73 protein-coding genes, 1 other RNA gene and 4 pseudogenes are annotated in these 82,968 nt (G+C 41.2%); 30 read left to right on the top strand and 48 right to left on the bottom strand.

The genetic code is table 11. The features are described 5' to 3' along the window. Positions 1 to 139 precede the first annotated feature (139 nt). The 4 genes and pseudogenes from FTU17_RS04625 to ssrA all read right to left on the bottom strand — a co-directional run bounded on the left by FTU17_RS04625 (position 140) and on the right by ssrA (position 6,063). Positions 140 to 2,374: a type I restriction endonuclease subunit R gene (locus FTU17_RS04625; protein ID WP_180134781.1), complete on the bottom strand. Its 2,235-nt coding sequence runs from the start codon at positions 2,372 to 2,374 to the stop codon at positions 140 to 142. Between the two features lie 532 nt (positions 2,375 to 2,906). Next, a complete protein-coding gene (locus tag FTU17_RS04620; RefSeq protein ID WP_180134780.1) occupies positions 2,907 to 4,064 on the bottom strand; it encodes a restriction endonuclease subunit S in 1,158 nt (385 codons plus the stop codon). Then, a pseudogene (locus FTU17_RS04615) lies at positions 4,064 to 5,632 on the bottom strand (type I restriction-modification system subunit M). The gene FTU17_RS04620 and the pseudogene FTU17_RS04615 overlap by 1 nt, the downstream one beginning before the upstream one ends. Positions 5,633 to 5,703: 71 nt before the next feature. Beyond that, positions 5,704 to 6,063, bottom strand: a transfer-messenger RNA (tmRNA) gene (ssrA, locus tag FTU17_RS04610). Between the two features lie 128 nt (positions 6,064 to 6,191). Between ssrA and glpK the strand changes: the two genes are divergently transcribed. Continuing rightward, complete coding sequence (gene glpK / locus FTU17_RS04605) at positions 6,192 to 7,676, top strand: glycerol kinase GlpK (RefSeq protein WP_180134779.1); 1,485 nt, start codon at positions 6,192 to 6,194, stop codon at positions 7,674 to 7,676. A gap of 69 nt (positions 7,677 to 7,745) precedes the next feature. On the opposite strand, the gene FTU17_RS04600 is transcribed toward glpK, so the two are convergent. From FTU17_RS04600 to FTU17_RS04590, 3 genes are all read right to left on the bottom strand, one after another. After that, entirely contained in the window at positions 7,746 to 9,272 is a 1,527-nt protein-coding gene (locus tag FTU17_RS04600; RefSeq protein ID WP_180008247.1) for a DHA2 family efflux MFS transporter permease subunit, read from the bottom strand. Positions 9,273 to 9,278: 6 nt separating this feature from the next. Further along, on the bottom strand, positions 9,279 to 10,430 hold the full coding sequence (locus FTU17_RS04595; protein WP_180134778.1) for an efflux RND transporter periplasmic adaptor subunit: 1,152 nt from the start codon (positions 10,428 to 10,430) through the stop codon (positions 9,279 to 9,281). Between the two features lie 262 nt (positions 10,431 to 10,692). After that, a complete protein-coding gene (locus FTU17_RS04590) occupies positions 10,693 to 11,190 on the bottom strand; it encodes a thioesterase family protein (protein WP_180134777.1) in 498 nt (165 codons plus the stop codon). Between the two features lie 107 nt (positions 11,191 to 11,297). On the opposite strand from FTU17_RS04590, the gene hemB reads away from it, so the two are divergent. Both hemB and thiO read left to right on the top strand, forming a co-directional pair. Continuing rightward, positions 11,298 to 12,311 carry a porphobilinogen synthase gene (gene hemB / locus FTU17_RS04585; protein WP_111885258.1) on the top strand — a complete coding sequence of 338 codons (1,014 nt, stop codon included), beginning with the start codon at positions 11,298 to 11,300 and terminating at the stop codon, positions 12,309 to 12,311. Positions 12,312 to 12,449: 138 nt separating this feature from the next. Continuing rightward, on the top strand, positions 12,450 to 13,574 hold the full coding sequence (gene thiO, locus FTU17_RS04580; RefSeq protein WP_180134776.1) for a glycine oxidase ThiO: 1,125 nt from the start codon (positions 12,450 to 12,452) through the stop codon (positions 13,572 to 13,574). Between the two features lie 21 nt (positions 13,575 to 13,595). Here thiO and FTU17_RS04575 read toward each other — a convergent pair whose 3' ends face one another. From FTU17_RS04575 to FTU17_RS04565, 3 genes are all read right to left on the bottom strand, one after another. Beyond that, positions 13,596 to 14,531 carry a TIGR01777 family oxidoreductase gene (locus FTU17_RS04575; protein WP_168379055.1) on the bottom strand — a complete coding sequence of 312 codons (936 nt, stop codon included), beginning with the start codon at positions 14,529 to 14,531 and terminating at the stop codon, positions 13,596 to 13,598. Between the two features lie 66 nt (positions 14,532 to 14,597). Next, positions 14,598 to 15,047 (bottom strand): ABZJ_00895 family protein, encoded by a 450-nt coding sequence (locus tag FTU17_RS04570; protein WP_180134775.1) that lies wholly within the window; start codon positions 15,045 to 15,047, stop codon positions 14,598 to 14,600. Positions 15,048 to 15,441: 394 nt separating this feature from the next. Continuing rightward, entirely contained in the window at positions 15,442 to 16,386 is a 945-nt protein-coding gene (locus tag FTU17_RS04565; protein WP_078193095.1) for a GGDEF domain-containing protein, read from the bottom strand. A 144-nt stretch (positions 16,387 to 16,530) separates the two neighbouring features. Between FTU17_RS04565 and FTU17_RS04560 the strand changes: the two are divergent. From FTU17_RS04560 to FTU17_RS04550, 3 genes and pseudogenes are all read left to right on the top strand, one after another. Then, positions 16,531 to 16,932 (top strand): annotated as a pseudogene (locus tag FTU17_RS04560) (VOC family protein). A 133-nt stretch (positions 16,933 to 17,065) separates the two neighbouring features. Further along, positions 17,066 to 18,319, top strand: coding sequence for an exonuclease SbcCD subunit D C-terminal domain-containing protein (locus FTU17_RS04555; RefSeq protein WP_168379059.1), 1,254 nt, complete (start codon positions 17,066 to 17,068; stop codon positions 18,317 to 18,319). A 9-nt stretch (positions 18,320 to 18,328) separates the two neighbouring features. Further along, a complete protein-coding gene (locus tag FTU17_RS04550) occupies positions 18,329 to 21,925 on the top strand; it encodes an AAA family ATPase (protein WP_180134774.1) in 3,597 nt (1,198 codons plus the stop codon). A gap of 48 nt (positions 21,926 to 21,973) precedes the next feature. On the opposite strand, the gene FTU17_RS04545 is transcribed toward FTU17_RS04550, so the two are convergent. Further along, complete coding sequence (locus FTU17_RS04545) at positions 21,974 to 22,774, bottom strand: thioesterase family protein (RefSeq protein ID WP_078193098.1); 801 nt, start codon at positions 22,772 to 22,774, stop codon at positions 21,974 to 21,976. Between the two features lie 193 nt (positions 22,775 to 22,967). Further along, positions 22,968 to 23,654 (bottom strand): YggS family pyridoxal phosphate-dependent enzyme, encoded by a 687-nt coding sequence (locus FTU17_RS04540; RefSeq protein ID WP_180026560.1) that lies wholly within the window; start codon positions 23,652 to 23,654, stop codon positions 22,968 to 22,970. 125 nt (positions 23,655 to 23,779) lie between these two features. Here FTU17_RS04540 and FTU17_RS04535 point away from each other — a divergent pair, with 125 nt between their 5' ends. Continuing rightward, a complete protein-coding gene (locus FTU17_RS04535; protein ID WP_078190026.1) occupies positions 23,780 to 24,817 on the top strand; it encodes a type IV pilus twitching motility protein PilT in 1,038 nt (345 codons plus the stop codon). 27 nt (positions 24,818 to 24,844) lie between these two features. Continuing rightward, entirely contained in the window at positions 24,845 to 25,966 is a 1,122-nt protein-coding gene (locus tag FTU17_RS04530) for a PilT/PilU family type 4a pilus ATPase (RefSeq protein WP_168379063.1), read from the top strand. A gap of 77 nt (positions 25,967 to 26,043) precedes the next feature. On the opposite strand, the gene fur is transcribed toward FTU17_RS04530, so the two are convergent. Beyond that, positions 26,044 to 26,481 carry a ferric iron uptake transcriptional regulator gene (gene fur, locus FTU17_RS04525; RefSeq protein WP_078193101.1) on the bottom strand — a complete coding sequence of 146 codons (438 nt, stop codon included), beginning with the start codon at positions 26,479 to 26,481 and terminating at the stop codon, positions 26,044 to 26,046. A gap of 112 nt (positions 26,482 to 26,593) precedes the next feature. Here fur and FTU17_RS04520 point away from each other — a divergent pair, with 112 nt between their 5' ends. Then, a complete protein-coding gene (locus FTU17_RS04520) occupies positions 26,594 to 26,992 on the top strand; it encodes an outer membrane protein assembly factor BamE (RefSeq protein ID WP_180134773.1) in 399 nt (132 codons plus the stop codon). A gap of 43 nt (positions 26,993 to 27,035) precedes the next feature. On the opposite strand, the gene FTU17_RS04515 is transcribed toward FTU17_RS04520, so the two are convergent. The 9 genes from FTU17_RS04515 to FTU17_RS04475 form a co-directional block, all read right to left on the bottom strand. Next, positions 27,036 to 27,362 carry an RnfH family protein gene (locus FTU17_RS04515; RefSeq protein ID WP_078190030.1) on the bottom strand — a complete coding sequence of 109 codons (327 nt, stop codon included), beginning with the start codon at positions 27,360 to 27,362 and terminating at the stop codon, positions 27,036 to 27,038. Beyond that, complete coding sequence (locus FTU17_RS04510) at positions 27,362 to 28,444, bottom strand: hypothetical protein (RefSeq protein WP_180134772.1); 1,083 nt, start codon at positions 28,442 to 28,444, stop codon at positions 27,362 to 27,364. Before FTU17_RS04510 ends, FTU17_RS04515 begins: the two co-directional genes overlap by 1 nt. 141 nt (positions 28,445 to 28,585) lie before the next feature. Next, positions 28,586 to 29,041 (bottom strand): bacteriohemerythrin, encoded by a 456-nt coding sequence (locus FTU17_RS04505; protein WP_078190032.1) that lies wholly within the window; start codon positions 29,039 to 29,041, stop codon positions 28,586 to 28,588. 263 nt (positions 29,042 to 29,304) lie between these two features. After that, complete coding sequence (locus FTU17_RS04500; protein ID WP_168379079.1) at positions 29,305 to 30,153, bottom strand: class II glutamine amidotransferase; 849 nt, start codon at positions 30,151 to 30,153, stop codon at positions 29,305 to 29,307. 209 nt (positions 30,154 to 30,362) lie between these two features. Then, positions 30,363 to 31,271 carry an acetylglutamate kinase gene (gene argB, locus FTU17_RS04495; RefSeq protein WP_078190033.1) on the bottom strand — a complete coding sequence of 303 codons (909 nt, stop codon included), beginning with the start codon at positions 31,269 to 31,271 and terminating at the stop codon, positions 30,363 to 30,365. A gap of 10 nt (positions 31,272 to 31,281) precedes the next feature. Then, complete coding sequence (locus FTU17_RS04490) at positions 31,282 to 32,706, bottom strand: phosphomannomutase/phosphoglucomutase (RefSeq protein WP_180102404.1); 1,425 nt, start codon at positions 32,704 to 32,706, stop codon at positions 31,282 to 31,284. A 566-nt stretch (positions 32,707 to 33,272) separates the two neighbouring features. Further along, on the bottom strand, positions 33,273 to 33,725 hold the full coding sequence (gene dut / locus FTU17_RS04485; RefSeq protein WP_111885270.1) for a dUTP diphosphatase: 453 nt from the start codon (positions 33,723 to 33,725) through the stop codon (positions 33,273 to 33,275). Positions 33,726 to 33,787: 62 nt separating this feature from the next. Continuing rightward, positions 33,788 to 35,827: a UvrD-helicase domain-containing protein gene (locus FTU17_RS04480; RefSeq protein ID WP_078193107.1), complete on the bottom strand. Its 2,040-nt coding sequence runs from the start codon at positions 35,825 to 35,827 to the stop codon at positions 33,788 to 33,790. A gap of 137 nt (positions 35,828 to 35,964) precedes the next feature. Beyond that, on the bottom strand, positions 35,965 to 36,597 hold the full coding sequence (locus FTU17_RS04475) for an OmpA family protein (RefSeq protein WP_168379081.1): 633 nt from the start codon (positions 36,595 to 36,597) through the stop codon (positions 35,965 to 35,967). A 247-nt stretch (positions 36,598 to 36,844) separates the two neighbouring features. On the opposite strand from FTU17_RS04475, the gene FTU17_RS04470 reads away from it, so the two are divergent. From FTU17_RS04470 to FTU17_RS04445, 6 genes are all read left to right on the top strand, one after another. After that, positions 36,845 to 37,768 carry an acyltransferase gene (locus FTU17_RS04470; protein WP_180134771.1) on the top strand — a complete coding sequence of 308 codons (924 nt, stop codon included), beginning with the start codon at positions 36,845 to 36,847 and terminating at the stop codon, positions 37,766 to 37,768. A 15-nt stretch (positions 37,769 to 37,783) separates the two neighbouring features. Continuing rightward, positions 37,784 to 38,848 carry a preprotein translocase subunit SecA gene (locus tag FTU17_RS04465; RefSeq protein ID WP_373684057.1) on the top strand — a complete coding sequence of 355 codons (1,065 nt, stop codon included), beginning with the start codon at positions 37,784 to 37,786 and terminating at the stop codon, positions 38,846 to 38,848. Positions 38,849 to 38,973: 125 nt separating this feature from the next. Beyond that, a complete protein-coding gene (gene minC, locus FTU17_RS04460; RefSeq protein WP_180134770.1) occupies positions 38,974 to 39,693 on the top strand; it encodes a septum site-determining protein MinC in 720 nt (239 codons plus the stop codon). A gap of 65 nt (positions 39,694 to 39,758) precedes the next feature. Further along, the gene (gene minD / locus FTU17_RS04455; RefSeq protein WP_067670152.1) at positions 39,759 to 40,571 is read left to right on the top strand and encodes a septum site-determining protein MinD; all 813 of its coding nucleotides are present in this window, start codon (positions 39,759 to 39,761) and stop codon (positions 40,569 to 40,571) included. A 2-nt stretch (positions 40,572 to 40,573) separates the two neighbouring features. Continuing rightward, complete coding sequence (minE, locus tag FTU17_RS04450; protein WP_078190039.1) at positions 40,574 to 40,846, top strand: cell division topological specificity factor MinE; 273 nt, start codon at positions 40,574 to 40,576, stop codon at positions 40,844 to 40,846. Between the two features lie 289 nt (positions 40,847 to 41,135). Beyond that, positions 41,136 to 41,423, top strand: coding sequence for a PA4642 family protein (locus tag FTU17_RS04445; protein WP_067766167.1), 288 nt, complete (start codon positions 41,136 to 41,138; stop codon positions 41,421 to 41,423). Between the two features lie 81 nt (positions 41,424 to 41,504). Here the strand turns inward: FTU17_RS04445 and FTU17_RS04440 are convergent, their stop codons facing one another. After that, complete coding sequence (locus FTU17_RS04440; protein ID WP_180134769.1) at positions 41,505 to 42,407, bottom strand: AEC family transporter; 903 nt, start codon at positions 42,405 to 42,407, stop codon at positions 41,505 to 41,507. 104 nt (positions 42,408 to 42,511) lie between these two features. Between FTU17_RS04440 and FTU17_RS04435 the strand changes: the two genes are divergently transcribed. Continuing rightward, positions 42,512 to 43,408 carry a LysR family transcriptional regulator gene (locus FTU17_RS04435; RefSeq protein ID WP_180134782.1) on the top strand — a complete coding sequence of 299 codons (897 nt, stop codon included), beginning with the start codon at positions 42,512 to 42,514 and terminating at the stop codon, positions 43,406 to 43,408. Positions 43,409 to 43,449: 41 nt separating this feature from the next. Here the strand turns inward: FTU17_RS04435 and FTU17_RS04430 are convergent, their stop codons facing one another. Continuing rightward, on the bottom strand, positions 43,450 to 46,563 hold the full coding sequence (locus FTU17_RS04430; protein WP_180134768.1) for a DNA translocase FtsK: 3,114 nt from the start codon (positions 46,561 to 46,563) through the stop codon (positions 43,450 to 43,452). 253 nt (positions 46,564 to 46,816) lie between these two features. On the opposite strand from FTU17_RS04430, the gene trxB reads away from it, so the two are divergent. The 3 genes from trxB (at position 46,817) to FTU17_RS04415 (ending at position 49,451) form a co-directional block, all read left to right on the top strand. Further along, entirely contained in the window at positions 46,817 to 47,770 is a 954-nt protein-coding gene (gene trxB / locus FTU17_RS04425) for a thioredoxin-disulfide reductase (RefSeq protein ID WP_180008210.1), read from the top strand. Positions 47,771 to 47,880: 110 nt separating this feature from the next. Beyond that, positions 47,881 to 48,639 carry a leucyl/phenylalanyl-tRNA--protein transferase gene (aat, locus tag FTU17_RS04420; RefSeq protein ID WP_180134767.1) on the top strand — a complete coding sequence of 253 codons (759 nt, stop codon included), beginning with the start codon at positions 47,881 to 47,883 and terminating at the stop codon, positions 48,637 to 48,639. Beyond that, complete coding sequence (locus FTU17_RS04415; RefSeq protein ID WP_078190044.1) at positions 48,636 to 49,451, top strand: arginyltransferase; 816 nt, start codon at positions 48,636 to 48,638, stop codon at positions 49,449 to 49,451. Before aat ends, FTU17_RS04415 begins: the two co-directional genes overlap by 4 nt. An 85-nt stretch (positions 49,452 to 49,536) precedes the next feature. Here the strand turns inward: FTU17_RS04415 and rimI are convergent, their stop codons facing one another. The 7 genes from rimI to FTU17_RS04380 all read right to left on the bottom strand — a co-directional run bounded on the left by rimI (position 49,537) and on the right by FTU17_RS04380 (position 57,402). Next, positions 49,537 to 49,995, bottom strand: a complete 459-nt coding sequence (gene rimI, locus FTU17_RS04410; protein WP_180059480.1) for a ribosomal protein S18-alanine N-acetyltransferase — start codon at positions 49,993 to 49,995, stop codon at positions 49,537 to 49,539. A 117-nt stretch (positions 49,996 to 50,112) separates the two neighbouring features. Beyond that, positions 50,113 to 50,994 carry a metal-dependent hydrolase gene (locus FTU17_RS04405; RefSeq protein ID WP_180022267.1) on the bottom strand — a complete coding sequence of 294 codons (882 nt, stop codon included), beginning with the start codon at positions 50,992 to 50,994 and terminating at the stop codon, positions 50,113 to 50,115. 218 nt (positions 50,995 to 51,212) lie between these two features. Beyond that, complete coding sequence (gene tuf / locus FTU17_RS04400) at positions 51,213 to 52,403, bottom strand: elongation factor Tu (RefSeq protein ID WP_180002848.1); 1,191 nt, start codon at positions 52,401 to 52,403, stop codon at positions 51,213 to 51,215. 93 nt (positions 52,404 to 52,496) lie between these two features. Next, the gene (fusA, locus tag FTU17_RS04395; RefSeq protein WP_168379594.1) at positions 52,497 to 54,632 is read right to left on the bottom strand and encodes an elongation factor G; all 2,136 of its coding nucleotides are present in this window, start codon (positions 54,630 to 54,632) and stop codon (positions 52,497 to 52,499) included. Positions 54,633 to 54,762: 130 nt separating this feature from the next. Further along, positions 54,763 to 55,233, bottom strand: a complete 471-nt coding sequence (gene rpsG, locus FTU17_RS04390; protein ID WP_005011815.1) for a 30S ribosomal protein S7 — start codon at positions 55,231 to 55,233, stop codon at positions 54,763 to 54,765. 178 nt (positions 55,234 to 55,411) lie between these two features. Then, positions 55,412 to 55,786, bottom strand: coding sequence for a 30S ribosomal protein S12 (gene rpsL, locus FTU17_RS04385; RefSeq protein ID WP_000246374.1), 375 nt, complete (start codon positions 55,784 to 55,786; stop codon positions 55,412 to 55,414). A 155-nt stretch (positions 55,787 to 55,941) separates the two neighbouring features. Beyond that, positions 55,942 to 57,402: an EcsC family protein gene (locus tag FTU17_RS04380; RefSeq protein WP_180134766.1), complete on the bottom strand. Its 1,461-nt coding sequence runs from the start codon at positions 57,400 to 57,402 to the stop codon at positions 55,942 to 55,944. Between the two features lie 273 nt (positions 57,403 to 57,675). On the opposite strand from FTU17_RS04380, the gene FTU17_RS04375 reads away from it, so the two are divergent. Both FTU17_RS04375 and hemJ read left to right on the top strand, forming a co-directional pair. Further along, positions 57,676 to 58,905: a beta-ketoacyl synthase N-terminal-like domain-containing protein gene (locus tag FTU17_RS04375; protein WP_111885033.1), complete on the top strand. Its 1,230-nt coding sequence runs from the start codon at positions 57,676 to 57,678 to the stop codon at positions 58,903 to 58,905. Between the two features lie 68 nt (positions 58,906 to 58,973). Then, complete coding sequence (gene hemJ / locus FTU17_RS04370; RefSeq protein WP_180105702.1) at positions 58,974 to 59,426, top strand: protoporphyrinogen oxidase HemJ; 453 nt, start codon at positions 58,974 to 58,976, stop codon at positions 59,424 to 59,426. A 69-nt stretch (positions 59,427 to 59,495) separates the two neighbouring features. Here the strand turns inward: hemJ and FTU17_RS04365 are convergent, their stop codons facing one another. The 7 genes from FTU17_RS04365 to FTU17_RS04335 form a co-directional block, all read right to left on the bottom strand. Beyond that, a complete protein-coding gene (locus FTU17_RS04365) occupies positions 59,496 to 60,758 on the bottom strand; it encodes a hypothetical protein (protein ID WP_180134765.1) in 1,263 nt (420 codons plus the stop codon). A 108-nt stretch (positions 60,759 to 60,866) separates the two neighbouring features. Next, positions 60,867 to 61,340 carry a peptidoglycan-binding protein LysM gene (gene lysM / locus FTU17_RS04360; protein ID WP_180008199.1) on the bottom strand — a complete coding sequence of 158 codons (474 nt, stop codon included), beginning with the start codon at positions 61,338 to 61,340 and terminating at the stop codon, positions 60,867 to 60,869. 191 nt (positions 61,341 to 61,531) lie between these two features. Then, complete coding sequence (gene acpP, locus FTU17_RS04355; protein WP_078190054.1) at positions 61,532 to 61,768, bottom strand: acyl carrier protein; 237 nt, start codon at positions 61,766 to 61,768, stop codon at positions 61,532 to 61,534. Positions 61,769 to 61,853: 85 nt separating this feature from the next. Next, entirely contained in the window at positions 61,854 to 62,588 is a 735-nt protein-coding gene (gene fabG / locus FTU17_RS04350; RefSeq protein ID WP_180063866.1) for a 3-oxoacyl-ACP reductase FabG, read from the bottom strand. Next, positions 62,585 to 63,565 (bottom strand): ACP S-malonyltransferase, encoded by a 981-nt coding sequence (gene fabD / locus FTU17_RS04345; protein ID WP_180059475.1) that lies wholly within the window; start codon positions 63,563 to 63,565, stop codon positions 62,585 to 62,587. The genes fabG and fabD overlap by 4 nt, the downstream gene beginning before the upstream one ends. A gap of 205 nt (positions 63,566 to 63,770) precedes the next feature. Further along, positions 63,771 to 63,953, bottom strand: coding sequence for a 50S ribosomal protein L32 (gene rpmF, locus FTU17_RS04340; RefSeq protein ID WP_004279227.1), 183 nt, complete (start codon positions 63,951 to 63,953; stop codon positions 63,771 to 63,773). A 77-nt stretch (positions 63,954 to 64,030) separates the two neighbouring features. Beyond that, a complete protein-coding gene (locus FTU17_RS04335; RefSeq protein ID WP_078190057.1) occupies positions 64,031 to 64,588 on the bottom strand; it encodes a DUF177 domain-containing protein in 558 nt (185 codons plus the stop codon). 97 nt (positions 64,589 to 64,685) lie between these two features. Here FTU17_RS04335 and FTU17_RS04330 point away from each other — a divergent pair, with 97 nt between their 5' ends. The 3 genes from FTU17_RS04330 to FTU17_RS04320 all read left to right on the top strand — a co-directional run bounded on the left by FTU17_RS04330 (position 64,686) and on the right by FTU17_RS04320 (position 66,485). Next, entirely contained in the window at positions 64,686 to 65,348 is a 663-nt protein-coding gene (locus FTU17_RS04330) for an elongation factor P hydroxylase (protein WP_180134764.1), read from the top strand. Positions 65,349 to 65,437: 89 nt separating this feature from the next. Next, entirely contained in the window at positions 65,438 to 66,055 is a 618-nt protein-coding gene (locus tag FTU17_RS04325; RefSeq protein WP_078190059.1) for an L-threonylcarbamoyladenylate synthase, read from the top strand. Between the two features lie 103 nt (positions 66,056 to 66,158). Beyond that, entirely contained in the window at positions 66,159 to 66,485 is a 327-nt protein-coding gene (locus FTU17_RS04320) for a hypothetical protein (RefSeq protein WP_180134763.1), read from the top strand. A 14-nt stretch (positions 66,486 to 66,499) separates the two neighbouring features. Here the strand turns inward: FTU17_RS04320 and FTU17_RS04315 are convergent, their stop codons facing one another. Continuing rightward, a complete protein-coding gene (locus tag FTU17_RS04315) occupies positions 66,500 to 67,219 on the bottom strand; it encodes a GNAT family N-acetyltransferase (protein WP_180134762.1) in 720 nt (239 codons plus the stop codon). Between the two features lie 339 nt (positions 67,220 to 67,558). On the opposite strand from FTU17_RS04315, the gene FTU17_RS04310 reads away from it, so the two are divergent. Genes FTU17_RS04310 through rluB form a run of 3 tightly spaced genes read left to right on the top strand, consistent with a single transcriptional unit; the run spans position 67,559 to position 70,106 of the window. Further along, positions 67,559 to 68,353 (top strand): ScpA family protein, encoded by a 795-nt coding sequence (locus FTU17_RS04310; RefSeq protein ID WP_180005437.1) that lies wholly within the window; start codon positions 67,559 to 67,561, stop codon positions 68,351 to 68,353. Next, entirely contained in the window at positions 68,350 to 68,946 is a 597-nt protein-coding gene (gene scpB / locus FTU17_RS04305; protein ID WP_078190063.1) for an SMC-Scp complex subunit ScpB, read from the top strand. Before FTU17_RS04310 ends, scpB begins: the two co-directional genes overlap by 4 nt. 41 nt (positions 68,947 to 68,987) lie before the next feature. Continuing rightward, positions 68,988 to 70,106, top strand: coding sequence for a 23S rRNA pseudouridine(2605) synthase RluB (gene rluB, locus FTU17_RS04300; protein WP_180134761.1), 1,119 nt, complete (start codon positions 68,988 to 68,990; stop codon positions 70,104 to 70,106). Positions 70,107 to 70,153: 47 nt separating this feature from the next. Here the strand turns inward: rluB and bioD are convergent, their stop codons facing one another. The 5 genes from bioD to FTU17_RS04275 all read right to left on the bottom strand — a co-directional run bounded on the left by bioD (position 70,154) and on the right by FTU17_RS04275 (position 74,865). Then, on the bottom strand, positions 70,154 to 70,816 hold the full coding sequence (gene bioD / locus FTU17_RS04295; protein ID WP_180005439.1) for a dethiobiotin synthase: 663 nt from the start codon (positions 70,814 to 70,816) through the stop codon (positions 70,154 to 70,156). After that, a complete protein-coding gene (bioC, locus tag FTU17_RS04290) occupies positions 70,817 to 71,590 on the bottom strand; it encodes a malonyl-ACP O-methyltransferase BioC (RefSeq protein WP_180005440.1) in 774 nt (257 codons plus the stop codon). 1 nt (position 71,591) lies between these two features. Continuing rightward, the gene (locus FTU17_RS04285) at positions 71,592 to 72,758 is read right to left on the bottom strand and encodes an 8-amino-7-oxononanoate synthase (RefSeq protein WP_180134760.1); all 1,167 of its coding nucleotides are present in this window, start codon (positions 72,756 to 72,758) and stop codon (positions 71,592 to 71,594) included. Next, positions 72,755 to 74,047, bottom strand: a complete 1,293-nt coding sequence (gene bioA / locus FTU17_RS04280) for an adenosylmethionine--8-amino-7-oxononanoate transaminase (protein ID WP_180011985.1) — start codon at positions 74,045 to 74,047, stop codon at positions 72,755 to 72,757. The genes FTU17_RS04285 and bioA overlap by 4 nt, the downstream gene beginning before the upstream one ends. A gap of 86 nt (positions 74,048 to 74,133) precedes the next feature. Then, positions 74,134 to 74,865, bottom strand: a complete 732-nt coding sequence (locus FTU17_RS04275; protein WP_180134759.1) for a YqiA/YcfP family alpha/beta fold hydrolase — start codon at positions 74,863 to 74,865, stop codon at positions 74,134 to 74,136. A 222-nt stretch (positions 74,866 to 75,087) separates the two neighbouring features. Between FTU17_RS04275 and FTU17_RS04270 the strand changes: the two genes are divergently transcribed. Beyond that, positions 75,088 to 75,621 carry a peroxiredoxin gene (locus FTU17_RS04270; protein WP_257222520.1) on the top strand — a complete coding sequence of 178 codons (534 nt, stop codon included), beginning with the start codon at positions 75,088 to 75,090 and terminating at the stop codon, positions 75,619 to 75,621. Positions 75,622 to 75,676: 55 nt separating this feature from the next. Here the strand turns inward: FTU17_RS04270 and bfr are convergent, their stop codons facing one another. The 3 genes from bfr to FTU17_RS04255 all read right to left on the bottom strand — a co-directional run bounded on the left by bfr (position 75,677) and on the right by FTU17_RS04255 (position 78,623). Continuing rightward, on the bottom strand, positions 75,677 to 76,141 hold the full coding sequence (bfr, locus tag FTU17_RS04265) for a bacterioferritin (RefSeq protein WP_067762676.1): 465 nt from the start codon (positions 76,139 to 76,141) through the stop codon (positions 75,677 to 75,679). A 361-nt stretch (positions 76,142 to 76,502) separates the two neighbouring features. Further along, positions 76,503 to 77,477, bottom strand: a complete 975-nt coding sequence (gene rlmF / locus FTU17_RS04260; RefSeq protein WP_180105694.1) for a 23S rRNA (adenine(1618)-N(6))-methyltransferase RlmF — start codon at positions 77,475 to 77,477, stop codon at positions 76,503 to 76,505. 357 nt (positions 77,478 to 77,834) lie between these two features. Beyond that, entirely contained in the window at positions 77,835 to 78,623 is a 789-nt protein-coding gene (locus FTU17_RS04255) for a hypothetical protein (RefSeq protein WP_180011991.1), read from the bottom strand. A 389-nt stretch (positions 78,624 to 79,012) separates the two neighbouring features. Between FTU17_RS04255 and FTU17_RS04250 the strand changes: the two genes are divergently transcribed. Then, entirely contained in the window at positions 79,013 to 80,074 is a 1,062-nt protein-coding gene (locus FTU17_RS04250; protein ID WP_373684055.1) for an SDR family oxidoreductase, read from the top strand. Positions 80,075 to 80,135: 61 nt separating this feature from the next. Here FTU17_RS04250 and FTU17_RS04245 read toward each other — a convergent pair. Continuing rightward, positions 80,136 to 82,312: pseudogene (locus FTU17_RS04245) on the bottom strand (TonB-dependent receptor). Between the two features lie 387 nt (positions 82,313 to 82,699). Here FTU17_RS04245 and FTU17_RS04240 point away from each other — a divergent pair. Further along, positions 82,700 to 82,968: pseudogene (locus tag FTU17_RS04240) on the top strand (IS4 family transposase); the annotation flags it as partial.

The raw sequence follows: 82,968 nt of genomic DNA, 5'->3' as shown, positions 1-82,968 counted from the left end.
TTCAGCAAGTGTTTTTTCTGCTTTGATCGCAGCAAGTGCTACCTTAGCCTTAAAGTCGTTTGAATGATTTCTTCTTGGTCTACGTGCCATAAAATACTCCATATATTGATGTTTATAACATCATTTGGGGAGCAAAATATCACTTATAAGTGTTGTTCAAATTTCCTGATCCACCTCTATCCAATGGTGGCACAATCACTTGTTCAAAATTTTGGTCGTCTGCAAAAGTAGAAAGAGCTTTATCTGTTGCCTGCTTTAAATTTCTAAAACACACGACATTACCAAAAGCTTTAGTTGGTTTGTAAATACGGTTTGTACGCGAAAAAGCCTGAATTAATCCGTGATATTTTAAGTTCTTGTCGACATAAATCGTATTAAGTGGCAATGAGTCAAACCCTGTCAGGAACATATTCACCACCAACAGCAAATCAATTGGCGGACCTTTCAACTCCCCAACTTCTTTAGGTGGTTTAGGGACTTTGAAGTACTTAACTCGATCACCTAGATTTTTATAATATTCGTAAAATCCTTCGTCACAGTTATAGCTAGTCAGATGGCGCGTATTGAATTCTGCAATGATCCGTTCAAGTTGCGCTTTACGCCCCATATCAACTTGACTCGGCTGTTCAAGTTCTTCTTCAGAAATCGTACCTGTTGTGGAGTCATTGGCGTCGTTTGTCGTGTCCTGCGCTCCAAAAGAAAAAATCGTACCAATCACTAAAGGGGTATAAATTTCTTCCTTCTTGTCCGCTTCTGCAACCAACTCTGCTTGGACTTTGGCAAATATTGCATAATATTGAAGCAGGACATCTACTGAGCTGACACAAAACATTGAACAAAATTCGCGTTTTGCCGTTTTTTTGTCATGATTTTTTAAAATATAACGTACAATTTTTTCTAAGCGCTCAGGGTTGTCATACAGTTCTTTAGTATCGATGCCTTGTATTTTTTCATCACCTGCATTCACCTGATGAGCGGTAAATTGTCCTACGTAATCAATTTGAAATGGTAAAACATTTTTATCTGCTATCGCATCGACAATCACATATTTATGCAGTCGTTTAGGGAATAGATATTCTGTGGTGTATTTCACGCCACCAATGCTTTGACAGTTCACAGGAAAAATAGGCGTGCCTGTAAAACCGAACATTTGCGTCTGTTTAAAGAAGCGTTTGATATTTTGGTGAGTATCACCAAATTGACTGCGGTGGCATTCATCAAAAATAAATACGACTTTTTTATCTGCCAAATCAGCGATCAATTCTCTGAATTTAGGGAGTGTAATTGCGTTATTCAGCTTTTGAATGGTCGTCACGACCAATTTATCTGTGAGTATATTGCTTTCATTTTTTCGTGAGTTCAGCCGTTTACCGATGAGCTGTTCGACCAATGTTTTGGTGTTGGTCGTTTGGTCTACGCAGTCGGGAACAAAGGCATTAAACTCTTTAGTGGTTTGATTATCTAGGTCTTTTCGGTCCACAACAAAAATTACTTTTTCTATTTCTGGCAACTGACGCATGATTTCACTGGCTTTAAATGCCGTGAGTGTTTTCCCCGAACCCGTTGTATGCCAAATATAGGCATGATCGGTTGAGGTTTTCACATGCTGAATCATGTTTTCAACTGCATAGACTTGATAAGGTCGTAGCACCATTAAGCATTCATTTGTTTGATGCTGAACGATGTATTTACTGATCATTTTCGTAATATGTGGTGCGTTTAAAAATGCTTCGGTAAATTTACTCAAATCATTAATTGCTTTGTTGTTTTCATCGGCCCACGGAAATGTGAAATCAAACAGTGGCGTACCGTGTGAATAATATAAGCAATTTACGCTGTTGCTAATGACAAACAGCTGGATGTATCCAAACAGACCTTGTCCAGATGTATAGGCGTCTTTACTGTAGTTATGCACTTGGTGAAACGCCTGTGCGATTTCTACGCCACTGCGTTTAAGTTCAACTTGTACTAATGGAAAACCGTTGATCAATAGCGTGACATCAAAACGGCTGGTTTCTGTACCGCTCTCACCGTATTGAACCGTCACTTGGTTAGTCACTTGAAAAATATTTTTTTCTGCATCATCACTTAAAAATCGCAGTGTTTGGGTCGTACCGTCATCATGTTTAAGCTGGTATGAACCACGCAAAAGTTTGGCTTTGCCGAAAATCGTATGTTCACTGCTCAGGTAATTCCATACCTGTTCCCATTGCTCATGTGTGAGTGGTGCAGTCAGTGCGTTAAATTTCTCTATTTGATTTTTTAAGTTTAGGAGTAAAGCTGTTTCGTTTCTGTACTGAACACGTTCGTACCCTAAAGTTGTTAAATGCGCTATAAATTGGTTTTCGAGTTCAAGTTCTTTTTGGGTCGACATTTATAATACTGCTCAATTTTTAACTATTGGTATGCATATCTATTGATTCTAATAGATTTATTATATTTTTCAATCTTTTAAATTCATCAAATAAACATCTAAACTGATGATACAGATCACTGTTTTTTCTTTTAGGAATCCTTCAGTACTTTCTTAAATAACTGATGTTACGCAGTAACATCAGAAGCGCCATTTAATTCAAATAAATGAACGATACGCGGTAACGTCATCCGCAAGTGTTTGAGACAGGACTACTTCTAATCAAAAATGTTTTTGCGATATTTATTGAATAATTTGACGGTAGTGAACGAGTTTTGCAGATGACAATGGTTTTGGGTACTTTTGCCGAAACAAAAGTACCTCCAGCCGAAGGCTAATCCCTTTATTCAAACCCTAGATGCAAGACTCCGTCGAATAGGCTTAAAAATCATTTTAAAAATGCGAAATTACTTTTTATGTGCGTAACATCAGTTAAATAAAAAAATTCCCGCATTTGGATAAATGCAGGAATTTTATGAAACTCTATAAACAATCAGACAAACATTTGCTGTAACAAGCCTTTTTTCCACTGTTTAGCTTGTTCAATTTGCTGCGCTACACCTGCAATTTTTTGGTCAATAGCTGATAGGAAATTAGCGATTTTAGTTTGTTCTTCTAGGCAAGGAAATTTAATTTCCATTTTTGAAATCATATCCATTCGTACAGAATCGACAGAGTTCTTTGCTGACAACCTTTTGACCCGATCATAAAAATAATTAGAAAAATAAATGTAGAGATATTTACCAATCATCTTTTCAGAAAATCCATATAAACAATAAACTCGCTGATGAAAATCAAATTTTCCGTCAATATAATGGAAGTTTTTCCCAACTCCCACACCGTCACCAGATGTCAAAATTGCTTCCGTATCCATGCTAAATGAATTAATTCTTTCAACTGTTTGAGAGCGCACAAAAAAAGGATAACTACCGTCATCTACTTTATTCTGAGTATCTTTATTACCTGTAGTAATCTTACATACATCGCCAATACATGTACTCCCCCACTCCCCAAACTCACTCCCATCATCCGCTTTAAAACGAATCTGCTGGCTAAACAGCTTTTGCATCATGCCTTGTTTATATTGGCTCAGTAGTTCATGTTTTTGGCTCAGTTGACCAATCCTTTCATCCACGACGGAAAGGAAAGAAGCGATTTTGGTTTGTTCTTCAGCAGTTGGTAAATCAATCTTTAATTCTGCAAAATTTGATTGCCCAAGAGTTTTGTTTCGACCTGCACCACCTGGTGAAGCAAATTCTAAATAACTTTGCCCTTTATCTGTTATAAACATATAGCGTAAAAAATTAACATCAGATAAGCCATCTTTGGGTGCATACATTGGAAAACGATGTGAAGCAATTAATCCATTTTCTTTATCTGATGTAACAGCGATAGCTCTTTCCCAAGCGAATACAATGTTTACTACAAGAGCATTTGGCACTACCCAAAAAACTCTTTTATTACCAAGTTCTTTACCTGTTACTGACTCTTTATGAAAAATACCTTTACCATGGGAGCGAATTCCGATTTGTATATAATTTTGAGTACCTACCACATTAACTGGATTAGATATACGCTCAAGAAAAGAATCTAATCTTTTCTTGCTCCAATTCCCCTCAAACTCTTTAAACCGCAATTTAGGCGAAGCCATTACTTCACCTCCGCAAAAGGTGAATCAATGCCGAGTTCTGCACAAAACTTAGAAATTTCTGCATCAGTTTTTAGGCTTTCAACCTCTAAGGCTTAAAGCTGTTTCGCTATTGCATCTAAATCAATTTCAGCTTCCGCTTCAAAAGTATCGACATAACGAGGAATATTCAAATTGAAATCATTGTCAGCAACTTCTTGCAAACTCGCTACGTATGCATATTTTTCAATATTTTGACGGTTTTCAAATGCACCAATAATATTGTCTAAATGCTCTGGCAAAAGCTTGTTTTGATTCTTTTGCTTATCAAACTCGTTACTCGCATCAATAAATAAAATATTGTCGCTATGCTCACGGTTTTTCTTCAACACCAACACACAGGTTGGAATAGACGTGCCATAGAAAATATTGGCAGGTAAACCAATAATCGTATCAATCACATTTAACTTTTCAATTAGATGCTTACGAATATGCCCTTCACTCGAACCACGGAACAAAACTCCATGCGGCAGTACGATCGCCAAAGTCCCATTTTCATCTAACTGATAAAGCATGTGCTGTAAAAACGCCATATCGGCCTTAGAACTTGGAGCTAACTTGCCAAAATCACGGAAACGCGGATCGCTTAAGTATGACTCACTCGCAGACCACTTTGCCGAAAATGGTGGATTCGCTACAATCGCATCAAATTTCAGTTCCATATGCTGTGGACGTTTTAAAGTATCTTCCTGCTTAATTTCAAACTTTGAGTAATGCACATCATGCAAAATCATGTTCATGCGCGCCAAGTTATATGTCGTACGATTCATTTCTTGACCATAAATCGCATCCACATCACCAACTTCACGCTTTACACGTAGCAATAAAGATCCTGAACCACAAGTCGGGTCATATACACTGCGTAGACGTTCTTTACCTAAGGTGACAAGTTTTGCAAGCAAAGTCGAAACCATTTGCGGTGTATAAAACTCACCTGCTTTTTTACCAGCACCTGAAGCAAATTCACCAATGAGAAACTCATAAGCATCGCCTAAAATATCAGACTCAGTATTCGATAAATCAAAATTAATATCGTCCAAATGTACGATCACACGGCTAATCAGCTCATTGCGGTCATCAGGCGTATTTCCTAACTTGGTCGAACTTAAATCCATGTCTTCAAACAAATGCGAAAAATCATCTGCCGCATCTGTACGCAGCGTACTTTGCTCAATTGCCTTAAGGGTTTTAATTACATCATCCAAAATGTATTTTTTTGCTCGAGCCAATGTTGCCATACTATGGAACAATTCTTGTGGCGCTAAGAAATAGCCCATACTGGCAAGACATTCTTCACGCACAGCACTCAAATATGCATGATTATTTTCAGTATCTTCGACCAATTCTGCAAACTTAATTTGATCAGGCGCCAAAATGTCGTTGGCATTATTTTGAATTTTTTCAGACAAATATTTGTAGAAGATCAAGCCCAAAATGTAATCACGGAATTCATCTGCCCCCATTTTACCGCGCAAAGTATTGGCAATATTCCAGAGTTGTTTTTGCAGTTCTTGAAGCTGGACTTGAGTCATTGTTGTACCAAAAAATGTTTTTAATTAATCATAAAAAAAGCCGAACCCGAAGGTTCGACTTTTTTGAATTTTGGTGGAGATGGCGGGAGTTGAACCCGCGTCCGCCAGCACTACGCTCGAGAATACTACATGCTTAGATATCGTCTATTGATTTAGCTCTTTGTGACCCGACGAACAGGGTACAAATCGCGATCCTTTAAGATTTAGTATAAGACCCCAAGGCTTGATCTTATACGGACTTGTGTGCGTTCGCTTCAGTCGGGACCCCTAACCACAAGTATTCAGGGATGCGGACAAGCTGCCCTTAGGCAGCTAGAGCGTAAGTTTCGTCGTTTGCGACTAAAATATGCAAATTTGATTTACGAGAGAAAATGCGCTCTCGACATGCATCTATGAGTTTCATCACCAGCGTCGAAGCCAGAAACATCCCCAAAGTAGCGTCATCATAGCATAACTGCAAAAAATTGCGATGCAATTTCGAAACAATTACACATTGATCTGCGCTTAATTACATAATTGCGTTAATATTTTATTTTTCAAGACCGCAAAAGAAAAATATATGAGCTATTTATTGGCACTCGATCAAGGAACGACTTCAAGTCGTGCGATCATTTTTAACGAACATGGACAAGTTCAAGCTACAGCTCAACGGGAAACCCATATTCAAACCCCACATTCGGGTTGGGTGGAGCAAGATGCTCAGGAAATTTGGAGTACCCAAATTGCCGTCGTACAACAAGCGCTCGCCTCTGCTCGCATCCTCGCCAAAGACATCAAAGCCATTGGCCTGACCAATCAACGTGAGACCACTGTGGTTTGGGATAAACGCACAGGTCAACCTCTTGCCCCTGCAATTGTCTGGCAAGACCGCCGTGCAACCGAGTGGTGTGGACAACTGACCCAACAAAACCTCAATGACCTCATTCACAAAAAGACTGGATTACGTATCGACCCCTATTTTAGTGCTGGGAAATTGGTCTGGTTATTAGAACACACACAAGGTCTACGTGAACTCGCAGAGCAAGGTCATGTGGCTTTTGGCACGATTGACAGTTGGTTGGTGTGGAACCTGACACAAGGTGCAGAGCATGTGATTGAAGCCAGCAATGCCTCACGAACCATGCTAATGAACTTACAGCAACAAGCTTGGGATGAAGAACTCTTAGAATTATTCGATATTCCCCTGTCGGTCCTCCCTAAAATCATCAGTTCAGATGAATATATTGCAGATACCGCTACAGGTTTACTTGGCGCAAACATTCCCATTACCGGCATCTTAGGTGACCAGCAATCTGCGCTATTTGGACAGTCATGCTTTGACGCAGGAACAGCAAAAAATACCTATGGTACAGGCTGTTTCATGCTCTTTAACACCGGCACCGAAGTTCAATATAGCCACAATAAATTACTCTCGACCCTTGCATGGCAAGCTCAAGGTCAAACCCATTATGCACTTGAAGGCAGTGTGTTTATGGCTGGCGCAATCGTGCAATGGCTAAGAGACGATTTAGGGATTATTCAAAAAAGCAGTGATGTTGAAAAACTCGCGTGCCAAGTGGAGCATACCGATGGCGTGGTTTTGGTTCCTGCCTTTACTGGGCTAGGTGCTCCGCATTGGGACAGTGATGCCCGCGCCCTCCTCTGTGGAATGTCACGTGGTACAAATAAATCCCACATTGCTCGAGCCGCCCTAGAGGCCATTGCCTTTCAAGTGTCGGATGTATTGACCGCCATGCAGTCAGATCTGTCTAGTCCACTTAAAGAACTCCGAGTCGATGGCGGTGCCAGTAGCAATGATATGCTGATGCAATTTCAGGCCGATATTTTAAATGTGCCTGTACTGCGTCCTAAACTTTTAGAATCAACAGCATGGGGCGCTGCCGCAATGGCTGGACTCAAAGCGGGTGTGTTTTCAAATCTTGATGAAATTGCTGCATCATGGCAATTAGAACGTGCTTTTGAACCAAAAATGAATGCCGATCAACGTGAATTTCATTTGGCTCAGTGGCAATCTGCACTCAAACGGGCGCGCTCGGATCTTTGATTTTTTTCAATCAACGCCGTATGCAATAAAAAACCGCTCGAATGAGCGGTTTTTTATACTTGATGTTATTTAGTGTGCATGACCGCCACCCACACCTGCTTTAGGTCGTGGACAGAGCCAAATGATGAGTGCAGCGAATATAAAGACACCCGCCAGTACTAAAAACACATGATTGGCTGAAAGCGTTAAGGCTTCTTTATCCACCAAACTGGAGATATATCCCAAAGCAGCTTCTGAACTCATTCCATGATTCACCAAGGTGTTTTGTACCTCAGTAACATGTAAATTACTGACCATTTCACTGCGTGCGACTTTGGTGTGATCATCCCAAATGGTTACTGCAATCGACGCTCCAATTGCCCCTGCCATGGTTCTTAAGAAGTTCATCAAACCTGCCGCAGATGCCATGTCTTGTGGCAGTACCGATGCCAAGGCCATATTGGACAAAGGAATAAAGAAAAATGGAACGGCAAAACCTTGCAATATTTGCGGTAAAGCCAAAGCCATAAAGTCTGCATCCGTGGTCCAAAAGGCCCGCATAAGAGTTACACCGCCCAAGATACTTAAACCAAAACTCGCTAAAGCACGTTGATCGTATTTGGTTGCAAGCTTCGCAACAATTGGCGACATGGTCAGACTACCGACGCCCATCGTTGCAGTGAGATAGCCTGCCCACGTTGCGGTATAGCCCAAGTTGATCTGTAACCACTGCGGAATCAGGACAATACTCCCGAAGAAGGCACCAAAACCAAAGGCCAAAGCCAAGACCGAAATGGTAAAGCTTCGGTACTTAAACAGCAGTATATTCACCACAGGATGCCGCTCAGTCAGCTCCCAAATCGTAAAAACGATCAACCCGACAAATGCCGTCAGTGCCAGTACCACGATAAATGGATGATTAAACCAATCTCGTTCATGACCCAAGTCCAACATCAATTGCAAGGCACCGATCCACAACACCAACAGCAGTAAACCACCGCGGTCAATTTTCAATTTCTGTGTTGGAGTTTCAGCCGTTTTCAGTAAGCGCATCGCTGCGATTGCACAACCGATCCCGACAGGAATATTGATAAAGAAAATCCAATGCCAAGATAAATTATCACTGATCGTACCACCCAAAATTGGACCTAAAATGGGGCCAACGACGGTAGTCATTGCCCACATGCCCATGGCTTGGGATTGCTTTTCAGGAGGGAAAATACGCATTAACAACGTTTGGCTCAGTGGCATAATCGGGCCACCAAACAAACCTTGCCCAATTCGGCAAAACACCAACATTTCCAAACTGGTCGATAAACCACACAGTATCGAAAATACAGTAAAGCCAAACAGGCTGATCACAAAAACCCGTACAGAACCAAAGCGCCCAGCGAGCCAACCGGTTAATGGCACACAAATCGCTTCTGCCACAGCATAAGAGGTAATGACCCATGTCCCTTGGGATGCCGATACTGCAAGGCTACCAGTAATATGCGGCACAGATACATTGGCAATGGTCATGTCGAGCACAACCATAAAGTTCGCCAATGCCAAGACCAAGGCAGCGAGAATCAGACGACCACCTTTCAGGTCAGTCATTTGCATTTGCTGATTCATAGGCAATTACTTCGATTTCAGGTCAATCGTCGCTTCCATAGACAGCCCCACACGTAGTGGGTGTTCTGCCAACTCTTTTGGATCTAAACGAATCCTCACAGGTAAACGCTGAACCACTTTAATCCAGTTTCCTGTGGCATTTTGTGCTGGAATCAAGGCAAATGCTGAACCTGTGCCACCAGAAAAACCAGTGACTATGCCATTAAATTTAACTTTGTCACCATACAGATCAGACGTCAGTTCAACTTTTTGACCCGCTTGCACCCCTGCCAATTGGCTTTCTTTAAAGTTAGCATCGACATATAACTGAGAGACTGGCACTACCATCATTAATGACGTTCCCGGTGCAATGCGTTGTCCAACTTGAATATTACGACGTGTCACCACACCATCAAAGGGTGCTTTGATTTGTGTACGTTCTAAGTCTAACTGAGCTTGTTGTAGACGTGCTTGTGCAACTAAAACATCTGGGGTTGAGTTTTCATTGCTGTCTTGAATTAATGCATCATTCGCCGCTTTATTACTTTGTGCCGCTTTTTGACTAGATTTGGCTTGAGCAAGTCCTGCTTGAGCCACATCAAAACTAGCTTTAGCTGTATTCACAGCACTTTGCGCTGTGCTTAATTCTTCTTTAGAAATCGCACCCGAAGCAGCCAATTGTTGACGACGTTGTAATTCATCTTGAGCTTTATTCAGATCGGCTTGTGCCTTGGCGACTTGTGCGCTTGCACTATGAATTGCATCATCACTGACAAAAATTTGTGAGTTTAAAGAGCTGCTATTCGCCGCAGTTTGTTTGTATTGGCGTTTTGCTTTAAGTAATTCAGCCTGTGCCTGAGCTAAGGCAATTTCAGCATCGCGCGCATCAATGCGAACAAGCACATCGCCTTTTTTCACTTGCTGCGTATCACTCACCAAAACATCTGCCACTTGCCCCGTGACCATCGAGGTAATCGACGCTGTTTCTGCACCGACATAGGCATTATCGGTACTGACGGAATGATTTAGAAATATTGACCAAATCAAATACATCACCAAAGCAATCACGATCAATACAGCCACTATACCAAGGCCTTTTTTTCTGCGTGCTTTTAATTCCTGATCGGTGGGCTGCTTTGTAGATGGGGTTTCTGGCAGGTTACTAACGGTATCTGTCATAGATTTGTCCTAAATCTAGCAGACTTGGTCATGGCATCATGAGCTTTGCAAAGCATGTCAACTTTGCTGTCAGATAATGGTGTCGTGAGAAAGTCTATCTTCTTCAATTTTCCGGCATTTTAAAGCTAAAAAATCATATCCTGAGAATAGAAAATGTAACTCGTCAGTCTTTTTTTCGTCGGCAACAGGATAAAATCATGCCCTGCTGCCAATACTGGACTTTATTTTTTCATTATTTTGAATGTGTTAACTTAAGAATGGCTTAATAAGCATACGATGCAATCGCCGTTGCAATCACTTTACCTTCATCATTGACCATGGTCATACGCATGGTGCAGCCCTTACGACCTAAACGTAAGGTTTCAGCTCGTGCAACGAAATACTGTCCACGTCCTGGCGCTAAATAATCCACACGCATATCGACGGTCGCTAAGCGAGATACCTTTTTACTAGTTTCTACTAGATCTTCAGCTGTGGCCTTTTTATACAATTCTGCCATTGCAGAGATACCACCGATACTGTCGAGTAAGGTTGCCGCTACACCACCATGTAAAATTTGGAATGCGACATTTCCAATTAAATTACTGGCCATGTCGACACGTGCTTCGATCTGACCATCGATCACCGTCATTTTCATGGCATTGTGTACAAAAAATGGGGAGCTGTTAAATGCTTGAGCAATGTTATTTAATAAAGTATCGATTTCAATCTTCGAGTTTAGGTCAATATTACCGGTCCAACTCTTATTTACATCTGTCATAGCCTACTCGAATCGCTGTCATTGAATAAAAAAATAATACGGGGTGCGCCAAACCCTCATTATGCGTCTACAATAGTCAAAGTTTAATACTGATCAATGAGATTGTTATGACCTATACGTTCAATCGTCCAGCTTTTCCTGCCACTCGCATGCGTCGCATTCGTAAAAATGACCAGCTTCGTGCCATGGTGCGTGAAACTCAACTGACGACTGATCATCTCATTTATCCAGTATTTGTGTTGCCAGGCCAGCAACAAACTCAAGACATTCCAAGCATGCCAAACGTACAGCGTCTATCTGCTGACTTGTTACTAAGAAAGGCAGAACGTTTACTCGAATTGGGTGTTTCAAAATTAGCTTTGTTCCCAGTTACACCACAGGAAGATAAAAGCTTAACGGCTGAAGCAGCTTGGCATGAAGATGGCTTAGTCCAAAGCACCATCCGCTTATTAAAAAAAGAACTACCAGAAATGGTTCTCATCACTGATGGTGCTCTCGACCCATACACCACACATGGTCAAGACGGTATCATTGATGATACCGGCTATGTACTGAATGATGAAACCGTTGAATGCTTAATTAAACAAGCGCTCAGCCATGCCGAAGCGGGTGCAGATGTAGTTGCACCCAGTGACATGATGGATGGTCGTATCGGTGCAATCCGCCAAGCGCTTGAAGCCAATGGCCATATCTATACCAACATCATGGCTTATTCTGCAAAATATGCGTCTAGCTTTTACGGGCCATTCCGTGATGCGGTAGGTTCTTCAAGCAACCTCAAAGGTGGCAATAAATATAACTATCAAATGGACATCGGTAACCGTGCAGAAGCTTTACATGAAATCGCACTGGATATCCAAGAAGGCGCCGACATGGTGATTGTAAAACCGGGTATGCCGTATTTAGATATCGTCCGTGAAGTCAAAGATAATTTCGGTGTTCCAACATTTGTCTATCAAGTGAGTGGCGAATACGCCATGTTGGCAGGTGCCATTCAAAATGGTTGGCTGTCTGAAAACGTGATTATCGAATCGCTTATGAGCTGCCGCCGTGCAGGTGCAGATGGGATCTGGACTTACTTTGCTGAAGATGCAGCACTCATGTTGAAAGACATGAAATAACCTGCAAAGCCTTCCTGAAATGGTAACGTTCAGGAAGGCTTTTTTTATATCTGTAAAATTTAAAAAACAGTCTTGGAAGAAAAACTTCGGCGTTGCTGAAGTTAAGATCAAACTCATACATTCATCGGTTAAAAGAACATGAATATTGCCATTATTGGGGCGGGTATTAGTGGTTTACTCAGCGCATTAGAACTGGTTGAACGCGGTTGTACGGTGACGATTTTCGACCAACAACGCACAGGTTCTGCCGCATCATGGGCTGGTGGTGGCATCCTCTCCCCGATGTATCCTTGGCGATATCCCAATGAAGTCAATGCGCTCGCACGTTATGGCAAGCAGAGCTACCAAAAATGGAATGAAAAATTAAAACCTATGACTGGGATTGATTTTGAAATTCATGAAACTGGCATGTTGATTTTTGATGAAGATGATTTTGAAATTGGCTTAGATTATTCCCGTTTGCACCAAGACCCAATGCAACACGCTGATTATTTACAATCCGATCAAATTGAGCAGATTAATCCTCACATTTCAGCACGCTTTGCACATGGAATTTATTTTTCGCAATTAGCCAACATCCGTAATCCACGACTTTTGCAGTCATTAACGGCTTATTTACAGCAGCATCCCAAAGTTCAGATTTATGAACATTGTCTGATCCACCAATTAAACCGTACGGACAATCGTATCCAGTCCATCACCACCGCAGATGGTACACAACATACAGCAGATCAATTCGTTATTGCCACGGGCGCTTGGTCAGCCGCGTGGAGTGAACAACTGGACATTGAGATACCCGTACAACCCGTACAGGGACAAATGCTTCTCTTTAAAACCCCGCAGAACTGGTTGCCGACCATGTGCATGAATAAAGTCATGTACTTGATTCCACGCCAAGACGGTCATGTGGTTTGCGGCTCAAGTATGCGCCAATGTGGCTTTGATACTCAGACAACAAATACAACCTTGCAGCATATTCAAGAATCATGCTTTGACATGGTGCCAGAGCTTGCCAACTTTCCGATTGTGAAATCTTGGGCTGGCCTGCGTCCATCTTCCCCTGAAGGGATTCCGTATATTGGGCAGATGCCAAATTTCGACAATCTATGGGCAAATTTTGGGCATTTTAGAAATGGTTTATGTATGGGACCTGCTTCAGCTCAGTTATTGGCTGAACTGATGACTGGGGAAACGCCTTCATTCAATGCAGACAACTATAGTCCAACTCGCCTGTTTCAAGATGCATTGTTAAGCGTCGAATAATGGTCAATAGGTCAAATTCAACTAAGCCAATAAATCCTGCAAGGCTTCTTTTAACGTCGGAAATTTAAACTCAAAGCCTTGCTGTAATAAAGCAGCTGGCTGAACCAGTTGACCATTTAAAATTAATTGCGATTGCTCACCCAATAAAATTTTAAAAACAATTGCAGGCACATTGAGCCACGGCTTTTTCGCTAATTGACGTGCTGCAATCTGCGCAAATTGAGCCTGTGTCGATTTTTCAGGCGCAACTAAATTAAAAATATGCGGATCGATTGGCGTGGGTTCAAGCAATGCATGTTTTTTCTCTGCTTGTTTCATTAAAAACAGCATACTTCGGATCACATCTTGTATATGTATCCACACAAAAGGCTGCCGACCGGAACCTATTTTGTTGACCAAATTGAGCTGAATCGGTCGCAGCATTTGCGGTAAGATTCCGCCACCTTCAGCCAAGACCACACCTAGTCGTGTGATAATGGTATTTTGTTCAGGAAATTGGCGTGTGACTTGCTCCCAACTTTGGCATAGCTCTGACATAAAAATGGCTTGTGGTGCAGCATTTTCATCGCACACTTTTGTCCATTGTTCTTCAATATCAATACCATAATAGCCAACAGCCGAACCTGAAATAATGCATTTCGGAAAAATTTTACGTTTACGTAAATATTGATACAGCGCTTCTGTGGTTTTGACCCGACTTTCTAATAATTGCTGTTTACGCGTCTCTGTCCAGCGACCTTTGCCGATACTTTCACCTGCAAGATTAATCACATAATCAATTCTGTCATGAGGAATTTGATCGAGCTGCTGTACCCAAGTTAAATGTGGTGATTTAGAAATACGCCCAGCCTTACGACTGAGCCCAATCACTTTATAATCCGCAGCTAAAAGTGCCTTGATGAGATGTGTGCCAATAAAACCGCTGCCACCCGTCAGCAGTACTGTGGGCTGATGCATAATTTGTTCTTATCTATATGAAATAATACTGTTATCTATAGAACAAGATCACCAGATGATCAAGCTTTATGCGCCAAACTTTTGAGCAGCCATCCGCTGTGCTTGCGGACCATAAAACCAATAGGTGATTAAATACAAAGGGATAGCCATCAGTAATAACATGATCACCATTAAACTCATAAACTGAGGATGTTGAACATAGAGCATTAAATTTTGCCAAATTTCAGGATCTTTTCTTGAAAAAATTGCGATACCCAAAAGTACAAAACCAAAATTATATAACCAAAAAATCAGGCTAAACCCTAGGGTAAATTTTTTACGTTCTGCCTGTGTCGGTGCTCTCTGATTTTTATTTAAAAACCGAAATAACACCACGATCATGGCAATCAGATAGGGTACGACCGTTAAAATACCACCCACACCCTGTGGCAATAATGCTGCGATCACACCGCAAATACAGGTCATGATAAAACAAATGAAAAAAAACAATAAAAAATAACGTGTTAAAGACACCATGACCCTAACCCAAGAAGAAGTTGACACCTAGTATAAAAAGAAATGCATTTTTTTTCATTTTCATGTCAACCAATCTGTAAACGGCTACGTTATATAGGGTACAAGGTCTGTAGCAACCGATGATTTGGACGGCATCCACAATGTTTCGGTGACCTTTTTAAAAGCAATAAGCTTCATTTTGAATTTAAGTATGAACAGCAGCCATGACTTAAATTTGAAATCGATTTTTTGACCGACGATTTCATCATCACTCGAATCGTCGGTCTTTTATTTTGTGCCTTATGTATTCAGCATTTAATTTTTATATTCTACACCCAAAAAAATCAGCCGATAAAATATCGACTGACTGAAAAATCTATGCAACTTTAAAATAATTCACAACTGCAAATCTATGTTATGCAGCACAGTAGCGATTACGCCCCTGTCTTTTGGCTACATAAAGGTTTTTATCAACTTGATCCAGAAATTGCATTGGATTATCCAGATCTGAAGGAATAATGGTTTTTACCCCCATGCTGAGTGTGACGAGTTCCGACACTGCAGAGGCTTTATGCGGTAATCGTGCAGCACGCACGGCATCCATAATTCTATCGGCCATCACTGCTGCTGCGGCTTCATTGGTCTCTGGTAAAATCCAAGCAAATTCCTCGCCACCAAAACGCGCAACTAAATCACGAGGTCGTGTACAACAAGATTCCAAACTTTTAGCAATTTGACGCAGACATGTATCCCCAATCACATGACCATTCAAGTCATTGTATTGTTTAAAATAATCTAAATCGATCAAAATTAAACTCAGCGGCTTTTGCGTGCGGATTGCGTTTAACCATTCACGCTGGTAAAAGTCATCAAACAAACGTCGATTTGCAATACCAGTTAAGCCATCTTTATATGAATATTCTTCGAGCTGACGTTGCAATTTTTGTAGTTGTTCCTCTTGTTTTTTCCGCTCGGAAATATCAAACATAAAGCCGACAAGACAATCTACATCACCATTTGGTTTACGCACGACATGAACAACATCACGTATCCAAAGATATGAACCATCTTCTTTAAGTGCACGATAATCTGCTTCATGATCTATACCAGCCATAGACTGTGAAACACAATAATTCAGTACATAATTACGGTCTTCCTCGTGCATACGTGATGCCCAATCATCTACCGTTTTCCAACTACTTTGTTTCCAACCGAGTAACTTTTCAATTTGCGGTCCAATATAACTAAATGTTTTACTGTCCCAATCAATACACCAAGGAATGGCTAATGTAGACTCTAATAAAGTCTTATACACCATACTATTTGCAAGTTTTTCTTCATCAAAAGGATTATTTGGCATGTTGCATCTCCTGCTACCCCAAATGCAGGCAATATACCCGCTGTACAATAATTCACCTATATACAGGATTAGAACAACATTTTATATTCCTAGTTCTTGGTATTTTTTAACCTAATTTCAGATCTCTACTATTTGAAACGTGTAATCCTTCAAAGAAAATATAACAACAATGAACCAGCCTACTATTTTGAAATTCAAAGTTCTGATACCAAGCGTTAAGTTGTCTATTATTCTGCCGTTTTTGGTTGGTCATTTATCCCAGTTGAAGGGCTACCGATTCAATACTTCCGTATTGAAACTCAAGGCATTCATGGTGGCCTCTTAGAGCGCCCTGCTCAGACTCCACCAACGCACTGCGGCACCAATGCATTTACCTGTAGTTTTGAAGTTGAAGATTTCGACCATATCGCTGAGAAAATTTTGGCGCAGGGTGGTCAAATTGCCATGGAAAAATTTGCGATTCCTGGTCAATGTTGGCAAGGCTATTTCTTAGACCCAGACCACAATACCTTTGGCCTCGTACAAGTCGATTCAAATGCACAGTAACAGCTTAGATTGATGACCTTGTAACTGTCGAGAACGACTTAGTTTGACGTATGAATGATTAATCACCCTCGAAAATGTGAACATCTGTGATACTTTAGACCCCAATCAATTTTTTTGATTTTTGGGGGCTTGCATGACTGTTCGTTTTTTTCATACTTCTGATTGGCATTTAGGACAATTCTTCTATAACCACTCACGTGACTACGAACACGAACAGTTTCTTCATTGGTTACTCGAACAAATAGAACAAAAGCAGCCGCATGCCCTGCTGATAGCTGGCGATATTTTTGATGTCATCAACCCAGCTTCCAAAGCGCAAAAACAGCTCTATCAATTTTTAGCCGATGCGCATGTGCGTGCCCCGCACATGCAAACCCTGATGATCGCAGGCAATCATGACTCAGGTTACCGTATTGAACAAGTTGAGCCATTATTAGAAAAATACCATGCCAAAGCTGTTGGCGTGGTCCATAAAAATACTGAAGGTCAGCTCGATTTAGACCGATTACTCGTGCCTATTTATGATGAACACAAAAATATTGTGGCATGGTGTCTAACCTTACCTTTTTTACGGGCTGCCGAGATCACCGGATTCAATGATCAAACCACCAATAGCCAAAACGCTATTACCTATGTGCATCAGCAATTAATTGCGGAAGCCAAAGCACGTAAAACTTCAGATCAAGCCTTAATTTTAATGTCACATGCCCACATGCAAGGCGGTGAAACGTCGGACTCAGAGCGCCCGATTATTATTGGCAATGAAGAAGCGCTTTCGACTGCCCTATTTGATGATGTAATTGACTATGTCGCACTTGGGCATTTGCATAAACCGCAAAAAGTCGCACAGACCCATATCCGTTATAGCGGCTCACCGATTCCCCTGTCATTTAGTGAAATTAATTATAAGCACCAAGTGCTTGAGATCAGTATTGATCCAACTCAAACAGATGAATCACGCTTTCAAATGGGGTCCTTAGCAATTCCGCGCAGTGTGCAATTGCATCGCATCAAAGGCACAATTCCAGAAGTTTTGGCACAATTATCTGCTTTGGCGAGCGGTGAAATTGAAGATATTGATCAGCGTGAATATGTCGAAATTGAATACCATACCGACACCCCGCCTGCACCTAATTTAAGACAGCAGTTTGAAGAGGCTTTAGCGCCGAACCGTTATCGGTTGGTGCGCATCAGCCGCCGTTATTTAAACTCAGATCAAAATAATCAGCAACAAGCCGCAATCAACCTTGATCCACCTACGCCTGAAAAATTATTCCAAAACCTTTGGGAAAAACAAGGCTATGGTGCTGATGACACCGTAATGAAAGATTTTTTAAGTTTGGTCGATGAAGCACAAAAATCACTTGAAGATGATGTGAACGCTTAAGGAATTGCCATGAAAATTTTATCTATACGTATTAAAAACTTGGCATCTTTAGCGGGTGAACATTTTATTGATTTTGAATCTGAGCCTTTAGCCAGTGCAGGCTTAGTAGCAATTATTGGCAAAACTGGTGCAGGTAAATCAACCATTTTAGATGCCATGTGTTTGGCGCTGTTTAATCGTGTGCCACGTTTAAAAGACAGCGATGGCAAACTCATCGATGTAGATGGTTCAGAGCTGCCGACCAACTCACCGCAAACAGTCTTGCGCCGTGGTACAGGCCAAGGCTTTGCCGAGCTCAGTTTTATTGCTCAAGACCAAAAAGTCTATTCTGCACGTTGGGAAATTAAACGTGCCCGTGAAAACCCAAACGGTAAATTGCAAAGCGTACAGCGCTCACTGAAATGCTTAACAGATGGCACTGTTGTTGCGGATAAAACCAAAGCGGTTGAGAGCCAAATTTTACGCATTACTCAACTCAGTTTTGAACAGTTCACCCGTGCCGTTTTACTGGCTCAGTCAGAAGTGACCGCTTTTTTAAAAGCGCGTGATAATGAACGTGGCGAGCTATTGGAGTATCTAACCAATTCCAGTATTTTCGGGAAAATTGGTCAATTGGCCTTTGAAAAAACCAAGCAAATTGCCAATCAGCGTAAGACTTTGGAAGTTCGACTCGGTGATATTGAAATTTTATCGGATGAAGATCTTGCCTTATACACGGCGAATTTTCAAAGTCATACAGAGTCTTACCAAAAATTCGAAAGTGAAAAGCAGCAATTGCTCAAACAGCAGCAATGGTTTCAACACAAAGATAAACTGATTGCGGATATTCAGCAACGTGAGCAATATTTGGCTGTTCAACAGCAGCAACTCGATGCACTGCAGCCGCAGAAGCAGCAATTGCAGCAACTGGAAAAATTCGCCTCAATCCGTCCAAGCATCATTCAACGCAAGAATTTAAGTACTGAAATAGCAACGCTGCAGCCTCAATTGGCTCAAGCACAGCAGCAGTTCAGCGCAATTGAAATTAAGTTTAATCATGAAAAAACTCAATTTAAACAACTTGATCTACAGCAAAAACAGCAGCACCAATTTGAAGTTGATCATCAAGATCAAATTGATTTAGTACGTGCGCGGATTGCCGACCGCCGAGTGCTAGGCGATCAGCTCATTGCTGTGAAAGATGAACTCAAAAAACTGCAAGAGCAGCATGCCCCGCTACTTCAATCCGAACAGCAATTGCAACAAGTGCAGCAGCAGTTAGAACAACAGTTAGAGCAGCAAAATACCCTACTGCTGCAAACAGCACATTTTCAAGTTTTAGATGAAGCGCTGTCTGCACATCTCAGCCCTTTACAGCGCTTTATTCAAAGTTATGTGCAATTTGAGCAGCAATATGGTGATGTCGCTCAAGCCACGGAGCAACTCGCACAAAAACAACAGCAACTTGAGCAGCTCATCCAGCAATTTGGTCATGACCCAGCGCTTAACACTAAAATTACGGGCTTACGTACAGCGCGTGAAGAGTTATTACATCGTCTCAATCAATTGGATGTCACAAAGAGTCATTGGCAACGTTACCACGCTATACATCTTGAACATCAGCAAAAATTGCAAGAGCAACAAAAACTGCAAAGTGATCTCGCACAGCATCAGCAGCAATGCAGCACAGCTGAAACTGAGTTTCATACACAAAAATCGGCTCGAGAAAGTTTGCAAACAGTGTTGCAGCAGCAGCGATTACTGCATGCAGAAAATATTGAACAGCTCAGAGCTAATCTGGTCGCAGGAGAAGCATGTTTAGTCTGTGGTAGTACGGAGCACCCATATACACATAACCAAGATGAGCTTTCCCATGAACTGTTGAAACTGCAAGAACAGCAGGAACAGCAAGCGCTAGCGCAGGAAAAAGTAGCCTTTGATCTGTGGCAGCAACTGCAAAAAAAATGCACACAGCAATCCACTGCATTTGAAGCCAATGCACAGCAACTCATCGCAATCAGCACACAACAAAGTAATGTCCAAACCCAGCTTGAACAATCACTTAATGCACTGAATATTCCATACGATTTGCACTCAGATTTGAGCTTGCTTGAGACGGCTATAACGCATCATATTGCACAAACACAGCAGTCTTTGCAGCAAACAGAAGCTGATTTAAAAACCCATGAACAGGCGCAGCAAAACAGCCAAACTTTGTCTCAATACATTCAGCACACGACAAAACAGCTGACCGATGTACAGCATGCAGAACAAAATATTCAGCCTATTTTGTCTATACTCAATGACACTGAAAAACATGCATGGCAGCAATCGACCCGCACCGCTGCTGAACAGGTTTATGAGAAACTACAGCAGCGCCTTCATACGTTAAAACAACGCAATGAACTGAATACACAACTGAATCAAAAAACACAGCAGCTGGAACAGGCGAAACAGCAAAGTAAATTCAGTCAAGAGAATATTGCTGCAACTGAAAAACGAATTGCGAAACTGTTAGAAGAAGGTAAACAAAATAGCGATCTTGCAATCCAAGCTATTTTTACCATGACCCAAGTAACCGTTGAAAAACCGCATGAATGGTTATTGCAGTTTGAGCAAAATCGACAACAGCTGCAAACTCAGTTTAATACGGTACGTCAACAATTTGAGCAGCGACGCCAAGCCTTTGATACGGCACAAGCAACACTGCAAAAATATCAGGCACAGCAACTACAGTTGCAAACTCAACAAAATGCAGCCGCGTTGAGTATTCAACAGTGGTTAGCGCTGCATATTGATTTTAATAACACCTTGTTGCAGCAGCTCAGTGAAATTACACATGAGCAAGAGCTGCAACTGAAACAGCAAATTAGCTCGGCTGAACGTGCATATAGCGATGCTCAGTCTGCTAAGAAAACATTGGATGAGCAACTACAGCAGCACTTAATGCTGCAGCCTGAAATCGAATTTGAAGCACTACTCTCACAATTACAAAGTTTGGTTGAACAAATAACCCAAGTGATGGAACAGCGTGATGAAGTGAAACTCAAACTCGAAGTACATCAACGCAATGTAGCAAAACAGCAGCAATTTACCGATCAGATTCAACAGATCCAATCTGAGGAACATCGTTGGAATAAGATTTCGAGCTTAATGGGCGATGCAACGGGCAAGAAATTCCGTGATTTGGCACAGCAATATAACCTCGATATTTTAATTGAATATGCCAATCAGCAATTGGCGATGCTTTCACAGCGCTATACCTTAAAGCGCCTTGAAAACTCATTAAGCCTAGCCATTGTCGATCATGATATGGATGGTGAAACCCGCTCGGTCTCTTCGCTTTCAGGCGGTGAGTCTTTCTTAACCGCGCTCGCTTTATCCTTAGCCATTGCGAGCATGGCATCAGGTACAACAAAAATTGAAAGCCTATTTATTGACGAAGGATTTGGTACGCTAGACGCTTCAAGTCTGCACATGGTGATGAATGCTCTGGATCAGCTACAAAACCAAGGGCGTAAAGTCGTGCTAATTTCTCACATTCAAGAAATGCACGAACGAATCCCTGTGCAAATTCAAGTCAATCCTGTCGGAGCAGGTGCAAGCACCATCCAAATCGTATCTTAAAAAAAGCCTGCTTAAAGCAGGCTTTATAATTTTTGATTCTCTAGATCATTACGTCCCGAGTGGACGTAGCGTTAAAATCTGTTCACTACGCCCAAATGGGCCATGGACATCATGCAATACAGAACTACTCAAACCAACACCATCCGCTCCATACTGCTGCACGGTTTCCAGACCTAACCACTGTCCCTGTGGTAAACGGTGCAAATGGATTTGTAGATCCAGATTTGGAAAGCCCCAGCCAAATGGCCAATCCTGACGCGGAACAATACCATTGGCGGTATCAACCATGCCCATTAAACGGACAAAATCAGCAGTCGGCTCACCTTCAACCATGTCATGCTGTGTTCTCAGCCACACAATGCCTTGACCTGCACGGCGCCCATGGCTTCTTGCTTCAATCGACTGAATATATCCCCCCGGCCACTGACGGATACCGTCCCAAATCGGCGCAGTTTCTGGCCCAGTCACATCAGCATCCTCCAAACCTTTCACGGACTGGCTATTTTGCGTCATCATGCGCCAAGTGCGTGCCACAATGCAGGTTTTGCCCTGAGCCCGCATTTCAGATTCAATCAGTTCAATGGTTTTTCCCGGACGAATCACTTGCGTGATTATTTCAAACTCGCCAGCAGGAATTAAGCCCAAAATATCGAGGCTAATGCGCCCGATACGCATATCATGACGTGGTGAAAAACGGTCTAATTCAGCACAAATAATGCCTGTAGCTGGTGCCATGTGTTGCTCATGTGCATTCCATGCACCTTGTGCTAAATTGGTCGAATGGTAATGTGCCGTGACACAGCCTTGCGCATCTACGTCGCGTTGAATCAACTGATAATATGCCGTCATGAACTTCCCTATTTGTCCAAGTGTGAATTACTTCAATATCAAAAACATCCTGATTATTTTGTACTCAACTTTAATGGAAAGTTCAAATTAAAAGGCTCACTTTGAACCCATAGGTTTCATCTATTGTGAAAATTTATCTGCTGTGCTTACACTTTATAAGCCTAGTTTTTGAAAGCAGGCTGAATCTTCTGTCCTATTTTGAATAATCACGTGCGCCAAACAATGCTGTCCCCACGCGAACCATCGTTGAACCCGCAGCAATCGCATCAGTCATATCGCCTGACATCCCCATACTTAATGTATCCCAATCTTCAGGTTTCGCATGCTGTGCTTTGACGTGTTCAAAGAGCATTTTGGCATCAGCAAACGCTTGCGGATTGTTTGGAGCAGGAATCACCATCAGTCCACGTAAGCGTAAATTCGGTAGCGTAGAAATCTGTGCGACCAAATCTGCTACTTCATTCGGCTGACAGCCATCCTTCGTATCTTGCGCATCAATATTGACTTGTAGGCAAATATTCAAAGGTGCTTGCGTCGCTTCTCGCTGGCTTGATAAACGCTCCGCAATAATCAAACGGTCTACCCCATGCACCCAAGCAAAATTTGAAGCCAAATGTTTGGTTTTATTGCGCTGTACATGACCAATGAAATGCCAATCAATCTCTAAATCTGCCAAAGCCTCAATTTTTTCAAGCGCTTCTTGCAGATAATTTTCACCAAATGAGCGTTGCCCCGTTGCATACATTTCTCTTAGCATTTCAGCAGGATGCGTCTTAGATACAGCCAACAATTCAACCGATTGCTGTGGTCGACCCGCAAGTTGGCAAGCCTGCTCAATTTGCTGCAAGACTTGATTTCGTGCTTCTTGAAGTTTATTCATTGACGGGGTTCTCATTTCATTCATCTTTTTTTGCATTGCCCTGCAACTAAGTGTTGGTTAAGCTGTGGGAAAGCCTTATTATTCTATCAAAATAATTAAGATTTAATTTTTATCTCGGGGATTTTATGGACATTACAGAACTATTGGCCTTTGCTGCCAAAAATAACGCTTCGGATTTACATTTATCTTCTGGTATGCCACCAATGATTCGTGTGGATGGTGAAGTTCGTCGTATCAACCTTCCTGCTCTTGAACATAAAGAAGTGCACAAATTAGTTTACGACATCATGAACGATAAACAGCGTCGTGATTACGAAGAAAAATTAGAAACTGACTTTTCATTTGAAGTACCTGGTGTGGCTCGTTTCCGTGTGAACGCATTTAACCAAAACCGTGGTGCTGGTGCCGTATTCCGTACCATTCCTTCAAAAGTACTAACCATTGAAGATCTTGGCATGGGCCAAATCTTCAAAGATATTTGTGAATATCCACGTGGCATCGTATTGGTGACCGGTCCAACAGGTTCGGGTAAATCAACCACGCTTGCTGCGATGGTTGATTACATCAACGACAACCGTTATGACCATATTTTAACGGTCGAAGACCCGATCGAATTTGTACACGAATCAAAAAAATGCTTGGTCAACCAACGTGAAGTACACCGTGATACGCACGGCTTTAACGAAGCACTTCGTTCCGCACTGCGTGAAGACCCGGATATTATCTTAGTCGGTGAGATGCGTGACCTTGAAACCATTCGTTTGGCGCTGACAGCTGCTGAAACCGGTCACTTGGTCTTCGGTACACTCCATACAACCTCTGCCGCAAAAACCATTGACCGTGTGATTGACGTATTCCCTGCTGAAGAAAAAGACATGGTTCGTGCCATGTTATCTGAATCACTTCAAGCCGTAATTTCACAAACCCTACTCAAGAAAAATGGTGGCGGTCGTGTGGCTGCGCATGAAATCATGATCGGTATTCCTGCGATCCGTAACTTGATTCGTGAAAACAAAGTCGCGCAAATGTATTCTGCGATTCAAACGGGTGCCAACTACGGTATGACCACACTCGATCAAAGCTTAAAAAACCTTGTCGCAAAAGGCATTATTAGTACGCAAACTGCACGGACTGCAGCGAAGCAACCCGAATCTTTCTTGTAATTTTTTTATTTTTCTGGGGCGATCGTTATGGATTTTAACGGCTTACTTGATTATATGGTGGAGAAAAAAGCATCGGATTTGTTTATTACAGCCGATGTTGAACCCTCGATTAAGATCAATGGGCAAATTTTGCCAATTGGCTCGACTAAGTTACCGGGCCCGACTGTCGGTCAAATCTTACATTCGATTATGTCTGACAAACAGCGTAAGGAATTTGCCGATACGCGCGAATGTAACTTTGCCATTAGTAATACCAGTAAATCTGCTCGTTTTCGTGTCAGCGCCTTTCAACAACGTGACCAGCCAGGTATGGTTCTGCGTCGTATCGAAACCGTTATTCCAACGATGGATGAGTTGAAATTACCGCCGATTTTAAAAGAATTAGCGATGACCAAGCGTGGCATTATCATTTTCGTAGGTGCAACGGGTACAGGTAAATCAACCTCTTTGGCATCTTTGATTGGCTATCGTAATGAAAATAGCAAAGGTCATATCATTACAATTGAAGACCCGATTGAATTTGTACACCAACACCGAGGCTGTATCATTACCCAACGTGAAGTGGGTATTGATACCGACTCTTTCGAAGTTGCCTTAAAAAATACGCTACGTCAGGCACCTGACGTGATTCTGATTGGTGAGATTCGTTCACGAGAAACTATGGACTATGCGATTGCCTTTGCTGAAACCGGTCACTTGGTTTTTGCAACACTGCATGCCAACAACGCCAACCAGGCCATCGATCGTATCATTCACTTCTTTGAAGCAGATCGTCATAGTCAGCTATTCATGGACTTATCTTTGAACTTAAAAGCAATGGTTGCGCAGCAGTTGATTCCAACCATTGATGGTAATTCACGTCGTGCTGCCATTGAGATTTTGATCAACTCACCTTTAATTTCAGACTTAATCCGTAAGGGTGAAGTGCACGAAATTAAAGACCTGATGAAGCGCTCTCGTGAACTAGGTATGCAAACCTTTGACCAAGCCTTATATGACCTTTATAAAGCCAAGCAAATTAGCTACAAAGATGCGCTAAAACATGCCGACTCACCGAACGACCTGCGTCTACAAATTAAATTGTCTGAAGAAGGCGGTGAGCATTTACTGCGTGCAAATTCAAATATTACCTTTGATGGTCAACATTAATTCTGCATGATGCTTTCGGAAATAAAAAACAGACTTCATATGAAGTCTGTTTTTTATTCATTCTCATCCGCATCGAATTATTTTTTACGATATGCTTCTTGGCATTCAGGCGCATCACAATAGCCATAAAGATTTAATGAGTGACCTGTAAGTTGGAAACCAAATTTTTCTGCCACTTGATGTTGCTCATGCTCAATCACATCATTAGTAAATTCCACCACTTTATTGCAGTTTTGACACACAATATGGTCATGGTGATCTTCTTGCATAATCTCAAAAACAGAATGATTGTTTTCAAAATGATGGCGTTGAATAATACCTGCAGCTTCAAACTGTGTTAACACGCGATACACAGTTGCTAAACCCACATCTTCACCCTGTTCAAGTAAAGTCTTATAAATATCTTCTGCGCTTAAGTGATGTTGTCTTGAATTTTCAAGCAATTCCAATATTTTAATTCGTGGAAGTGTAACTTTAAGTCCAGCTTTACGTAAATCTTGATTTGAAATAGGCATGAAAAAAGGTCTCTCAACAAAATTAAAGTTGGAATATGCAACAAAGTTTAGATGCAGTATGATCTATCCTTGGATCAAATGCATCATAATTAATTTGGGATAGTTTAGCAAAATGCAAAAAATCATGCTGACGTTATTCGTCACTTCATTGCTCGTAGGCTGTTCAACCTTGGGCGTTTATAAAGTTGATATTCCACAAGGTACACCTTTAACTCAAGCACAAGCGGCTAAAATTCAAGTGGGAATGAGCCACCAACAAGTTCGCTTTTTGCTAGGTAGTCCAACTGTTGCCGATCCAATGAATCCGTTACGTTGGGACTACATTTATAAGTATACCCCAGGAACATATGCTAAAAAAGCCAAGATTCCTGCTGCACATGGTCAACACTTAAAAATCTTCTTTGACCAAAACGGTATCGTTCAAAAAACTGAAGGCTTAGAAACCATTCCAGAGTCTCAACCGGGCTTACCAGGTTCTAAAGAAGCGATTTTAACTGCGCCACCACTATAGTCGCTTTAAGATAAAAATAAACCCCTAAATTTAGGGGTTTTTTTTATAAGTACAATTGCTTGAAACGATTGCCTCGACAATAACGGCCGACGGGATTTTTCTTGGCGCGATTACGACGAATATCTTTCGGATTAATGGTTAATGCACGATAGATTTCGACGCGATCACCTGCTTCAAGTAACTGAGAAGCATCGCTTAAACGTGCCCCGAAGATTCCAAGGGTTAACTCTTCGGGTAATTCAACTTGCTGTCGAATACCACTTTGCATAATGGCATCTTCAGCAGTCATACCGGGGTTAAAGCTCAGCGGAATTAATATCTGCTGTTCAACGCCTGCATAAGCCACCCACACTTGTAACTGAGCGGTCATTAGAATAACTGCCCAACTACAGCTACTAATGCCAATACTATCGACAAGGGTAAGACGATTCGTACGGCAATACGCCAAATATTATAGAAAGCTTCATGACTGAAGTTCATTGACTTACGTAGATGACTAATCTTCATAATCCAACCTGCGAAAATCGCATAAATCAGACAAATAATTAAGCCCCAAATCAACAAGGCAATATTAAATACTGGAACAACAGTGCTCAGTGCCCATACAAAAACCGCAACCAATAAAATCGCCCATTGCACCATTACGGCCAATTGGCGTTGTTGTAATTGTTCACGTGCCATTTGAATCAGCAATGCTGAAGCAGCAACCAAACCCACAACCAATGCTAAAGCAGGTACTTGTGTTTTTGCTGCGAAAAAAGCAAAAGCAATCACTGCCAAGAGTTGAGCGATCCAAATTGGAAATACCGTTTTGCTTGCAATCTCTTGTTGCTTCACGGCTGGCAAACTTGACTGCCAGTACAAGCCCATCCCCAAACCACTTGCTACGAGCGCCAAAACAGTTGCATTGCCCCACTCACTAAATTCGAGTGTAGTCATTTTCCATTCTGGCAATGCCGTTCCCATAACATTCGCTAAGACTACTGCAGCAATCACACCAATAGCGGTCAAAATCACTAAAAATTGGCGTGGTACAAACGACAATGCAAATGCAATGACCGCAAGGACAGCCAAAATAATGCTATAGGCAAAGCCATTAGCTGTAAAAATTGCCACATATTGCGACGCGGCTGAAAGCATGGCACCTGCTAAAAATGGAATAAATACTACGGCAAGCCAACCGACTATACGCCATTTGGGTGAAGCATCCGCATCACGTGTTAGCGAAGACAGTGCTTGAACTGCTGTAATTTTTGAACGTTTTGCTAACGCAATCTCCAAATAACATAGCGGTAAAGCTAAAATAAGCATTGTACCTAGCCACAACAGCCAGAAATCTAGCTGACGTTCAATTTGAATACCTGTTACCGGTGCTAAAGTTGCAATAATGATAAAAGATAAACAGAACGCCATCAGTGGCGATAACCATTTCGACATCGCATTGTCCTGCATGACAAATTCCTTTGAAAATTCTAGCGCTATTTTGCCTTGCCGTGCCTTGAAAATCAAAAACAAAAAGCAAACCACCTTAAAGGTGATTTGCTGCGCAAATGATATTATAAGAATTTAATTGTTTTTATTTCATTTTTGGGGTTATGAAAAGAAACGTGCAAACCAATTTTTGCCTTTTTTCTTTTCTTTTTCTTTGATGATACCCATCATATTTTCTTTAACCGCACCAACATAATCAGCATCATCATGCTGAATATGGTTAATCAGCCATTTTGAAAGCACTTCATGTAATTCATTTTCAATCGCATGTCCCATTTCAAAACGGTCGCGATAAGATTCAATTTTTTTAATAAATAAATCATGTACACGTTTATGCGGCACACGATATTTATAACCCGCTTCTTCTTGTAAAGATTCTTCGAAGGTAAAATGTGATTGAGTGTAATCAATAATGTTTTCCAAAATTTGTTTTACACGATCACGATCTGTATTTGCGTCAATGCCATCAATTTCATTGATGTAGTCAAGAATCCGTTTGTGTTGATCGTCAATCACATCGATACCAGTATTGTATTCTGGAACCCATTTCATTTTCATTACGACCACCTATAAATATGAAGGACTTATCACGTAAATTTCATCATATAATTAAAGGACTTAAATAAAAATGAAGTAAAAAGGTTGGTTTTAATTGAAATACTGCCATTTATAATGTAATCAATTGTTTTTATTATGTTAATTTATTTAATCCCGAGCATAAAGCTAAGATATTTTTTAATCAATTCAATATCTTAGAAAATACCCTTAATTCAATAAAGTGTAAGATATTCATTTTTATAATGAATATCTTTCATTCAAAATTAATACTGATCTGCACGCGTGACGCGTTTTAAAGATGGGTCCAGCCGCTCACGTTCTAAACGTTCAACAACCGTCTTTGCAGCACGTATCGGACGGCCATGTTGAAATAAAATCATTTCACCCGGCTCAAATGCTGTCCAAACTTCGTTTTGCGTTAGGGGTTCAGTGGTAATCACGGCAACACGGTCTTCAGGCGTGGTGACTTCACTAAAATCGACTTCAACATCAATATCAATCAACTGTGCAGGTTGAAATGGGAACTCTCGAACCAACCAATGCAGCTTGGTAATCGCATAACTAAATAGCGCCTGCCCATTCGACAAACAAAAATTAAAGGTGCCATGTTCTGCAATTTTCGGAGAAATTTCTAATAACAGATCAAACACCTGATCGAGTGTAGGTTCGGTATAACCAAAACGTTTTACCATTTGCTCGAGCAAATAGCAAAAGGCCAATTCACTGTCGGTATTGCCGACGGGGTTGAAGCGCCCCGTGAGCTCAGGCTGAAAGCCATGTAGGTCGCCATTATGTGCAAAAATCCACTGTCTGCCCCACAATTCACGACTAAATGGATGTGAGTTTTCAAGATTAATTTTGCCTTGTGTCGCTTTACGAATGTGTGCAATCACATTGCGAGATTTAATCGGGTAGTTTCGGATCAGCTCAGCAATCGGAGACTCTACAGCAGATTGATTGTCGACAAATAAACGACATGCTTTATCTTCAAAAAAAGCGATACCAAAGCCATCACAATGATCTGAGGTAATTCCTGCTCGCTGCGAAAATCCCCGAAACGAAAAAGTAATATCGGTAGGAGTCGCACAATTCATTCCGAGCAGCTGGCACATATCGATCATTTCAGCAGTAAATCTATGATTTCTCTATTGTGCATGACAGTTTTAGTTGTTGTAAATCTAAAATCGGCGCCATTGTAAGAGTTTTTATAATCCAACAGGGCAAATACATTATTTGATCTTTTCAAATGTCACTTAGCCAACTGATAAATAATAAAAAAGCCTCAAAAGAGGCTTTTTTATATCAAAAAATGCTAAGTATCTTAAGCTTTTTTCACATTGGTTCGATTGGTGATTAAAGTCCCCACACCATGATCTGTAAAGATTTCAAGTAATGTTGCATGAGGTACACGACCATCAACGATATGCGCGCTGATTACGCCGCCTTTGACTGCATCTAATGCACAGCCAACTTTCGGAATCATGCCGCCATAGATCACGCCAGTTTCAATCAAACGATCGACTTCTTGGGTGGTTAACCCAGTCAGCAGATTTTTATTTTCGTCTAAAACACCCGTGATATTGGTCAATAGAATTAGCTTTTCCGCACCCAATGCTTCCGCCACTTTACCTGCAACCAAGTCAGCATTGATGTTATAGGTATTGCCGTCTTCGTCTACACCTAATGGTGCAATCACAGGAATAAAATCGCTTTGGGTAAACATTTCAAGTACGTCAGTTTTCACACCAACCACTTCGCCAACTAGACCTAAATCAATCTGTTTTACTGAACCATCTTCGGCAGTTTTTTCCATCAATAATTTTTGCGCACGGATCAAATTACCATCTTTACCGGTTAAACCAATCGCACGGCCACCGTGTTTATTGATTAAGTTCACAATCGATTTGTTCACGCTGCCGCCCAAGACCATCTCGACAACTTCCATCGTTGCAGGATCAGTCACGCGCATACCGTCGATACGATCAGACTCACGGCCTAATTGTTTGAGGAATGAATCCACTTGTGGACCACCGCCATGTACCACAATCGGATTTAAACCAACCGTTTTCAGCAGTACGATATCACGTGCAAATGAGCTCTCAAGCTCAGGATCGGTCATGGCATTACCACCATACTTCACTACCAGCGTCTTACCCGCAAAACGTTGAATATACGGCAAAGCTTCCGTCAGGATTTGTGCTTTGTCGATGCCAGTATGTTGATGTGGCATTTGCCTCTCCTTATTGAGCATCTGGAATGTCATGAGCAATGTCTGGATAGTGCTCAACTAACATGGAAACAAACAGATCTCGTATTTCTTTTAAGCGTGCTGATGAGTTGGCATCAAAGCGTAAAGTGAAATACTCACCTGTATTCGATGCTCGAATGATGCCAAATCCATCATCAAAATCAAGGCGTATTCCATCAATTTTACTGATTTGTGCCGGAATTCGCGCAGAATTAGCTTCAACCTGCTTTAAAACTTCCGCTGGATCATGCTGATGCGTACTGACATATAAATCTTCGGTACTAAAGCGCTCTGGATATTTCGCCAAAGCTTGTGACAATGTCAGTCCCTGAGCTTGAATATATTCTAAGACCCTTAAAGCAGCATATAGACCATCGTCATAGCCACCACCACGACCATCATTAAAAACATAATGCCCTGCGTATTCACCACCAAAAACCGCTTTGCCTTTAGATTGGGAAATATATTTTCGCAAGAAACTACTACCTGTTCGAATCATCACAGGCTGTGCTTCTAGATCACACACAGTATCGCGAATCATCGTTGAACATTTCACATCAAATACCACTTCTGCATGTGGTTTTTGAGTCAAACAAATTTCAGCAAATAAACATAATAATCGATCTGCAGAAACCACTTTGCCAGTTTCATCAATCAGTACTAAACGATCACCATCACCATCTAACGCAATACCAATATCGGCCTTTTGCAACTGTATGGCTTGGCGAAGGTGAGTTAAATGTTTGAGCTGTGATGGATCTGGAGCATGATCAGGGAAATGGCCATCAGCTTGGCAACGTAATGCCAAAACATCAGAGCCTAATTTGTTTAATAATAAGGCTGCACAATGCCCAGCTGAACCATGCATGCCATCGATCACAACTTTAAGCGGTTGCTGTAAATGAATGTCATCTAAAATAAATTTCTGATAGGCCAAACAATATTCAGGTTTGATTTCGTGTGGCTCAAGTTCAGTCATCAAGTGCACGCGTTCCGATGAAAAACAATTTCGTGCTTCGACTGCAACGTGTTGAATCATCTCCGGACAAGGTGGCTCACCTTTGATAATCCACTTGATACCATTATCTGATTTTGGATTATGGCTCGCCGTCACCATAATGCCATTGCCTTGAAATTGTCCCGCAATAAAATACAACATCGGGCTTGAGCAGCAGCCAATAATTTCCGCTTCAAGGCCAGCATCATGGCAGACTTTTTGAATTATTTTTGCATAGGTTGGACTGGTTAAACGCGCATCATAGCCAATGGCAAGTCTCTTTTGCCCTACATCTAAATATTGTTTGACTAAGCCACAAGCAATTGACTGAACTAAATCAGCATTTAAGAGCGATATTTTCCCGCGAATGTCATATGCACGAAAAATATGTTGCGGAAAGTGACTAAACAGTGAACCCATACTATGTTCTTCTAATTACATCTTTATTAATTAAAAAATCTAAAATTCTCATGAGAATTTAAGCTTTTAATTAAAGGATAAAATCCTGAAAAAAAGTGTAGCTTTTTTATAACAAATTTAGTTAACAATCAATTAATAATATTTAAGCACTGACCAAAAATCTGACAACAATCTAACATTACTTCTTGTTTTCAAGATTATTTTCATAAATAAATCTTTGAGTTACATTTAATTAACTTGCTTATTTTCTTTTATCTAATTAAATTTTTACTTTTCCAAGATTTTTTATATTCAAAATCCACTCTGTACACATATAGTAAATTGATCAAAATAAAATCACTCATCATTGATTCAGATATTCATGTCATTCAAAAGTATAAACGTATTAAGTTCATCAGAATTCAACACTCTCTGGTAGGCACCATAATCTTTCACGATAAAAATCTAGATATTATGAATAAATTTAAAATTTAAATAAAAAACCATCACGAGGATGGTTTTTTATTAGCTACTTGATTGCAGGCATGTTACTTGTCAACGCACTGCAGCAATATGTTTAGCGCTGATTAGTTTTTACCTGTATGACCAAAACCGCCTGCACCACGTTCAGTGGCTTCAAACTCATCCACAATATCAAACTGAGCTTGTACAACTGGCACTAAAACATATTGTGCTAAACGCTCACCCGGCTCTAGGCTAAATGCCGTTTGGCTACGGTTCCAAACAGATACCATCAATTCACCTTGGTAGTCTGAGTCAATCAAACCGACCAAGTTACCCAACACGATTCCGTGTTTATGACCTAAGCCTGAACGCGGCAAAATTAAACCTGCAAAGTTAGTGTCTTCGATATAAATCGATAGGCCTGTTTTTACCAGAACAGTTTGACCCGGCTCAATCACGGTAGTCTCTTCTACACATGCACGTAGATCAAGGCCTGCCGAACCTGCTGTTGCATAAGTTGGCATTGGCCATTCTGTACCTAAACGTGTGTCGAGAACTTTAACTTGAACTTTCATGGTTCATTCCTGTTTCAATAAAACGAATTTTCAAAAAATAAAAATAATCTACGCTTTAAGCTTTAACGCTTAATCAGCGCACGTAAATTTTCTAAATAATGCTGTGCTTGCTGTTTAGGATCGATATCCCCTGCTAGCTTTTTCTTGCGTCCTAACCACTCCAATTCATCTTGTGGTAGTTCATCCAAGAAACGGCTAGGCGTCATTTGTCGCATTTGCCCACCGGCTTTACGTTGCTCAGCCAAAGTCATGGTTAAACCTTGACGTGCACGAGTAATCCCCACGTACATCAGTCGACGTTCTTCCTCGACCGTGTCGGCAGCAATGGAGTTCTTATGCGGCAGAATTTCTTCTTCTAGACCAATCAAATAAACAAATGGAAATTCCAGACCTTTCGACGCATGGAGTGTTAACAAATTGACTTTATCAGTGTCTTCTTCTTCTTGTTGCTGTTCTAACATATCGAGCAACACCATTTTACGAATCACACTTTCAATGTTCTTTTCATCTACATCTTCTGCACGGTTAATCAAACTTTGAATACTGCTATACAGCACTTCAATATTATCGAGTTTGGTTTTTTCCTGTGCTGGCGTTGCTGCCGACTCTTTCACATAGTCGATATAACCCGCTTCTATCATCATGCGACGAATGATCGGAACAGGCTCATCATCTTCTAACAATTCACGGGTAAAGGTCGAAATAAAGTCCGCAAATTCGGCCAATTGGGTTGTGGCTTTTTTCGGAATCGCCATACTTAAGCGCTGGTCGCCTGCTGCACTGAGTAAGGATAAATTACTTTCCTGCGCAAATAGACCAAGCTTTTCCAAAGTCACAGGGCCAATCGCACGTTTTGGTGTATTGATAATTCGTAAGAATGCACTGTCATCTTCAGGGTTGATGATCAAACGTAAATAGCTCATCAAGTCCTTAATTTCAGCACGAGCGAAGAAAGACTGACCACCCGATAATTTATACGGGATCTGCATTTGGCGGAGCTGTGTCTCAAGAGCGCGCGCTTGGAAATTACCACGATATAAAATGGCGTAGTCTTTCCAGTTTTTACCGTTCATCAGCTTATGCGTGATCAAGTCTTTTACGACGCGTTCTGATTCATCATCGTCATTACGACAAGTAATCACGCGGATCACTTCACCGTGGCCTTTATCTGACCAGAGCTTTTTATCGAAAATATGTGGGTTATTGCCAATAACGGTATTTGCTGCTTTTAAAATACGACTGGTCGAGCGATAGTTTTGCTCAAGTTTAATCACTTTCAGATTACGGAAATCTTCCTTCAATAAAGCCATATTCTCAGGCTTAGCACCACGCCATGCATAAATCGATTGGTCATCATCACCTACCGCGGTGAACTGTCCCATGACACCCACGAGTAATTTCACCAAGATATATTGCGCGGTGTTGGTATCTTGATATTCGTCGACCAATAAATAGCGGATTCGATTTTGCCAACGATCACGCACTTCTGCATTTTCTTGTAATAAGCGCGTCGGCATGACAATCAAATCATCAAAATCCACAGCATTGTAGGCACGTAAATTACGCTCATACAGTTGATACAAATGCGCAAATTGAACATCTTCTGCTGTTTCACAAGTGGTGTGCGCTTGCTCAGGTGGAATCAGATCGTTTTTCCAATCTGAAATCATTTTCATGGCTTTGGCAATCAGCTCTTTACTTTCTGCACCCGACAAATTGTCACGATGCATTAAATCCATCAAAATGCGTTTGCAGTCATCTGCATCTAAAATAGAAAAGTTATTTTTTAACGGTGTATTTTTTAATTCCAAACGAAGCATGTTTAGCCCGAAGTTATGGAATGTAGAAACCGACAGCCCTTTTGCCTCTTCACGACTCATCAGCTTCGTCACACGCTCTTTCATTTCACGCGCAGCTTTGTTGGTAAAGGTCATTGCGGTGATACGGTGCGCAGGAATACCACAATGCTTCACCAGATAGGCAATTTTACGGGTAATCACCGATGTTTTGCCTGAACCTGCCCCTGCAAGTACTAACAAGGGTCCTTGAGTGTATTTCATTGCTTCAAGTTGCTTGTCGTTCAACTGACTTGCCAGTGACATAGTCTTTCCTCTTATTAATTCGAGGATGATTATAGTCATCTGAAACGATCTTGCCTAATGCAAAATGTATTTTATCGGTCATTAAAAATGCCATAAAAAAAGCCACCCGAGGGTGGCCTTTCGTTTCGAACTAAAACTTATTTAGTTTCGTAAACTGAGATTTCTACGCGACGGTTTTGTTCACGACCTGCAGCAGTTGAGTTATCCGCTACTGGAGAAGTTGAACCGTAACCACGTGCAGTAATACGAGTTGAAGAAATACCTTGAGACGCTAGGTAGTTTTTCACTGAGTTTGCACGGTTTTGAGAAAGTGGGTTGTTGATCGCATCAGAACCTGTGTTATCTGTGTGACCGTGTACAACGATTGCAAGTTTGTTTGCAGTACCGTCTTCACGCAATACTTTAGCAACGTCATTCAACGCAGATTGGAACTGAGATTGAATAGTTGAAGAGTTAGTTGCGAAAGTTACTGATGGCATAACAAGGTTGATCGAACCATCTGGATTACGACCTACGTCAACACCAGTACCAGCCAATTCTTGTTTAAGACGTTTTTCTTTCTTATCAAGAAGAAGACCTGCACCACCACCAACTACAGCACCAATTGCAGCTGCTTGACCCATTTTGTCTTTATCAGCATTAGAATAAGCAATACCAGCGCCTAAAAGAGCACCTAGACCAGTACCGATTGCTGCTTTGTCATATTCCATGTTTTGACAACCAGTAAGTGCCATTGCCCCAACTACTGCCGAAATTACTAGTGCACGCATTGCATGCCTCCTTCTTTGTGTTTTGTTGTATGGTTGAAATGATGAAGTAAAACAAATGGCTGAACCATTGATTTTTTGTTAATAATAAAACGTTTAGTTACAATTTGTAATATGAATACGAGATTTATTTGTTAATTCCATCACAATTTCTTCACAGTTCAGCAGATGCCCTTTTTTATTTAATCAACTCGAACTATATTTACTAGAATCAATCATTATTTGGACAATTTCCGCTAGGACTTTTTATATGTCATCTCAAACAAATAAGCAACCGACACTAAAAAAAATTAGCAAAGGACTTACCGTCGGTTCCGTTATGACAGGCAGTACTTTTTTCCATGGTCCTCCTGTTTTAGCCCTTGGTCTGACCAAACTCTTTAAAAAATCAAAAAAGGTCGATGAAACCAACATTAAAATCACCAACAGTTGGCTCACCGTCAATAACTGGCTGATTGACCATGTTCTGCCTAATACCGAATGGGACATTACCATCGATGAAGGCCTCGACTTAAATTTGCAGGGTCGCTATCTCATGACCTGTAATCATCAAAGTTGGGTCGATACGACAGTCAACCAATATTTTGGTTTAACCCGTATGCCTCTGACGCGTTTCTTTACCAAATGGGAGCTCATTTTCATTCCATTTGTGGGACAAGCTTTTAAAATTTTAGGCTTCCCAATGATGAAACGTCATAGCAAAGAACAAATCGCGAAAAATCCTGAACTTAAATATCGAGATATGGAAGAAGCGCGTAAATCTTGTGAACAGTTATTGAGCCAGCCTTTTACCCTGCTGAACTATTTGGAAGGCACTCGCTTTACCCCTGAAAAACATGCACAGCAGCAATCGCCGTATCAAAATCTTCTTAAACCAAAAGCAGGTGGTTTGGCACTGGCACTCAATATTTTAGGGGATCAAGTCGATGCCCTCGTAGATATGACCATCGTCTATCCAAATGGCGCACCAGGTTATGGTGAATTTTGGCTCGGTGAAGTTCCACGCATAGCCGTGGATTTGCGTAAAATTGAAATTCCTACTTGGGTGCATGGCGGCAACTATGAAGATGATGCAGAATTCCGTGAAAAATTTCAGCATTGGGTAGATGAGCTGTGGACGGAGAAAGACCAACTCATTACTCGTATGAAAGCTAAATACTCAGTTACTGAATAATTAAGAAGAAGTTTTATGTCGCAGAACAGCATGCCGCAAAACAAGAAATCTAAATATCATCATGTCAATCCAAACAGTTGGTCATTCAAACTGTTTTTGATTTATGACATTTTCATGGTGTTTATTATTGTTTTTAACTTGTTCTGCCTGTGCATGAACTTTTTCCTCATGAGCAATCTTGGCAGTTGGTTCTTTAACAATATCCACCTGCCCGATGTGCTGAGTTTTTACCGTGAACATTTGCATCCGTGGGTCATTACCACCGAAGCGTGGTTTATTATCTTTTTGATAGTCGAACTGTTGGTACGTTGGGCTATCGCTATCATCAACAAGCACCATCAGCGCTGGTTCTTCTTCCCGTTTATTCATTGGTACGAAATTTTAGCCATTGTGCCGCATTTACGTTTCCTGCGTTTATTTCGTGCGGGCATTATTGCTTATCGACTGTATGAAATGGGCTATCAAATCGTGCCTTCTGCATGGCAGAAAAAGGCATTGTTCTACTATCGAGTCGTGATGGAAGAACTGTCTGATCGAGTAGTACTTACCGTGTTAGATGGTGTTAAGCATGAGCTCAATACCAGTACAACCCATAAAGACCTAATTAGTAATCTTGTGCAGCATCACCGTGAGATGTTCACCCAAGTTTTAGCTGAGATTTTGCAAGAAAATTTAAGCAAAGAGCTACGTACTGAACGTGAATTGATCGCCAAAAATGTCGGACAAATCGTCAGTCAGGCCATCGAAGACACTCCAGAACTCACGCAGCTATTGCGCTTAGTGCCAATCGTTGGCAGCCGCATTGAACAGCAGATTCAAAGTATCGGGCAACGTTTGGGTGAAAATATTACCCAAGGTTTAATTTCCCCATTGGCTTATCCCAATACATCTACGGCTCAAAAACCCAATCTATACTTAGACATTTCACAGCGTGTTAGCCGTATTGAAATCGAAAATAATGTCCAGCTGGATGAGTTGGTTCGCTCTGCGGTTTTTGAAAGTCTAGAGGCTATTCGTAAGCAAGTGAAAGTAAAACAGTGGCAGCAGATTATGCAGGAACAGGACCAAGCTACAGAATAAACACTTAGTCAAAAATAATTGCGAACTCCGCTAGAGTATTCATGCAAATTGTTCTAGGATTTGCTCTATTTACAACATAACTACTTCGGCACAAAAGTAATAGTTAGAAGTCTCAAGGATTCAATATGGCTGATATACGGATAAAAGGCAAAATGGTCAATGCGATTCGCATTCACCTCGATACCAATGATCATGATGCGATCCGCCAGCAACTTACTCCAATGTTCCAAAAGGCTTTTCCACCCGGAACATTAGCCGTGATTGAAAGTACGGTTGATCAAGAACTAATTGCACTGATTCAACTACTTATTAGTATTGAAATTCAACCGATTGGTGTCACTGAAGGTCCGCTATCGGACCAAGCACGTGCTATCCAATTTCCCGTAGTTCCTGCGGATCGCAAACTACAACAAGTTAAACCGACACGCGAACAAGTGGTTGAAGAACCCGCGCCTGCAGAAGAAAAAACCGAAGATAAAATTGCTGCAGTCGAAGTACCGACCATTCGTCATGCTACGTCGTATCACAATGAAATTTTGCGTACAGGTCAATGTTTAGTTCAAGACCATGGCGATATCATTATTAATGCTGGGATTAATAGTGGTTCAGAAGTAATTGCTTCAGGAAATATACATATTTATGGTAGTGCTCGTGGTAGAGTCATTGCCGGAGCTGGTGGGAACACGGCTGCACGTATTTTCTGCCATTCATTAGAAGCTGAATTGGTTTCAATTGCAGGGACTTACTGTGTCGCTGATGATATTCCACTTCATGTGGTCAAACAGCCAGTACATATTTATTTGAATGACCAGCAAGAGCTAGTATTTGAAGCTTTGCAATTTTAATGTATAAATAATCACCAAACCCCTAATTAAAAAAGGGGATTTAAACCATAACAGGAGTGGATTCGGTGGCGAAAATTGTTGTCGTAACATCAGGTAAAGGTGGCGTAGGTAAAACAACTACAAGCGCATCTTTTGCAACAGGTTTAGCCCTTCGCGGCCACAAAACTGTTGTGATCGACTTTGATGTGGGTTTACGTAACCTTGACTTGATCATGGGCTGTGAACGCCGCGTTGTATATGACTTTGTAAACGTATTGAATAACGAAGCTCGATTACAACAAGCGCTTATTCGCGATAAAGATATTGAAAATCTCTACATTTTGCCAGCATCTCAAACACGTGATAAAGACGCGTTAACAGATGAAGGTGTAGCACGTGTAATGGACGAACTTTCTCAAGAGTTTGATTACATTATTTGTGACTCACCTGCGGGTATCGAACGTGGTGCAATTTTAGCAATGTATCATGCTGATGAAGCGATCATTGTGACGAACCCAGAAATTTCTTCGGTACGTGACTCTGACCGTATTATTGGTATGCTCGACAGCAAAACCAAAAAAGTAGAACAAAACGAAGGTCGTATCCGTAAGCATCTCTGTATTACACGTTTCAATCCAGAACGTGCGGATAAACAAGAGATGTTGACGATTGATGACATTTCAAAAGATATTTTACGCGTACCGACTTTAGGTGTTATTCCTGAATGTAAAAGCGTTCTACAAGCATCGAACGAAGGTAAACCAGTGATTCTGTTTACAGAAGAAGCGGCTGGCCAAGCGTATGATGACCTTGTTGCGCGTTTCCTTGGTGAAGAGCGCCCTTACCGTCACATTACGGTAAAACCTAAGGGTTGGTTAGCACGTCTATTTGGAGCGTAATCATGGCAGGATTCTGGAGCAAACTTTTTAGCAGCGACGAGAAACCGTCAAGCGCACAAACGGCAAAAGACCGTTTAAAAGTCATCGTGGCATCTGAGAATGGTTTAGGTAAACGCCTTAGCCAAGACAAGATTGACATGATGAAAAAAGAAATCATGCAAGTGGTAAACCGCTATGTTCGTGGTGTAGATGAGCAACATATTCAAATGTCTGTTCGTTCTGAAGCGAATATTGAAATGCTTGAAATGAATATCAATTTGCCTGAAGAACGTTAATCTGAATTCTGATTAGCCAAGTAAATTGAATCAAGGCAAAATGTGAGGCTGGATCAGTAAAGCGCTGCTTTACCCAGCCGCAAGACGAGAAGCTTTGCTTCGAGTGGGCTGGATTAGTTTTATTCCTTTGTTAGATCAAAAGCTTTGCTTCGAGTAAACGGGATAACAAAAAATAACTTTTGATCCAACCATAAAATGAGTCGCTTAACTTAGAGATGGCGAATAAAACCATTTTACTTGCGTACTCATTTTTGCCTTTTTGTATTTTTAAACCAGCAAGGAGATTGCGATGGCATTATCTCAGCCAGCAACGTTCAACGAAGAATGGTCAGATGAGCGTGTATTTGCCTACCTTACTCAGCTTCCTCCTGAAGGAGTGAATGGCGACTTTCACGTGCTTTACCATGCTTTCAAACATATGCGTCCAAATGACTATGAGCGTCTTTTGACTCAATTCGTTGCCGATGGCCGTGATGTGAACGCAACTAATCCTGAAGGTCAGCGTATTCATGACGTGATTGCTCAATATCCACGTCAAAGCGCAGGTTTCCTCGAAGTATTGGCAAAATTTGCTTAATTTCGAGTACCGAAAAAAAAGCCCGCATGATGCGGGCTTTTTTATCTTATTTAATACCGGCGTTATTGAATATCATCATAATCAATGCACGGTCAACATGAGCAATGGAAACATCAAGCCAAAACCAATGGTTTGCACACTAATAATCGCCGCCATCAGTTGTGAATCGCCCTGATAATAGCGTGTCAAAATATAGGACGATGATGCCGTCGGCAAAGCAAAAAAGACCACTAAAATCATCCGTTCAAAATCAGTCAAACCCATCCATGTACTCAATAGATAAGCCATACATGGCATTAACATGAGACGCCCTATCGTATTTAAACTTAAACGACGTAGATCGGCGCGCATTTGCTGAAACTGTAATGCTGCCCCAACGGAAAGTAGTCCGAGCGGTAAACTCATGGCTGCCAATATTTTTAATAATTCAGGTAAGCCTTTAAACAGACTCAAGCCTGATAAATTAAACAATACCCCTGCCACACAGCCTAAAATTAAGGGATTTTTTGCGATGGACTGACAGGTCTGCCCCAATTGCTTCACACTTAAATTTGAAAAAGCCAATACTGAAATAATATTAACTAAGGGCACAGCAACGGCAATTAACATGGCAAACATTTGCATGCCTTCTGAGCCAAACAGCGCCCCCATTAATGACAAGCCAATATAGGTATTAAAACGAATATGACTTTGGATATACACGCCAAAACGCTGCACGGGGATATGCATAAACTGCTTGATCCCCCACAACACGATGCTGATCAAACAGGTGCCCGCAACCAGTACTGTCAACATTCGTGAAACAGTGTTCATATCCAATTGCACGGCTGATACATTCAAAAATAGCAGCACAGGAAATAAAACGTAGTAATTGAGTTTTTCTGAATTTGCCCAAAATTCATCCTGAACAAACTGTGTGTATTTAAGGATATAGCCCATCGCTATTAATGCAACGAGGGGAAACAATGCGACGACGATATTCATGCTGTACGCCTTGAAATAAACAAGCTATTTCATCTTTAACCATTTATGTAGCACAATATAATCCTCATCTAGACTCATAACAAAATGAGCAATTACTCATGGCAATGACATTTTCTCAGCTTGAAATTTTTATTAAAGTCGCAGAACAACAAAGCTTTACTCTCGCTGCTCGGCAACTGGGAATTACTCAGTCGGCTGTCTCTCATGCATTAAAGTGTTTAGAGCAACATTGGAATGTCAGCTTATTTAGCCGTGAGCAAGGCGAAATAAGCCTGACCCACATTGGTCAGCAGTTATTGCTACATGCCAAAGAAGTCATCAATACCGCACAAATCATGCAACAAGAAGTGCATGCCGCACATGGTATTCAACAAGGAACACTGAGAATTGGTTCTTTTGGTTCTTCTAGTTCGATTCATCTGCTTCCAGAGCTATTAAAGGCGTATCGAGAACGTTATCCGCATATTGAGATCTATGTCGAGGAAGGCACCGATGCAGAAGTGTCTCGTTGGATTTCTGAACGTCAAATTGATGTGGGTTTTGCCGTACTCCCTAAGCCGCAACTGTTCACCTTCCCCTTAATCCAAGATATTTTCATTGCCTTGATTCCAGATAGTTATTCAGTTTCCAAACACAGTCATTTAAATATCCAAGACCTACAAAACTACCCCTTTATTATGACCCGTGCAGGCAGCCAGTCCCATGTCGAAAAACTGCTTAAACAACACCAAATACAACCTAAAATCACCTATCAAATGTCGCAACTGTTAACCATTTTAAACATGGTGAATTTACAGGAAGGGATTGCTATCGTTGCGGATATGGCTATGCCTGCTGAGCTGTTGGCGCTACATCCACATGTGGTTAAACGTCCACTCTTTCCAAATACCCAACGGCAGATTGGACTCGCCGTAAAAAATCAAAAACTCATGAGCCCTGCCTGCAAAGCTTTTATCGAACTGGCCCAGTCCATGTTCTACCAAGAAGAGTTCACAATCTAAAAATAAAAAAACCTGCCGAAGCAGGTTTTTTGTTTTAGGACTTAGACCAAAATATCTCGTTTACCATTTGGCCCCATCCCACTGACGATGCCATTTTCTTCCATCTGATCAATAATCCGTGCAGCACGGTTATAACCGAGGCTAAATTTACGCTGTAAAGATGAGGTCGATGCTTTACGTGTTTCCAAAACGAAACTAACACATTGATCATACAGCGCATCACGGTCTGATCCGCCATCACCATCTTCAAAACCGCGAGATGTCGGCTCTTCATCATAAGGCGTGAGGATTTCATCGACATAATTCGGTTCACCGCGCTCACGCCATGCATCACAAATACGGTTCACTTCATCGTCTGAAATAAACGCGCCATGCACCCGCTCAGGTTCAATTTTACCCGGTCCGAGGAACAACATATCACCATGACCCAGTAAGTCTTCCGCACCACCAGCATCTAAGATAGTACGTGAATCCAGTTTACTGTTCACACGTAGCGCAGCACGGGTTGGAATATTGGCTTTGATCAAACCTGTTACTACATCTACGGTTGGACGCTGTGTCGCCAACAGCAAATGAATCCCTGCTGCACGTGATTTTTGTGCAAGACGGGTAATCATTTCTTCGGCTTTTTTACCCACTTGCATGATCATATCGGCAAATTCGTCGGCAACAATTACGATCAACGGCATCGGCTGTAAACGTGGCGCACGACTTTGGGTTGCAGAGTCATCTGGCTTCCAAGTTGGATCAATGAGATCTTCACCATTGGCCATTGCTTCTTCAATTTTGCGGTTAAAGTCAGTCAGCTTACGCACTTTCATCAAAGACATCAGCTTATAACGACGCTCCATTTCATTGACACACCAGTTTAATGCACTCACCGCATCTTTCATGTCGGTTACGACAGGCGTTAATAAATGTGGAATATCGTTATAATTGGCAAGTTCCAACTGTTTCGGGTCAATCATGATGAGACGCAGTTGCTCAGGTGTATACTTCAATAACATCGACAACAACATGGCATTGACTGCGACTGACTTACCAGAACCCGTAGTACCTGCCACCAACATATGCGGTGCTTTCGCCAAATCTGCCAAGACAGGATTGCCGGAAATGTCTTTACCCATCGCCATACTAAGTAAGGCATTTGGATCACGGTATGCCGGCGTTTCTAACAGCTCAATAAGTCGAACCATTTCACGTGAACTATTTGGGACTTCAATCCCGATATACGGTTTACCCGGAATAACTTCCACCACACGCACAGAAGCCATAGACATTGAGCGTGCCAAGTCACGTGAAATATTGGTGACTTTCGACGCTTTGACACCGGGTGCCAAATCTAGTTCAAAACGTGTCACGACAGGGCCCGGCTGTGCTTCTACAACTTTGGCTTTGACATTAAACTCTTGCAGTTTAATTTCTAAAAGTTCAGACAAGCGAGACAATTGCTCTGCAGTGAAATTGACTTTCTTGTTCGGATCAACCGGATCTAAGATTTCCAAGCCCGGCAAAGTCGGTAAATCCAAGCGTTTTTGTGCCACTTGCATCGCACGTGACATTGGACGACCAGAGGCATCGGTTAAAGGAGCATCAAAGTCAAAATCATCTTCGAGATCTAAATCGATGTCTTCAGGTTTGCCCGCCGTTTCTTGCCACACTTCACGGAAAGCATCTTTATTCGAGCTGATTAAGGCTTTTTCATCATCAGATACAAAAGTCTGCGGCTGCGTATTGATTTCAGCACGAACCAAAGGCGTAGATTGCGCGTAACTACTGGTTGTACGAACCGGCTGCGCCTGTTCTATCGCTCGCTCTGCTTCTTCAACCAGCAAATCATCAAGATCATTAAATTCGGTTTCAGCACTGATATTTTTCGGTGTGGTCAGCGGTGTAATCTGTGCAGCAGCTACACCTAAACCTGCAACTGTGGCAGCAGCACCTGTAGCAAATTCATTTGAATGCGTTGTTGGACTTTCATTTTGCGCTGTATTAAATGGGCTATGCACATCCGTCGCTGTTTTACTATTCGGGACAGCCGCTAACAGCTCATCGAAGATTTCATCATCATCCCAATCCACTGATTTTTTAGCAGGTTGCACCGCTTCTGTCGGAGAATTCGAATGCACATCTGCTGTTTTGTTGAAATATTCAGTTTGATTGGCAGGCTGCTCTTCTTCTGCCGCTTTCAGTAAAGCATCAATATCTTGTTTATGACGTTGGTCATCATTGGAATGTAATGCGCGCCAAACTTCACCTGTTGCAACAACACGTTGTTGATCTTGTTCAAGCTGATGCACTTTCGCCAAGGTATGTTCAAAATCTTCATCAGATAGCGTAGCAGTCTCTGCCAAATCTACCGCAGATGAATGCTGTGCGTTCCATTCTTTGTCTGCCCATTCTTTATCGGCAATATCATCAAATAAACGTTCAGCGACGCGATCACGTACCACAGGATCGACATCGACCGCATGATGTTCGTCGGCCGGTGTTACTGGTGCAACCACTTTTGATGCATGCGCAGCAGCACTATCTTTTTTAGTCGTTGGTACTGTACGGTCAAATGCGGTGTCGCCTTCAGGCACATTGCGATAGAACAAATCTTGGAGATAAGCCGGTGTGGACTTCATGGTTGCCCATGTCTTATTCCACTTGATACCAAAGGCCAAAGTGAACAACATGATCCAAAATGCAATGAGAAATACTGCTGCACCATAGACCGTTAATATTTGTTGAAGACTTTGACCCAGTTCATAGCCAATGATCCCGCCCGATGCATTTTCTAAAGTATCTTCGGGAACATTCCAAAACAGGAAAAGTAAACTTGAAGTTGCCAGTAAAATAAAGAACTGAGCAGCATAGCGAAATGGACGGTTTAGAAAACTACGTGGCCACCAGACTTGAATTGCTTCGAGAAATAAATAGACAGGTATCAGCAAACTTGCCCAACCTAAAAATCCATATAGTAAGTCAGCTATCCATGCGCCTGCGACGCCGCTGGCATTTGAAACTTGCTGAGTATCACTGGATAAATGCATCCATCCCGGATCAAATGGCGTATATGTGACTGTTGCAAGGAACAGATATATCCCAAATGAAACAAGGAATAATGTCATTATTAAGCGCTGTGCATATGCACCCGACACCGCTGTCATATACGTTCCTGTAACCAATTCTTCATGAATGTTTTTGTCATTACCCACAACAAAAATGAGCTGAATCTAAACCTGTTATTATGCACCTGTTCAATAAAAAAGATGCAAGATAATTTAAGTATAGTTGTTAACTTTATTCTATATAGCTCAAAACGATTTCGATGATCAATAATATCGACTTTAATCTCACACAATCGTTTCAAACTTTGACGTATAATTCCACAAATTATCATATAAAAAAAGGATTCTACGGATGAGCGCTCGTCACTCACGTCTAATTATTTTAGGTTCTGGTCCTGCAGGTTATAGCGCTGCGGTATACGCTGCCCGTGCGAACCTGAAACCGACACTCATCGCAGGTATTCAATTAGGCGGTCAATTGACTACAACGACAGAAGTAGACAACTGGCCAGGTGGTGCAGAAGGCTTAACTGGCCCTGCCCTAATGGAACAAATGCAATCACATGCTGAGCGTTTTGGCACAGAAATCGTGTATGACCATATCAATGAAGTTGACCTCAATGTTCGTCCGTTCGTACTTAAAGGCGATATGGAAGAGTTCACTTGTGATGCATTAATTATTTGTACAGGTGCAACTGCACAATATTTAGGTCTTGAATCTGAAGCTGCATTTATGGGTCAAGGCGTAAGCGCATGTGCAACATGTGATGGTTTCTTCTACAAAAACCAAAAAGTCATGGTTGTCGGTGGTGGTAATACTGCTGTCGAAGAAGCGCTGTATCTATCGAACATTGCATCGCATGTCACTCTAGTACACCGTCGTGATACTTTACGTTCAGAGAAAATTCTGCAAGATCATCTTTTTGCAAAAGAAAAAGAAGGTAAAATCAGTATTATCTGGAATCACCAAGTGGATGAAGTCATTGGCGATAACACAGGTGTAACTTCTGTACGTATTAAATCTACGCAAGATGATTCAACTCAAAATGTTGATGTCACTGGAATGTTTGTGGCGATTGGTCACAAACCAAACAGTGGTATTTTTGATGGTCAATTGAACCTACGTGATGGCTACATCCAAGTTCAAAGCGGAACTGCGGGTAATGCAACACAAACGTCGATTCCGGGTGTATTTGCTGCGGGCGATATAGCCGACAGCATTTACCGTCAAGCCATTACTTCTGCAGGTTCAGGCTGTATGGCTGCACTCGATGCTGAAAAATACCTTGATGCACTCGGTGAATAATCTTTTGCTTAAGTCATTTGCTTAGCTAAATAGTTTTAAAAATTAGCCGACCTGATGGTCGGCTTTTTTATGTATGATAAAAATCCGTATACCTCAATAAGAAGCTTGGCATGCCGATACTCCCTCCTTCTAAATTTACTTTCCCCGATCCTGTTGAATGCGATCCCGAAGGTGAAGGCTTAATTTGCATCGGTGCTGACCTCTCCCCTTCCACACTGTTTGAAGCCTATAGTCACGGTCTTTTCCCATGGTTCAGTGAAGGTGATCCAATTTGTTGGTGGTGTCCTGAACCCCGCTGCATTATTCGACCGCAGGACTATCATCCGAGCAAATCGTTATTGCGTAGCATGAAAAAAATGGACTTTAAGATCACCATTAATCATGCGTTTGAAACTGTGATTCACTCATGTTCACTGCCACGTAGTTATGCCAATGAAACATGGATTTCAGAAGATATCATTCAGGGATATTCTGCGCTATTTGAAGCAGGCTATGCTTATAGCATTGAAGTTTGGGAAAATGAGACTGTTGTCGGAGGCCTCTATGGCGTCAATATTGGCCATGGCTGCTTTGGTGAGTCTATGTTCAGTACACGAACAGATGTCTCTAAAATGGCGTTTTACACCTTAATGCTTATTGGGGAAGAGAATCAGTTGCCATGGATTGATTGCCAATTAGTCAACGATCATCTCTTAAGTTTAGGTGCGAGTACACTTTCTCGCCAACAATACCTTAATTCGTTACAAGATGTTGTTAAACAACCATCAATCGATTGGAAAAAGTATCAGGACAGTGTATTTTCAAGTAAAACAATAGCGCAATGGGCGAGTCTCAGCGCGCATGACAATAAAAGAGGGATATTACGATGAATTCCTATCAACCAAAGTCCCTGTTGAACGAATTACAGTACTACATCACGCCTCCGCATGATTGTAGCTACTTAGAAAATAAATCTGCTCGAATGGTCTTTTTGGACCCGGTCCATCGTATTGATGTGGTCACATTATCTGAACTTTCCCGCATGGGTTTTCGTCGTAGTGGTGATTTTGTCTATCGCCCTGAATGTCATCTTTGTCGCCAATGTTTGTCCTCTCGCGTTCCTGTTCATGAATTTCAAATGAACAGCGTGCAAAAAAAAGCGTGGAAACGGAATCAAGATTTAACGGTGAAAATTAGCCGCCCTCAAGATGCCGATGCAAAGCATTATGCGCTGTACGAACGCTACATTAATGAGCGGCATGCTGATGGTGATATGTACCCACCTAGCCAAGATCAATTTGAAAAATTTTTAATTAATAGCTGCACTGACAGTTTCTTTTTAGAGCTGTGGTTAGATGAGCAACTGATCAGTGTATCTACCTGTGATCCACTTGATGATGGTATTTCAGCGGTATATACCTTTTTTGATCCTGATGAAAGCCGTCGCTCCCTAGGGACTTTTGCCATTCTGAAACAAATCGAGCATGCACAAAAGCTTGGACTGCAATATGTCTACTTGGGCTATTGGGTGCCAGATTCGCAAAAAATGAATTATAAATCTCAGTACATTCCACTGGAACTTCTGCTTGATGGACAATGGCGTCGACTCAACCGACCACTAACCCAAGAAGAAATCAGCCAACTGGGGGATTCCCTGATGACCACCTTACCTTCAGGTTGGAACAATCCTATTATTAAATAAAAGGGATCAAACAAAAGATATTCAATAAAAAAGCATCCGTTTATTCACGAATGCTTTCTTTAAATCTGATCACGCTTCACCGCTTTTATTTAAATAAAGCTGCAAAATCATCACTACAAGCTTTCACCATAATAATGGCATGTTCTCGTGTTCCATCGGCATTTGGATAATAATTCTTTCGCAAATCGATTTGGTGAAAATCAGCTTTTTCATATAAACGGATTGCAGGTTGATTACCTTCACGCACTTCCAAGAAGATTTGAATGGGGTTATTTTTGAGTAAGGCAATAGATTCATCGAGCAATTGAAAACCTAATCCTTTGCCTTGCTGGCTCGGATCGATCGCCATCAACAGCAAATTTGCTTCATCTAAAACGGGTTGTAAAATGCAAAAACCTACAACTTTTCCTTGTCGCTCAATCACCGTACTTTGATAGGCAGCAATCGATTCTTGAAATTGTTTTATGGTCCAAGGATGGCTTTGTACGCGGCGCTCGATATCGTAAACCTGCTGTACATCAGCGTCTTGCATCAAACGAATCATCTTCGTTTATCTTTCTATAGCTAGGGTATGCGCATTATAAAAAGTTTGCCTCTAAAGTTGAATAAAAAAAAGAGCGATTTACATCGCCCTTCTCAAAAAGTCACCACAGCGCTGTGATTAGAGACCCAAATATGCTTTCCACGTTTTTAATAAACCTGAAGTATCTAAATCATTCGGGTGAAAACCAGGTTTAAAATACATCAGCATTTCTTTACCCATACCAGTGATGATGCCTTTTGAAGGGCTATAACCATAGGTATAAATATCTTTTAATGCTTCAAAATTAAGCTTGTTATCTTCTTTTAATAAACGAGCAACAAAGTAGCTTTGTACGAAGAATAAAGTCACCATTGCGCCAATCAATGAACCTGTACGGAGTGCGTAGGCCTTAATCCCCTGACCAAAGACACCTTCAAAAACATCATAAGCCACGGCTTTATGTTCATTTTCTTCAATCGCATGCCACAACCACATATTTTTCATGGTTTCATCTGTCATTAAAGCTTGAATATGTGGGTTAACCAATAACTGTGAAGCAATCGTTGCAGTGAAATGCTCAAGTGCCGTAGTTGCGGTTAGATCCACCATTTCTTGAGTAATACCAACAGGTTTACCAATACGTGCAAAGACTTTGCGCACGCCTTGGATAACTCGACCCGTTGCCTTATCAAGCGTTTCGACATCATGACCGTATTTTTGTGCATAAGCATTGAAGCCTTCATGCTCTTGCGTATGCATGGCTTCCTGACCAATGAAAGCACTAATTTCTTTTTGTAAGGCTTCATTGTTTGCGATCGCTGGGTGTTTACGTACGGCACGCACACTATCAATAAAGAACATTTCACCCGCTGGAAATAAAGCAGATAATGCGGTCATAAAATGTGTCAAACCAGCTGAGCCGTTCATCCAATACTCTGGTACTGCATCAAATTCAAAATTCATGCGACGTACAGGGAAACTTGCACCTGCTCGATTAGTAATCTTTACTTTAGCGTTCATGCCTAACTCCTTTTTGAGTTATTAAATACTCAAACTTTTTATTGGTTTTCTTGAGTTCATATTACGGTTTTATTGAAGCGTAATTATTTCAGTTAAGGACAGTGAATTATCACTAAAGGACAGCTTTAAAAAATATTGTCAGACAATTTCCCCTATCACATTGAATAAGCATAAAAAAAAGCGCCTCAAAGAGGCGCTTTTTTACACACATTTAGTGATTATGCAGTTACTTTAGAAACTACACCAGCACCAACTGTACGGCCACCTTCACGGATCGCAAAGCGTAAGCCAGCGTCCATTGCGATTGGGTGGATTAATTCTACTGACATTTCTACGTTGTCACCAGGCATAACCATTTCAACGCCTTCTTTAAGCGCGATCGCACCAGTTACGTCAGTTGTACGGAAGTAGAACTGTGGACGGTAACCGTTAAGGAATGGAGTATGACGGCCACCTTCGTCTTTAGAAAGTACGTATACTTCTGCGTCGAATTTAGTATGCGGTTTGATTGTACCTGGTTTAGCAAGTACTTGACCACGTTGAACGTCTTCACGTTTAGTACCACGTAGAAGAACACCACAGTTCTCGCCCGCACGACCTTCGTCAAGAAGTTTACGGAACATTTCTACGCCAGTTACAGTTGTTTTAACTGTATCTTTAATACCAACGATTTCAACTTCTTCGCCTACTTTCACGATACCAGTTTCAACACGGCCAGTTACTACTGTACCACGACCTGAAATTGAGAATACGTCTTCGATTGGCATAAGGAATGCTTGGTCGATAGCACGTTCTGGTTCTGGGATGTAAGAGTCAAGAGCTTCAACAAGAGCAACTACAGCATCTTCGCCGTATTGACCAGCTTCACCGTTAAGCGCAGCAAGAGCAGAACCACGGATTACTGGAGTGTCGTCGCCTGGGAAGTCATAAGTAGAAAGAAGTTCACGAACTTCCATTTCTACTAATTCAAGAAGTTCTTCGTCGTCAACAAGGTCGCATTTGTTTAAGAATACAACGATGTAAGGTACACCTACCTGACGAGAAAGAAGGATGTGTTCACGAGTTTGTGGCATTGGACCATCAGTCGCAGCACATACAAGGATCGCACCATCCATTTGTGCAGCACCAGTAATCATGTTTTTAACATAATCGGCGTGACCTGGGCAGTCTACGTGAGCGTAGTGACGGATTGGAGAATCGTATTCTACGTGTGAAGTATTAATTGTAATACCACGTGCTTTTTCTTCTGGTGCAGAGTCGATTGCAGCGTAATCTTTCGCTTCACCACCGAATTTTTTTGCACATACAGTTGCAATTGCAGCTGTTAAAGTAGTTTTACCGTGGTCGACGTGACCAATTGTACCCACGTTAACGTGTGGCTTATTACGTTCGAACTTAGCCTTAGCCATGAGATCTTCCTTTTTAAACTACTCATGCAGGGATACTGCATGAGCATTTGGTTTTTAACTATGAATTAGTTTGGGCTTATAGTAATCGAAAGATTACTCGTCGTCACCTTTTTTACCGCCAGATTGGAACTTAGCGATGATGCCTTCAGCCACGTTACGTGGTGTTTCAGCGTATTTAGCGAATTCCATAGAATAAGTCGCACGACCTTGAGACATAGAACGCATTTGAGTCGCGTAACCAAACATCTCAGCAAGTGGAACTTCAGCTTTAATTGCTTTAGTACCGCCAGGAAGATCGTCCATACCTTGAACCATACCACGACGACGGTTTAAGTCACCCATGATATCGCCCATGTAGTCTTCTGGAGTTTCTACTTCAACTTTCATGATAGGCTCAAGAAGAACAGGATCTGCTTTCATGAAACCATCACGGAATGCGTAAGAACCTGCCATTTTGAACGATAATTCGTCAGAATCGACATCATGGTAAGAACCGTCGAACAATGTAGCTTTGATGCCAACAACTGGGTAACCAGCTAGGACACCATTCTTCATACGTTCTTGGATACCTTTGTCTACAGCACCGAAGAATTCTTTAGGTACTACACCACCTACAACTTCTTCAGCGAATTCGTATTCTTTACCAGCATCTTCAGCAAGCGGTTCTAAACGTACGTATACGTGACCGAACTTACCTTTACCACCAGTTTGACGTACGAATTTACCTTCTTGCTCAACAGTCTTTTTGATTGTTTCGCGGTAAGCAACCATTGGTTTACCAATGTTCGCTTCAACGTTAAATTCACGTTTCATACGGTCAACAATAATGTCAAGGTGAAGCTCACCCATACCAGAAATAATTGTTTGACCAGATTCTTCGTCAGTACGTACGCGGAATGAAGGGTCTTCTTTCGCTAAACGGCCAAGAGCGATAGACATTTTCTCTTGGTCAGCTTTAGTTTTAGGTTCAACCGCAAGCGCAATTACTGGCTCTGGGAATTCCATACGTTCAAGAGTGATGATGTGTTTTTCATCACAAAGTGTATCACCAGTTGTAACGTCTTTAAGACCTACACACGCAGCAATGTCACCAGCACGGATTTCTTCAACGTCTTGACGTTCGTTCGCGTGCATTTGCACGATACGACCGATACGTTCACGCTTAGATTTAACTGGGTTATAAACCGAGTCACCTTGCTTAAGAACACCTGAGTAAACACGTACGAAAGTCAAGTTACCTACGAATTTGTCGTTCATGATTTTGAACGCAAGCGCAGAGAACGGAGCTTCGTCAGAAGATTCACGTGAGCCTTCAGTTTCGTCTTTGTCGTCAAGGATACCCTTGATCGCTTCAACGTCAGTCGGCGCAGGTAAGAATTCAATTACAGCATCCAACATACGTTGAACACCTTTGTTTTTGAACGCTGAACCACAAAGCATTGGCTGGATTTCGCAAGCCAAAGTTTGAGCACGGATACCAGCAACGATGTCTTCTTTAGAAAGATCACCTTCTTCTAGGTATTTGTCCATTAACTCTTCAGAAGCTTCAGCAGCTGCTTCTACAAGGTTAGTACGCCATTCTTGAGCTGTTTCAACTAGATCAGCTGGAATGTCGCCGTATTCAAATTTCATACCTTGAGAAGCTTCGTCCCAGATGATTGACTTCATTTCGATTAAGTCAACAACACCTTGGAAGTTATCTTCAGCGCCAACTGGAATCACAACTGGTACAGGGTGCGCACCAAGACGTGTTTTCATTTGTTCAACAACACGGAAGAAGTTTGCACCTGTACGGTCCATCTTGTTCACGAATGCTAAACGAGGCACTTTATATTTGTTTGCTTGACGCCATACAGTTTCTGACTGAGGTTGTACACCACCTACAGCACAGTAAACCATGCACGCACCATCAAGAACACGCATAGAACGTTCAACTTCAACTGTGAAGTCAACGTGTCCCGGGGTGTCAATTACGTTGATGCGGTGTTCTTTAAACTGTTGGCTCATGCCAGACCAGAATGTAGTTGTCGCAGCAGAAGTAATGGTAATACCACGTTCTTGCTCTTGCTCCATCCAGTCCATTGTTGCTGCACCGTCGTGTACTTCACCGATTTTGTGAGATACACCTGTGTAGAACAAGATACGTTCTGAAGTTGTAGTTTTACCAGCATCAATGTGCGCTGAAATACCAATGTTACGGTACTGAGAAATTGGGGTTTTACGAGCCATGATTTCTAGCATTCCTAAATTTTGTTGTTAAAACAGGACGCTTTAAGCTGCATAGCAACTTAAAGCGATTCGATGACAGAACAGTGACAACCGCTCAACCACCCTCCTGAATAGGGGCTGTTTTATCCGCTTAGAAACGGTAGTGAGAGAAGGCTTTGTTGGCTTCAGCCATACGATGCACATCTTCACGTTTTTTGATCGCTGCGCCTTTACCTTCAGCTGCATCAAGCAACTCGCCAGCAAGACGTAAAGCCATAGTTTTTTCAGAACGCTTAGCAGCAGCATCTACTAACCAACGCATAGCCAAGGCAGTACGACGGGATGGGCGTACTTCCATAGGCACTTGGTATGTAGCACCACCAACACGGCGTGCTTTTACTTCGACCATAGGACGAACTTTTTCAAGAGTAGTCTCGAAAAATTCAACTGGGTCTACTTTAGATTTTTCTTGAACGCGGTCTAAAGCACCGTAAACGATACTTTCAGCAATAGATTTTTTACCATCTTGCATTACGTGGTTCATGAATTTAGCGATTGTTTGGCTGCTGAACTTAGGATCCGGAAGGATTTCACGGGCAGCAACTACGCGACGTCTTGGCATTTTAATACACCTAATAAATATGACACTTCAGGTTATTCCAGCAGGTGCACAAAGTGTCATGTGCTTTCGCTGGCCTTACTATACGTCGCTTGGAATTTTCACAAAAAATGCAGAAATCAGACAAGCGAGACGATAAAGGATTGCAGTTCTAACGAACTAAGAAGTTAATCTTTTCAGATTATTTCTTAGGACGTTTAGCACCGTATTTAGAACGAGACTGGTTACGATCTTTAACACCAGCACAGTCTAAAGAACCACGAACGGTATGGTAACGTACACCTGGTAAATCTTTAACACGACCACCACGGATAAGAACAACACTGTGCTCTTGTAGGTTATGGCCTTCACCACCGATGTAGCTAGAAACTTCAAAACCTGAAGTTAAGCGAACACGGCAAACTTTACGCATTGCTGAGTTAGGTTTTTTAGGTGTAGTTGTGTAAACACGTGTACAAACACCACGACGTTGTGGACAAGCCTTCAACGCAGGAACTTTAGATTTTTCAACTAAAGTTGTACGACCCTTACGGATCAACTGATTTGTTGTTGCCATTTGGCAATTCTCCCGTTAATAAAAAGCCCCAAAAAATACTACTTTTTGAGGGCATGCAATTGTAAGCGAAGACTTAAAATTGGTCAACAATATACGATCATCGAAAACATTTATTCATCATGATTTGCGCAATTTTTCACCCACAAATAAATAGTTTATTTTTCAGAAGAATCTGCTGATTTTTTTGTAACTTTATCTACGGCTGCTGTTTTGGCTTTACGCGGCTTAGTTTTGGGTGCAGCTTTTTCCACTGGGACATCCTCCTGCTGTACAGATTCCAACACATCAAACTCATCTTTTTCAGCTAAAGCAGGTTTTTGCGCAGCCCCGGGTGCATGAGGCTCAACAACTTTCTCCGCAAGTGCCTCCAAACCTTCTGAGACTTTTTGTTCCTGCTCTACTTCCACTTCAGCTGCATCAGAGTTTTTAACTTGTGCTTTTTTAGTGACTTTTACTGCGCGGATACTCTCATGACCTGTAACATCTATGGTCTCATCTAGTACAGGCTCAGCCAAATCAATATCTTTCGCCTTAATACCTTCTAGTAATTTAGGTGTTGCTTGAGCAAGCAACTCAAGAGAACGCTCATAGGCATGTAAAGGTGACAAGCTAATATCCTGATGCTGCAAAATATATTGGCGCGCATTTGAAAAGACTTGCTGTGCCTTCTGATTCACTTCATCCACCAAACGGCGACTATACACCACACTTACACCAACACTTGCCACAGGAGATAATCGTGATAGCTGATTTAACAATGAAACTTTTGGCATTTGATTGAGCCATGCCCACTTAAACTGACCATTTTCATCTAGTACATATTTCTTCAATGCTGCTGCATCAGTATCTGAACCCACCAATTGCTGCAACTGATGCAAATCACTATTTTGTAGCGTACTACTCAGAGCTTTTATTGCCATAAGCAAAGTTTGTTTTTCTGCAATTAAACTCAGGTCGACCTGTTTAAAAATAAACTGAACGATATCTTGATCACTTTCTTTACTTAAGTCGAAACCATAAGAACGTCCAACTTGATAAATCACTCGTAAAGTCATAATCAGTGAAGCAGGGATATCAATACTTGAACCGATAACACCTGTCGCACCTGTTAAAGCCCCTTGAATTGAAGCAATCCATTTATTTTGCTCGCCTAAGGCCTGACTAATGCGGCGTGAACGATCGACATCTTGTGTCAACTCTTCTAAATCACGTACGCCAGCTTCATCAAGCACTGCATCTACAGATGAAATATCCGAACTAAAATGATTCAATCGATCAAAAAGATAGTCAGAAATCTTGTCGCTAAATTGAGGGGCAACAAAATTAGCCACATTATTTACGGTATTAAAATGTCGACCGAATAATTGTCTAGAAACATTCGGAACATGTTCACGCAGAATTTGCTGCGGATTATCATATTTTTTCACATCAAATACGCTCATCTGACGTGACTGACCTTCCAAGGTTTGACCATTCTTTTGTGGCTGAATGACCTTAGTTACAGATTCGGGTGCAACATGATTGATAATAGACACCCCTGTAGAACTGAGCTTTTTAGCCACTCCAAAGGCGTTTGAGAGCAGACCAGCCGTTGGTTTATTATTCGTTTTCGCCATTCCCTACCCCATTCAGACTATTCTTGAAATTCTTGATAAATACTAGGTGTAGTCAAACTTTATCACAACTTGAATATGTATCTTTAAGTTAAGTTTTTTGCTGCATCGTTGCAAATTAGCTCAGTCAAAAATAGGCATAGGATTTGCCATAAGAATTCAAAAAGCTTTCTGCTATCATTATTCCAATCAAATTATATGAGTTCGTCTATTTAGAAAGTTTCCTTCGTATACTTTCAATAGCTTGCTCACACACTACCTATAAAGGATCTGTAGATGAAACGTGTTGTAATCACTGGTATGGGCATCAACTCATGCATTGGTAATACATTAGAAGATGTCACTCATTCTTTGCAAAACGGGATTTCTGGAACACGTTTCAACCCAAGTTATGCTGAACTTAATTTCAAAAGTCATGTCAGTGCGGCTGCAGAACAAAACTTTGACGGTATTGACCGCCGTTTAAAACGCTTTATGGGCGTATGCGCAATGTATGCATACAACTCAGCTTTGGCTGCGGTAGAAAATGCAGGCTTAACAGCAGAACAAATTGGCGGTAATCCACGTTACGGTATTGCGGGTGGTTCAGGTGGTGGTTCAACTGCATCTGTTGTTGAAATGAAAGAACTTCTAGACACCAAAGGTGCACGTAAAGTTGGGCCATTCTTTGTACCACGTAACATGACCAACACCATTACCGCAAACGTGGGTGTGGCATTTAAAATGCAAGGTATTGCACATACGATTACTAGCGCATGCGCAACATCTGCAGATGCCATTGGTTATGCATACAATTTGATTCAATTAGGCAAACAGGACTTAATGCTTGCCGGTGGTGGTGAAGAGGACCATTGGTCACAAAGTCTTTTATTTGATGCAATGGGCGCACTTTGTTCAAAATACAATGACACCCCTGAAACTGCTTCCCGACCTTACTCTGCTGACCGTGACGGTTTCGTGATCGCAGGTGGTGGTGGCTTCGTTGTACTAGAATCTCTTGAACATGCTCAAGCACGTGGCGCAAACATTTTGGCTGAAGTTGTCGGCTATGCAGCAAACTCTGATGGTGCTGACATGGTTGCACCATCGGGCGAAGGTGCGACGCGTTGTATCCTTATGGCTTTAGAAGAAGCTAAACAACATGGTGTAGATACCATCGACTATGTTAATACACATGGTACATCTACTCCGGCTGGTGATGTTACTGAACTTAAAGCGATGGAACGTGCTTTCGGCGAAGGACAAGTTCCTCCGCTCAGCTCGACTAAATCAATGACAGGTCACAGCCTCGGTGCTGCAGGTGTACAAGAAGCGATTTACTCTATTTTGATGATGCAAAATGACTTTATTGCACCAAACATCAACGTGACTGAACTTGATGAAGGTGCAAAACCTTTTGATATCGTACTTGAAAAACGTGATGCAAAATTGAATACTGTGATGAGTAACAGTTTTGGTTTTGGCGGTGTAAACGCTTGCCTCGTTTTCAAAAAATGGGAAGCTTAATATAAAGTTTGCTGCTTTGGCGCTTCGGTGCCAAAGCACACACCCACCGCCCTTTTAAGGGTCAATATATGGATGCTCCATCAGATGCTTTCCTCTGGGTCAAAGCATTGCATATCATCGCAGTTGTTTGCTGGTTCGCAGCGCTATTTTATCTCCCTCGCCTTTTTGTCTACCATGCTATGAGTGAAGATACTACCAGTCATCAGCGCTTTCAAATCATGGAACGCAAGCTATATCGCGGCATTATGTGGCCCGCAATGATTGCTACACTGATCACGGCGCACTTCCTCGTCGATTGGGGTGATGCAACTCGACACTACCATGAAGCGCTTTGGTTCTACCTAAAAGTTGGATTAGTTGGACTATTGGTGATTTATCATTTTGTATGTGGTTATTACCGTAAAAAGCTTATCGAAAATGCACATTATAAATCGCATAAGTTCTGGCGTTATTTTAATGAAATGCCCACTTTGATTTTATTTGCAGTGATCATTTTAGTGGTCGTGAAGCCAAGCTTCTAAACGACTGTAAAAAAGCCCCTACTCATTGGGGCTTTTTTATTTCTATACCAAAATGTTTATATACAAAAACTACAACTGCACACAGCTATCTAAAATATTCCAATTGTGTGCTCTAAATTGCTCACGCGGATACGGCACCTCAGCACACAGCATACCCTCCTTCTTAAAGAAACGTCGGCCGTGGCTATTTTGATTCAACTGCGTTAAATCAGTCGCACCCTGATTCAACAAATTAAAAATCATAATTCGATCATTCAAAATGTGCCCTGCAAGCACATAGCGCTCCCAAGGCACCCCCTCTATATTGGACAAAGTATTGCCCAAATAGTTTTTGATATGCCAAGATGAATACTGTCCCTGTTTTTGACCAGCCTGCATCCTAAACGAATCATAAGAAAGCTCAGATAGCTGTGCCGCCTCTTCATATTGCTTAAACAATTGATTTGCAGTTTGATTTGGCAAATACAACCAATACATAAACGAGGTATTCCAGTCCGATAATTGCTGCACCTGCTTCAACACCGCATATACGCCATAGGCTTCCAATTGCGCTGCTGAGCGCAAACTTAACTGACTGGCACTTAAAGGCTCTAAATAAACAACTTGTCCAGTCTTTAATTGCTCATTACGTATAATTCGAACATAACGTGCCAGCCAGCTTTGAATCAGCATCCTTTCAACCAATGAGATCGGGCGCTCAAGCATCTGCTGCAATCTTTGATATTCAGCCATATATGCATCCAGCTTATCCTCTTTATTTAACGCAATATTGATCTGATAAAGGATCGCCAACTGATTTAAATATTTAAAGTCTGGATATGCGGAATTGCTCGGCATACTTAAACTGCGGTATTGGTCTGCATGCTGCAACCATGTGTTAAAGCGCTGCAACGGCACCTTTTCTTGCTGTATCAGCGCACCGAGCACCTGATGATGCTCAACAACAAATGCGCTAGCTGCCTTAGGATCATCGACCAGCAATTGCTGAAACTCCGCAACTAAATTCGTCTGTTCTTCTGACCACTTTTCACGTGTTAGCTTCGCATTCAATGGCTGGCCCAATACATTCTGATGCTCTTGCCCCAACAAACTAAATGCCCAATCTTGATGATAACGATAGCGCCCAACATTCAATGCCGAAAACCGATCTGCGGCATTCAGCCCAAGCAAGTTAAAATACAGCTCTTGTGTGTAATTTGAATGATAAGAAATTTCAGACTGCTGCCACTTGAGCACCCGAGGATCAATACGCTCATCCCACCGCAGCCAAAGACAAAAACACACAACAACTGCAAGCAACAGCAAGAAAATAAAGATGATTTTTTGTTTCATTGATTTCTTATTTTGAATTATTTCAGCCGCATTATATTCAACTTCACCATTCACGCATACAAAAAAAAGCCATCACAAGATGGCTTTTTTTACTTTAAACACAAATATTTATGCAGGAATACGAAGCACCTGACCTGGGAAAATGTCATCGGCATTTTTTAGCAAAGGACGGTTTGCTTCAAAAATTTTATTGTATTGATTTGCATCACCATAAAATTCTTTAGAAATCTTAGAAAGATTATCGCCTGATTTAACTGTATAAAATTTACTTTCAGGTTCTGGCGTTGCTACAGTCAACTGATCATCCACTTGCGCCACATGATCAATATTCCCTACCGCCAAGATAATCTTTTCACGATCTGCTTGGCTTTGCACCTGACCTTTCACTGTTGCTAGATCTGAAGTCCCGTTATAACTCACAGACAAGCCAGTTACAGGTAAGCCCAGTGCTTTGATATGACCCAATAACTTATTGGCAATTTCTTGTGCAGATGGTTCAGAAGGTGTTGCTGGCGCTGCCTGAGGTTCTGCAGGCGCTGTATTTTTTTTACCAATTCCTTTTACAAAATCAAAAAGACCCATGTTTTTCTCCGTTGTTTTTACTGTTTTAAATAATTTAACTATTGTTCAAACTCTATTTTTATAGCTAAAAAATAACCGCTTTTGAGTTGTTGTTGGTGACAGAAACGTAAGCTAATGTAAAAACAAAATATTCAGCATAAAAAAAGCCACCGAATGGTGGCTTTTTAAATCAGCATCGCTGAAATCTAAAATTAACCTAGTTTCTTAGAAACATAGTCAATTGCAGATTGTACAGTAGTGATTTCGTTTGAATCTTCATCAGGAATAGTGATGTCGAAATCGTTTTCGAAAGACATAACTAATTCAACTAGGTCTAGAGAGTCTGCACCTAAGTCATCCATGAAAGAAGCTTCGTTTTTGATCTCGTCTGCTTTAAGACCAAGTTGTTCAGCTACTGCTTGTTTTACGCGTTGTTCGATATCGCTCACAGGAATTCTCCTCATTGCTTGTGGCGTTTTTAATGCCGTTAGTTTAATTGAATCTAAATCGTTTTGAAAGTTTATACTTGAGCGCTTAGCTCATGTATAAACCACCATTTACATGTAATACAGTTCCGGTAATGTAACTTGCCTTTTCAGAAGCAAGAAAACTTACGGCATTTGCGATATCTTGCGGCTCACCTAAACGGTTTAAAGCCACTTGATCACTCATCTTTTTACGAATTTCTTCGCTTAACTGTTCTGTCATTTCTGTTGCAATAAAGCCCGGAGCCACTGCATTTACAGTGATTTGGCGGCTTCCCATCTCTTTTGCAAGGCTGCGACCAAAGGCCTCAACCCCTGCTTTTGCAGCAGAATAATTTGCTTGTCCTGGGTTAGCAAAATGTGCAACCACAGAACTAATATTAATAATTCGGCCAAAACGTGCTTTGGTCATACCCTTTAAAACACGTTTAGAAAGTCGATAAACGGCTTTCAAATGAATGTTGAGAATGTCATCCCAATCATCTTCTGACATACGAAGTAACAAATTATCTTTGGTAATACCAGCATTGTTCACCAAAACCAATACAGAACCAAAGTTTTGCTCAATGTCTGATACCAATGCATCAATTGCAGTTGCATCACGTACATCTAAAACTCTACCCGCACCTTTTTCAGCAAAAGCTGCAGATAATTTTTCCGCACCCGCTTCTGAAGTTGCAGTACCTACAACAAAATAACCGTCTTGAATCAATTGCTGAGCAATTGCTGCTCCAATCCCTCGGCTCGCACCTGTTACTAAAGCAACTTTGCGTTCTTGTGTCATGCAATTTTCCCTTCTGCCACTAAAATGGCATTCAGTGCATCTTCCATACGACCTTTCGTGTCGAGTGGGAATGCTTTTTCAATATTTGGCAAACGTTTTGCGAGATTCGCAAGGACATTACCCGGACCACATTCAGCAATGTACTGAATACCTTGGTCTTGCAAATACTGCATGGTCTTTGTCCACTGTACAGATTGGTATAACTGTGCAGTTAACGCCTGACGTAATTGCGCTACATCAGTCGCGATTTCAGCGCCTACATTTTGTATTACAGGTATAGTAGGCAGCTCAATGGCAGTTTGTTCCAATGCTGTCGCAAACTGTTCAGCAGCAGGTTTCATCAATGCACAATGCGATGGCACAGAAACCGGAAGTGCAATTGCCTTACCGCCATTTTCCTTAGCAGCAGCCATAACCGCTTCAACCATGGCTTTATCACCCGCAATGACAACTTGACCTTGTGCATTGTAGTTTGCAGCATCTACTGAACCTGGGCCTTCTGCTTGAGCACAAAGTTCAATGACTTTGGCATCATCTAGACCCAAAATTGCCGCCATTGCACCTTGACCTTCAGGTACAGCACTTTGCATCAACTGACCACGTAGGTTCACCAGTTTAACGGCATCACCTAGGCTCATCGCTCCCGCAGCAACCAAGGCGCTGTATTCACCTAATGAGTGACCTGCAAGGTATTTCGGTGCAACACCACCTAACTCTAACCACACACGCCATAAAGCAATACTGGCAGTCAGTAGTACAGGTTGAGTAAATTCTGTTTGGTTTAACCCTTCACCACTTTGCGCAATTTGCCAAAGATCAAAGCCAACTACTTCTGATGCTTCTGCAAATGTTGCTTGCACACTACTAAACTGTTCTGCAAGTTCAGCGAGCATGCCGACTTTCTGTGACCCTTGACCCGGAAACACGAATGCAGTTTTAGTAGCTTGAGCTGCTTGCTCGAGTTGTTTAGCAGACATAAAAAAATCCTTTATCAAGACTGGTGAATTTATGCTATTTGGACATTTATTCAACACAATCCCATGTAAGCTTGTTTCAGGGACGGAAATTTAACACTTAATTTTTGTCTTGGTAATTGCCAAATGCAACAAAAAATCGGTACAAAAAAAGGGAGCTTAACGCTCCCATTTTTTCTACTAAGCTTGACGCTTAATACATCACCAATTATTCAGCAGATGCTTTAGCGAATAATTGACGACCACGGTAGATACCATCTTTAGATACGTGGTGACGACGGTGAGTCTCGCCAGTAGCTTGGTCTACAGTTAATGCATTCTCGGTTAAAGCGTCATGTGAACGGCGCATGTCACGGCGAGAGCGACTTTTACGGTTTTGCTGAACGGCCATGATGGCTCCTTACAAAGATCGAAAAAATGGATCAGAACAAATTCGATTGTCTTATACTCAAGAGTATAACACAAAAATTAGTTAAGTTTACCCTTCAAACCTGCCAAAACATCAAACGGGTTGTCCCGTTTTTCTTCAACAAGCTCTTCAGCGGCAGGTTGATGCTTATGTTCACAAGCGTCGTGCTTAGGTGACAAAGGCATCAACAATAACAATTCATCCTCTATCAGTGAGAGTAAATCAGCAGTCGCAGGTGCATCATATGAACCTTTGGTTGTTGCTTCACTTTCACCTAAAACGATGAAATCAGCATCCTCATCCAAGCGCTCTATCAGTGACTCGTCATCTACAAGAGCTAGATGAAAACTTAAAACAAGTGGAATCTCAACAGTATCCAGACAACGCTGGCATTCCATTGGAACATTTGTTTCAACATGACCATCTAGCCATACAATGCGATGATAAGCATCCATTGATAGCTTACAGTCTATGTTAATCAATTGATCATCAATTGATCCAACAGCTTCACGAGCAATACGAACAAAGCGAGATAATGGCAGTGTTCCTGACCATTTAAAGCCCTGTTCAGCCCATTTAAACGGCTCAATCTGTGCCGGAAAGGTATTTGCTGACATAATTAAGGCGGCAATTCTACAAATTCATCAGTACTCTGTCAAAGATTAAGATACAATTTTGTACTTATTTAGACAGACCATTTGGGTAACTTAAGTTATGCATCTGTTGCAGCCGCAAACAGAAGTGAATGTTTCATCACTTATGAGCACAATTTCAACGCTTGATTCTGACATTTCAACCGACCAAGTGCAACTCTCGGCTTGGGAGAAACTTTCCACAGAAACAGAACACGTCGAATGGCTCATCTTACACTTTAATCATTGGTTTTCCCACCTGAATGTGTGCTTAGTGAAAGGTGACTGTGAGCCCGAGTACTTTCCTGCCGATTCAAACGGCCCTGCCCGTATTCAATTTGCTCATGGTTATTTCAATAGCGCCTTGCATGAAATTAGTCATTGGACTATTGCTGGTGATCAACGCCGTTTACTTCCTGATTTAGGCTATTGGTATGCACCAGATGGTCGCAGCAAAGAGCAACAAGCCCTCTTTGAACAGGTAGAAATTAAGCCGCAAGCGATCGAATGGTTATTTGCCAAAGCCTTTGGACGTAAGTTTCGTGTATCACTCGATAACCTCACTGGTGAAGGAGGAGATGGCAGCAGCTTTAAAGATAATGTCTATGCACAATTACAGGCTTATTTTAAAGGCGAAGCCAAACTTCCACGCGATGCTTGGCGCTTTATCCAATGCATTTGCCACTGTACACGTGCTGGCAAAATGTTACAGGCGAATGAATTTCAACGTGAAATGCTTGATTAAATTATACAATTTGACTGCATTTCACATTGCACAAAGCGAATAGACCGCGACATAATGTCTAGAGCTTTTAATAATAAGAGGAAAACGACATGTTGCATTTAAGAATACATCCGGAAAATCCTCAGCCCCGTTTAATTACGCAAGCCGTTGAACGGATTCGTGCCGGCGATGTGGTGGTTTATCCTACAGATGCCGCCTATGCCATCGGTTGCCAGATTGGGAACAAAAATGCCATGGAACGCATTGCCCAAATTCGTCAGCTCGATGCTAAACATCAATATGCGATTATTTGTGCAGATTTATCTGACATTGCCACGTATGCCAAAGTCGATAATGCCATGTATCGTTTATTGAAAAATAACACCCCTGCGGTCACTACCTTTATTTTGCCTGCGACCAGTGAAGTTCCTCGCCGTTTAATGCATCCTAAAAAGAAAACCATTGGACTACGCATTCCGAGCAACCCGATTTGCCAATTATTACTCAAAGAACTCGGTGAGCCTTTATTAACATCGACCTTAATTTTACCTGGCCAAAAAGAACCGATTGATGATCCTTATGAAATTGAACTGCAAATCGGCAAACGCATAGATGTATTGATTGATGGCGGTTTAGGTACTTTGAATACCACTAGCGTTGTAAACCTTGCAGGTGAATACCCTGAAGTGATTCGCCGTGGTGTCGGTGATGTCAGTGCCTTTGAATAGCATGTACTGTTAAATACATGCTGTTACCGATCAGAGGCACAGCATGTAAAGGTCATCTGCTCAAAGCGCGGTTAAATTACCTTTCGATAAAGGAATCGACCTGATGACTTTATTTCAGATTTTACTCAAGCTCCAAAATGCGACAGACCTCAGTGTCTCCGAGCAAAGCAGTCTTAATCATCTTGCTATATATGCCACTGAGCCTTGGACTTTAGAATCCACGGCTCAACTAAGGGCAAAAGATGAAAATTTAATTTCACCAATAGCGACAACACAGCCGCAAATTTTTCATTATTTTCTGCATGCATCAACGGTCAAATCGCTGTTTAAACGTAGAGCTAATCAAAATCTCTGCTCGCAAGCGCAGTGCCAACTCATCATCGAATTTGCACTTGAACAAAGGGTCTTACCAACAGGCTCAAAACCTTGATAGTGTGCTTTTCCTCAAGCGTAATAAAGCTGCATAAATTCCTTTAAATGAACTTTTTGTTGCCCTTGCTCATCAAAGTTGTTTGTATCGAGCCATGCTGCATATGCTTGAGACAACATTGGCCAATCCTGATCCAACATCGCAAACCAAGCAGTATCACGATTACGACCTTTCACTATCACATGTTGACGAAACAACCCTTCAAATTGAAAGCCAAAACGCAAAGCAGCGTTTTTCGAAGGCGTGTTCAAGTCATCACACTTCCACTCCACCCGTCTATATCCCGCTGCAAAGCATGCTTTTAACAACAGATAAATAGTTTCTGTTGCTGCGGTTGATTGCTTCATTAAACTTGAAAAATAGACATTGCCAATTTCAATGACAGCATGTGCAGGGCGTACATTGAGCAAAGCAACCCATCCTACAATGGCATCACCAACCTCAATGACATAATGCATCGAACCGGCAAAATAAAAGGATTGCTGAAAATAATCACGCAATTGCTGCATGCTTAGAATTTGAGAATAAGGCAAATACGTCCAACAACGTTCATCGGGTTCTTGTTGTACTGTCTGCCATAGCCGCTGTAAAAGACTATCATCAAGCTGATCGGGCAACATCGGAATAAGCCGAACAGATTGCCCCACTTCGGTTTTACATCTGAACTGGCAAGGTTCAAACTGCGTCAACGTCATCCCTACAGACTGACCCCATTGATTATATTGTTGTGGCATAGCTAATATTCTTTTAGTCAATTCATTCAAATCATTTCATGTTGGACGCCCATCATCCAGACATCACAGCTTAAATGCGCTCACGGATTGACGAGTGTATTTTTTATAATTAACACAAGATGTGATCGATATCACAGCTTTAAAATTTTACATGTGTATAAATAAAGCCTATTCCCTATAAATTTTAAGTTTTTTACCCAATTCAACCGTTCAGTAATTTCTTTAAACGCATTTTTCCATTACACTATTCCTTATAACTTTTGTGCTTTTACTTTCGATGTGAGATCGAAGCGAAAGCTGTCTGCATGCCTTTGAAAATTCGCGTGGCCTATAATTGCAATGAACCAAACTGTCCATAATTCTATGGAAGATGCTCCACACATTCGCGTTTTGGATGAGTGGCAAGAAGCTATTCCAGAAGATTTGTACATTCCACCCGCTGCATTTGAAATTCTATTAGAGCATTTCGAAGGACCACTCGACTTTCTGATTTACCTGATTCAAAAAAATGGCTTCGACTTATTACAAGTCGATATTGCCCCGATTGCATCCCAATATTTGTCTTATATGGATGCAATGAAATCCCTAGATATTGAATTAACCGCAGACTATATGGTGATGGCAGCCCTATTGGCCGATTTAAAATCGCGTCTATTATTGCCAAAACCTAAATCGACCGCAGCACATGAACAAGATCCTAAACAAGAATTAATTGACCGTTTAGAAACCTATTTGCGCATCAAACAAGCTGCGGAAAGATTAGGTCAAATGACAGTATTGGATCGAGATACATTCGATACCAATGTCAGTTTAGGAACAATAGTCGAAACCAATGATGGCTATGACATTCAATTACTTCGTGATGCCATACTCTGTGTCTTTAATCGACCAGAACCGGTTACCCACCAAATTTTACAAGAACCTGTCTTACTCGAAGAACGTATTGCTTATATTGAAACTAAGCTTGAGTCAGGTGAAGTATTAGATTTTGCGGACTTACTCAAACCAAGCCAAGGCCGCATGGGTGTTGTCGTGACATTTATGGCCGTGTTGGAACTGACACGCCAACAAAAAGTTCAAATTGTCGCATCAGGTGTAGAAGCACCGCTTGCAATTCAGGGAGCACGTGCATGAACACTGAACTTAAACAAATGACTGCGGTGTCTTCAGAAGATAATCTGCATGAAATTTTGATGCAGCTTGAAGCCATTATTTTTGCCAGTGAAGCGGCGGTGAGTATTGCCCGTTTAAAAGAGGCTTTCCAAGACCGTTTCAGTAAAACCGAATTACGCCAATATTTGCAGCAACTTTCAATGCTGCAACACGGCAGATCAATTGAACTTGTTGAAACTGCTCAAGGTTTCCGTTTTCAAGTACGTGCAAAATATCGTAATATTATTGCACAGACCTGGCCTGAACGACCAACTCGTTTATCGCCATCCTTGCTCGAAACTCTTTCTGTCATTGCTTACCATCAACCGGTAACCCGCGCAGATATTGAGCAAATCCGTGGGGTGACCAACAATAGTCAAATTTTACGTACGTTATTTGACTGGAACTGGATTAAAGAATCTGGTTTTCGTGAACTCCCTGGACGACCCGCGTTGTTAGTTACAACGCCTCAATTTTTAAATGCTTTTGGTCTGACCTCTTTGGGCCAATTGCCTCCCCTGCAGGATGCCAAGGAAGCTTTTATGGCCCTCGATGCGAATGCACCGAAGTCATAAATAGGTGAACTGTTGATGATAATTTCTAAGGTTATGCTGTCATGAGTGAAAAATTGCAAAAGGTGCTCGCACGCGTTGGTTTGGGTTCTCGCCGTTATATGGAAGAAGTCATTGCCGCTGGTCGTGTGAGCGTAAATGGGCAAGTTGCCCAAGTGGGTGAACGTATTGAACCGGGTGATGAGCTTCGCATCGATGGTCGTAAAGTTCAGTTCCAAATTGAAGACGAAATTCGTCGCCGTGTGTTGATTTACTACAAACCAGAAGGCGAAATTTGCTCACGCAATGACCCTGAAAACCGTCCAACGGTATTTGAACAATTACCTCAAATTACCGGTGATCGTTGGGTGATGGTGGGTCGTCTAGATATCAACTCTACAGGTCTATTGCTGTTCACGAATGACGGTGAACTGGCGAACCGTTTAATGCACCCTTCTAGCGAAATCGAACGTGAATATGCCGTTCGTGTCATGGGTGAAGTCACTCCTCAGTTAAAAAACAACATGTTACAAGGCGTTGTTTTAGATGATGGCCCTGCAAAATTTGAGTCATTCTCTGAAATTGGTGGTGACGGTATTAACCGTTGGTATCAAGTGGTCGTAAAAGAAGGTCGTAACCGCGAAGTTCGTCGTATTTTCGAATCTCAAGGCTTAAAAGTGAGCCGTCTTTTACGTACACGTTATGGTTCAGTAATTCTGCCACGCGAACTACGTACTGGTCGCTGGATCGAGCTAGATAAACAAGATATCGACAACTTAACCAAGTCCGTTGAGCTTAAACCACGTCAAGGTACTGGCCTGTTTGGTATGGCGAAACGTCGTACTGAACGTATGCAAGATAAACCAATGGCAGCACGTCGTGGTGGTTACTTACGCCAACAACGTCGTGACAGTGACGAAAACCAGCCACAACAAAGCAATGGTTATCAAGACAATCGTGGCGAACGTCGTACTGGTGGTACTGAAGGTGGATTCCAAGGCAATGGATTTAATCGTTCAGAGCGTCGCAACGACGGTTTCAACAATAACCGTAATGATCGCAACAGTGAAAACTTCGGTAACCGTGAACGTCGTAACGACAATTTTGGCAATCGTGAGCGTCGTAATGACTCTGTGCCAAGTCGCGCATTTAGCGGAAACAACAAAGGCTTTAAGAAATTTTAATTTCTTAAGTATAAAAAAACCGCTCATTTGAGCGGTTTTTTGTTTCTTTATACTGACGGAATCAACACTGACGGAATCACTGGAACATCAATCCATAACGCCTCTGGAAAGTGTTTGGCTAAATATGCTTTTAAATATTCAGCAGTATCTTTAGAAATCAATACATCTTGCGATTCATCATTTAAATTATAAGCCAGTGCATAAAGCGCCAAGCCACGACTTTTTAGTGCTTCCAAACTTAAAATCGTATGGTTAATGCTGCCCAAACGCCCCGAAGTCACCAAAATAACGGGATATTGCTTCTCTACAACATAGTCGATGGTTAAAAGGTCCGTAGTCAATGGCACCATCAACCCTCCCGCACCTTCGAGTAAAACGTTGTCATATTTTTCAGTTAAACGTTTTGTCGCGTATTCAATTTTAGCAAAATCAATGTCACGTCCATCGAGTTTGGTGGCGAGATGTGGCGACGCAGGATAACTAAATATTTCAGGCATCGTAAGTTTGGTTTCATCTTCGACCAACAACCTCGTACCCATAATTTGACGATGTTGTTCTATATCCTCAGAAATATCGACATTGCCCGTTTGGATCAACTTTTGGGTAATAGTTTTTTGGCCCTGCTCATTCCACAATTTCGCTAAATAACCCGTCGCATAAGTTTTACCGATGCCTGTGTCTATTCCACTGATAAAGTAAATTTGAGCCACTTATTTTTTCCTTACAATACATTGGATGGGATGATAGGTCAGCGGATACTGAAAATCCTCTGAATCAGGAGCATGTACAAACTGTGCATAATCCAGATAAAACTGTTGCAAAGTGCTTTTTGTCCAGCGATGTTGTGCCGTTGCAGTCACTCCCGTTGCCTTAATATGCTGAAGCACATCGCGGGGATGCTCAAAATACAATTGCTGTACCTCTTGCTTCATCATGACAAATTCAAAACCACAATCCATCAAAAACCGTTGCAGCAGATGAATTTCAAAATAATCCAAACCGCAGCCCGTCAGTTGCTTCATTTCACGCAAATTTTCCGTACCAAAACTGCTGAATACAAAATATCCTTGTGGCTTTAAAGCTTCATATATTTTGCTAAACAACTGCGGTAAATCGGACATCCACTGCAAAGCAGAACTTGAAATAACCAAGTCTAAGTTTTGCGGAAGCGCCTGCTTTTCAATATCACCCATCAGCAGATGGGTATGGGTCTTTTGCAAAAAGGTAGCATCTTGCAAAGTGACGATATTTTCAGACAAGTCATTCAAATATAAAGTATCAATTGAACAATGCTTTAACACTTCCTGCGTGAACATTCCTGTACCGCAACCAATTTCCAAAGCCTGATGCCAATGTTTTTTCCCGACATACTGATCCATCAGTCCTGCCAGCTCTGTGCAGATTCTTTTTTGAACCACAGCCTGCTGATCATAGGTCAACACAGCTTTAGAAAAGCGCTGCTTAATTTGAGATTTATCCAGCATCTTACTCTGCCATTAGTTGCTTGATTAATGTATGCAGCTCTTCTTGACCAATGTTGGAAGTCAAAGAGATGCGTAAGCGCGAACTATGCTGCGGCACAGTGGGTGGACGTACAGGCATGATATAAAAACCTGCTGCTTGCAAAGCTTGAGCCTTTGCTACAGTTTTATTCGACTCGCCAATAATGACGGGCACAATATGTGATGTAGATGGACAATCAAAACCTTTGTCTTGCACAGCTCGCTGCAAACTTTGACTGATTTGCTGTAAATATTGACGCTCTGCTTTTAAATTTAAAACATTCTTGAAGATAAAATCTGTCCACGCCATACAGATCGGGGGCTGTGCGGTACTAAAAATCAACGGTCGCATCGAGTTAATCAAATAGTCACGAATAATCGAATGACAGATGAGATACCCCCCTATTGAAGCCAGTGCTTTACCAAATGTCCCGACTAAAAGATCAATATCATCCATCACTTGATATTGTTCAGCACAACCTAAACCTCGCTCACCGCGCACACCAATGGCATGCGCTTCATCGACATACAGCATGACTTTGCTAAATTGCCTTTTGATCCGTACCAGTTCAGCTAAATCTGTTTCATCACCATCCATGCTGAAAATCGATTCAGTCACTACAATGATCCGCTCAAAAGCCTCATTTTCATGATATCTGCATAAAAGCTGAGATAAATGTGCCAAATCATTATGGCGATAGCGCACATATTTCGCAGTTGATAAGCGGATGCCATCAATCATACTGGCATGAATCAACTTATCCGCCAATATCAAGGTTTTACTGTCTGCCAGTGCAGGTAAAATCCCGATATTCATGTGATAGCCGCTGTTAAATAACAGTGCTGATCGGCCATGAAAGGCATCACTTAATGTTGATTCAAGTTGCTCATATTCTGGAAAATTCCCCGTCAGCAATCGAGAGGATGATGAACTCATCCAACGTTGATTATTCGGGGTCTCATCAAAAAACTGTTCACGAAGCTGAACATTGGACGCCAAGCCCAAATAGTCATTTGACGCCAAATTCAACATTTTGTGATCATGAATACTAATGTAACGATCGTGCTGATGATTTGACGTGAACTGACGTAAGTTGCCATGCTGTTTCAGCTGATCAAGCTGCTCTGAAAAATGGTTGAGCAGATTCATGCTGGCTGCTCCATGTTTTTCACCACCTCAACCATGTGTTCTAACAATGTTTTTAATTCATGCTCAGAAATAATATATGGCGGCATGACATAAACCAGCTTACCGAATGGACGAATCCAAATGCCACGACGGACGAACTCCTGTTGTAGCGTTTTCATATCGACATTAAAGGTCAATTCCACCACACCAATTGCACCAAGTATTCGTACATCTTTGACATGTTCAAGCGATGAAAGTGCTGGTAAATGAAACTTCAATTGTGTTTCGATACGTCGAATATTCGCTTGCCAATCTCGAGACAGCAGCAGTTCGGTACTTTTTACTGCGACCGCACATGCCAACGGATTTGCCATAAAGGTTGGGCCATGCATAAACACACCCGCTTCGCCTTGGCTGATCGTATTCGCAACTTTCTGCGTAGTCAGGGTTGCAGACAAGGTCATATAACCGCCTGTCAGTCCTTTACCAATACACATAATATCTGGCTCAACTGCGGCCCATTCCCAAGCAAAGAGTTTTCCTGTTCGCCCGAAACCTGTCGCGATCTCATCGAAGATCAACAAGATATTGTATTTTTCGCAGAGTAATTTAGCTTGACGTAAATATTCAGGATGATAGAAACGCATACCTCCGGCACCTTGCACGATCGGCTCTAAAATCAGGCCTGCAATCTGCGCATGCTGTTCAGAGAGAGTCTTTTCTAGCTCAGCAATATCCGCCTGATTCCACGCTTGGTCAAAGCCAACTTGCGGCGCAGGAACAAAAATTCGATTTGGTAAACTTGGGCCAAAAATTTGATGCATCCCTGTCACGGGATCACACACAGACATCGCATTCCAAGTGTCGCCATGATAGCCAGAACGTGGTGTGACAAAATTAGTTTTATTCGGTTGATGTAAAGATGCCCAATACTGCACTGCCATTTTCAAGGCTACTTCGACAGCAACCGAACCTGAATCGGCAAAGAAGATTTTATCTAAACTGGGCGGTGTGATTTTTAACAGTAATTTAGCCAGTTGAATCGCGGGATCATGTGTCAATCCACCGAACATGATATGTGACATCTGTTGCAGTTGATCGGTCACTGCCTGATTTAGCTCGGGATGGTTATAACCATGAATTGCACACCACCATGAAGACATACCGTCAATCAATTGACGACCATCTTCAAGCTCAATCATTACCCCTTGCGCACGTTTCACTTTAAACGTTGGAAGGGGCTGAGTCATCGATGTATAGGGATGCCAAATATGCTGCTGATCAAATTGTAGATCGGTTAAATTGACCATCCCTCACTCCATGTATCAGGCTAAAACATCAATGTGGCAAGATGTTACCCCCACGCCAATGAAAAATAAATTGCCATAAAGCCCAGCTATTCAGAGATTTGTTCTATTTTCTTTAAATATTGGCAGATTTTGCAACTTATGACCTCAGATTGAAACAATGGAAAGCCATGTGAGCCAGAAACCAATTCTGTCTCCAAAAACTTTACAGCTAAATTACGCAGTAAGCGTTCAACTTTGTAACTAACCAAATAATCTTGCTTAGCAAAAATATGGTATTGATGACCTGTGTAGTTTTTCAAGATACTGACATTATTAAGCTTCTCCAAACAGTTTAATCCTGCTCGAAGCACATCTAAATTTTGCGCTTGAATCAAACTTTGCAAGATGATGAAATCTTGCTTGGTGCTATAAGTACCCTGACAAACCATATAACCAAACTTTTTTAGGGTCGAAATTGCATCCTGCTCGAAAGATTGTTTGAAGCTTTGAAAAGTCGCTTGATCCATCGCAGCAGACCACTTTTCATGAGCCACAAAACTTGGATTTGAGCCAAGTGTGATCAGCACTTTTTGTTGTTGATATTTTTTTTGAATTTCATCTACCAAAATCGTCGCCAATTGACCACCAAGTGACCAGCCAATAATCACATCAAATTGCTGCGCCAATTCAACTTTCTGTTCGAGCACTTCTAGATTTAAGGCATCAAAAATATTCCATAATTCGACCTGATAACCTTGTGTGATCAATGCCTGCTGTAAAGGAGTAAGTAATTTACGACCGCCGCCCCAGCCAGTAATAAGTAAAATATGTTGATTCAATGCAAACTCTAAAATTAACCGATTCCAAATAGTATAAAAGTTCAAAGTAAGTTTGATAGTGGCATTTCAGCACATCAACCGATTTGCAAAATACATTTGGAATCAATTTCAATAGATATAAAATCTGACTGCCTACATCGCTTTAAAATTTGCTAAGATCAGATAAAGAACAATATAAACTGATGCTCTATGAAAGTTTCTTCATTCCTTAAAATCTGTTTCATGACATATGCTTTAATAGCAACTACCCAAATCACAGTTGCCGAAACATCAATACTCAGCACCAGTCAAAACAAACAAAAACAATGGGTAGGCACACCCGCACCCAACTTTAAATTGCAAGATCAAAATGGAAAATGGCACGAACTGAAGCAATATCAAGGGAAATGGCTCGTTCTGTACTTTTATCCCAAAGACAACTCACCCGGTTGTACAGAAGAAGCCAATCAATTTAAAACCCTATATCCACAATTTTTAAAAAGTAATGCGGTTGTTTTGGGTGCAAGCTTAGATGATGTTGCATCACATCAAAAGTTCTCTAAAGCACTCGGACTTCCCTTTCCAATTCTTGCCGACCAACAGCATAAGCTGGCGACTCAGCTAGGTATTGTACGAAACTTAGGGATTTTGAAAGTTGCCAAACGTGAAACCTTTCTGATTGATCCGAAAGGCATTATTGTGTATCACTACACCAGCGTGAATGCACAGACACACGCGACGAAGGTCTTGGCAGATATTAAAAAACTACAACAATAGTTTTCATGGTCCAATAAAAAACCCAGCAGAAGCTGGGTTTTTTATATTTTATTAATTACATTTGAGACTGAATATAGTTTGGTAGACCAATAAGTTCGATCAAACGCATTTGCTTTTCAAGCCAGTAGGTATGATCTTCTTCAGTATCTGACATTTGCTGACGGAGCATATCACGGGTCACATAGTCACCCTTTTCTTCACACAATTTTACGCCTTGTGCAAGTTTCTCACGCACATGATATTCAAGCGCCAAATCTGCTTTTAAACAGGTCACAACGTCTGTACCGACTTCAATATCATCACGATTCATATTCGGTGTTCCTTCAAGGAACAATACGCGACGAATCAATGCATCTGCATGTGAGCCTTCTTCTTGGCTTTCATGATCGATACGTTCAAAGATTTTGCTCAGGCCCCAATCTTCATACATACGGGAATGAATTAAGTATTGATCACGAGCAGCCAGTTCGCCACCGATCAGCATATTTAAGTAGTCTACGACTTCTGGATTGCCACGCATTTTCTTCACTCCATACCCTTTTCAAATATTATGGACAAGTTTCAAAATGAATGCAAAATATAATTTTTGTAAGTTTATGATTTATATAAAATTTAAATGATAAGCATACGCATTTTCAGTTCAATTCAGCGCATTTTTCACATATAAAAGAAGCCCTTGCAGAATATTCAATGCATTTAGAACACGAAATAATCAAAAATCGCTGGATGCTGTTTTTTGTAACAATTAACAATGCGTCTTGTTTAGCAAAAATATCTCCTGATTGATTCAACACATGGTGCTTATCGATATGGGAAACTTTATATCGATACCCTATGCATTGCAGTCAAGAGCAAGGTGAACATTTCCAAATAAGACAGGCTTAAGCTGAAGTCCAACGTGCATTCTTCCACGCTTGCTGCTGCTTTGAATCTAAAAAAGTCCAAGCGACAAAACGGCTTTCTTTTTGTCCCTGCGTCATTTTAATGGTTTTCACATCCACTGCGCCGCTCTTCGCTAAGGCCTTTAAAAGCACTGGCAATGTTGTTTTCTTGGAAACTAGTGTACTAAACCAAAGGCATTGCTCAGCAAAATGAATACTCTCTTGCACCATTTGGCAGACAAATCGTTCTTCGCCGCCATCACACCAGAGTTCGTTTTTTTGACCGCCAAAATTTAACACCACCTTAGTCCTATCAACTGGCTTGCCTAGTTTTCTTAATTTTTGCGTTGCGGTCGTGTTGGCTTCATCTTGTGAGGCATGAAATGGCGGATTACACATGGTCAAATCAAAACGATCTGAAGGTTTAATCACACCATTGAAAATATTGCTCGCTACTTTCTGCAATCGAATCTGAATGCCTTTACGCAGATTCGGGTTGGCCTCCACAATAAATTGAGCACTTTTAACCGATGCAGCATGTATGTCTGAGCCTACAAATTTCCAGCCATAGCTGCGATGACCAATAATCGGATAAATACAGTTCGCGCCCACCCCAATATCTAAGACTTGAACGTTGTGTCCTGTTGGAATCTGCCCTTTGTTGTTGGCACTCAACAAGTCAGCCAAATAGTGAATATAGTCCGCTCGCCCCGGAATAGGCGGACAAAGATAATCTTGAGGAATATCCCAATATTGAATGCCATAAAAATGCTTGAGCAATGCTTTATTCAACATTTTCACAGCGTGCGGATCAGAAAAATCTACCGATAAATCGTTATATTTATTTGGGCTGACAAAAGGTGCAAGTTCCTTACAGCTCTTGATTAACTGAGGAAAATCGTAACGACTACGGTGCAGATTTCGTGCATGTAATTCCGACTTTTGCTGCGGAAAAGATTTCTTTGCTTGCGCCATATGTATGCCAATATTCAACGGGAGAACAGAATCATCTGATAAGGCAGGATATCTACCTGCAAATTAGTTGATATTGTACGTGAATTTGACCATCAATGACGCCCCAATCCTTTTATTTGTCTATCTGCAAATCAATAACCACGTGGACATCTATTCTTATTTAATCTGTACATTTTTGGTTGCTATAGCATTAGATTTCATTAAAAAAACCGTGGAAGATGAAGAATCAACAAAAAAGCCCAATCTGTGATGATAGGGCTTTTCATATCAGCATAAAATAATGATTTATATGAAATAAAAGTTAGTTAGTATTCGTATAGCGTGTATTATGTTAATTTTAGGGGAACTTAATATTCATTATCCATCTAAATCAAATATATCTAGAGAATCAACATACGGTAAGATCATATAATTATGATCTGATAAATGTCGTTTCAACCTACTACTAGTTTCTTGATTATAAGAATAAATGTTATCTAATTCTTCGAAGAGAGAATCCAGTTTCTCTAAGGTAAAGCTTGGCTTCTTGATAAAAAATAATAAACTCGCACCTAAGCCAACATATTCTAGATCAAAATTCTTATCCAAATATTGGATTAAACTGAAAGATTCAAAAGGAGATAGATCACAACTAAAATATCCATTGAGCTGTGCTGCAAATTTTTCATGATCATTTTCAGAATTAACTAATTTAATTTGAATAACTTCATCTAAAATTTTTTCAGGCTGCTCATTAATTTTTAATAAAACAGATAGGTCTTGATCACTATAATTAAATTTTCCATGTAGATCATGAATATTCACCTTATTTTCAGATCTTAATAATTGATCAATATGATACTTAACCTGAAATGGCAGGGTGTTGTCATAGCTTATATCTTCATCTTCACCCTCTTCAATAATTTCCGATGTATCAAAATAAAGTCCATCTCCCATCGAAGCATGCATAGACGTATATTCACACTGTCCTATATCTTCTAAAAGCATTAACACTTTCTTAGGAGCATTTTTTGCTTTAATTTCTAAATACAAATTGAGAACATCTTTCCAAGATTTAGATTCACTAATTGTTGCAAAACACAACAATTCTTGAGCCTCATCACTTAAAAGGGGATTTGCTTTCTTTTCGATATTAAGTGTAGTCATAAGATTTTTAGAAAGTTAACTGAAGCCAAGAATTATGTCAGATCTCCTCCATTTAACATAATGGCTGTTATACGGAATGAACAGAACAGGAAGCCTAGACCTAAGATCTAGGCTTTAAATTAAAGCTCACAAGTTAGATATGACTCTTTGTCCATTTATTTATGAGATTTTGCGCCCATAATCATAAGAATATGCATCTATCCAACACTCATCCCATCTGAGCATTTTTAAGATCAATAAAAAATCACTTTTGTAGCGCTCTCATGAGATTTCTGCTGAATTTAGAGCACATTAAACTCAATAATAAAAATATATTTTTTCAAATTAATCAAAGACAAAACTAAATATTCTCAATATGATAAAAAATGCGTCAATTAAAGTTGAAGAACATGAATACCAAGACAACACCGATACTCGTTACAGGCGCCACAGGCTATATTGCCAGCTGGGTCATTAAAAATCTGCTTGAACAAGGACATACAGTTCACGCCACCGTACGCGATCTGAATAAGAAAAAAAGCTTTGCTCACTTAGAGAATATCGCAAACCAAAGTACTGGCACATTCAAACTGTTTGAAGCCAATTTACTTACACCGCATGCCTTTGATGAAGCCATGCAAGGCTGTGAAATTGTGATCCATATGGCATCCCCTTTTGTAGTGACCAACTATAAAGATGCAGTAAAAGATATTATTGAGCCTGCGGTAATAGGCACAGAAAATGTATTAAACAGCGTCAACCAAACAGAATCTGTAAAACGCGTGGTGGTGACATCCAGTATTGCTTCAACTTATGGCGATGCGATCGACATTAAGCAAACAGCAAATAACCAATTTGATGAGTCTCACTGGAACACCACCAGCTCTGAAACCCATCAGCCCTATCCATATTCAAAAGTCATGGCGGAGCGCAAAGCTTGGGATATGCAAAAAGCACAAAACCGCTGGGAACTGGTTTGTGTCAACCCAGCGCTGGTTCTTGGCCCTTCACTAACTGCGATGACCAAGTCTGGCAGCGTTGAAGTGCTTGAGCAGTTTGCTAACGGTATGACCCTCGCAGGTGTACCGCCGATGTGGAATGGCATTGTAGATGTCCGTGATGTTGCGGATGCACACTTGCAAGCAGCCTTTAACCCAAATGCAAAAGGCCGTTATATTATCAGCGGCGGCACGCTCAGCCTGCTGGAAATGGGCAAAATTCTGCGCCAGCACTTTGGTCCAAAATTCCCCTTCCCGCGCAACCAGTTGCCTAAAGCCGCATTTAAATTGTTTGGCCCTCTTGCAGGTTTCCCACGAAAGTTTGTTGAACTGAATATGGGTTACCCAATTTACTTTAATGCTGAAAAAAGTAAAAAAGAATTGGGCATTGAGTACCGAAATATTCAACAAAGTGTGGTTGAACATTTCCAACAACTCCTCGATGACGGTGTGGTTAAGCAATATATTCCGTAAATCATTCATTTGCAAAAAAGCCACCTGACGGTGGCTTTTTATATAAAAAAACTAAACTAACTTAGAAATCAAAAGTCACGCCAACTTTATAGGTACGTGGACCACCCACTAAGGCATAACCTGAGTTGAATGTACCTTCCCAATATTGCTCATCAGTCATGTTATCAACATTGGCTAAGAATGTAGTATTACACCACCCAAATTGGTTTTATAACGCGCACCTAAATCTAAAATTGTATAGTCTGGCAGTTTAAGTGTATTGGTTTCATTTAAGTACTGTTCACTCACGTAGTTTGCACGCGCATTAACATTCAAACCATCCACATACGGCACTGCATAATCCAAGCCGAGTGTAGCAGTAAAGTCAGGAATACCATACACCGTATTACCTTGATTGGTTACGCCACTTTTCACCGCTGCTTTGGTATATTCAGCGTCAATATAAGCCAAGCTACCCATCAGATTTAGTCCAGTATAAATCTCCCCAGAAAATACCCACTCGACGCCACGTGAACGTGTTTCTGCATCATCTGTTGTGATTTGGTTGACACTACTACCTGTATTTCCATCAGAATAATCAGAAGACATCGTCGATGGTTTTTCAATTTGATACAGTGCAAATGTATTTAACCAACTACCTGTTTGATATTTAGCACCCAATTCATATTGTTTGGTTTGGAATGGCGCAAAGGTGACATTATTGTTGGCATCTGCAACATTATTCACCGTTACACCTTCAGAAAGACCTTCAACATAGTTTGCATAAATAGAAAGATTCTCACCAAATGGTTTAACCACAACAACTAAGCTTGGGGATATTTTATCGTCTTGATAGCCTGTATTTTTCTGTAAATTCTTTGTGTCGATATCTTGATAACGTGCACCAACAATAAATTGCAACTTATCATCCAACATTGAAATCTGATCAGATACCGTATAGCTAGTATATTTATTATCTAAATTCGGTTTAACCACTGGGTACGCAGAAGGCATCCCTACAGTCGTATCAGGATCATACAAATTAGTTGAATTAATTTTCTCTTGTGTTGCCGCAACATGCTGATCTGTTTCTTTGGTCAAATAATCAGCTCGAACATTTACAGCATGTTTTACAGCACCCGTATTAAACTTATATTGAATACCTGTATTTGCTGATGTAATCGACTCTGATGACCCCGTACGATAGTACTGAGATGTGGCATGACCATCTGCTTGGCCAACGACAAGACGCGTACCAAAAATATGGCCACTATAGGCCTTTTCAATATGTCCTACACCTGCATAAACATTTAAGTCAGGTGTAAATGCATATTCACCACTTAAGCCTACAAACTCACTATCAGTATGGCCTTCCAAATTTTTAAAATAGTTGGTATCGCCTTTAGGTGCAGCAAGCACGCCATTATAGGTATGGCCACGAGCATCTTTGACACCAAATGCCACCATCGCAGGCGAACCACCATTACGGTCATCACGTACAGCATACGCATCAAAATTCAGTTTCAATTTATCTGTTGTATAATCAGCAGCAATTGCACCTGAAGCATGTTTATCATCCATGCCTTCTATGATGTGCTCACCTTGACCATAAGCACCATTCACACGTAAGCCAAACTCTTTTTCAACACCAAAACGACGTGAAACATCAAAGCCTGATTGATAAAAGCCACCTTCTTCCATTGAAGCTGAAACTTGAGTTTTTTCTTTATCTGCACGCTTAGTTTTGGCAATGACAACACCACCCACTCCACCTGCAGGCGACATACCTGCAACCAATGCATTCGGACCTTTTAAAACCGTTACCGAATCTAAAAATTCAGTTGGTACACGCCCATAAGGTGCCATACCATACATACCATTCAATGCAATATCATCATGATTAACATCAAAACCACGTAGGTTAAAGTTTTCATTCAAGTGGCCTTGATTGGTGGTAATGCGGATACTTGCATCATTTCTCAGCACTTCACCCACGGTGGTCGCTTGCTGTTCTTCAATTAATTTTTCACTATATGCAGCAACGCTAAATGGCGTATCAACAATTTTTTTATTTCCCAAAGCACCAAGGTCTGTCTGCGCTTTCAACTTACCATTTGCAAGTTGCTTTTCTGCAGGCACCTCAACCTCAATCGTCTCAAGTACCGTTGTATCCGCTGCAAGCGCACATGTTGCCCCTCCAACACCGAGCAGCACCATAGTTATAGAACGTACTAAGTATGTTTTTGCAAAATTATTCATCATTTCAAGATTAGTTTTATTTGAATAAGAGTGATTATAATATTTAGAATAATTCTTAACTGCATCATGAATCCCGATGATTATATTTTTTTAATGAGAAATATAAATATTAATTTTTTATAAATTATCGACAACACAAATGTAAATATTTGTTTTTAATTATTTTTATAAAAAATAAAAACACAAACTGTGTATGTTCAATTAAAGCTCTTACGCAAACAAATGATTAATTAACATACAAATAGTTTGAACTTTTACATGCGTTATTGCCCCTTTGAATAGATTTATCCATTTACATCCAATGATTATTCAAAAGCTTTGTACACGACAAAAAAAGATAACTCATTGAAATAATGGCATAATACTTGTTTTCTGACGACGAATATGATGACACATTTCAATGAGTTACATCTCATCTTAAACAAATATCTAAAGTGGAACAAGTCACATGCAAAATGTTTTACACTGATTATGCTTGCATTAATTGTAAAACAGACATGTAATCTTTCTTCTGCATCTAAAGCCTTACCCATCAAGTGCTTACCACAATCATTTTATCGACGTATACAACGCTTCTTTGCAGATCAGTATTTCGATTATCGTCAAATTTCTCAGTTAATTTTCAATATATTTTCATTCGATAAAGTCCAATTAAC

It is taken from the genome of Acinetobacter sp. YH12070 (genome assembly GCF_013419625.1).
Lineage (GTDB): Bacteria > Pseudomonadota > Gammaproteobacteria > Pseudomonadales > Moraxellaceae > Acinetobacter > Acinetobacter amyesii.
This window is presented reverse-complemented; position numbering and strand designations above follow the sequence as displayed.

Excerpts from the sequence above, each read along its gene's own strand:
- FTU17_RS04415 (WP_078190044.1), top strand. The coding sequence starts at position 48,636 with ATGAATTCCTATCAACCAAAGTCCCTGTTGAACGAATTACAGTACTAC.
- FTU17_RS04625 (WP_180134781.1), bottom strand. The coding sequence starts at position 2,374 with ATGTCGACCCAAAAAGAACTTGAACTCGAAAACCAATTTATAGCGCAT.
- FTU17_RS04515 (WP_078190030.1), bottom strand. The coding sequence starts at position 27,362 with ATGACCGCTCAGTTACAAGTGTGGGTGGCTTATGCAGGCGTTGAACAG.
- trxB (WP_180008210.1), top strand. The coding sequence starts at position 46,817 with ATGAGCGCTCGTCACTCACGTCTAATTATTTTAGGTTCTGGTCCTGCA.
- FTU17_RS04365 (WP_180134765.1), bottom strand. The coding sequence starts at position 60,758 with ATGAAACAAAAAATCATCTTTATTTTCTTGCTGTTGCTTGCAGTTGTT.
- glpK (WP_180134779.1), top strand. The coding sequence starts at position 6,192 with ATGAGCTATTTATTGGCACTCGATCAAGGAACGACTTCAAGTCGTGCG.
- FTU17_RS04540 (WP_180026560.1), bottom strand. The coding sequence starts at position 23,654 with ATGAATAAACTTCAAGAAGCACGAAATCAAGTCTTGCAGCAAATTGAG.
- FTU17_RS04570 (WP_180134775.1), bottom strand. The coding sequence starts at position 15,047 with ATGGTGTCTTTAACACGTTATTTTTTATTGTTTTTTTTCATTTGTTTT.
- FTU17_RS04565 (WP_078193095.1), bottom strand. The coding sequence starts at position 16,386 with ATGCCAAATAATCCTTTTGATGAAGAAAAACTTGCAAATAGTATGGTG.
- rimI (WP_180059480.1), bottom strand. The coding sequence starts at position 49,995 with ATGATTCGTTTGATGCAAGACGCTGATGTACAGCAGGTTTACGATATC.
- FTU17_RS04310 (WP_180005437.1), top strand. The coding sequence starts at position 67,559 with ATGAACCAAACTGTCCATAATTCTATGGAAGATGCTCCACACATTCGC.
- FTU17_RS04320 (WP_180134763.1), top strand. The coding sequence starts at position 66,159 with ATGACTTTATTTCAGATTTTACTCAAGCTCCAAAATGCGACAGACCTC.
- FTU17_RS04555 (WP_168379059.1), top strand. The coding sequence starts at position 17,066 with ATGACTGTTCGTTTTTTTCATACTTCTGATTGGCATTTAGGACAATTC.
- lysM (WP_180008199.1), bottom strand. The coding sequence starts at position 61,340 with ATGGGTCTTTTTGATTTTGTAAAAGGAATTGGTAAAAAAAATACAGCG.
- FTU17_RS04440 (WP_180134769.1), bottom strand. The coding sequence starts at position 42,407 with ATGAATATCGTCGTCGCATTGTTTCCCCTCGTTGCATTAATAGCGATG.
- fabG (WP_180063866.1), bottom strand. The coding sequence starts at position 62,588 with ATGACACAAGAACGCAAAGTTGCTTTAGTAACAGGTGCGAGCCGAGGG.
- FTU17_RS04475 (WP_168379081.1), bottom strand. The coding sequence starts at position 36,597 with ATGCGTGCACTAGTAATTTCGGCAGTAGTTGGGGCAATGGCACTTACT.
- argB (WP_078190033.1), bottom strand. The coding sequence starts at position 31,271 with ATGCCACATCAACATACTGGCATCGACAAAGCACAAATCCTGACGGAA.
- aat (WP_180134767.1), top strand. The coding sequence starts at position 47,881 with ATGCCGATACTCCCTCCTTCTAAATTTACTTTCCCCGATCCTGTTGAA.
- bfr (WP_067762676.1), bottom strand. The coding sequence starts at position 76,141 with ATGCGTGGCAATCCAGAAGTCGTAGACTACTTAAATATGCTGATCGGT.
- hemJ (WP_180105702.1), top strand. The coding sequence starts at position 58,974 with ATGGATGCTCCATCAGATGCTTTCCTCTGGGTCAAAGCATTGCATATC.
- thiO (WP_180134776.1), top strand. The coding sequence starts at position 12,450 with ATGAATATTGCCATTATTGGGGCGGGTATTAGTGGTTTACTCAGCGCA.
- FTU17_RS04330 (WP_180134764.1), top strand. The coding sequence starts at position 64,686 with ATGCATCTGTTGCAGCCGCAAACAGAAGTGAATGTTTCATCACTTATG.
- FTU17_RS04325 (WP_078190059.1), top strand. The coding sequence starts at position 65,438 with ATGTTGCATTTAAGAATACATCCGGAAAATCCTCAGCCCCGTTTAATT.
- rlmF (WP_180105694.1), bottom strand. The coding sequence starts at position 77,477 with ATGGCGCAAGCAAAGAAATCTTTTCCGCAGCAAAAGTCGGAATTACAT.
- scpB (WP_078190063.1), top strand. The coding sequence starts at position 68,350 with ATGAACACTGAACTTAAACAAATGACTGCGGTGTCTTCAGAAGATAAT.
- FTU17_RS04595 (WP_180134778.1), bottom strand. The coding sequence starts at position 10,430 with ATGACAGATACCGTTAGTAACCTGCCAGAAACCCCATCTACAAAGCAG.
- bioA (WP_180011985.1), bottom strand. The coding sequence starts at position 74,047 with ATGGTCAATTTAACCGATCTACAATTTGATCAGCAGCATATTTGGCAT.
- rluB (WP_180134761.1), top strand. The coding sequence starts at position 68,988 with ATGAGTGAAAAATTGCAAAAGGTGCTCGCACGCGTTGGTTTGGGTTCT.
- FTU17_RS04335 (WP_078190057.1), bottom strand. The coding sequence starts at position 64,588 with ATGTCAGCAAATACCTTTCCGGCACAGATTGAGCCGTTTAAATGGGCT.
- fabD (WP_180059475.1), bottom strand. The coding sequence starts at position 63,565 with ATGTCTGCTAAACAACTCGAGCAAGCAGCTCAAGCTACTAAAACTGCA.
- FTU17_RS04470 (WP_180134771.1), top strand. The coding sequence starts at position 36,845 with ATGTCATCTCAAACAAATAAGCAACCGACACTAAAAAAAATTAGCAAA.
- FTU17_RS04250 (WP_373684055.1), top strand. The coding sequence starts at position 79,013 with ATGAATACCAAGACAACACCGATACTCGTTACAGGCGCCACAGGCTAT.
- FTU17_RS04465 (WP_373684057.1), top strand. The coding sequence starts at position 37,784 with ATGTCGCAGAACAGCATGCCGCAAAACAAGAAATCTAAATATCATCAT.
- FTU17_RS04590 (WP_180134777.1), bottom strand. The coding sequence starts at position 11,190 with ATGACAGATGTAAATAAGAGTTGGACCGGTAATATTGACCTAAACTCG.
- FTU17_RS04620 (WP_180134780.1), bottom strand. The coding sequence starts at position 4,064 with ATGGCTTCGCCTAAATTGCGGTTTAAAGAGTTTGAGGGGAATTGGAGC.
- minC (WP_180134770.1), top strand. The coding sequence starts at position 38,974 with ATGGCTGATATACGGATAAAAGGCAAAATGGTCAATGCGATTCGCATT.
- FTU17_RS04530 (WP_168379063.1), top strand. The coding sequence starts at position 24,845 with ATGGATTTTAACGGCTTACTTGATTATATGGTGGAGAAAAAAGCATCG.
- FTU17_RS04575 (WP_168379055.1), bottom strand. The coding sequence starts at position 14,531 with ATGCATCAGCCCACAGTACTGCTGACGGGTGGCAGCGGTTTTATTGGC.
- rpsL (WP_000246374.1), bottom strand. The coding sequence starts at position 55,786 with ATGGCAACAACAAATCAGTTGATCCGTAAGGGTCGTACAACTTTAGTT.
- FTU17_RS04550 (WP_180134774.1), top strand. The coding sequence starts at position 18,329 with ATGAAAATTTTATCTATACGTATTAAAAACTTGGCATCTTTAGCGGGT.
- FTU17_RS04500 (WP_168379079.1), bottom strand. The coding sequence starts at position 30,153 with ATGTGCCAGCTGCTCGGAATGAATTGTGCGACTCCTACCGATATTACT.
- FTU17_RS04405 (WP_180022267.1), bottom strand. The coding sequence starts at position 50,994 with ATGAACGCTAAAGTAAAGATTACTAATCGAGCAGGTGCAAGTTTCCCT.
- FTU17_RS04520 (WP_180134773.1), top strand. The coding sequence starts at position 26,594 with ATGCAAAAAATCATGCTGACGTTATTCGTCACTTCATTGCTCGTAGGC.
- tuf (WP_180002848.1), bottom strand. The coding sequence starts at position 52,403 with ATGGCTAAGGCTAAGTTCGAACGTAATAAGCCACACGTTAACGTGGGT.
- fusA (WP_168379594.1), bottom strand. The coding sequence starts at position 54,632 with ATGGCTCGTAAAACCCCAATTTCTCAGTACCGTAACATTGGTATTTCA.
- hemB (WP_111885258.1), top strand. The coding sequence starts at position 11,298 with ATGACCTATACGTTCAATCGTCCAGCTTTTCCTGCCACTCGCATGCGT.
- rpsG (WP_005011815.1), bottom strand. The coding sequence starts at position 55,233 with ATGCCAAGACGTCGCGTAGTTGCTGCCCGTGAAATCCTTCCGGATCCT.
- FTU17_RS04600 (WP_180008247.1), bottom strand. The coding sequence starts at position 9,272 with ATGAATCAGCAAATGCAAATGACTGACCTGAAAGGTGGTCGTCTGATT.
- FTU17_RS04535 (WP_078190026.1), top strand. The coding sequence starts at position 23,780 with ATGGACATTACAGAACTATTGGCCTTTGCTGCCAAAAATAACGCTTCG.
- FTU17_RS04445 (WP_067766167.1), top strand. The coding sequence starts at position 41,136 with ATGGCATTATCTCAGCCAGCAACGTTCAACGAAGAATGGTCAGATGAG.
- FTU17_RS04490 (WP_180102404.1), bottom strand. The coding sequence starts at position 32,706 with ATGGGTTCACTGTTTAGTCACTTTCCGCAACATATTTTTCGTGCATAT.
- FTU17_RS04255 (WP_180011991.1), bottom strand. The coding sequence starts at position 78,623 with ATGACTACACTTAATATCGAAAAGAAAGCAAATCCCCTTTTAAGTGAT.
- FTU17_RS04480 (WP_078193107.1), bottom strand. The coding sequence starts at position 35,827 with ATGTCACTGGCAAGTCAGTTGAACGACAAGCAACTTGAAGCAATGAAA.
- FTU17_RS04375 (WP_111885033.1), top strand. The coding sequence starts at position 57,676 with ATGAAACGTGTTGTAATCACTGGTATGGGCATCAACTCATGCATTGGT.
- rpmF (WP_004279227.1), bottom strand. The coding sequence starts at position 63,953 with ATGGCCGTTCAGCAAAACCGTAAAAGTCGCTCTCGCCGTGACATGCGC.
- FTU17_RS04315 (WP_180134762.1), bottom strand. The coding sequence starts at position 67,219 with ATGCCACAACAATATAATCAATGGGGTCAGTCTGTAGGGATGACGTTG.
- FTU17_RS04505 (WP_078190032.1), bottom strand. The coding sequence starts at position 29,041 with ATGAAAATGAAATGGGTTCCAGAATACAATACTGGTATCGATGTGATT.
- FTU17_RS04545 (WP_078193098.1), bottom strand. The coding sequence starts at position 22,774 with ATGACGGCATATTATCAGTTGATTCAACGCGACGTAGATGCGCAAGGC.
- FTU17_RS04510 (WP_180134772.1), bottom strand. The coding sequence starts at position 28,444 with ATGCAGGACAATGCGATGTCGAAATGGTTATCGCCACTGATGGCGTTC.
- FTU17_RS04285 (WP_180134760.1), bottom strand. The coding sequence starts at position 72,758 with ATGAATCTGCTCAACCATTTTTCAGAGCAGCTTGATCAGCTGAAACAG.
- FTU17_RS04270 (WP_257222520.1), top strand. The coding sequence starts at position 75,088 with ATGACATATGCTTTAATAGCAACTACCCAAATCACAGTTGCCGAAACA.
- FTU17_RS04380 (WP_180134766.1), bottom strand. The coding sequence starts at position 57,402 with ATGGCGAAAACGAATAATAAACCAACGGCTGGTCTGCTCTCAAACGCC.
- FTU17_RS04435 (WP_180134782.1), top strand. The coding sequence starts at position 42,512 with ATGACATTTTCTCAGCTTGAAATTTTTATTAAAGTCGCAGAACAACAA.
- FTU17_RS04430 (WP_180134768.1), bottom strand. The coding sequence starts at position 46,563 with ATGACAGCGGTGTCGGGTGCATATGCACAGCGCTTAATAATGACATTA.
- bioC (WP_180005440.1), bottom strand. The coding sequence starts at position 71,590 with ATGCTGGATAAATCTCAAATTAAGCAGCGCTTTTCTAAAGCTGTGTTG.
- fur (WP_078193101.1), bottom strand. The coding sequence starts at position 26,481 with ATGCCTATTTCAAATCAAGATTTACGTAAAGCTGGACTTAAAGTTACA.
- dut (WP_111885270.1), bottom strand. The coding sequence starts at position 33,725 with ATGAAAGTTCAAGTTAAAGTTCTCGACACACGTTTAGGTACAGAATGG.
- minE (WP_078190039.1), top strand. The coding sequence starts at position 40,574 with ATGGCAGGATTCTGGAGCAAACTTTTTAGCAGCGACGAGAAACCGTCA.